We start from the raw sequence: 90,920 nt of genomic DNA on the forward strand, positions 1-90,920 counted from the left end.
TCGGACCGATGTTTCGACCGTTGCCCCACCCGTGCGGCTGGTATTCCAGCGACGCGAGATACTTGCGCAGGATCGCGGTCGAATAGTCGCTGGTCATCAGGCCGGGCAGGACGAGCACGTGGTGGCCGTCGCCGTGGCGGGCCCGTCGCAGGACTCGTTGGAACGCGGCATACTCCCCAATCTCCCCCGCCATTCGCGGGACCTCGACGAGGCCTTGAACCAACGATGGCCGCATGGAGCCAGTATGCGGTGTTTCCCGTTCAAAATGGTTACTAATCGGTTGCGTTCCGTCGGCGGGTCGTATCGAACTGGTCACGTTGAGAAGTAGCAGCATGACCAGGAGAGACCGGGGAACCCGGTGGTCGGGCGGATCGGGCACCCCTAGAGCGACCCGTATGGGCAGCGGTTGACCAGCTTCGGCGGGCTGAGGGGTCAGCGTCCGGGCCAGTTGGACGGCGCATAGGACCAGCCGAGGAAGCTTCCGCCGCGGCCGGGGACCGGGGTGTAGGTCACCTGAACCGTGGGGTTGCCCATACCGCCGGAGACGAAGCTGCCGTCACCGCGGGAGACCTCGACGTGGCCGTAGCCCTGGTCCGCCGAACTCCTGCTGAAAACCAGCGCTCCCTTGGGGATTCCAGTCGAGTTGTAATGCATCATGCCCGCGTTTTGGAGCGCGTAGAACGCGGAGATCGCCGAGCCATAACGACCCGAGGTGCCATAGGCGTTCTCGGCGAACCGCTCGCACAGGAAGGCGTAGGACTGCGAGCCCACCATCGAGTTCGCCCACGCCACGGCCCGATCCTCACGGCTGGAGGTCCCGCAGGTGGGGGCGACGGGGTTCGCCGTGCCCGTGTAGACCCAGGCGTCCGAGACGTAGCCGGACTTGCCCGCATAGGACGTGTGGTCCCACAGCGTCGTCGTGCCGTAAGGCCCGCTGACCGCGGCGCCGGTGATCGTGCAGTCGATGGAGATGTAGGTGTTGACCGGGATGCAGGCGAGCACGCCGTATCCGCTGCTCGGTCCGGTCCGAAGGTTGAGACAGGGTGAGGCGATGATCTTGCCGCTGCCCGCCGCGAAGGCGGGACTCGCGGTCCCGACGACCGCCGGAGCCGCGAGGAAGCCGGCGACCGCGAGGGCGCTGACAGCACGGCGGGTAAAATGGCGCGTGGACATGGGTGATACTTCCTTTGCAGGAGAAGGGACTCGCCCGACCGGGTTCCGTCCTGCTTCCCGGCCAGGCCGCCGATAGCTTCGGCGTGATCTGATCGTCTCCCCGAACTGGGCGACGATCAATGGGTCGCCCCACCCGCTCTCGGGGTGGCCAAACCCACTGACGGGTATCGGGGTTCAAGGCCGAACGACCGTTTGACTGCGGCGCAGGTGTGGCGCCGCGTCGGTCAGCGATTGGCGCCGGTCAGCTCCCCGGACGGTCTGGCGCGTCGACCGCCCCGCCGTAACGCCGCTCGCGAGCCACATACGTGTCGATCGCCTGCCACAGGTGGCGGCGATCGAAGTCGGGCCACAGTGTGTCGAGGAAGACCATCTCGGCATATGCGCTCTGCCACAACAAGAAGTTGGACGTGCGCTGCTCGCCGGAGGAGCGGACGAAGAGGTCGACGTCGGGCATTTCTGGCTCGGGCAGGTGGCGGGCGAGCGTGCGTTCATCGACCGAGCCGGGCTTGAGCTTGCCCGCAGCGGCGAGCTCGGCGATTCGGCGGGCGGCGTCGGCGATCTCGGCGCGGCCGCCGTAGTTGACGCAGAAATACAGCGTCAGTCCGGTGTTGGCCGCGGTCAGCTCCTGGGCGATCTCCAGTTCCTTGATGACCGAGCCCCACAGCCGCGGCCGGCGCCCGACCCACCGCATCCGGACCCCCCACTCGTGCAATTGGTCACGCCGGCGGCGGATCACGTCGCGGTTAAAGCCCATCAGGAAGCGCACCTCCTCGGGCGAGCGCTTCCAGTTCTCGGTCGAGAAGGCGTAGGCCGACAGGTGCGTGACGCCGACCTCGATCGCCCCGGCAACGACGTCGAGCAGCGCGGCCTCGCCGGCCTCGTGGCCCTTGGTGCGCGGCAGGCCGCGCTGGTTGGCCCAGCGGCCGTTGCCGTCCATGACAATCGCCACGTGAGCGGGCAGTGCGGCGCGGGGGTGGTGGGGCGGGTGGGCGCCGCTGGGGTGGGGGAAGGGGGGTTTCATCCGGTCACGCTCGTTCGTTCGCCGCGATTGGGGGCCGTGGCGTTGCGGTCGGTCGGAGCTTCGCGCTCGACGTGCGGGAGCGAGCGCAGGCCGCGCTCGAGGTGCCACTGGACGAAGGCGGCGGTCAGGCCGCTGCCTTCGCGGCGGTGTTGCGGCGCGCTGGCGTCGGCGGTGTGCCAGTCGCCGGTGAGCAGCGCAGCGAGCAGCGCCATCGTCGCGCGCGCGGGGGCCGCCGACCCGGGCGGCCGGCAGGACGGGCAGACCGCTCCCCCGCTGGCGATGTTGAACGCCAGCTGCGGCCCGGGGTCCCCACAACGGGCGCAGTCGTGGAAGCTCGGGGCCCAGCCGGCGATGGCGAGCGATCGCAACAAAAAGGCGTCCAGGACGAGCCCAGGGTCGTGCTCCCCGCTCGCGAGCGCCGCGAGCGCGCCCCCGAGCAGGTGGTACTGCTGGACCATCGGCAGGCGCTCCTCGGCGATCCGGTCGGCGGCCTCGAGCACGGTGGCGAGCATCGTGTAGGCGCGATAGTCGCGGGCGATCTGCTCCCCATACGACTGGATGGTCTCGGCCTGCGTGACGGTGTCGAGATTGCGGCCCTCGTAGCACTGCAGGTCCACGATCATCCCCGGCTCCAGGCGCGCCCCGAAGCGGCTCTTGGTCCGGCGCACGCCCTTGGCGACCACCCGGATCTTGCCCCGCTCGCGGGCCAGCACGGTGATGATCCGGTCGGCCTCGGCGAGCTTGTGCGTGCGCAGCACGATCGCCTGGTCGCGATAGGTCGGCACTGGCCTAGTGTCCCTCACGGCCGACCCGAGCGGGCCGCGCCGGATCCGTCGGGCGCGTCTTTTCGGACAAAATTTCGAGGATGCCGTATGCTGCTGCCGTGCCCCTGCAAGATGTCCTCGACTTCGGCGACCCGCCCGTTGCCGGCGCCGGGCCGTTCGCGGACCTGGCCGGCGGCGCGATGCGCACCGAGCTGACGCTCGGCGCGTGGGTCGACGTCGCGCCGGGCTGGGTGCGCGACGGGGACGAGCTGTTCGAGCGGCTGGCCGACGACGTGCCCTGGCAGGCCGAGCGGCGCCCGATGTACGACAACATCGTCTACATCCCCCGGCTGACCTGTTTCTATACCGAGCGCGACCAGTGGCCGCACCCGCTGCTGGGCAAGGCGTGCCGCCTGATCAGCGAGCACTACCTGCCGGTCCTCGGCGAACCGCTCGTCACCGCGGGCTTGTGTCTTTATCGCGATGGCGCCGATTCGGTTGCCTGGCATGGTGACCGGATCGGCCGCTCGCGCTATCAGGACACGATCGTGGCGATCGTCTCGCTCGGCGCCACGCGCACGCTCGCGCTGCGCCCGCGTGGCGGCGGCCGATCGGTGCGGTTGACCGCCGGGCACGGTGACCTGATCGTCATGGGCGGCTCCTGCCAGCGCACCTGGGAGCACGCCATTCTCAAGACGACCGAGCGCGTCGGGCCGCGGATGTCGATCCAGTTCCGGCCCGCCGGAGTGCGCTGAGCGCACCGATCACCGGCTAGACCGATCAGCGGCGAGGTTGCACTAATCTGGGCCCCTTCGATAGGAGTCCGCGTTGGTCGCGATCGCGTCAGGTCCCCCGATTCGGGACGGGCTTGCCCGGCATCGCCGCGCGTTGGTCCGGACTGCCCAGGTCGGGCTGGTCGCGGCCATCGGCTGGTTCCTCGTGCGCCCCCAGCTGGCCGCGGTCGACCTCGCTAGCCTGCGGGCCGCCGACCGGGGGTGGCTGGCCCTCGCCGCACTCGCCGCTGGGTTGTCGATGCTGTCACTTACCCTCCTGACCGTGCGGCTGCTGCCGCCGGTGGGTCGCCCGGCCTGGTCGCGGGTAGCCCGCAGCGACGTCTCGGCGCTCGCGCTCGGGCGCAGCGTCCCCAATGGCGGCGCGGTCGGCATCGCGGTCAACCTGCGGTTGCTGGCCGACCAAGGCGTCACGGTGCGCGATGCCACGGTGAGCAAACTCGCGCAAGGCATCGGGTCGGGGATGGTCTTGCATCTGCTGATCCTGCTCGGATTGGCCGGCTCGGCTCTCGCCGGCGCCTGGGCCCCGTGGGGCTGGCTGCCCCTGGTGACATCGGCCGCCTTCCTCGGTTTCGGCGCGGTGGTGCTGACGGCCGCCGGCCGGCCACGGATGTGGGCAGTGCTCGGCAGCGGCCTGTCCCGAATGCCGCGCGTCGGCACACGCCTCGGGGCAGCGGTCGCTGGTGTCGGGCAGGCCGAGGCGATCGGCCACCTACGGGCGAGCACCGCGACGCCGCGGCGTGCGGCACCGATGCTGGGGTGCAGCATCGGGATCTGGGTCGGGGATGCGCTCGCGCTGTGGGCCGCGCTGCGCGCGTTCGGCGTCCACGCCGGACTGCTCGCCCTGCTCGTTGCGTATGCCGCCCAATCGGTCAGCGGCTGGGTCCCGATCACTCCCGGTGGCGTCGGCATCGCCGAAGTGATGATGATCCCCGCGCTCGTCGCCCTCGGCGGCGCCGAGCCCGCCGTGGCCGGCGGCATCGTGGCCTGGCGGGTGGTCGCCTATTGGCTGCCGATCCCGTTGGGCGTGCTCGCCTATGCCTCTTTGACCTGGCGTCGGCCACGCCATTGAGCACACCTACTCATTCCGCCAGCACGAGAGCGGAGGATCATGAGAGGTATGGAGGCTCGCCTGACTGACAGGAATCGCACCGGGGCTCCCGTGCGGGACATGGTCACCGCACTGGTCCAATCCGGCATCATCGCGCCCGAGGACGCCCCTTCGGCCGTCACCATCGTGGAGCGCCGCCTCGGCGCCTCCGCACCTGCGGCGACCGGATCCCGCATCGCCGCCGAAATCGCCGGCTATGTCGGCGGCATCCTGGTCATCGCGGCCGGCGCGGTGTTCATCGCGGCCAGTTGGAATGACATGGGCCTGGCCACCCGCTGCATCAGCCTGCTTCTCGGTGCGCTCGTGCTGGCCATCGCCGCGATCCTCACCCGGACCACGCTCTCCCACAACGCGACCGCTGCCGACCGCGCGGTGCGGCGACGCTTGGCGGGAGCCTTCGGCATCGGGGCGGCGGCGCTCGTTGCCGGAACTGTGGGGGTCTATCTGGACCAGCAGGTCGAGCCGATGTCGCAGCACGTCGAGCTGGTGCCGTTCGCGGCATACGGCAGCTTCACGATCTTGGCGCTGGCCGCCTATCTGTTCGCACCGAGCGTCCCCGGCCAGGTCGCCACCGGCATCGGCGCGGTCATCGCGATCTTCAGCGGCTCCAGCCTCGTGCTCGACCGGCCGGAGCTGTTGCACACCATCCTGCTCCTCGGTCTGGGCATCGGCTGGCTGGCTCTGGCCGAGACCCGGCGCTGGCACGAGGTGGAGACCGGCCGGGTCGTCGGCGCCGCGATCACGCTGATCGGTGCCCAATCGGCCGCCTTCGGGCCCAACCACGCCGGGCTGGCGTATCTGCTGCTCGCGGTCGTCGGCTGCGTCGCGTTCGCCGTGTACGCCCGATTCCGTGCCTGGTCCTATCTGGCGATGGGTGTGATTGGCCTGACCCTGGCCGCCACCGAGTCGGCGGTCGACTACATCGAGAGCGGGGTCGGCGCCGCCGCCGGGCTGCTCATCGCGGGCGCGATGCTGTTGGCGACCAGTCTCTTTGCGATGCGCCTGCGCCGGGCATCCACCCCGCCCGCGCCCGACTGAGATTGCCGGATCGCCGGATTTCCCGCGCTGGATGGGTCGCTCACCCCATTGACAGCCCGTCCGCGCCTGGCCAGATTTGGAGCTAGGGCCGGCCTTGGAGTTACCGGAACCCCGGCGGCCCCGCGTAGCCAGGAGGTCAGGCAATGGCGAGGGGAAATCGGGTCAGCACGACAGCACTAGTCGCCGGGACCGGGATGCTGGCCGCTGTCGGGCTGGCCGGTCCAGCCCAGGCCGGAGATGATGCCCGCTATCACGCCGAGCGCTACGTCAAGGTGGTCGGCTCCACGGCGGCACGTGCGGTCTGACCGAAGCCGGCGCCGTCCGTTGCTGGGGGAACCATCTGCTCACCGGTGACGGCGCCGACGAATCAACCTACTTGGCCAACAATCGATGGGCGCCGATCCAAGTGGTCGGCCTGGAGTCCGGCGTCGTCGATATCAGCGCCGCGAGCAGCCAGTTCTATCTACTCGTCTGCGCGCTGACCAACCGCGGGGACGTCACCTGCTGGGGAAATGACGCCGCCAGGGTCCTGGCGCCGAGTCGGGCGATCTACAAGACGCCGCATGCCGTGACCGGACTCGGGGGACCAGCCACTGCGATCTCTACCGGCTATGACGGGGCCTGCGCGATCGTCGCCGGCGCATTGAAGTGCTGGGGCACAAACAGATACGGGACGGTGGGCGATGGCACCACGACGCCGCGGCCGACACCCGTCGTGACCCTCGGCTCGGGCGTGACGGCCGTCGCGGTTGCCGAACGCTCGGTGTGTGCGGTCCAGTCCGGTGGGCTGAAATGCTGGGGAGACAATCGCTACGGACAGCTCGGTATCGGGTCGACAACCGCGGCACGGACGCCGGTGACGGTGCCCGGGCTCGACAACGGCGTCGCCGACGTCACGGCCGGCCCGCGCCACGCCTGCGTGCGGATGACCACCGGTGGCGCGTCCTGCTGGGGCGACAACGCCTTCGGACAACTCGGCGACGGAACGACAACCCGGCGTCTGACTCCGGTCGCCGTCACCGGCTTGGCGACCGGAGTGAGCGACCTTTCCGCCGGCGGCCAGCACACCTGCGGCGTCGTCGAGGGGGCAGCGAAGTGCTGGGGGAAGGGCCGGTACGGCCGGCTCGGCTACGGTGGCCTGGCGAGCCGCACGACGCCCACCGCGGTCGCGGGCCTGGGCGCTGGGATGCGGCAGATCTCGGCGGGAAGCACCCATACCTGTGCGGTGAGCGAGGCCCATCAGGCGAAATGCTGGGGCTACAACCAGGGCGCGCTCGGTAACCGGGCATGGGGCAACGCCAGCCGGCCGGTCTTCGTCGCGGCCACGTCGCCGGCCATTGACCTGATGTCCGCCGTCAAGGGCAGCCACCTGGGTGGATACGAGCTCGACATCACCGGAGCGGGCTTCACCGATGTCACCGCGGTCACCTTCGCCGGGACTCCGGCAGCCGATGTGCGCATCCACACGAGCACCTCGATGACCGTCACCGTTCCCCGACGCGATCCGGGCCCGAGCCGGGTGCAGATCTTCACCACGCTCGGCCACTCCGTCGACAGCCCGGACGATGCGTTCTACTTCAGCGCACCGAGCCCGGGCAACGATTTCGTACAGATCGACGCCCTCGGCTTCGCCACTTGCGGGGTCAAGTCAACCGGCGAACTCAAGTGCTGGGGTCTGGATTTCAGCGCGGCCGATCCCTGGACGGAGGTCCCCACACCGACAACCGTCCCCGGCTACTCGACCGGGGTGCGTCAGGTAGCCGTTGGCGGCGGGTTCGCCTGCCTGGTGACGCAAGCCGGGGCGGCTCGCTGCTGGGGTGACAACGCCCGCGGCCAACTCGGCGACGGGACGACGACCGACCGGACGTCCCCGACCCAGGTCATCGGGCTCGAGTCGGGTGTCCGCGCCGTCGCCGTCGGCGGCGAGGAATCCTGCGCGATCCTGCAAACCGGCGCTCTCACCTGCTGGGGTGACAACCGCAAAGGCCAGGTCGGTGACGGCACGCAGGGCAACACGCGGCCGACACCCACCCCCGTCTCCGGCATGTCGTCCGGCGTCACCCACGTGGTGGTGGCTTATGCCAAGGTCTGTGCCGCGCGGTCGGGAGCGGCCTACTGCTGGGGGCAGGGCTTGACGGGCGGACTCGGCGACGGCGACCTCACCGACCATATCGCCGACGAGCCCACGCCCGTCGTCGGTATGGGCAGTGGGGTGAGCGGTCTGACCCAGTCCTGCGCGCTCCGCAACGGTGGGGTGTTCTGCTGGGGTGAGAACGACTATGGCCAACTCGGTTCCGACGCCTATCCGACGGCCACGCCAATCGCAGTCCCGGGAATGGGCGCGTCCGTCACCTCCGTTGCCGGCTCATGGGGCTCGAACTGCGCGGTCAAGTCCGGCCGGCTCTCCTGCTGGGGCGAGAACGAGGAGGGCCAGCTCGGCATCGGTTCCAACGACAACACATCCACGCCAACTGCCGTGGCCGTCCTTGGCGTCGGCGCCCACGGCGTCGCGCTCGGGGGCAGCACCACATTCGCCATCGGCGCGGACGGCGCGGACTACGGGTGGGGCGATAACCGATTCAGTTCGCTGGGTGACGGGACCACCGAGAGCTCCTTCGTCCCCACCCCGGTGGAGCCCTGAGTCGACGTCAGTTGGTGACCGTCAGCTGGTGATGTCCTTGCCCGCGAACCGGGCCCAGGCCAGCAGCCAGGCGATCGCGGCATACGCGGCGAAGGTGATCAGGCCGCGCAGCGGGCCCGCCCAGGAGATCGGGTCGCGCAGCAGGTCACCGAAGGCAGCAATGTGGTCGACGAGCAGGAAGGGATGCAACCAGGCCACCTGCTCGATGCCCTGCAGGATCCACATCAGGATGTTGAGGATCATCACCGCGATCGTGACCGCGATCGGCTGCTCGGTGAGCGTGGAGAAGAACAGCCCCACGGCGGCCAGGGCGCTGAGCGCGGCCGCGAGATAGGCGATCACCAGCAGCAGCCGGCCCACCGCGGCGGTCATCGACAGCTGGCTGCCGGAGAGCGTGGTCATCGGGCCACCGCCAAAGAGCGCGAGGCCGATCACCGCCCCGGGGATCGCGACGGCCAGGATGCCCAGGAAGGAGCCGATGATCAGCGAGATGAACTTCGTCACGAGCAGCCGGGTGCGGTCGACGGGCACGGTCAGCAGATAGCGCAGCGTGCCCTGGTTGGCCTCGCCGGCGATCGCGTCCCCGGCGAGCATCGCGACCGAAAGCGGAAGGAACATGACCATCTCGACGGTCAGTGCGGCCAGCGGGACGAAGAGGCCGTTGGAGGTGATGTCGGCGGTGAAGTCCGGGCCCTCGCCGGGCCGAGGGGCCGACAGCTTGACGGCGATCGCGATGATGACCGGGACGAGGCCGAGGACGGCCATCCCGGCCTGGTTGCGGCGCCGCCCAGCGATCAGGCGCAACTCGGAGCGCAGCAGCCGGGCCGAGATCCGGCGGGCCGCCGGGCGCGCGGGGCGTGAGGCGAGGGTGGGGCTAGCCGCTGACATCAAAACCCTCCCCGGTGAGCGCGACGAAGAGATCCTCCAGGCTCGGCGTCCGCACGGTGAATTCGGCGACGCCAACTCCGGCGTGGACGAGCGCGGCGACGATCTTTTCGGGGGCGATCTGGCCGGGCTGGCCGGCCGCGCCGTCGGCCGTGGTGGCGACCTCGGTCAGGCCCAGCTCGCGCAGCACGTCCGCGGCCGTGTCGGGCTGGTCGGTGCGCACGACGCAGCGGGCTATCCCTTGGGCGCGCAACTCCTCCAGCCGGCCCTGGACGACGAGCGCTCCGGTGCGCATGACGCCGACGTGGGAGCACATCTGCTCGACCTCGGCGAGCAGGTGGCTGGAGACCAGCACCGTGGCACCGTCGCCAGCGAGCGAGGCGACCAGGGCGCGCACCTCGCGCGTGCCTTGCGGGTCCAGGCCGTTGGTCGGCTCGTCGAGGACGAGCAGGTCGCGGGGCTGGAGCAGGGCGGCGGCGATGGCCAGGCGCTGACGCATGCCGAGCGAGTAGGCCCGGTAACGCTTGGTGGCCGCGGCCAGCAGGCCGACCCGGTCGAGGGCCGCGTCGATCCGCTGGCCGGCCGTCCGGGGCTCGGCGAGGACGTCGGCCGCGTCCAGCCGGGCGAGATTGGCGCGCCCGGACAGATAGGGGTGGAAGGCCGGGCCTTCGACCAGCGACCCGACCCGGTGCAGCACCTCGACGGCCCGCTGCGGCATCGGCTGCCCGAGCAACTCGACGGTTCCGGCGTGCGCCCGGATCAGCCCGAGCAGCATCCGGATCGTCGTCGTCTTGCCCGAGCCGTTGGGGCCGAGGAAGCCATACACCGAGCCGGCCGGGACGGTGAGGTAGACGCTGTCGACGGCGACCTGGTGCCCGAAGCGTTTGGTCAGCCCAGCCGTGGCGACCGCGAGGTCACTCACGAGCGGGCGAGCGCGGCATACAGCCGCTCCGGGGGCACGGCGCCGGCGGCGAGCCGGCCGTCGTCGGTGAGGACGGCGCTGACGAGCGTCCCGGCGAACAGCCGCCCACTCCCCCACGATCCGGAGACCTTGGGCAGCCGGTCGAGAACGCCCTGGACGCTCTCGTTGTCAGCGGCGCCCGGTGGAAGGGTCACCACGACGACGCGCGACCAACCGGTGCCGGTGGACGTGGGTTTGGCCTGGTCTTTCCCGGACGGCAGTTCCGGACGCCGTGGCTGGCCCTGCCCTGGGGCGTGTTGGCCGAGCCCGGCGGCGCCCTCGGTGACCGTCGTGCCGGGAGGTGGTGTGAACGTGAACTGGCGGTCTTCGGGCGTGCTGAAATCGACGCTGGTGAAACCGACTTCCAAGGCCGGATCGGTGATCTTGGTCGAGTTCACCTGCACGCGAAGGGGGAGCTTGGTCTCGCCGTCGACGGCGATCCGCACGCTGCGGACCAGCGTGCCGTCCTTGGCCTTGGGCGTCAAGACCAGCTCGTATGCCGTTCGGCCCGCCACCACGGCCGACCCCTCGGTGGTCACCGTGGTGGTCGGGGATACGGCCGCGAGCGCTTGCTCGGCCGCGTCCGCAGGGGTGACCGGAAGCTTCGGCGGTTCCGCCAGGTCGTGTCCGGCGGGCAGCGTGAAGTGGTTGGCGGTCTTGGCGGCCGAGGACCAGATCCACACGTCCTTATCGCGCCGGATGACGTCGGATTCGCCGAGATCGCCGAGGAGCGCGAGCCGGACACGGGTTGGCCCGGCATACCAGACGCGCAGGGTGTGGCTGCCGGCGATCAGGCCGCTCAGATCGGCGGAGCCGCCCCGGCCGAGCAGGCCGCCGAGGTCGGGCAGGCCGAGGTTGGCGCTCTGGACGACGGTGCCGGAGAAGGCGGCGACCTTGGCCTGCTGGACGTCGGCGAGCAGTTGCGCGGCGGTGCGTGGCGGCAACGGTTCGGAGGCATCCGCGCTCACCAGGACGGCGCTCGCACCGAGGGCGAGCACTGCCAGGCCGGGCACGGCCCAGCGGGCCCGCGGGTGGCCGGTGAAGATGTTCATGTAACCATCGTGCGCCACCGAAGCTGAAGCCACGCTGAAGGGGGCGGCCGGCACCTGCGTGATCGATGATCGGTGTGTGTCATCGTGGGGCGCGTGCGACTGCTGCTCGTCGACGACGAACGCCGGCTGACCGACGCCCTCTCCCGCGGGCTGCGGGCCGAGGGTTTCGTCGTGGACGTCGCACACACGGGGCCGCGAGGCCTGGAGGCGGCCCGTTTCGGCGGCTATGACGTTGTCGTTTTGGACATCATGCTCCCGGGTCTTAACGGCTACGACATCGTTAAGGTCCTTCGCGCCGAGGAGAATTGGGTGCCCGTGTTGATCCTGTCGGCCAAGGACGGGGAGTACGACCAGGCCGACGGGTTGGATGTCGGCGCCGACGACTACCTGACCAAACCGTTCTCGTTCGTCGTGCTCTTGGCCCGGCTGCGCGCGCTGGTGCGGCGCGACCCGGTGCCGCGCCCGGCCACGCTGCGGGCTGCGGGGGTCGCGCTCGACCCGGCGCGCCACGCTGTGCAGGTCGAGGGCGTCGAGGTCACCCTCTCGGGCCGCGAGTTCGCGTTGCTCGAGGAGTTGATGCGCGCTCATCCGCACGTGGTATCCAAAGAGACTCTGTTGGAACGGGTCTGGGGGTCGGCCGACGAGAGCGACGTCAATCTCGTCGAGGTGCACATCGGCAACCTGCGCCGCAAGCTCGGCCGTGACCGGTTCGTCACGGTGCGAGGTGCGGGATACCGGCTCGAGCCGTGATGGCCGAGTCGGTGAGCCCGGTCGTCGGGGCCGGGCCGTGACGTCGCGCTGGAGCCCGCTGAGCCTGCGCGGCCGGCTGATGAGCGTCGCCCTATTGGGCGTCGCCGCGGCCCTGCTCGCCGGCGGGTTGCTCCTCTATGTCGTGATGACCTCGGCCCTGGAGCGGGCGGTCGAGGAGAGCGCGCGCGAGACGGCGCGGGGGATCGCGGCTCTTGTCGTGGACGGCCGACTGCCCGATCCGGCACCGGGCTCCACCGTGCTCCTCGTGCAGGTGCTCGATCAGCAGAACCGAGTCGTCGGCGCATCCGCCAACGCCGACCGCCTGGTGCCGCTGGTGGATCCCTCGCAGCGCCAACGACTAATCGACGGCGAAACGGTGCGCATCCCGGGCAGCCGCGCGGCTGTGACCGGTCCCTTGGTCGTCGCGGGCTCGGTCGCTGCTCCCGCTTCCGGCACCACCCCCTATCTGGTCGTCGCCGCGGTCCCGCGGGCGGACACCGACTCGACCCGGGCGTTGCTCGGGCGCCTGCTGCTCGTCTTCTTCCCGCTCCTGCTCGCCCTGCTCGCGCTCGTGGCCTGGCGGGTCGTCGGCTCCGCGCTGCGCCCGGTGGACGAGGTGCGCCGGGCGGCGGAGGAGATCGGGACCGGACCATCGCTGGAACGCCGGCTCCCGGTGCCGCCGACTTCAGACGAGATCGCTGCCCTGGCAACCACCTTGAACGGGATGCTCGCGCGGATTGAGGGAGCCCAGCGCAAGCAGCGCAGTTTCGTCGCGGACGCGGCGCACGAGCTGCGAAGCCCGCTGACCAGCATACGGACGCAGTTGGAAGTCGCAGGGCACCTCGGTGACGGCGGGGAGCTCCCGGATGAGCTTTTGCCCGAGGTGGAGCGTCTCTCGAGGCTTGTCGAGGATCTGCTCGTCCTCGCCCGGCTGGACGACGATCCCGCCGGTGTGCGATCCGAGCGGGTCGACCTGGCGAGCCTGGCTCAGGGGGTTGCCTCCCGGTTCGCCGGAGCGCGCGTGCCGGTGACGGTGGATATCGCTGCCGAATCGGTTGTTGCCCAAGCCGATCCGACCGGGACGTCCCGCGCCGTGCGGAACCTGGTGGATAACGCCGTCCGCCACGCGCGCAGCAGGGTGACGATCACGGTCGCGTGGGAGGCGCAGTGGGCGGTGATCAGCGTTGCGGACGACGGGAGCGGCATTCCGCAGCAGGACCGGGAGCGCGTGTTCGATCGGTTCACCCGCCTGGACGACGGCCGTGACCGGGACTCCGGCGGCAGCGGCCTGGGGCTGGCGATCACCCGCGCGCTGGTGGAGCGCGGCGGCGGCGGTGTGCGTATCGAGGACGCCGGTCCGGGTGTGCGGGCGGTGATTCGCCTGCCGTGGTGAGACGTTTCGGAGTCCCGAGATCGGTCAGTCGGCGAATCGTGCACACCCTCACCGCGTTGCCGGAACTCAACCGGATCCTCGCGTTTGCCTTCGGATCACTTCTGGTCAGCAGCAGCCGGCCACCGCCGCCTTGACCTTGGCTGCCCGTTCCCGCGTGCGGTTCCTGTCCGTCTCCACCGGCGCCGGCCAGGACTCGGGCAGGCCCAGGTAGGCCTTGGCCCGGGCACTGGAGGCGAGCAATTCCTCGCGGGCGATGATCTTGGCCGATCCGGTGGGGCTGCTCGGGCCGTGCCGGGCGATCACCTCGGCGATGCGCTCGCAGTCGGTGACCGCGGCCCCGGTCGGCGAGGTGGACAGATCGATCAGGTTGAGCATGTCCAGCTCGAGTTGCGGTGGCGGCGCAAAGGCAGCGAGCTGGTCCTCCAGCCCGCGCCGCTCGGCGTCCCGGTCGGCCGCCGAATGCCAGGCGACCAGGCTCGCCACCTCCTCGGGCCACCCGTTCGAGCGAAGGAAGCGGGCACCATCAAGCGGATGAAAACCCGTGTCCAGAAGCGCCGGTCCATAGCCGACATCGTGCAGCCACGCGGCAACGACAATCCGTCGGGGCACCAGCCCCGTCCGGGCAAGCTCCTCCGCTCGCCGGCCGGCCGATCGAATGTGTTCCCACCGAGGGTGCATCGTCCCGGTGTGGGCGTAGGCGGTCGCTCGAGCCCTCCTCAGGATGTCCGCCATGGAGCGATTCTGGTGCCGGAAGATGGCGAACCGGTGAACACCAGGCGGCATCCACATGTCGCCGCTGTGTGACATCCCTTCCATCGGCACGCGAAGTAGCGCACCTGTAACGGTTCGTGGATTCACCGTCGTGCCCTTCCCGAGGACACGGGTCTGTGCTACTTTATACAAGTCTATTCGTAAAAATTACTTGAAGCTGAGAATCACTCCACAACAACCATGTTCATGGAGGTTGGCACGTGGCATCGAGCACCCTCATTCGCGCCGGGCAACACGGCGCGCCTGCGCGCCAACGGCGCACCCTGCCCGGTCAGCGAGCGGTCTCATGGCTGACGACGACCGACCACAAGGTGATCGGCAACCTCTACTTCGTCACCTCGTTCGCGTGGTTCGTCATCGGCGGAGTGATGGCGCTGCTGATCCGGGCCGAACTGTTCATCCCAGGGCTGCAGGTCGTCGATGACCCCGAGCAGTTCAACCAGCTGTTCACCATGCACGGCACGATCATGTTGTTGCTCTTCGCCACGCCGCTCTTCGCCGCCTTCGCCAACGCGATCGTCCCGCTCCAAATCGGGGCGCCCGACGTCGCGTTCCCCCGGCTGAACATGCTCGCCTACTGGCTCTACCTCTTCGGCGGGCTTATCGCCGCCTTCGGCTTCCTCACGCCGGGCGGCGCCGCGGCCTTCGGCTGGTTCGCGTATGCCCCGCTGTCCACAACCGTGTACAGCCCCGGCGTGGGCGGCGACCTGTGGGTCTTCGGCCTTGCCCTGGCTGGGTTCGGCACCATCCTCGGGGCGGTCAACTTCATCACCACCATCGTCTGCCTGCGCGCGCCCGGCATGACGATGTTCCGGATGCCGATCTTCACCTGGAACGTCCTGATCACCTCGATCCTCGTGATCCTTGTCTTCCCACCCCTCGCCGCCGCGCTCTTCGGCCTCGGGTCGGACCGGCGCTTCGGATCGCACATCTTCAGCCCCGAGAACGGCGGGCCGATGCTGTGGCAACACCTGTTCTGGTTCTTCGGTCACCCCGAGGTCTACATCATCGCGCTGCCGTTCTTTGGGATCGTCTCCGAAGTCCTACCCGTCTTCTCGCGCAAACCGTTATTCGGTTACAAGACACTGGTTTTCGCCACGATCGCGATCGCCGCGCTGTCGATGAGTGTCTGGGCGCACCACATGTATGCCACCGGCCAGGTCCTGCTCCCGTTCTTTGCGATCATGTCGATGCTCATCGCGGTCCCGACGGGGGTGAAGTTCTTCAACTGGATCGGGACGATGTGGGGGGGCCAGCTGACGTTCAGCACGCCGATGGTGTGGGCGCTCGGCTTCCTCGTGACCTTCCTCTTCGGCGGCCTGACCGGGGTGATCCTCGCCAGCCCGGCGCTCGACTTCAGCCTGACCGACAGCTACTTCGTCGTCGCGCACTTCCACTACACGGTCTTTGGCACCGTCGTCTTCGCGATGTTCTCCGGCTTCTATTTCTGGTGGCCCAAGCTCACCGGCCGGATGCTCGACGAGCGGCTCGGGATGGTCCACTTCTGGCTGCTCTTCGTCGGCTTTCACACGACCTTCCTCATCCAGCACCTGCTGGGCATCGACGGTATGCCGCGCCGCTACGCCGACTATCTGCCCGAAGACGGATTCACCCGGCTCAACCAGATCTCGACCGTCGGGTCGATGCTGCTGGGAGTCTCGACGCTGGTCTTCCTCTACAACGTGTGGAAGACCTGGCGCACCGCCCCTCTCGTCGAGGTCGACGACCCGTGGGGGTATGGCGCTTCACTCGAGTGGGCCACCTCGTGCCCGCCGCCGCGGCACAATTTCACCAGCATCCCCCGGATCCGCAGCGAGCGACCGGTCTTCGACCTGCACCACCTGCGTGGGTAGCTAAACTGCGCCCATCCCGGGCCAACCGGGAGCGAAAGGGGCACCGGGCGGCATGGGAGCAGGAGATGCGTTGGGGGATCGCCGCGCGCTCGTGCTCCGCACCATCCGCACGGCGCGCTCGCCCGTGGGCATCGCCGATCTATCAGAGCGGATCGGATTGCACCCCAACACCATCCGCTACCACCTCGACGGGCTCGAAGCCGCGGGATTGATCCGCCGACTCGCTGGGACCCGCACGGGCATCGGGCGGCCGCGCACGGCATACGAGGCGACTGCGGCCAGCGTCCTGGCCGGGCCGCGCAACTATGCCACCCTCGCAGCGATCCTCGCGGCCTGTCTCGCAGAGCATCTGGCCGATCCAGCGCAAGCGGCGCACGACGCCGGCCACGCGTGGGGCGCGACGCTGCCGCCTCCGGTCAGCCCTCGGGGCACCAGCGCGGCGGCAACGGCCCGGCGCCACCTGGTCACCACCATGACCGACATGGGCTTCGAGCCGGAGCCGAGCCCTGCCCGCCGCCCGCGCGAACTGCTCATCCACAACTGTCCGTTCCAGGATGTCGCCGCTCGCCACCAGGAGATCGTCTGCGCCGTCCACCTCGGCCTGATGCGGGGGCTGCTGGCCCGCTCGGGCGGTGGGGTCGCGGTCCGCACGCTCGAGCCGTATGCCGCTCCCGGCCTGTGCCGGGCGCAGCTCGCATCCGCGCTCCCGCAGTCGGCACGCTGAACCCCGAACTCCCCTCCTCGCGCCCGATCCGGACCACGAGTGCCCACCTTCGCACGTTAGACGCGAGGATCACAGCGCGGGAGGCGCTTCGTCGGGCGCGTCGCTCAGATCGGGACCACCCGAATAAGGTCGCCAAGCCCGCGGAAGTCCTCAGCGTTGCGCGTATACAAGTCCAGCCCGTTCGCCTGGGCAGTGGCCGCGATCAGCAGGTCGGCCATCCTTCCCCGCGGGCACCTGCCTTCGCTGACTACGGCGGCCACCACAAGTCCGAAGCTGCGGGCAGTCGTCGCGTCGAACGGCACCGGCTCCAGCTTCGACTCCACTTCTTGCAGGCGGGCTTGTCGCACCGCCGCCTCCGCCGGCGTTGTGGCCAGATGGGGTCCGGCCGCCAGTTCCGCGGCTGTCACGGCGGAGATCGCGATCTGGTCCGGCAGCGCGGCGACAATGGCCGGGTCGTGCCAGTCGATGACGGCCGAGGTGTCCAGCAGTCCCGACGACACTCAGAGCTCCTGGTCGATGACCCGGTCGAGATCCCGACGGAAGCGATGTCGGTCGATCCGGATGGCAGCAGCCGCAAGTGCCGCCACCTCGTCGCGGGAGATGAACGTGCGCCGGCTCGGCCGGACCGGCCTCAGTTCCGCGACGGGGACGCCATTGCGCGTCACCACGAAGGTCTCGCCTGCCGTGACCGCCTCGATGACCTTGGCGTTGTCGTTGCGCAGTTCACGCTGGGCAATGGTTCGTGCCATTCCTTCACTGTAGCTGATTGTGCGACGACTCGCTACACTCGCGGCGTCAGGCCGCACGCCGCCAGAGCACCTTCGGATGCTCCGAGACGTGGGTGCGAACGTCGAAGCCCAGGGAGGTGCCCACCTCGGTCAGCGCGGAGGTGAGCTGCGTCAAACCGGTGGCGGAGGTCCCCCGCCGTCGGCCACGGTTGGTCGAGGCTCCACGCCAAGATCGCGTTCTCGGGAATCATCGGTCTGGCTCCGGGATCCGGTTCACGCGAACGTTCCAGCGGGCATCCAAGGGGCCGACGAGGTCTCCCGTGGGATCGAGCCGGCTCGGTGTCGCCGGGCCGTCGAGCGCTGTCGCGCGTAGCTCCTCCAACCCGTCGGGGTTGCCGAACTCCTCGAGCATCCAGCCGAGCCGCCGGACGGCGCTCACCGCGAACCTCGGGGCCAGCCTCACGAGCTCGGCCCGATCGAGGTCGACGATCTCGTCCAGGTCGGCGACCACCGTGGCCGCGTTGTCGCGGCCACCGGCAAACAACACGTCCCGGGCGACGTCCAGAGCCGTGAGTTCGGCGGTCGCGACCCGCGCCGTTCCGGAGTGGGTCTGGCGATGGATCACCGGCAGATCGGCGATGCCCGCACGCTTGCGGAACTCGAACCGGGTACGACCCAGCCTGCGGTCGCGCAGCTGCCGCGACACCGCGACCTGGAAGACCTGAGGTGACTGGTGCGCGGCGCCGTGGATCTGCGCGGCGGACAACCAACCGACGTAGTAGTCGACGCCCGCCCAGTCAGCAAAGAGGTCCACGATCTCCAATCCGGGAGGCGCCCCCCAGGGCCGGAACTCGGCGGGCACGGGCACCCAGAAACCGCGCGCCGGGGTCGACCACTCACCCCGCCGCATGGGCTCGGCCATGCGTTCGCTCACCTGGCCAACGGGGACACCGAGGTGTTCGGCCACTTCCTGGGTCGTCAGCGACGCCCGGCCGTGAGACAGTGCCCAGTCCGCCAGATGGGGGGCCTTCGTGATCAGCGTGGCCATGACCCACTCCTCTCTACATACACCGGCGACACGGCGTGGACGCCGGCGCTGGTGCAGACGGCATACGGAGCCGAGCTGCTGCTCGCCGAGGCCTACACCTGGGATCGCGCCGTGAGGTACCACCTCTGTCACGCCGACATCGAAGCGCACCTCGAGGACTTCGCCGCCCGGCGCGTCCTGTTGACGCTCATGTCGCCCCAGGTGCTCGAGCGCCTCGATGCTATGACCTCTGCCGCGGCATCGTGTCGCTGCGACTGATGCCCGAGTGGGATTGCTTCCCCACCTGGTGACCGGATGCCGATCCCGGCAACGCCGACCCGCGCACCTCGGGTTTTGCAAGCCCGAGGGCGTCGGGAGGTATCGCACACGCTCGGCGTGCAAGAACTTCGTGGGGCGTCTAGGTCTAGGGGCCGCCGCCGGGACGAGAGACGGACCGCTCACCCGCGGCCGGGACCAGGTCGCGCTCGGCGCGGTTGAGCGCCGACATGATCGCGCGCAGCGAGGCCTTGACGATCGACTCGTGCAGGCCGACACCCCACAGGACCCGTTCTCCCACAGCACATTCGACGTATGCCGCCGCCCGCGCGTCGCCGCCGGCGGAGAGCGCGTGTTCGGTGTAGTCGAGGACCCGGACGTCGATGCCGAGCGTCGAGAGGGCATCGATGAAGGCGTCGATCGGGCCATTGCCACGGCCGGAGATGTGCACCTCGGCACCTCCGTCGTTGATCACCGAGTCGATCGAATCCTCGCCCTGGTCGGTGCTCATGATCGTCGAGCGGACCGGGAAGAACCGCCCCCACCGAGAGTGCGGGTCGTTGGAGTGGAGGTATTCGTCGGAGAACATCGCCCAGAGCTGGGCCGCGGAGAGTTCACCACCCTCGGCGTCGGTGCGCCGCTGTACGACCTGGCTGAACTCGACCTGCAGCCGGCGCGGCAGTTCCAGGCCGTGCTCGGCCTTGAGCAGGTAGGAGACGCCGCCCTTGCCGGACTGGCTGTTGACGCGGACGACCGCCTCATAGGTGCGACCGATGTCGTGCGGGTCGATCGGCAGATAGGGCACGCCCCAGTCGATTCCGTCGACGTCGGTGCCGGCGGCCGAGGCCCGCTTGTCCATGTCCTCGAAGCCCTTCTTGATGGCGTCCTGGTGGGAGCCGGAGAAGGCCGTGAACACCAGGTCCCCGCCATACGGGTGTCGCTCGTGGACGGGAATCTGGTTGCAGTACTCCACGGTTCGCCGGATCTCGGCGATATTGGAGAAGTCGATCTGCGGATCGATGCCCTGGCCATAGAGGTTCATGCCCAGCGTCACCAGGCAGACGTTGCCGGTGCGCTCGCCGTTGCCGAACAGGCAGCCCTCGATCCGGTCGGCTCCGGCCAGGAAGCCCAACTCGGCAGCGGCGACGCCCTCGCCGCGGTCGTTGTGCGGGTGCAGCGAGACCATCAGGCTGTCGCGGCGCTGGAGGCGACGGACCATCCATTCGATGGAATCGGCATACACATTGGGGGTGGCCATCTCGACCGTGGCCGGGAGGTTGACGATCATCTTGTGGTCGGGCGTGGGGTCGATGACGTCGATGACCTCGTTGCAGATCCGCACCGCGAAATCGAGTTTGGTGCCGGTGTAGGACTCCGGCGAGTACTCGTAGTAAACCTTGGTGTCGGGGATGGTCTCCTCCAGCTTGCGGCACAGCCGGGCGGCCTGCAGCGCGATGTCGACGATGCCGTCCTGGCTCATCCCAAAGACGACCCGCCGCTGGAGCACCGACGTGCTGTTGTAGAAGTGGACGATCGCCTGCTTCGCGCCGCGAATCGCGTCATAGGTGCGCTCGATGAGGTGGTCGCGGCACTGGGTCAGCACCTGGATCGTCACGTCGTCGGGGATGTGGCCGCCCTCGATCAGCTCGCGGCAAAAGTCATAGTCGGTCTGGCTGGCGCTCGGGAAGCCAACCTCGATCTCCTTGTAGCCCATCTTGACCAGCAGCTGGAACATCCGCAGCTTACGCTCGGAGTCCATCGGGTCGATGAGGGCCTGGTTGCCATCGCGCAGGTCGACCGCGCACCACCGTGGCGCCTGGGTCATGACCTTGTCGGGCCAGGTGCGGTCGGGGAGTTCGACGGTGATCTGCTGCTGGAAGGGAACGTATTTGGTGAACGGCATGGCCGTCGACTGCTGGGGGTGAATCATCGCTGGGTTTCGCCTTCGTCTCGTCTGCTGGGGAGCGGCCTGGGGGCACGTCGATCTCCGCGACGAGGGGCGGCCGTTGTCAGGCCCCGCCGCGGCAGCGAAGGAGGAGCAGTCCACGCATGATGCCCACAGTATGCCGCCTGCCCCCGGCCCCTCGGCAACCTGGGTCCGCGTTGTGGTCACGTTATCGCCAGCGGCCCGCTCCCGGTCGAGTTCGCGAATCACTCAGCAAGCGGCTGCGCTTCGGCCGAGGGGACCGATAGGCACCGCCGCGATCTGCCCACCACTCACCGGGTTTCCTCAGGCGTGGGCCGATCCTTTGCCCCGCGGACCCACACGAAGAACGCTCCCTGCCGGCCGCGTTCGGCGACGGTGAGGCCCGCGGCCTCGCAGAGCTGCACGAGTTCGTTGGCGGGGTCGTTGTCCGCCATCCGGGAGCCAGTCACGACTCGGGTGACCCACCGCGCCAGCCGGCCCCGTGGGGGCTGGAAATCCGCCAACAGCATGCGGCCACCGGGGCGAAGCACTCGGTTGATCTCCGTCATGGCCGAGGTGCGCTCCTCGGGCGGGATGTGGTGCACCGCCAATGCAGACGCGACGACGTCCACGCTGCCGTCGGGGGCCGGCAGGGAGTCGGCCGAGGCCACGGCATACGTCACATTCGCCGGAGCGAGCCGCCGCGCGAAGGCGATCATGTCCCGCGACGGATCGATCCCCAGCACGTGACCCGAGGGGCCCGCGTATGCCGCGAGCGCCGACGTCAACGCGCCTGTCCCGGAGCCAATGTCGATGACGGTCTCGCCAGCACGCACTTGGGCGCGCCGCGCCAACGACGAATAGACGGCCCGCCGACGCCCGACGAAGGCCATCTTTGTGCCTGCCTCATACATCCGCGCACCGGACATCACTCCGGCACGGGGCCTTTCGCCATCCGCCGTGGCATGCGGGTGGCCAAACATGTGCTCGCCAAGCCCCATGGTTTCCTCCCTGGTTGAGGGACTCTTCGTCGTGATCCACTGGGCACCCGCCGGTAACGAGCCGACGGCCTCGCGGCCTCATCCAGCCGGTTACGGCATTACACCCCCCATAGTTTCATATACAAGACATCTCTGTCTACAGTTATAAGTGTAAGGCGCTAATCTGGTCACCATCACAAGCTTCCGTCACGATGAGGAACGACCATGGCCACGGCGATCCCGCCCAATCGCGTCCTGACGAGTCGGCATGACGCCGAACTCGCCCAGGAGGTGCTCACCAAACTCGGTGAACCTGACGGCTATTTGTCGGTGGGGTCGAGTCGCGTGGAAGCGCAGAACGTCCCAGCCGAGGTGCGGCGGCTCATTGAGCACGTGCTCCACTCGGTCGCTGCGGGGGCGACGGTCACGATCAGCGCCGTCCCCGCCGAGCTGACCACCTCGGCGGCTGCCTCACTTCTCGGGGTGTCCCGCCCCACGCTGATGAAGCTGATTCACGGAGGCCAATTGGCCACCCATAAGGTTGGTGCGCATCACCGCCTGCTGGCATCGGATCTGCACGACTTCTTGCTGCGTCGGCAACGGCGAGAGCGAGCGACATTCGACGAGCTGCGAGACCTCCTCGAGGACTGAGTTCGCTCTCCCGCCCGCGGCTGGAGGCACCAACAGTCGAGAACGTGACGGGCATCGACGGCAGCCCGCAGGAATGGCACAGTGGCTCCATGCGAGAAGACACGATCACGGTCACAAGCGGGGACGGCATCGAGCTGCAGACCTACCGGTGGGCACCGGAGGGCGAGCCGAAGGCCGTCGTTCAACTCCAGCACGGCCTCGGCGAGCACGCCGGCCGCTATCGCCGCTTCGGCGAGGCGCTGACCAACGCCGGCTATCTGGTCTACGCCCCCGACGCGCGCGGGTCCGGCCGGACGGCCAAGGGCGAATACAGCAATTGGGGCCCGGACGGCTGGCCCGGCTGGGTCGACGACCTGACCAAGCTCAATGCCCGCATCCGCGCCGATCATCCCGGCCTTCCGGTTGCCCTCTTCGGCCACTCGATGGGCTCCTTCGCCTCCCAGAACTGGCTCCTCGACCACTCCGCCGACGTGGACGCAGCCGTCCTGTGCGGCACCACCGACGTAGCCGGGCTTGTCCCGGTGCTCGACTCCCCCATCCCCGCAGACCTATCGACCTTCAACGCGGCGTTCGAGCACCGCACCGGATTCGAGTGGCTGAGCCGCGATGAGGCCGAGGTCGACAAGTACGTCGACGACGAGATGTGCGGCTGGACCGCTCAGCCGCTGAAGGACATCTCGACCCTGGCTGCCGCGAGCGACCCCGACCAGGTGGCGCGCGTGCGCCCCGACCTCCCGATCCTGCTCGTCGCCGGTGACGCCGACCCGATCAACGGCACCGGCGAGGCGGTTCGCCTTGTCGGACAGCGCTATCGAGATGCTGGCGTCCAGGATGTCACGGTCACCATTTATCCGGGCGCCCGGCACGAGATCCTCAACGAGACCAACCGTGACGACGTGACGGCCGACGTCCTCGCCTTCCTCGACCGCACCGTCGGAGCCGCGTAGAGCCGCCCCCACCGTCGCCGGTCACTTCCCCGAGCGGGGTGACCGGCAAAACGTGAGCTATAGCGCACCCCTTGCAGGACGGCTCAGCCCAACCGCGGTCACTCACCCGCGCAACCGCACCGACAGGCAGGTCACGCAGCCGTCGAGCTTCTCGAACTCGCTGATGTCGACGGTACTCACGTCGTATCCGCGCGCCCGCAGCAACTCGGCCGACTGCGGCGCACTCGCCGCCATCAGCAGGTGGGTCGCGTCGAGGATGACGGTGTGCGCGCCGGCGGGCTCCGGCATACTCTGATAGGACTCGAAAGCCTCCCGGTCATCGACCGCCGGATCCCAACCGATCGCCGTGCCATCCGGGAGAATCGTCGCCGCCGATTTCAGATGAAGCGCCCGCTCCACCGGCACCGCCTGGATACGAACATCGAACTCCGACAGGTGTTTAGCGAGCTGCTGAATGCCGGCGCCGTTCGTCCGTGAGCTCAGCCCGACGTATGCCGTTCGCCGAAACTTGAGCACGTCCCCGCCGTCCAGGGTTCCCGGACGGCTGATCCGCGCGACCCGGTAGCCCAGGTCGCGCACGGTCCGTTCGACCTCCTTGATCTCACCGCGCCGCTGCTCGGCGCCGGGCCGGGCGATAACCGCGAGATCGCCATAGACCACGACGGCGTCCTCGACGAACACGGCGTCCGGGCAGTCGTCGGCGGACGGCACCTCGACAAGCTGCCACCCCGCTGAGCGCATGGCGTCGGCATAGCAATCCCATTGAGCCCGGGCACGATCGAGGTCCACCGCGGCCGGTTCGCCAAAGGTGACCAGCCCCTCGGCGAGCCGCGGCCCGGGACGGCGGACGATGGCGAGCCGGCGATGCATTTCTCTAGCGTAACCAGGGAACCCGAACCGAACCCGAACCCCCGCCGGCGACGCAGCGCACGCTCGCGGCTGGGACGCGCCCTCCCCCGGCCAAGGGGCGCGAGGACAATGGCTGTCATGAGCGAGATCGAGTATGCCGTTGCGGGCGGAATCGCCACCATCACCCTGGCCGCGCCCGAGCGGCGCAACGCCCTGTCGGTCGAAATGTCGCGTGAGCTGGCCGACGCGGCCCGCGCGGCCGAGGCCGATCGCTCCGTCGGGGCGGTGATCCTCACCGGCGGCGCGCACTTCTGCTCCGGGGCCGTCCGGGCTGTGCTCGCCGACGCGGGCGTCGATCCCGCCGAGGACACGGCATACCAAAACCTCGAGACCGTGTATGCCGCCTTCACCACGATCGGCTCCATCGGCGTCCCCACGATCGCGGCCATCCGCGGCGCCGCAGTGGGCGCGGGACTTAACCTCGCGCTCGCAACCGACCTGCGCGTGGTCTCACGGACCGCGCGGCTGCTGCCCGGCTTCGCCCAGATCGGCATCCACCCCGGCGGCGGCCACTTCACCCTGCTCTCTCGTGTCGGCGGTCGGGAAACCGCTGCGGCTCTAGGACTTTTTGGTCAAGAAGTCGACGGCGAGCGGGCGGTCGCGCTGGGCATGGCCTGGTCGGCATACGAGGACGACGAGGTTGAGGACGCCGCGGGGCGGCTCGCCCAGCCGCTGGCCAATGATCCCGACCTCGCCCGCCGAGCGGTCGCGAACTTCCGGCGCGAGTGCGCGCCGGAAGGCATCCCGTGGGAGGTGGCCGTCGAGATGGAGCGGCCCGCTCAGATGTGGTCACTGCGGCGCAAGGCCGCAACCTCCTAGGACCACAACCGGTGGTAGGCGTTGAGCGCCGGCTGCCCGCCGAGGTGGGCATAAAGCACCTGAGATTCCGCGGGGATGGCTTTGCTCTTGACGAGGTCGATCAGGCCGGCGAGCGACTTGCCCTCGTAGACCGGGTCGGTGATGAACGCCTCCAGCTCTGCGCCCAGGTTCATCGCCGCCATCGTCGAATCGACCGGCACGCCATACAGATCGCCGGCCCACTCGGGCAACAGGGTGAACTCGTCGTCGCGCAACTCCCGTCCCAGCTCGATCTTTTCGGCCGTATGCCGCGCGATCCGTTCCAGTTGAGCACGCGTTTGCTCCAGGGTCGCCGAGGCGTCGATGCCGATCACCCGGCGCCGCACACCGGTCAGGTCCTCCAGGGCCGCGAATCCGGCGATCATGCCGGCGTGCGTCGAGCAGGTGACCGTGCAGACGATGATCGTGTCGAAGGTGACCCCGAGAGCCCGCTCCTGTTTGGCGACCTCGAACGCCCAGTTGGCGAAGCCGAGCCCGCCCAGATCGTGCTCCGACGCGCCGGCGGGGATCGGATAGGGCTTGCCGCCAGCCTCCTCCACCTCGGCGAGCGCCTGCTTCCACGAGTCTCGTATGCCGATGTCAAACCCGTGCGGATCGAGCCGGCTGTCCGCGCCCATCATCCGGGAGAGCAGGATGTTACCAACCTTGTCATTCATCGGATCCTCCCACGGAACCCACTTCTCCTGCACGAGACGGCATTTCAACCCGAGGTGCGCGGCAACGGCGGCAACTTGCCGGGTGTGATTGGACTGGTATCCCCCAATGGACACCAGTGTGTCGGCTCCGCTGGCGAGCACGTCAGGGACGATGTATTCGAGTTTGCGGACCTTGTTGCCGCCGAACGCCAACCCGCTGTTGCAGTCCTCGCGCTTGGCCCAGACCGTCGCACTGCCCAAGTGACGCGTCAGCCGAGGCAATGCCTGGATCGGGCTGGGCCCGAAGGTCAACTGGTGGCGGGGGAAGTCCGACAGCTTCATTGTGCGATCCTTTCGGTTACTGGCTCGTTCATTTCGGCGATCAAGGTCATTGCGGCTCGGTCACGTCGGCGAGTTCAGCGCAGAGGATGCCCACGATGTCGTTCGCCGCCACGCTCAGCGCCACGCCGTGCGCGCCCCCACCGATGGATATCGACCGTCCCACGATCCGCTGGTCAGCGAGGACCGGCCACGCGCGCGTCGATCCGAAGGGCGTGATCGTCCCCCGCTCGTAGCCGGTCACCGCACGCGCGATGTCCGCCGGCGGCATCGACAACCGGCTGACCCCGAGGTGCGCCCGCAGCTTCGGCCACGAGATCTCCCGGTCCCCCGGAACCAGGACGAACAGATAGTCGTCGTCGGCGCGGCGCACCACCAGCGTCTTGACGAGATCACGCGGCTCGATGCCGCGCAGCGCGGCCGCCTCGGCGAGCGAGGAGACCGGGCCGTGGCGGGTGACGGCATACCGGATCCCGCTGCGCTCGGCGGCCGCGATCGCCGGAGTGTCGTCGGCACCCATCAGTCGATCGTAGGCGCCCACGCCCCCCGCGTCACCTGAGAGAAGTCGACGCCAGGACGTCGATTCCGCTCACTTGACCGGCTCAGCTCGGCGGAGGGCGTTCAGCGACGGGCGAGCCACTCCTCGGCGATCTGCACGGCGTTGAGCGCGGCTCCCTTGCGCAGATTGTCGCCGACGACGAAAAGAATCAAGCCGCGACCCTCGGGCGCCGCCTGGTCGGCGCGGACGCGGCCGACGAACACCTCGTTCCGGCCGGTGGCCTCGAGCGGGTTCGGGTAGTCGGTGACGACCACGCCGGGCGCGTTTTTGAGCAGGTCGATTGCCTCGTCGGGCGAGATCTCGTCGGCGAACTCGGCATGGATCGCCAGGGAGTGGCCGCTGAAGACCGGCACGCGCACGCACGTGCCCGACACGCGCAGGTCGGGGATGTGCAGGATCTTGCGCGACTCGTGGCGCAGCTTCTGCTCCTCGTCGGTCTCCCCCGAGCCGTCGTCGACGATCGCCCCGGCGAGCGGGACGACGTTGAAGCCGACCGGAACGGCATACACCTGCGGCTCGGGGACCGCGACAGCGCGGCCGTCGAGAGCCAGCCCCATCGGGTCGCCGGCGGCATAGCCGCCGCGCAGTTGCCGGTCGAGTTCCTGCACGCCCTTCCCACCGGAGCCCGAGACGGCCTGGTAGGAGGACACGTGCAGGCGAACCAGAGAAGCCTTGTCGTGCAACGGCTTCAGCACCGGCATGAACGCCATCGTCGTGCAATTGGGGTTGGCGACGATCCCCTTAGGGATGTCGAGCAGGTCGTCGGCGTTGACCTCGCTGACCACGAGCGGGACCTCGGGGTCCTTGCGCCACGCGCTCGAGTTGTCAATGACGAGCGCACCCGCGGCCGCGACCTTGGGCGCCCACTCCTTCGACGTCGAGCCGCCATTGGAGAAGAGCGCCACGTCGAGGCCGGCGAAGTCGGCGCTCGCGGTGTCCTCGACAGTGACCTCACCGTCGCCCCACGGCAGCGTCGTCCCCGCGGACCGGGCCGAGGCGAAGAAGCGGATGTCATCGACGGGGAAGGCCCGCTCCGCGAGGAGGGTCCGCATGACCCCGCCGACCTGACCGGTGGCACCGAATACACCAACACGCATGCCGACAGGATAGGTATGCCGCGTGCTCGCGTCGCGGACATTCCACGCCTCGGCCATCGGCCGATGTCGCCGGGGAGACCGTCGATCCCGCCCGGCCCCCACGGCTCAGCCCAACTGCGCTGCTATCCGTCCACGAGCCCGGCGCCGCTGGCGGCGCGATCACGCAGCCAGGCGGACGGACGGAAGCGCTCGCCATAGGCGTCCGCGAGTTCGTCGGCCCGGGCGACGAAACCGGCCAGGCCGCCGGCGTAGTTGGTCATGAACGTCGCCGGACCACCGGTCGCCGGTGGGAAGCCGATCCCGAAGATGCCGCCGATGTTGGCGGACGGGGTGTCCAGCAGGACGCCTTCCTCGAAGCAACTCGCCGTGTCGAGCGCCATCCGGAACAAGTAGCGGTCCTCCATGTCGCGCTCCGGCACCTCGGCGCCGGTGGCGAAGTGCTCGCGCAGGCCGGGCCAGAGCACCTTGGCCGCGCCGTCGGGGTAGTCGTAGAAGCCCGATCCGGCCGCCCGGCCCTTGCGCCCGAACTCCGCGACCATCCGGTCGATGAGCGCTTCGCCCGGCTCTGCCTCGGGAGCAGGTTTGCCTTCGGCGGCAGCGGCTTTGTTGGCCTCGTCGCGGATGTGCTGGGTCAGCGTCAGCGACACCTCGTCGAGCATGGCCAGCGGCGGGGCGGGGAAGCCGACCTTCGTGGCCGCCCGCTCGATGGTCATCGGGTCGACGCCCTCGGCGAGCAGGTTGGCGCCCTCGACGATCAGCGTGCCGAAGACCCGGCTGGTATAGAAGCCACGCCCGTCAGCGACGACGATCGGGATCTTGCGGATCTGCTGGACGATGTCGATCGCCCGGGCCACCGCCTCGTCCGAGGTCTGCTCGCCGCGAATGATCTCGACGAGCTGCATCTTGTCGACGGGGCTGAAGAAGTGCAGCCCGATGAAGTCGGCCGGACGGGTGACGAAGCCCTGCAGGCTCGTGATCGGGAGCGTCGAGGTGTTGGAGCAGAGCAGGGTTTGGGGCGAGACGACCGCCTCGACCTCGGCAAAGACTTTCTCCTTCAGGCCATAATCCTCAAACACGGCCTCGATGACCGCATCGACGCCGGCGAGATCTGCCGCCGCCGCGGTCGGTGTGATCCGGGCGAGGACCTGATCGCGCGCCTCGGCGCTCATCCGGCCCTTGACGACGCGACCGTCGAGCAGCTTCTGGGTGTATCCCTTGCCCTTCTCGGCGGCCTCGACCGAGACATCCTTCAGCACGACCTCCATGCCGGAGCTGGCGCAAGCATAGGCGATGCCAGCGCCCATCATCCCGGCACCGAGGATGCCCACCTTCGTGACCGTATGCCGCTCCACCCCGTGCGGGCGCAGCTTGCCGGAGTTGATCGTCTGCATATCGAAGAAGAAGGCCTGGATCATCGCGGTGGCGACCGGACCGGTCGCCAGCTCGGTCAGATAGCGCGACTCGATCCGGCTGGCGGTGTCGAAGTCGACCTGCGCACCCTCAATGGCCGCGGACATGATGGCCCGCGGGGCCGGCATACGAGAGCCCTTGAGCTGTTTGCGCAGCATCGCCGGGAAGGCCGGCAGGTTCGCAGCGAAGGCCGGAACCGACGGCGTGCCTCCGGGGATGCGGAAACCCTTGACATCCCAAGGCTTTATCGCGACCGACGGGTCGTGGCGGTGCTCGAGGATCCACTTCTTGGCCGCCGGGACGAGGTCCTCGCGGGTCGCGACCAGCTCGTCGACCAGACCCTTCTCGTGGCACTCCTTGGGGCTGCGCTGGGTGCCTTGCAGCAGCCAGCCCATCAGCGCCTCCTGGATCCCGAGCATCCGCACTAGGCGGGTGACCCCGCCGCCCCCGGGGAGCAGGCCGAGGCCGACCTCGGGCAGGCCCAGCTTGACCTTGGGGTCATCGACGGCAATTCGGCGGTGACAGGCCAACGCGATCTCGAAGCCGCCGCCGAGGGCGGCGCCGCCAAGGCAGGCGACGACCGGACGGCCGAGGGTCTCCATCCGGCGCAGCTGGCCCTTGACGTCCTCGATCCAGCCGAAGAACTCGGTGGCCGTCTCGGGCGTGGCCCGCTGAATGTCGTTGAGGTTGGCTCCGGCAAAGAAGGTCTTCTTGGCCGAGGTCAGCACGACTCCGGCGATCTCGTCCTTCTCGCGCTCGAGCCGGGCGACCGTCTCCCCCATCGCGGCGATGTAGGTCTCGTTCATCGTGTTGGCACTGGCGCCCGGGTCGTCCATCGTCAAGGTGACGATGCCGTCGTGGTCACGTTCGTAGCGGATCATGTTCTCGCTCATGGATTCTCTTCCTCGACCTAGTTCAGGCGCGCTCGACGATCGTGGCAATTCCCATGCCGCCACCGATGCACAACGTGGCGATGCCGCGCTCGAGATCACGGCGCTCCAACTCATCGACGAGCGTGCCGAGAATGATCGCGCCGGTCGCGCCGAGCGGGTGGCCCATGGCGATCGCGCCGCCGTTGACATTGGTTTGGTCCTCGGTCCAGCCCATATCGCGGATGAGCTTGAGCGCCACCGCGGCGAAGGCCTCGTTGATCTCGACCAGGTCGATGTCGGAGGCGGACATCCCGGCGACCGCCAGCGCCTTGCGGCAGGCGGGCGCGGGACCGGTGAGCATGATCGTCGGCTCGGAGCCGATGACGGCAGCCGAGACGATCCGGGCGCGCGGGGTCAGGCCCATTTCCTGCCCGATCTGCTCGTTGCCGAGGAGCACCAGTGCGGCGCCATCAACGATGCCCGAGGAGTTGCCGGCGTGGTGGACGTGCTCGATCTTATCGACCGTCGAATACTTCTCCAGGGCAACAAAGTCGAAGCCACCCGTTTCCCCTATGCCCGCGAACGACGGTTTCAGGCCGGCCAGCGCCTCGGCGGTCGTGCCCGCGCGCACGGTCTCGTCATGGTCGAGGATCGTCACGCCGTTCTGGTCGCGCACCGGGATGACCGAGTTTGCAAAATAGCCGGCCTGCCAGGCCGCGGCCGCCCGCTCGTGGCTCTGCGCGGCGAAGCGGTCGACCTCGGCCCGGTCGTAGCCCTCGATCGTGGCGATCAGGTCGGCGCTGACCCCCTGCGGAACGAAGTCGGTGGTGAACGCGGTGGCCGGGTCCATCGCCCAGGCTCCGCCGTCGCTGGCCATCGGCACCCGCGACATCGACTCGACGCCACCCGCGATAATCAGCGGCTCCCAGCCCGAGCGCACTCGCGCGGCAGCCTGGTTGACCGCCTCCAGCCCGCTGGCGCAGAAGCGGTTGAGCTGGACTCCCGCCACCGACTCGGGCATCCCCGCCTTGATCGCGGCGATGCGGGCCAGGTCGGCGCCCTGGTCACCGACCGGGCTGACGATGCCGAGGACGATGTCGTCGACCCGGGTCGGATCGAGACCCGGGTTGCGCTCGCGGATCGCGTCGAGGAGCCCGCCGACCAGGTCGATCGGCTTGACTTCATGGAGGGACCCGCTGGCCTTCCCACGTCCCCGGGGGGTTCGGACGGCGTCATAGATGAGTGCCTGCTCGGGCATGTGGCGTCTTCCTTCGCTGCAGCTTTGGGCCGATGGTGGCCGGCATTCGTCACCCTAGCGATCCTTGAACAACTGTGCAATGCTTGGTACAGCTGTTCATCTTGTGATGAGCACCACCCGAGGAGGCGTGCATGGATCGGCAGGCGTGGGGGGCCGCGGATGTCACCACCAAGGCCCGCATCCGCACGGCGGCGCTGCACCTGTTTGCCGAGCATGGCTGCGCGGCGACCAGCCTGCGTGCGGTGGCCCGCACCGCCGGCGTTGCGCCCGGCCTGGTCGTCCACCACTTCGGCGGCAAGGACGGCCTGCGCCAGGCCGTGGACGACGAGGTCATCGACATCCTCCGCCGCACCCTGGAGTCGATCCCACCCAGTGGTCCGGCCGCCGCCGTCGGCCGAGCCCGGGACACCGCCGTCGCGCAGATGTATGCCGCCAATCCCGTCATCGCCGACTACGTCCGCCGGCTCGTGGTCACCCCCGGCCCCGAGGAGGAGGAGTTCAGCGCGAAGCTGCTTCAGCTGATGGTCGAGCAGACCGAGGTGCTGCACGAGCGCGGGGTGGCCCGGCGGCATACGTCGGTCACCGAGCACGCGGTCACCGTCTTGATGCGCCAACTCGGCGACCACCTGCTGCAGCCGACCCTGGAGCGGCTCTGGCGCCTGGCCGGGGAAGACACCCAAGCTCCCACTGTGCGGGTGCGGCTGATTCCCGGCGGGGACTGACCGGCCGGATCGCGCCCGGCCCGTGGGTGCGGCAGGTGGTTGACGCACGGGCTGTCGACCCGACGTGGGGGTGTTCACCCCCACTATGGTGCAAGCGCTCGTGCGTTACCCGGGCATACCCATCCCGAGCCACGAGTCTTCGCCGTAGCCCGAGGGATTAAAACCCGAGGCGGTGCAACTGGTTCGGGTCGCGCTGCCAGTCCTTGGCAACCTTGACCCGCAGGTGGAGGAAGACCCGCTGACCGAGCAGGTCCTCGATCCCGGCGCGGGCGTGGGTGCCGACCGCGCGCAGCCGGGAGCCACCGTGGCCGATGACGATGGCCTTCTGGCTGTCCCGCTCGACGAAGATGTTGACCCGCACATCGAGCAGCGGCACCGCACCAGGGCGCGACCTCGCGCGGCGTGATCTCCTCCACGACAACCGCGAGCGAGTGCGGCAGTTCGTCGCGCACGCCCTCCAGCGCGGCCTCGCGGACGAGTTCGGCGATCCGCGTCTCGTCGTCGTCGTCGGTGATCACGCCTTCGGGATACAGCGGCGCCGGCGAGGTGGGCAGGTAGCCGGTGAGCACCCGCAGCACGTCGTCGACCTGCTCGCCGCGGGTCGCCGAGCACGGCACGATCGCGGCCCAGTCGCCGAGCCGGTCGATGGCGATCAGGTGCTCGACCAGCCGCTCCTTGTCGACCCGGTCGATCTTGGTCGCGATCGCGACGACCGGGGTGCGCCGAGCGCGCATCAACTCCGTCAACTCGGTGGCGATGAACCCGTCGCCCGGGCCCGATCCGTTGGTCGGCCGGGCAGGCAAAAGCCCACCACGTCGACGTCGAGCAGCGTGGCTCGCGGACCAGGTCGTTGAGCCGCTGCCCGAGCAGCGTGCGCGGCTTGTGCAGGCCCGGGGTGTCGACCAGGACGAGTTGGCTGTCGGGGCGGGTGACGATGCCGCGGATCGCGTGCCGGGTGGTCTGCGGCTTGGTCGAGGTGATCGCCACCTTGTCACCGACCAGCGCATTGGTCAGCGTCGACTTGCCCGGCATTGGGGCGGCCGACGAGGCAGGCGAAGCCGGCGCGATAGCCCTCGACGCCCTCGGCTGTCGGTCACGAGGCCCGCTCCTGCCCGTTTCCCCGTGCGGGCAGGGCCAGCTCCCCTGTCGAGTCCTCCACCGGGGGCAGCGGTTCGACCAGGACCGAGGCGATCCGGTGTCGGCGACCGGCCATCCGCTCGGCGGTGACGGCATACCGGCCGATCTCGCAGCGCGAGCCGAGGATCGGCACGCGCCCAATCTCCTTGGCGATCAGGCCGCCGACCGTGTCGACCTCATGCTCGTCGTCGAGGTCGATGTCGAAGAGCCTCGGCGAAGTCGTCGACCGGCATCGTCGCGGGGATGCGGAAGCGGCCGTCGCCGAGATCCTCCACGCCCGGGCGACTCGCGGTCGTATTCGTCGTCGATCTCGCCGACGATCTCCTCCAGGATGTCCTCGATGGTGACCAGCCCGGCGGTGCCGCCGTATTCGTCGACGACGACCGCGATGTGCACCGAGTCGCGCTGCATCTCGCGCAGCAGGTCATCGATCGGTTTGGAATCGGGGACGAACGGCATCGGCCGCATGATCGACTCGATCGCCACCGTGCGCAGGTCGACCCCGTCGGCGGTCATCAGCCGGACGACGTCCTTGAGATAGATCAGCCCGACCGACATCGTCGGGACCGGTCGTCGACAACCGGCAACCGGGAGAAGCCGGACGCGGTTGAACAGCGACATCGCCTGGCGCGGCGCTCTTAGCCACCTCGATCGTCACCATGTCGGTGCGCGGGACGATGCACCTCCCGGGCGATCGTGTCGCCCAGCTCGAAGACCGAGTGCAGCATCTCCCGCTCCTCGGCCTCGATGAGCGCGCTCTCGCCGGCCAGGTCGAGCAGGTCGCGCAGCTCGGACTCGCTCTGGAACGGGCCGTCGCGATAGCCCGCGCCCGGGCGTGACCGCGTTGGCGATCGCGACCAGCAGACGGGCGACCGGCCCGAGGATCCGCCGGAACCACACCAGCACCGGAGCGGTCGCGAGCGCGACGCGCGTCGGAGTGCTGGCGCCCGAGAGTGCGCGGGCGAGACTCCGACGATCGCGAACGAGATCACGCGTCATCACCGCGATCGCGATGAGCAGCGCGACCCAGAAGCCGTCGACCCAGGTGGCGACGGCCAGCGTGACGCAGACGGCCGCGACCATCTCAAACACGGTGCGCAGGAACACCGCGACCGACAGATAGGGCGCGCTGTCTGCCAGGATGCGTTGCAGCGCAGCCGATCCGCGCCCGGCCCGTCATCGGCCAGTTCCTCGGCGCGCACCCGCGAGGAGCGAGCGATCGCGGCTTCGGACAGGGCGAGCAGGAAGGCGAAGAGGACTCCGCTGACGGCGGCGATGAGCAGGCGGACGGCCATGACCAAGCGCTCAGCGACCGCGTCCGCGTTGGGCGAGGAAGGTGAGCAGCAGCTGGCGCTGCAGCTCGAACATCTCCTTCTCCTCCTCCGGCTCGGCGTGGTCGAAGCCCAGCAGGTGCAAGATGCCGTGAGTGGTCAGCAGCAGCAGCTCCTCCTCGGTCGCATGCCCCGCCGCCAGCGCCTGGACCGCCGCCACGCTCGGGCAGAGCACGATGTCGCCGAGCACGCCCTCCTCGGGTGGCTCGTCATCGCGTCCGGGACGCAGCTCATCCATCGGGAAGCTCATCACATCGGTCGGCCCGGGCAGGTCCATCCACTTCTCGTGCAGGACCGCCATCGTGTCCTCGTCGACGAGCCGGATGCACAGCTCCGCCCGCGGATGCACCCGCATCTCGGCGAGCACATAGCGGGCGCAGTGCACCAACTCGGTCTCATCCAGGCCGATGTCGGTCTCGTTGAGGACGTCGATGCTCACGGGCGCTCCCGATCGGGCCGGGGACGCCGGGGCGCGACCGGATGCTGGCGCGGTTGTCGCTCGTCCCAGCGGCCGTAGGCGTCGACGATCTCGCCGACCAGCCGGTGCCGCACGACGTCGACGGAGGTGAGCATCGAGAAGTGCGACGTCCTCGATGCCCTGCAGGATCTCCTGCACCACGCGCAGACCACTTTGGGTCCCCCCGGGCAGGTCGACCTGGGTGACATCCCCGGTGACGACCATCTTCGATCCGAAGCCCAGCCGGGTCAGGAACATCTTCATCTGCTCCGGCGAGGTGTTCTGCGCCTCGTCGAGGATGATGAACGAGTCGTTGAGCGAGCGGCCCCGCATGAACGCCAGCGGCGCGACCTCGATCGTCCCGGCCGCCATCAGCCGCGGGATGGAGTCTGGGTCGATCATGTCGTGCAGCGCGTCATACAGCGGACGCAGATAGGGGTCGATCTTGTCGGTCAGCGTGCCGGGAAGGAAGCCGAGCCGCTCGCCCGCCTCGACGGCCGGCCGGGTCAGGATGATCCGGTTGACGTGTTTGGCCTGCAACGCGGCGACGGCCTTGGCCATCGCCAGATAGGTCTTTCCGGTCCCCGCCGGTCCGATCCCGAAGACGATCGTGTGCCGATCGATCGCGTCGACATAGCGCTTCTGGTTCAGCGTCTTGGGCCGGATCGTCCGCCCGCGGTTGGAGACGATGTTCATCGTCAGCACGTCGGCGGGCCGCTCGCTGGTGCGGGCGCGCAGCATACCGATCGAACGCTCGACCGCGTCCCGGTTGAGCGGCTGCCCGGCCGCGATGACCGACAAGCAGCTCGTCGATCGTCCGCTCGACGAGGGAGACGTCGTCGCTGGGGCCGCTCATCCGGAACTCGTTGCCGCGCACGTTGATCTCCACGGCCGGGAACTGGCGCTCCATGGTCCGCAGGAGTTCGTCGCGGGGTCCGAGCAGGGCGACCATCGACACCGATGGTGGAACCACGATGGTGTGCGTCGGGTGCTCGGGGTGGGCGTGCCTGCCCTCGGGATGGTGTTCGGTCATAACTGACTGCAGTCTACGGGGCCGGTCAGCCGGGCGGCCACGTCATTCGCCGCCCACCGAGCAGGTGCAGGTGCATGTGGAAGACCGCCTGCCCGCCATCCTTGCCGGTGTTGGTCACCAGCCGGTAGGCGCCGGCCACGCCCTCGCTGTCGGCGACCGCGGCGGCGAGCCGGACCACATCGGCGAGTTCCTCGGCCGAGCTGGCCAGCTCGGCGGCGTTCTCGACGTGCCGTTTGGGGACCACCAGCACATGCACCGGGGCCTGCGGCGCGATATCACGGAAGGCCAGGCTGGTCTCGCTCTCGCCGACAATATCCGCGGCCAACTCGCCGGTGACGAACTTGCAGAACAGGCAGTCCGAACTCATGCAGCCAACCTAATGCGCGGCGTCAACCACATCGGCCATTGGCGCGTGGACGGGGAGTGACAATGGTGGCCGTGGCGCGCGAGCGGGCGGGCGAGGAGCGGTTGAGCGCCGATCAGGCGATCACCGTCCTGTATGCCGCGCAGTGGGCGCCGATGGTGCGCCTGGCCTATCTGCTCGTCCGGGACCAGGGCGTCGCCGAGGACATCGTCGCTGACGCACTGGTGGCGATCCACCGCCGCTGGGACCAGCTCAGCGATCACGGCAAGGCGGTGGCCTACTTGCGCCGGAGCGTCGTCAATGGCTCTCGCTCGGTGCTGCGCCATCGCACGGTCGAGCACGCGAAGCTCGCCCCGTTGGCTGCCGACGCGGCCCGCACCACCGGCCCGAGCGCGGAGGCGCTCGCCCTCGACGAACTCGGCAACGCGGCGATGCTGCGCTGCCTGGAGCGGCTGCCGCGCCGGCAACGGGAGGTCCTCATCCTGCGCTACTACCTCGACCTGTCGGAGGCCCAGATCGCCGACACCCTCGACATCGCCCCCGGCTCGGTCAAGGCCCACGCCTCCCGCGGGCTGGCCAACCTGCGGGCTCAGCTCGCCACGCTCGACCGGGAGGACCGGCCATGACTCGCCCCGACCACGGCGGCCACGACCTCGATGACGGCAGCCTCAACGACCGCGGGCTCGACCGGCTGAGCAGCCAGCTGCGGGCCGCGCTCGATGCCGACGCCGCCCGCATCCAGCCGAGCGACCGGCTGGCCGAGAGCAAGGCGAAGTACAGGGACTACGTTCGTCGGTCATTGCTCTCGGCCAGCCGGTCGCTCGGCTGGATGCGGGCGGCGTCGGCATCGAGCGCGGCCCGCAGCTGGCTGCTCAGCCGGTCGAGCCCGCGGTCGTTGAGGCTGCCGTCATCGAGGTCGTGGCCGCCGTGGTCGGGGCGAGTCATGGCCGGTCCTCCCGGTCGAGCGTGGCGAGCTGAGCCCGCAGGTTGGCCAGCCCGCGGGAGGCGTGGGCCTTGACCGAGCCGGGGGCGATGTCGAGGGTGTCGGCGATCTGGGCCTCCGACAGGTCGAGGTAGTAGCGCAGGATGAGGACCTCCCGTTGCCGGCGCGGCAGCCGCTCCAGGCAGCGCAGCATCGCCGCGTTGCCGAGTTCGTCGAGGGCGAGCGCCTCCGCGCTCGGGCCGGTGGTGCGGGCCGCGTCGGCAGCCAACGGGGCGAGCTTCGCGTGCTCGACCGTGCGATGGCGCAGCACCGAGCGAGAGCCATTGACGACGCTCCGGCGCAAGTAGGCCACCGCCTTGCCGTGATCGCTGAGCTGGTCCCAGCGGCGGTGGATCGCCACCAGTGCGTCAGCGACGATGTCCTCGGCGACGCCCTGGTCCCGGACGAGCAGATAGGCCAGGCGCACCATCGGCGCCCACTGCGCGGCATACAGGACGGTGATCGCCTGATCGGCGCTCAACCGCTCCTCGCCCGCCCGCTCGCGCGCCACGGCCACCATTGTCACTCCCCGTCCACGCGCCAATGGCCGATGTGGTTGACGCCGCGCATTAGGTTGGCTGCATGAGTTCGGACTGCCTGTTCTGCAAGTTCGTCACCGGCGAGTTGGCCGCGGATATTGTCGGCGAGAGCGAGACCAGCCTGGCCTTCCGTGATATCGCGCCGCAGGCCCCGGTGCATGTGCTGGTGGTCCCCAAACGGCACGTCGAGAACGCCGCCGAGCTGGCCAGCTCGGCCGAGGAACTCGCCGATGTGGTCCGGCTCGCCGCCGCGGTCGCCGACAGCGAGGGCGTGGCCGGCGCCTACCGGCTGGTGACCAACACCGGCAAGGATGGCGGGCAGGCGGTCTTCCACATGCACCTGCACCTGCTCGGTGGGCGGCGAATGACGTGGCCGCCCGGCTGACCGGCCCCGTAGACTGCAGTCAGTTATGACCGAACACCATCCCGAGGGCAGGCACGCCCACCCCGAGCACCCGACGCACACCATCGTGGTTCCACCATCGGTGTCGATGGTCGCCCTGCTCGGACCCCGCGACGAACTCCTGCGGACCATGGAGCGCCAGTTCCCGGCCGTGGAGATCAACGTGCGCGGCAACGAGTTCCGGATGAGCGGCCCCAGCGACGACGTCTCCCTCGTCGAGCGGACGATCGACGAGCTGTTGTCGGTCATCGCGGCCGGGCAGCCGCTCAACCGGGACGCGGTCGAGCGTTCGATCGGTATGCTGCGCGCCCGCACCAGCGAGCGGCCCGCCGACGTGCTGACGATGAACATCGTCTCCAACCGCGGGCGGACGATCCGGCCCAAGACGCTGAACCAGAAGCGCTATGTGGACGCGATCGATCGGCACACGATCGTCTTTGGGATCGGACCGGCGGGGACCGGCAAGACCTATCTGGCGATGGCCAAGGCCGTCGCCGCGTTGCAGGCCAAACACGTCAACCGGATCATCCTGACCCGGCCGGCCGTCGAGGCGGGCGAGCGGCTCGGCTTCCTTCCCGGCACGCTGACCGACAAGATCGACCCCTATCTGCGTCCGCTGTATGACGCGCTGCACGACATGATCGACCCAGACTCCATCCCGCGGCTGATGGCGGCCGGGACGATCGAGGTCGCGCCGCTGGCGTTCATGCGGGGCCGCTCGCTCAACGACTCGTTCATCATCCTCGACGAGGCGCAGAACACCTCGCCGGAGCAGATGAAGATGTTCCTGACCCGGCTGGGCTTCGGCTCGAAGATGGTCGTCACCGGGGACGTCACCCAGGTCGACCTGCCGGGGGGGACCCAAAGTCGGTCTGCGCGTGGTGCAGGAGATCCTGCAGGGCATCGAGGACGTGCACTTCTCGATGCTCACCTCCGTCGACGTCGTGCGGCACCGGCTGGTCGGCGAGATCGTCGACGCCTACGGCCGCTGGGACGAGCGACAACCGCGCCAGCATCCGGTCGCGCCCCGGCGTCCCCGGCCCGATCGGGAGCGCCCGATGAGCATCGACGTCCTCAACGAGACCGAGCATCGGCCTGGATGAGACCGAGTTGGTGCACTGCGCCCGCTATGTGCTCGCCGAGATGCGGGTGCATCCGCGGGCGGAGCTGTGCATCCGGCTCGTCGACGAGGACACGATGGCGGTCCTGCACGAGAAGTGGATGGACCTGCCCGGGCCGACCGACGTGATGAGCTTCCCGATGGACGAGCTGCGTCCCGGGACGCGACTGACGAGCCACCCGAGGAGGGCGTGCTCGGCGACATCGTGCTCTGCCCGAGCGTCGGCGGCGGTCCAGGCGCTGGCGGCGGGGCATGCGACCGAGGAGGAGCTGCTGCTGCTGACCACTCACGGCATCTTGCACCTGCTGGGCTTCGACCACGCCGAGGCGGAGGAGGAGAAGGAGATGTTCGAGCTGCAGCGCCAGCTGCTGCTCACCTTCCTCGCCCAACGCGGACGCGGTCGCTGAGCGCTTGGTCATGGCCGTCCGCCTGCTCATCGCCGCCGTCAGCGGAGTCCTCTTCGCCTTCCTGCTCGCCCTGTCCGAAGCCGCGATCGCTCGCTCCTCGCGGGTGCGCGCCGAGGAACTGGCCGATGACGGCCGGGCCGGATCGGCTGCGCTGCAACGCATCCTGGCAGACAGCGCGCCCTATCTGTCGGTCGCGGTGTTCCTGCGCACCGTGTTTGAGATGGTGGCGGCCGTTCTGCGTCACGCTGGCCGTCGCCACCTGGGTCGACGGCTTCTGGGTCGCGCTGCTCATCGCGATCGCGGTGATGACGTTGATCTCGTTCGCGATCGTCGGAGTCTCGCCGCGCACTCTCGGGCGCCAGCACTCCGACGCCGTCGCGCTCGCGACCGCTCCGGTGCTGGTGTGGTTCCGGCGGATCCTCGGGCCGGTCTCCCGTTCGCTGGTCGCGATCGCCAATGCGGTCACGCCCGGGCGCGGCTATCGCGACGGCCCCTTCCAGAGCGGCACTCCCATTGAGTATCCACACCCCATTACCGTTCTGACCATCAAAGGCAGATAACGCACTTTCCGGAGCAAAATTACCATTGATTGCTCCAAGGCCTGACATAGTAGAAGTAGCTGGGAAACCGCCATCATCATCCAATACTACATTACAGAAATTATTTCCGCCGCCACCACGCTGATTAATCAGGGTAACGGTTGTACCAGCAGGTGAACGAAGGGTAAACACCAGATCTCCGTTGAATGTGTGATCAACTGAAGCATTGGCGTTACCGATACTTACATCACAGGTACCGGCCGGGTTGGCATTGAGTTTAAAATTAAGATCGGTGATCAAACCTGTCAGTCCGTTGACTGTAATCGGAATATTCACACCGGCTACATTATTATCCGGGATGGGAACTGCTGGTCCTGCATAAGTATATAAACAAGGACCAACTGGTGGTGTCGTTGTGAGTGTAATCAGCGGTGTCTGATTGACAGTAACTGTTACAGTTGATGCTTTAGAGCAGCCCAAAGCATCTGTTGATGTAAGTGTGTAAGTATTGACACCAGCCGGAATATTAGTAACGTTAAAGCTTACGTTGGCATTATTCGCTCCTGAAACAACCGGTGCCGCAATGGTACCGGGTCCGGTAAGCGTATGGGTATAGTTTCCAATACCACCTGTTGCGGTAGCCGTAATAACAGATGATCCCGGAGAGCATATATTATTATTAGGTGTAGCAGTAATCGTGCTATGCTGCGGATTACCCACATTCACCACTACTTCTGCAGTAGTAGCTGCACCTCCACCCGGATTGGTACAGGTTACTGTACATACATAATAACGGGTAGCTGCTGCAGTAAATGTATAGGTAGTGTTTGTAGCACCTGATATATTAGTATAGGTACCACCAGGCGTAGTCGCTTCTTTCCACTGGAAGCTCAGACCGGTCGCAATGGGGAAGCTATTCAGGGTCAGGGTTACCGATGTACCAACACATACGGAAGTAGTTGTTGGTGTAATAAAATCCTGGTGAAGGCACCCCGGTACAGGGGAAGATACAGGTTCTGGTAAGGGAATAGTTACCGCTGTTAGTACTGAAGCCGGTAACCAGTACATAATATGTAGTGCCAATAACAGTATTAAATGTAACCTGTGAACGTGTCCCGCAGAAGTCATCATTACCTGTAACACAGGTAAATGAGCCGCAACTACCACTGAATACGCCAATCTTGGTATCATAAGATGATGCGCAAAGACTCAGGGTGGTCTGGGAACCATCACCGGCAAATGTATACCATACACCCGGTGCTGTATTTAATGTTGTTCCGCAAGTCGCTACAGCATCCGATGTAGCAAATGCAGTAGAACCAGTCAGGGTTTGGCCGCAATTAATTGTAATCGCTCCGGCACAAAGATCATTGGCAGGTGGTGGTGCCAGACAGACGATCTGGAAGGTTTGAGTTACGGAAGAACTTGTCTCAGAATCCATCAGGATATAATAAGTTGTTCCTGCTGTTAAAGTACCGATAGGAGCAGTACCTGGGCTAAAGATATCATCAATACAGGTCCAACCACTTGAACTACATCCTCCTGAAGCTGCTTTATAAAAATAATCGATAAAGCCTCCTGAGTTTGTGGACGTTACCTGCAAGGAATAAACTCCTGTAGTAGCAGGAGTGAATGAATAAATTTTTTCTGAGCCTGGTGTGGAGAATCCACAAGCAGTAGTATTCCAGGAACCCCCACCGACAAGCGTTGCTGTGGTAGGAGTACCGCAAGCAGCGATATTGGTTATTGTAGTACAAGGATCCGTAGGGCCCGCACAACTTGTACAGGTTATTGTTCCGGTATGACAACTGCCATCAGTACCACAAGCTGCATTTGTATTATAATGAAGATACAAAGGACCAGAAGAGGTACAGGTTACTGACAGCGGCGGTGTACCAAAACCAAGCACCGTACCACCGGGGGTACCCTGTCTGATCGTGATATAATTGGAGGCCCCTCCTGTTGCATTAAACAAATAGGTACTACCAGCAACAGCGCCATTGATGGTGCTGTACCACCGGCAAACGCACAGGTGGTGATGGTGACTGGACTTGTATTTGTTGGAGCCGTTACTGTCCCGAACTGAGAAGCATTCGTACACTGACTCCAAATATTTTGCCCCGTAAACACAAAGATTAAGAGCAGAAATGGATGCATCCGACGCCCTCGCCGCACGCGTTCGCGCACGCGCCGCAGTGGGCGGGGTCGCGCGTCACGTCGACGCAGCGCCCCCGTCGCAGGTCACGCCGTCGCACGGCGCCGCGTCGGCCGCATCGACGGACGCGTCGCGCCCCCGCCCGTCGGCAGCGACGAGCACCCGAGCGCGGTGACGAGGAGCAGTGGTGCGAGGCGTCGCGCCATGGTCGCTCGGTCACCACGCGAGCGGCGCGGGATCGCGCGCGTCGGGGCCGACCGCGCCCGTGCCAAGTTGGCCGAGGGAGTTTCCGCCCCAGCAGCGCAGGGTCTGGTCGGTCAGCAGCGCGCAGGCGTGCGTCTCGCCCGCGACGATCGTGGCCACGCGCGACGCCAGCGCGGGGAGCACCTCGACGGGGTGCGTGGGGCGCCCGGCGACCCCGAGCTGGCCGTGGTCGTTCTGTCCCCACCCGACGAGGGCGCCGTCGCGGCGGCGGGCGAACCACGTCCCGAAGCCGCCGTAGAGGGCGACGGCGTCGAGGTCCGCGACCCGCTCGGGCGTCCACCGTCGGTCGGCCTCGGTGCTCATCGCGACGCCGTAGACGTTCTCGCCCCAGCACCACACGGCGCCGTCTTCGGCGAGGGCGCAGGTGTGGGTGTTGCCCACGACGAGCGCGGTCGTCGCCTCGGAGCGCACGCGCACTGGGGTCGTGCGCACGCCCGTGATCGGGGTCATCACGCCGTCGCCGATCTGCGCGAACCCACGGCTGCCCCAGCACCACACGGCGCCGTCGGCGAGGGCGCAGGCGTTCCCCACCCGGCGCCGAGCTGCGTGACGCCCGTGAGTCCGCGCGGCGCGACGGGCTGGCGCGCCCCGGAGCGCCCGTCGCCGAGCCCCCCCCACTCGTTCGAGCCCCAGCACAGCGCCGCGCCGTCGTCGTCGGCCCCGCACGAAAACGCCGCGCCGAGGGCCATCGCCGCGGTGCGCACCACGCCGCGCGCGGTGACGGGCGCGGTGCTCAATCGTGACGTCTCGCCCGTACCGAGCTGCGCGCCGGCGTTGGTGCCCCAGCAGCGCAGCGTGTCGTCTGCGGCGCGCGCGCAGGTGTCGTCCATCCCCGCGAAGACGTGCGTGGCGGAGAGGTCGGGCACCCGTGACGGACGCGGCTGCGCGAGCGCCTCGTTGCCGTCGCCCACCTGCCCCGACGCGTTGGACCCCCAGCACCACACGGCGCCGCCGACCTCGACCGCGCAGGTGTGCCGAAAGCGCAACGACAGCTCGACAAAGCGCCGTGTGCAGCCCCCGTCGACGCAGGACACCCCCGCGCCGCACGCGCGCCCGCACCCCCCGCAGTGGGCCGCGTCTTCGGCGATCGTGACGCATCGAGCATCGCACCACGCGCGCCCCGACGTGGCCGCGCACGCGCGCTCAGCGGCGTCGGGATCGACGCTCGGCAGGGACGAACACGCGAGCGTCGCCAGGAGCGCCGCGAGGGAGGCACGTGCGCCACGTGGCGGGCGGAGGTCCACACCTCTGCGTAGCGGGTGCGCGGGCCGACGGTCAAGAGCCCCGATGAGGGTCTCGTGGCCCTCACCGACCACCGGCGTTGGTCACGCCGTCACTGGTACACGCCGTCGGGATCGGGCTCCAGCGTCGCGCCCGCGGGCAGCGTGAAGGCCCCGACCCGTCGCCAGGCCCTCGACGACACGCCGTGCTCGACGATCCACGAAGCTCCCTGCGCGCGCACGCGCCAGGCGTACGCATCCTCGTTGCCGCCCGAGGTCATCGCCTGGAACCCCGCGCGTTCGTTCGGGCCCCGCGAGCCGCGCGGTCGTCTGGTAGAGCCACTGCGCGACCTCGGCCCGCCCCGCGGGGACGCTCTGCGTGACCGCCCCGCGAAGGCGCACCGACCAGCGCTCGCATGCGGGGCACTGGTCTCCGCCCTCGGCGTGAAAGCTCGCGTACACCACGCCCGGCGGGGGCGCGCTGGGCCCCGGGTCGGGCGGTGGGGAGGGCGTTCCGAGGGAGAAGCGGAGGGCCACGACCCCGCGGCCTGAGGTCGGCGAGACGGGGGTGACGGAGAACGCCCCTTCGGGCGGTTGGCGCAGGGTGGCGGTGGTCACGCGGCCTCCACCGACCAGGGCCGACACTTCGAGGCCGGGACGTTGCCGCTGCACCCACAGCCCCGCGCCGCGCGGCGCCCGCCACACCGAGCGACAACACCGGAACACTCCCGGTGATCGTCACGCGAAAATCCGTGGTCTGCCGAGGGACCCTCAACGCGTTCTCCGGGGGAGGCCCCGGTCCGTCGTCCACGTCGGCGTGAAAAGGGTCGCTGCCGTTGCCCATCGGCGTCGACGGGATGGCCTCGCCCCCCGCGGTCGCGCCGAGCGTCGCCGTCGTCGTGTACTCCGGGTGCTGCGCGTCCAGCGTCACGCTCGTTCCGTCTGGAAGCGCGATTGAGACCGTTCCGATCGCCGCGAGCGCGCTCGGGGCGTCGGCCGTGCGGGCATCGGCGGTTGCGTCGGCGGTGGGCGCGACGTCGTCCACGGCCGCGGCGTCGACGGGCGCGGCGACCTCGCGGGCGGCGCTCGGCGGCGCAGTCGGGCGCGCGGCGCTGCACCCAACCAACACGAACAAGAGCGGGGCTCGGGATCGCATGGTGGGCGCGAGCATGAACGACCTTGAGCCCCGTCGTCTCGCGCGTGAACCCCGTTCAGACATGGGGTCGTTGCGCGCCATCGGCTCGCAGCCCCGGCGTTGCCACCCGTGGCAGCGCCCCAGGGCCAGCGCGTCAAAATCGCCTGAATTCCCATATGGATTGAGTTCAGTATTTCGGGTGGGGCAAGCTCCACCCCTACGGACAGAGTCGTTGATCGAGCGTAGGGGCGGGGCTGGACCCCACACCCGGCCCTCAGGGCGAGCGCACTTGAAACGCTGGAAATTCCATATGAATGGAAGACGAACCGATGAAGCGGGACCGCCGGCTGAAGCCGGATCCTGGGAGTGGGTCCGCCCCGCCTGCGCGGGGCTCCGTCGCGGCAAGGCGAGCGGCGCGAATCCTCCGTGGCATTGAGCCTGTGCGTCTGATTTGAGGCTTCGGAAACCGTCGCCCGAAAGCCCCGCGCAGGCGGGGCGGACCCACTCCCAGGATCCGGCTTCAGCCGGCGGTCCGCTTCATCGGTTCGTCTTCCATTCATATGGAATTTCCAGCGTTTCAAGTGCGCTCGCCCTGGACCTGCCCCTGGGACTGGGCCGAGGGCCAGATGCCTCCGTACGCCACGCACGAGGCCTTCCTCGAAGACCGGGCGCTCCTGCACGGCGACGCGAAGGACTTTGGGCCCATCGCCGCAGGGCTCTTCCCCTCTCGCTGCTCTTCGTGGTGATCCATGCCGCGCAGCACGAGGTGTACGAGCGACAGACCGACACGCGCGACCGCGCGACCGACGTGGGCGAGCGCTGCCCCACCGCCACGATCGGGTACCCGAAGGAGCTGCAGGGGGCCCACAACAAAGGCCCGAGCTCGCTGCGCCGCGCGAGACGGTGCGCGCTCGACCTTCGTCCCTCCCGTTCACTCCCCAGCGTTCACCGCATACACAAACGACACCTGCGGAAACGCGTTGTACCGCTCCGTCATCAGCGCCTGCGGGATGCGGTCTCCGTCCACGTAGCGCCGCGCCATCTCCTCGGCGGCGGGGCGGTCGTTGCGCGCCTTGATCCGCAGCACCCGCGCCATCAGCCGCTCGCACGCCCCCGGCAGCCGCGCGGAAATCGATCGAGTACGCCCCGCGGTGCGTCCCATCCGCCGCCTGCGCGTCCGGGCTCCACGTCAGCGCGCCGTCGTCGAGCAGCGCCCCGATCTGCACCGCCGCGAGCTGGCTGTACGCCTTGCGCCCGCCGCTCGGCGTGTACATCCCCGCCGCGATGTGACCGAAGGCCCACACGATCGAATCGACGTACACCTGCCGCGCCATCGCGTCGTCGATCACGTGCCGCGTGCGCAGCCAGTCGATGAAGTACAAGCCCCCGCTCTGCGCCTTGAGCTCTTCGAGCATCGAGGCCATTCCGCCGCCGAAGGCTTCTTCCGCGGTGCTGGCCCGCGAAGCGGTACTCGTTGGCAGGGCCGAGGTTGTGCGTCGCCTCGTGCAGGATGGTCGAGAGCAGCCCCGGCGTCGCGTCGTCGGTGAAGCTCTCCATCGCCGCCGCCGTCAGCAGCGACGCCGCCCGCGCCCGGTGCCGCTCGGCGCTGTCCGGGTCGGTGTACAGGTTGCTCATCGCCACCGTGCGCCCGCGCCCCTCGGCCGTCACCGGCGCCCCAGTTCGGCAGGCTCTGCCCGATCGTCGCGCCGAACGCATCCCGGTCGTCGCCCGCGTTCACCACGATGTCGATGAAATCCGGCATGTGAAACGCCACCTGCCGCGCCGTGTAGTCCCCCGGAACCAGCGCCGCGAGGGCGCGCTCCATGTCGCCCTGCACTGGCTGCGAGGCGGTCTTGCCACGCGAGCGACGCCCGGTTGATCCGCGCGAACGTGAGGTGAAAGCCCGCCTTCTGGCTGCACGGCTCCCAGTACGTCTCGTCGGGCGCGACCCGCACATACCACCGTGAATTGCGGGTGTTCATGCGCGACCACGCCTCGTCGGCCGGTCCCCAGTCGTTGCTCTCGAACGCCGTCGCCGCCGCGCGCAGGTACGCCACCAGCGCCGTCTCTTCGGGGTCGGTCATCGCATCCGCCGCCGCGCGCAGCTCGCCCGCCACCGCCCGCATCGGCGCCGCGTACGCCTGCGTGTACGGAACGGCCGTGAGCGCGCTGCCCTCCCCCGCACCACCGTGAACGGGCTCAAGAGCGCCGTCGCGTCGAACCGCTGCTCCAGCGCGTGGCAGAACCCGTCGCTCGATTGAAGCGCCGCGGGGTACACGTCCACCGGCTGACGGGGCGCTCCGTCGAGGGCCGAGCACGCCGCCTCGTGCTCGGTGAGCGCGCCGAGGCACCGCGGCCCCCAGTTGCGGCGAAACAGCGCCTGGCTGGCCGGATCCGTGGTCTGCACCCGCGCCGCCAGGGCCGTCATCCCCGACTGTTGCGCGTAGAGCGCGTCGATGTGTTCGGCCACCGTCAGCATCCGCCGCGCGAACGCACGGTGCGCGGGCGGGAGGTCCGCGAGGTCGGAGTCCACCAGCGTCGGCGCCGCGTGGTCGAGCTCCGTGGTCACCAGCCGCACGCGCGCGTCGCTCGGCGCAGGCGCGGCATCCTCCGCACGAATGCGCGCGAGCGCCTGGTCGAACGCGGGGGTGAAGCTGCCCATCACGCACCCACACCTCCGCGGTCGGGTAGAACCGCAGCGAGCGCACCTCGTCGGGGTCGGGGGTGTGGTTTCCGTTGGTGTCGCGCGCCCAGAACAGCGGAACCCCGAGCCGCAGCGCGAGCTGGTTGAAGCGCAGCCGCGAGGGCCCGTGCGCGCCGCTCGTCGGAGCGGTCGTGGGCGTGTGAGGGTGGGCCGCGCACGACGCAGCCAGGACGCACAGGATCGAAAGGGCAGAGGTACGCATCGTCGAGGGCGGCGACGCTAGCAGAACCGCACCGCGGGGATTGCAGGGATTTCCGTGTGTGCGACGGGCGTGTGTAGTGTCGGCCCGGACGATGACCACCGAGACACGCACCGTGCGCGCAGGCCCTTCGCCGCGCTCCGTCCTCGCCGACGGAAAGCTCCTCCAGGTCCCCACCGAGTGGGCGCTGCTGCCCGCCGGGCGACGCCGGGCCTCACCCGCCGTGTGAAGGCCGCCGGGCCCACTCGTGGACGGTCGAAGAGAAGGTCGGCCGCACGGGTGTTCTCCCGCGGCGTGTGGGCGCCCGCCGCGCGCATCGACGCGGCCTGCGCGCCGCCCTCGACACCGAGCGCGCCGACCCCGCGTACGCCCGGCAAGCTCGACGCCGGCGCGGGCCTCGCGCGAGCGCAAGCAGGCGGCCTACGTCGACGACTTTCGGGGCGCCGTGCTCGCGTACCTGGCGCTTTGATCCCCGTCACGCCGCGCTGGCGTGAGCTGCTGGCCGACGCCGTCGACGGCGACGGCGCACGCCACCCCCGTCGGCAGCGGCACCGTCGCCCGCACCGAGCGCATCCCGGTGGCCGAGCGCGCCGAGGCGGCGGTGATCGCGTGGATGCGCCACCAGACCACCGCCTACGATCGACATGGCCATCCAGCGCGGATCAAGGGCGAGCGGCGGCGCGTCGCCGTGGATGCTGGCCGAGCACTCCAAGGCCCTGCTGGACGCCGAGCGCCGCGCCAGCGGCCCCGTGGCCCCGACCTGTCCACTTCGAAGCGCGCTCCGTCGCGTGGCGGCGTGAATTCCCGCGGGGGCCGTCGCGTCTGGCGCCTCGCCGCCCGAACCCTGCGGCCGCCCCCCTTTGACGCCCCCGCCCGAATACCAGAAGGAACACACCCCTCCCATGCAACGCCCCACCCTCCGCTCCGTTGGTTCGCTGCCCCCACCCTTTGGCTCGCAGCGTGTGTCTCTCGGCCCTGCTCGCCCCGCGCGCCGCCGCCGCCCAGAACGCCACGCCCGAAGCTCGCCCTGAGCGGCCCGTGCGCGCGGGCCTCCAGGTGATCTCGACGACCACCGCGGAGGCGTCGACGGCGACGGCGACGACGACCGGCTCGTGCTCATCGACGAGGGCGTCGGCGTGAACCACTGCGTGGTGACGGTGCACACCGCGACGGGCTGGGTGTCTCGCGCCGCCGTCGGCCTCGGCGGCGACCGCGCCGACCGCTGCGTGGGCGTCGCGGCCGGGCGCGTGGTGGTGGTGCAGATGTCTCCGGGTGCCGCCGAGGTGCAGTCCGTGGTGGCCCTCGCCGCGCGCGTCACCGACGCCGCCGTCGCGCTCGGACGCTCGGTGCGCGCCAGCGCCCTCGCGGTGACCGAGTACGAGCACCTCACCGCCGTGGCCTCGGGCCGGCAGATCGCCGTCGAGGCGCCCAGCCACCGCCGCGTGGCGCTGATCGCGCCCTGAGCCTCCCCACCGCTCACCAGCGGGCGGGAGGATCGATGGTTTTTTCGTTGCGGGCTCTGTCGGCCCGTCTGGCAGCGTGACCCTGAGAGAGGAGCCATCGTCCCATGAGCTACGGATTCGCACGACTCAAAGCCCCGGCCTTCACGGGATTCGCCGCCACCCTGGAGCGGGAGCCCTGGTCCACCCTTCAGAAGGACTTCGGCCACAAAGACGAAGCCGACCTGCGCGTGGTGCTTGAGGACCACCGACGCTCGCTGTCTTCGGCCATCGAGCGGCTGCTGGTCGTGCAGACCGGCGATCCCCTCGACCCGCTCGACGCGAACGTGGGACGCGAGCGAGCGCCGCCTCGTGGCCGCCCTCGCCCTCAAGCTCCTCGACGACGACGGCACCGTCGTGGCCCACGCCCGGCAAGCGCAAGACGCCCTCTGCGAAGACGGATACGACCGCCATGACCGGGCTCGACTACGAGGCCGAAGTGGACTTCGGACGGACGCAGGTGGCCCTCGCCCGCCGCCCGCCGCTGAAGGCGTGCTCAAGAGCCTCGGGCTCACGGCGTACGTGGACGCCATCGCCGTCGCCACCGACGCCCTCGACCACGGCCTTCGCAAGGCCGGAGGCGCGATGACCGCCGCCCTCCAAGCGCCTGCGGTTCGCGATCAACGCCTGCGCGGCGCGCTTCAACCATTGCATCGAGGGCCTCGACCTCAAGCTCGACGACGCCGCCGACCCGCTGCTCAAGGCGAAGCTGCAACGCGCTGCGGGCGCCGTTCGGGCAGGCGCTCCTGGACCGCCACCCGGCGGACAACACCGCGGCAGACGACGCCGCCCCGCTGCCCGACGATGCCCCCCCCGCCCCCACCCCCTGACGCCGCCCGACCCGCCGCCCTCCCCCCGCTGCCCGGGGTCGGGCAGGCACCCGCCGCTCGCGGCCCGGGCGCAGACATCCCCCGCGGTGTCGCTGCCCGACACCGAACCCCCGCACGCCGAGGCGCTGCCCGCGCGACGACAAGGGCTTCGAAGCCGCTGCCCGGCCGCCCGATGACGTTGGCCGCGGACGACGCGGTGGGGCAACGGCGTGTTGGGCGTGCGGACGTTGCGATGGGGCCATGGCGTGTTGGGCGTGCGGACGTTGCGTTGGGGAACGCGCGCCCACTGGGGGTGCGTTGGGCGGCGTGCCGAGGCCGCCGGGGGTGTGTTGGGCAATGGTGCGCGGGGACCGCGGACGGCGCGTTGGGGCAATGGCGTGCGGACCGCGGACGGCGCGTTGGGGACTGCGTGTGGGACCGCGGGCGGTGCGATGGGGCAATGGTGTGCCGAGGCCGCCCACGGCGCGTTGGGGATGGCGTGCCGAGGCCGCGCGACGTCGCGTTGGGGCACATGGTGTGCCGAGGCCGCGGACGGTCGCGTTGGGGAAACCGACGTGCGGGGCCGTGTCCGGGGTCCGCCGGGTTCACGGCGATGCAGGGGCGCGCAGTGATGGAGACACGCAGGATGGCCGTTCACCGGGCGCTATTGTTGCGACCCGCCCCGCAAGGGGGCTCCGAACGATCGGGAATTCACCGCCCGTTGCGTTGGTTTGTGGGCCACACCACCGTCGTCGCGCCGAGGGGTACGACCTGCGACAACGCCTTGCTCGTTGCCATCGTGGGGAACCCCCTTGTGGGGTGGTCCGCAACAATAGCGCCCGGTGAACGGCCATCCCGATCCCTCCATCCCACACGCCCCTCATCGCCGTGAACCCGGCGGACGAATGACACGGTCCCGGCACGCCGGTTGCCCCAACGCGACCCCCGCGGCCTCGGCACGCCGTTGCCCCAACGCGACGCTCACGCGGCCTCGGCACGCCGGTTGCCCCAACGCGACCCCCGCGGCCTCGGCACGCCGTTGCCCCTACTGATGCTCGCCCCCCCGCAGGCGATCCGCTACGCCCCGAACCAGTCGGGCGCGATCGCACGGAGCTTCGCCCGGAGTGCTGCGCGCTCGGGCAGCAGCGACAGCGCCCGGTCGGCGTACACCACGCTCTGCGGGGATGTACTGCAGAAACGATGGGTTCTGCGCACGCGGTCGATGTAGACAAAGCGCCCGGCGTCCTTGAGCTTGCGCTGGGCGGCCTGCGTCCAGAAGCGGTGGGCGTAGCGATCGGCGGCCTCGCCCGTGACGCCCGTGTTGGCGCAGTGACGCGCGATCAGCGCCCGCTGCTCGTCGAGCGAGAGCGAGGTGTACGAGTCGCACAGGAGCGCCACGAGGTCGTAGGGCTCCGGGCCCACCAGGGCGTCTTGAAGTCGATCACGACGAAGGCCCCGCGGTGGAGCATGAGGTTCTTGCTCTGCCAGTCGCGGTGCATGACCACGCGGGGCATGGCCGCGACGACGTTGGAGAGCGCGTCGAACTCGGCGTCGAGGCCGGCGCGCTGATCCTCGGTGAGCGGGCGGCGCCAGGCCTCAAGGCCCCGCTCGCGAAAGTGATCGAGCTCCCAGCGGATGAGCTTTCGGTCGAAGGTGCGGCTGTACACCAGCCCCGTCGCACCCGACCCCTCCCTGAACGGAAACGCCCGCTGCCAGTCGGCCAAGAGGTCGACGGCGCGCTCGTAGAGGGTCATCCCAGCCGGCGCGCTCGGTGCGGTGCAGCACCCGAAAGAGGGTGTCGTCGCCGAGGTCTTCGAGCAGCACGCAGCCGCGGGCCGAGAGGTCGGCGAGCACGCGCGGCGCCCGCACCCCGCGGGCGTGGGCCTCGGACTGCACCACCAGAAAGGGCATCCGCGCGGGCGGTGCGCCGTCGGTGGCCTCGTCCGACGCGGTGGCGCGCTCGGAGCGGAGAAGCGCATCGCGATGGCGCCGTCCGGCTCGGGCGCGCCCGACAGGGTGAGGCGTTGGTAGCACCGGCTGGACGCGTCGGCCGATTCGGCGCGCCCACGGACTCAAGGTGCGCGCCCGGCCCGAAGGCCTGGGCCACGGCGTCGACTAGCTCTGGATCGTGTGGGGTCATCGTGCGGAGGTCCGCGAGGCTACTGCGACACGCGCACGACGCGGTCGAGTTTTTCGCCGTCCGCGCGGCGATCGATGGGGGCGACGGTCAGGTGCCGGCGAGAACCTCTTGTCGGTGATCCACTTCGCCATGAACTGCGCGCCGCGGTCGTAGGCGTCGCGCATGGACTTCTCAGCCGAAGCCCTCCAGCGTAGAGTTCAGAAGGAAGCTCACGTTGGCCGTGTTGTCGATCTCGATGATCCTGCGGCAGCGACCCGCGCCCGCGGGCTCGCAGCGGATCGTGCCGTGCGTCTTGAGCTTGTCGGCCATCGTGCTCGGGATGCCCTTGAACGACGACACCTTGGTCGACTTGTTGAACGTGGTCTCTTCGGTGAAGCGAAAGCCCGACCCGAGCACCTTCTGAATCGCGCCCGGGATCTCCATCTTCGGGGTCGCCACGGTGCGACGGAAGATCTCCGCGTCGGTCTCGCGCTGCTCCAGGTTGGTGTACTCCGGGTACCCGAGGCCGTCCTTGAAGAGGGCCAGGTTCATGTCCTTGTCGAAATTGACGCGCCAGAACGTATCGACCGAACAGTTGAACTCGTGCGTGAGCGTGAAGCGTCCCATGTGATCTCTCCTGGTTGACGGTGCCCCTTCGGGCGCGGCGGTGGGGGTGCCGCGGCCCGAGGCGGCGAAGGCGACGGCGGTTCTTTGCGCGCAGCCGTTGCGCGGGTGGCGTTTATACTCCCTTGCGACCCGCCATGGCGCTGCCACTGTTTGGATCTCGCTCACCGCTTCAACGCCTGCTGGCCTCCAACTGGAAGGACGAGGACGAGAAGAACCAGCTCCTCACGTCGCTGCGGGAGGACGCCGGACTCAAAGCCGGCGAGCTCATCCCGCTCCTCTGGAGCGCGCGACCCGTCGATGCCGCAACGCGGTCGCGCCGATGTTCGTGCTGCGCGCCGACGCCAAGTGCCGTGTCGCGGCTCCTGGTCACGGAGATGCAGTCGCAGGGCACCGGCGGCGCGGGCCTTCGCGCGTGCGCGTGATCGATCGCGCATCCGGGCCGGAGGCACATCGCGCCCCGCGATCGAGGCGCTGCATCAAAGACGCCTCGCCCGATGCGGCAGCGCCTCGGGTGGGAGGTGGCGCTCGAGCTCCCGTCCGAGATGCGCGCGCGCCTACGCCGAGCGCGCGGTGAAGGAGGCGCCCGGGCCCGATGCGGGTGCACGGCGCTCAACCGCGCTGGTGACGGACAAGGGCGGCGCGCGCCAGCGCAAGGCCCTGCTCATGGAGGCTCGCGCAAGGACCCCGAGGACCGCCTCCGCGAGCGCGCGATCGAGGCTGCCTCGGGCGCGGACTCCGGACCGACGACGTCCTCGACCTGATGCTCGACCGCTTCGCGCACGGACAACGCCGCGGTGCGCTCGCACTGCACTGACGGCACGGTGCGCAAGGCCGCGGCGAGCGCGCGCCCGAGGAGGTGCGCCCGCAAGCTCTATGAAGATGCTCTCCGAGGGCGACGACTCGATCCGCCGGACGGCCGCGGAGCTCCTGCTCTCCACGGGCTCCGCCGGACGACGGTGCGTGCTCGAGATCCTGCAGCACGTGCCGCTCGCTGCTGGGGTGGCTGCGCACGCGCATCCTGAACACCCTCAAGACCTTCGGCGACGACGGTGCTGCGGCCCGCGGCGGCGCTCCTCGAGCACCGACGACGACGACGTGCGGATGCAGGCCCTGGTGCTCTGCGAGCACTTCGAAGACCCGCGGCTCGTCGGGCCGGTGGTCAAGCTCCTCGACGACCCGGACTGGTGGCTGCGCATCACCGCGTGCGAGACGCTCGGCAAGCTCAAGGACGAGCGGGTGGTCCCGCACCTGGTGAAGGCCCTCGACGACCAGGACACCCGCTGGGCCGCGATCGACGCGCTCGGCACCATCGGCGGCGAGCACGCGCTGCGCGCGCTGGTGGGCGCTGCTCAAAGACGAGCGGCCCGAGGTGCGGCTGGAGGTGCATCCAGGCGATGCGCGCGCTCGAAAGACCCGCGCCTCGGCACAGCTGCTCAAGCAGGTCGTCGAAGACCGACACCTCGCAGGAGGTCCGCACGCGCGCGGCCGAGCTCGCTGCGCGAGTTCACGGCACGGTCGGCGACCGGCAGCGAGAAGCGCCACGGCGGCGGTGCACTCCAGCGCGAGATCTCGAGGCCCGATCGACCGGCTGCTGGCGATGGCGCGCGAGCAGGGGCGCGTCGGACATCCACGATCACGCGTGGGCGAGCCGCCGTTCTTCCGCATCAACGGCATGGTCGAGCGCGCTCGACACCCAACCCCTCGACGAGCACGCAGACCCGCGCGATGATCGCTCGAGATCCTCGACCCGGTGCGCCGCAAGCATCTTCGAGGCGCGCGGGCGAGGTGGACTTCTGCCACGCCGATCCCGGGCGTCGGGCGCTACCGCGCCAACGCCTTCGTGCAGCGCAAGGGGACGTGTGCGCGTCGTTCCGGTGCATCCCGAACATCCCGCCGACCTTCGCGGACCTGCGGCTGCCCGGGCCAGCTCACCGAGCTGCTCGACTACCACCAGGGGCTGATCCTCGTGTCGGGCCCCGCGGGCGGCGGAAAGAGCACCACCCTCGCGGCGATCATCAACCTCATCAACGAGACCAAGAGCGACCACGTCATCACCCTCGAGGACCCGATCGAGTTCGTGCACCCGGTGCAAGAACTCGCTGGTCAACCAGCGCGAGGTGGGGCGCCACACGCAGAGCTTCGCCCGCGCCCTCCGCGGCGCGCTGCGCGAGGACCCCGACGTGATCATGGTGGGCGAGATGCGCGACGTCGAGACCATCCGCATGTCGCTCATGGCCGCGGAGACGGGCCACCTCGTGATCGCGACGCTCCACACGACGAGCTGCCGTCGCCACGGTCGACCGGCTGATCGAGAGCTTTCCGCCCGACGAGCAGCCGCAGGTGCGCATGGGCCTCTCGGAGAGCCTCAAGTACGTCGTGTCGCAGTCGCTCGTGCCGCGCGCCGACGGCAAGGGGCGCGTCGCCGTCTACGAGGTGCTCAAGGGCACCATGAACGTCGGCACCCTCATCCGCGACGGACAAGACCTTCCAGCTCCCGAGCGTGATGCAGATCTCCCGCGCGCGCGGGGATGCAGACGCTCGACCAGAGCCTCGAGGAGCTGCTCGACGCGGGGCTCATCACCGCCGAGACCGCCTACGCCCGCGCCGAGAAGAAAGAGACTCTTCGAAGCCCGCCTCAACGACGCCAGGCCCCAGGAGGCGCAACCCGCATGACCCGTCACCCGCACGCCCCCCACGGCCACGGCCACGGCCACGGCCACGAGCACGGCCACCCCTCGCAGCGCCCCTCCGTCGGCGCCCCGCCGCGCCCCTCCGCCGCACCCGCGCCGCACCCGCCGGGCGACGCCGCACCCGGCGAGCGGGTCGCCACCGGCGGGTCTCCACCGAGCGGGTCTCCACCGAGCGCCCTGCGATGTCCCCGCCCGCTGCGGCGCCGCCCGCTGCGCAGCCGACGCCCAAGGCTCCGACGCAGGCCTTCGTCCCGCCCGACTCGGCGGCGGCGGCGGCCGCGGCGGCAGCGCGCAGCGGGCGCAGCGAAGCCCCAGATCAAGATCGGAACGAGCCGCATCGATCGGTTCTTGAAGCTCATGAACGACCGCGGCGCGAGCGACCTGCACCTCTCCGTGCGGCCGCCCGCCCATCTTCCGCCTCGGCGGGCGCATGGAGCCCATCCGCTACCGCACGCTCGACGACGACGACTTACACGCAGCTCCTCGAGCCCATCGCCCCGCCGCACCTCTGGGCGGACTACCTCGACAACGGCGACGTCGACTTCGCCTACGAGGTGCCCGGGCGTGTGCGCGCTTCCGCGTGAACCTGTTCAAGCAGGAGCGCGGCATGGGCGCGGTGTTCCGCATCATCCCGACGAAGCTCATGACGCGTCGCAGCAGCTCGGGCTCCCCGAGTGCATCCGCAAGGTCGTGGCGATGCGCTCGGGCCTCGTGCTGGTCACGGGCCCCACGGGCTCGGGCAAGAGCACCACGCTCTCGGCGATCATCAACGAGATGAACGAGACGCGGCAGATGCACTTCGTCACCATCGAAGACCCGATCGAGTTCGTGCACCCGAACAAGAAGTCGCTGATGTCACAGCGCGAGGTCGGGCCCGCACTCCAAGAGCTTCTCGACCGCGCTGCGCGCCGCCGTGCGCGAGGACCCCGACGCCGTGCTCGTGGGCGAGATGCGCGACCTCGAGACCATCTCGATGGCCCTCACCGCCGCGGAGACCGGCGTGCTGGTGTTCGGCACGCTGCACACCAACTCCGCGGCGAAGACCATCGACCGCATCATCAACGTCTTCCCCGCGGAGAAGCAGCCCGGCGTGCGCGGGACGCTCGCGTCGGTGACCAAGTGCGTCGTGGCGCAGCAGCTCCTGCGCAAGAAGGGCGGCGGGCGCGTGGCCGCCGTCGAGATCCTCTTCAGCTCGCCAACGCGATGTCGTCGATGATCCGCGAGGGCAAGACCCACCAGATCTCCGGGCTCATCAAGCTCGGCAAGCGCGACGGCATGATCGCCATGGACGACGCCCTGCAAGCGCCCTCGTCGAAGACCGACACGATCGAGCCGCTCGCCGGGCTCGAGAAGGCCATCGACAAAGACGACTTCCGCAAGTGGCTCAAGGACCGCGGCGACGGACGTGCCCGAGGCCAAGGAGTGACCCGCCCTCGCACGGCGCGGCCCCTCCTGGGGGCGCTCGCGACGGCGCTGTGCGCTTGCTCCGACCCGACACCCGCGGCCCCGGACGCCACCCTTCCGCGCGACGCAGCCGCCGACCTCCCGGCGCTGCCCGACGGGCTCGCGGCGCCGACCACCACGCTCGAACTCCGCGACGGGCGGGCGGTGTACGCCCTCGCCGCGGCCCCGCTGCGGCTCTCGGTCCGCCACCTCGACGGCGCGCCCTGGTTCGCCTCGCCCCCCGCCACCCCCCTCATCGAAATCGGAACGCGCGCCGGGGGCTCCTCCCCGACGCGCTTCTCGGACCCCCGCGTGCACGACCCGCCGGACATCACGTGGGTCTCTCCGTCGCGGGTCACCGACGCGCGCACCCCGTCGCCCGACACGCGCGCCGTCACGCTCGCGGGCGGCGACGGCGACGCCCTCACCGCCACGCTCGCGCTCACCCCGCAGGGCGCGACCCTCACCGTCGACGCCTGCGCCACCCGCGAGGCGGCGATGATCCGGGTGAACCTCGCCACGGACGACGGCGGCTACCACGGCCTCGGCGAGCGCTTCGGCCACGTCGATGCGCGCGGCGAGGTCGTCCCGATGCAGCTGCACCTCGACACCCGCGTCGCCTCGGGGACCAACGAGGCGCACGTGCCGGTTCCGTTCGTGGTGTCGACGCGGGCGTACGGGATGTTTGTGGAGACGCGCGAGGCCGGGGCGTTTGACGTGGGCGCGACCGACCCTTCGACCCTCTCGCGCGACCTTCGAAGGCTGCCGCGCGACGGTGCACCTCTACGCAGACGCCTCGACCCGTGCGGGTGATCGCGGACTACACCCTGGACGCTGGCGGCTGCGCGCACCCCGCCCCCGTGGGTCTTCGGCCCGCATGCACTGGCGCAACGAGTGGGCGAACGCCGAGCAGGCGCTCGAAGACGCCCGGCGGATCCGGGCCGAGCACATCCCGGTGAGCACCCTGTGGATCGACAACCCCTGGGAGGATTCGTACAACTCCCACGCGTTCGACACGCGGCGCTTCCCAGACCCGCCGGCGCTCCTGCGGGAGCTCGCGCGCATGGGCTATCAAGGTGCTCTTGTGGAGCACGCCGTACCTCGACGCGGTGGCGCCCGGCGCGACGCCCGCCAACACCGCCGAGCGGCTGTTCGTGCAGGCGCGCGACCATGCACTGGCTCCTGCACGCTCTCCGACGGCTCGCCGTTCGTCTCGCCCGCCAACCCCGGCAGCGCTGGGGGAATGGGCGATTCCCGCGGGGCGCTGGTGGATTTCAGCTCGACCCCGGCGCGGAACTTCTGGACCTCGCGCGTCGCGGCCCCTCGTCGCGATGGGCGTGCGCGAGGTTCAAGCTGGACTACGGCGAAGACGTGATCCCCGAGATCGCCGGGGCGCCGCCCGCGGATTCAGCTTCTCGAACGGGCGAGACCGAGCGCACGGGCGGCGCAGGCTCTACCCGCAGGGCTACCACGGCGCCTACCGCGACGCGCTCGACCAGGCCTGCGATGCGGAGAGGGCTTTCTGCTCGTGCGCGCGTCGAGCTACGGCGGGCAGCGCGTCGCCGACGTGGTGTGGCCGGGCGACCTCGACAACGATTTTCGCCGCCACGAGGAGCGGTCAGGTGGGCGGCCTCCCGGCGGCGGTGCACGCGCTGCATCTCGCTGTCAGTGCAGCGGGTTTCCTGCGTTCGGGTCGGACACCGGGGGCTACCGCGGGCGGGCGGCCGACGCGCGAGGTGCTGCTGCGCTGGGCCGAGCACACCGCGCTCTCGCCCGTTGATGCAGCTCGGCGGCGGCGGAGACAACCACAACCCCTGGAGCTACGACGCCGACGCCACCGACGACGTACCGAGCGCTCGCGCGGCTGCACAACGACCTCGTGCCGTACTTCCGGCTGCTGGCCGCGGGCGCTGCGCGTGACGGCACCCCCACGGTGCGCCCGCTGGCGATCGCAGTTTCCGTCGGACCCGGCGCGCGCGCGACGCGGACGCGTACACTCCTCGGCGACGACCTGCTCGTGGCCCCGGTGGTCGACGGCGGGCGCGACGACGCGGCAGGGTGCACATCCCCCCCGGAACGTGGGTGCATTGGTTCGACGGCACCGCGCACACCGGCCCCACAGACGTGACGGTGCCCGCGCCGATCGGGCGGCCCGCGCTGTTCATGCGGCAGGGCGCGGTGATCCCGATGATGGCCTCGGACGTCGACACGCTCTCGGCGACGGACGACCCCGCGGTGGTCGACGAGACCGACCGGGCGACGATCGTGCGGGCGCGGGCGATCCCGGCGGGCGACGCGGCGGCGGCGGGCGTCTCTGTGCACGAGTCGGCGGCAGCGCTCACGGTGACCTTCGCCCCGACGGCCCCGGTCGATGAGCTCCGCATCGAAATCGACCTTCGCCACCGAGCGAATCCGTCGTCCACGGTGTCGGCCGTGACGCGCGCGACCGGCGACGCCCTCACCCGCGCCGACGCCCCCGCGGCGCTCTCCGCCGGCTGCCGCGACTGCTGGAACTACGACCCCACCACCGGCTGGCTGCGCGTAAACGTCCGCGGCGCAGCGACGCTCTCGGTGACCCCGTAGAGTGCCTCAGCGCGCGTCCATCTGATCGACGACGACCTCCGCGAAGGGCAGCGAGCACGTGAACGCGGGCGAGACGGCGTTGAGCACGTGCGTCGAGCGCTCGCCGTGCTCGATGAGAAAGTCCTGAATGAGCGTCATGCGCGCGGTGTCCACCAGCTGCGCGCGGATGCCGGCCTAACGTCCGGGCAAGAGGTCTTCGGGCTTGAGCCCCTCGACGAGCGCGCGCGCGGCGCGAAAGAAGCCCTGGCGGGTGACCTTCGCCGCCTCGGTGAGCGCCAGGGCCCTGAAGTGATCGGTGTTGTGCGCGAACAGGTGGGCGAGAAAGCGCGACATCCACGCGGCGTCGCCGGCCCGGATGCCGCGCAGTCCCTCGTACTGCTCGCGCCCGAGGAGCGGCAGGGCGGTCGGCCCCACGGTCACCACCCCGTCGGGGCGACGCGTGAAATGCACGCCCAGAAAGGGGTTTCTGAGGTCTGGAACGGGGTAGATGTTGCCGTTGCAGCGCACCGCCGACGCGGGCGACAGCTCGAAGAATCCGCCGCGAAACGGGAGCAGCCGGTACGCGAGCCCGACGCCCTCGGCGTGGGCGACCGTGTCGGCGTGGAGGCCCGCGCAGTTGACCAGGTGCCCGTACCCGACCTCGCCCTGCGTGGTGCGCGCGACGCCGCCCCCGTGCCCGAGCCAGCGGCAGTCGTACCGAAACGTCACGCCCTCGCGCACGGCGTCGTCGACCATCGCGGCCATGACGGCGCGCGGATCGACCACGGCGGTGTCGAGCACGTGCAGCGCGGTGTCGTGGGTGCGGGCCGAGGGCTCGATGGCAGCGAGGGCCTTGGCGTCGATGCGCTCGATGCGGATGCCGTTGGCGGTGCTGCGCTTGTAGAGCTCGTCGAGCCCCGCGCGCTCGGACTCGTCGCGGATCACGATGACCTTGCCGCGGGCGGTGTACGGGATCGCCCGGGCGTCGCAGTAGTCGCGCATGCGGCGGTTGCCTTCGACGCAGAGCCGCGCCTTGAGCGAGCCGGCCGCGTAGTACACCCCGGCGTGCCGAACACCCCGCTGTTGCGCCCGCTCGCGTGCAGCCCCGCGCGGCCTTCGGCCTCTAGCACCGTCCACGCGCCCGCCGTGTCGCCGGCGGAGTTCACGCGCGATCGAGACCCCGATCACCCCAGCGCCCACGACCAGAACGTCCGCCGTTCTCGCTCGCTCCACCGATGGCCGCGGAGGTGCGCCGCGACCGCGGGGGCGCGAGCGCGAGAATTTCCTCGCAGGGTGGGCCTGCGCGGCTGCCGCTCCACGCGCGCGGGCGATCGGGAGTACGGTCGGCGGATGACCGAACCCAACGACTCCACCGAGGGCGGGTGGCGCTCGACGGCGTGCATCCTGTGCAGCATCAACTGCGGCATCGAGGTGCGCACCGAGGGGCGGCGCGCTCGCGAAGATCCGCGGCGATCGCAGCGCACCCGGCGTCGCAGGGCTACACCTGCGAGAAGGCCCTGCGGCTCGACCACTACCAGAACGGACCGCGACCGGCTCACCACGCCCGCTGCGCCGCCGCCCCGACGGCACGCTTCGAGGCGATCGACTGGGACACGGCGATCACGCGAGGTCGCCGCGCAGCCTCGGCGCGGTGCGCGACGCGCACGGCGGCGAGTCGATCTTCTATTACGGCGGCGGCGGGCAGGCGAACCACCTCGGCGGCGCGCTACGGCGCCGCGCCTGCGCGCCGCGCTCGGGTCGCGCGTACAGCGTCGAACGCGCTCGCGCAGGAGAAGACGGGCGAGTTCTGGGTCGACGGGCAGCTCTTCGGCCGCCCGCGCTGCCACACCGTCGGGCGACTTCGAGCACGCCGAGGTCGCCGTGTTCGTCGGCAAGAACCCGTGGCAGTCGCCACGGCTTCCCGCGGGCGCGCGTCGTGCTCAAGGCAGATCGCCGAGGACCCGGCGCGCGCGCTCGATCGTGATCGACCCGCGGCGCACCGAGACCGCCGCAGATGGCCGACCATCCACCTGCAGGTGCGGCCCGGCACCGACGCGTGGTGCCTCGCCGCGCTGCTCGCGCGTGCTGCGTCGAGGAGGACCTGGTCGACCACGCCTGGCTCGACGCGCACACGCCGTCGGGCTCGACGCGCTCGACCGGCGCTGCTCCGCGACGTCCCGGTCGCGCGCGTACGCGACGGTCGCGGGCGTGCGCCGAAGACGCACGTGCGCGCCGTCGCGCCGGCGCATCGGCCGCGCCGCGAGCGTGTCGATCTTCGAGGACCTCGGCATCCAGCAGAGCCCGCACTAGCACGCTCGTGCTCGTACCTCGAGAAGCTCGTCTACCTCCTCACCGGCAACTTCGGCAAGCGAGGGCGGCGATGAACATCCACACGCGCTTCGCGAGCCTCGGGCGGCGGCGGTGGCCGCGCGGAGCGCTTCTCGCCCGGTCACGCGGGCAGCGCGATCATCACCGGGCTCATCCCCGCGGCGGCGATCCCCGACGAGATCCTGACCGACCACCCGAAGCGGTTTCGCGCGATGATCGTCGAGAGCGCGAACCCCGCGCACTCGCTGCCCGACTCGCCGCGGATGCGCGAGGCGCTCGGCGCGCTGGACGTGCCTGGTGGTCATCGACGTCGCGCTCACCGAGACCGCGCGGCTCGCCCACTACGTGCTGCCCGCGCGCCGTCGCAGTACGAGAAGTGGGAGGCGGCGTTCTTCAACCTGGAGTTCCCCGCGCAACACGTTCCAGCTGCGGCGCGCCGCTCTTCGACCCGCTGCCCGGGCACGCTGCCCGAGCCCGAGATCCACCGGCGCCTCGTGCGCGCGCTCGGGCGCCTACGCCGACGACGACCTCGCGGCGCTGCGCGAGCCGCGGCGCCGGGCCGCGGGCCGCGTTCGCCGACGCGCATGTCCTCGGGCCTGCTCGGCGCGCGCCCCGAGCTCGCGCGCATGCGCGCCGCTCGTTGCTGCTACGAGACGCTCGGTCCCACGCTCGGCGACGGGCGCGCGGCGGCCGCCGCGCGTGTGGGGCGCTCGCGCAGACGTGCTTCATGGCCTACCCCGAGTCGGTGCGCGCGCGGCGGGGCACGCGAGCGGCGACGCGCTCTTCGAGGCGATCCTCGCGCACCCCGAGGGCGTGACCTTCACCGTCGACGCCGTACGAGGAGACCCGTGCGGCGGCATCGACACGCCGGACGGACGCGTCCACCTCGCGGTCCCCGAGCTGCTCGACGAGCTCGCGGCGCTGCCGCACGAGGACGCCGCCGCGCGCGACGCGGAGTTCCCGTTCGTGCTCTCCGCGGGCGAGCGTCGGACCGTCGACGGCCAACACGATCTTCCGCGACCCGGCGTGGCGGAAGAAGGACGCGACGGGCGCGCTGCGCATGCAGCCCGCACGACGCCGCGCGCCTCGGGGTCGCGCGACGGCGGGCGCGTGCGGCGTGACCACGCGCCGCGGCGAGCGTCGAGGCCGTCGTCGAGGTCAGCGACACGCTGCAGCCCGGGCACGTCAGCCTGCCCAACGGCCTCGGGCTCTCGGTCACGGACGGCGGCCGCGGTCGCACGGCGTCGCGCCCAACGAGCTCACCGTCGAGCGCCGACCGCGACCCGATCGCCGGGACGCCCTGGCACAAGCACGTCCCCGCGCGCGTCGAGGCGATCGCGTGATCGCCCGCTAAAGAACAGCGAGCTTGGGGACGGCCTGCCGGGCGAGCGTGACGAAGTCGGCGCTGACGCTCGACGCCGACGCTCGGTGAGCCCGAGGCGCTCGGCGGCGGCCAGCGGTGGACCCCGAGCCCATGAACGGATCGGCCACGACGCCCACCCCCAGCGGGAGCGCGGCGCACACGAGCTGTCGCAGGAGCGACTGGGGCTTGAGGCTCGGGTGGTCGGCGAGGCGGCGCTCGCGCTGGGGCGTCCGCTCGCTCACGATCACGTCTTCGAAGGGGCCGCCCGTGGCGCTTCGGCGCAGCGCGCCGGTCTGCCAGGCGCGGAGGCAGTCGCTCACGCGTCGGCGCCGCGGTTCGGAGGGGTTTGCGGAAGATCCCCCAGGGCTCGTAGCAGCCGCGCGGGAGCGACGTGACGTTCGGGAACTCCGCCTCGGCGTTCTTGGGGCGGTCGCCGCCGCGGAGGGTGCGCACGAGGCGGATGAGCCTCGCCGCGAAACTCAAGGCCCCCGCGGACGACGGCGCCGAACACCAGCTGCGAGAGAAAGGCGTTGCCCGCGAGGAAGACGTGCGCCGCCGGGGCGCAGCGCGCGCAGGACGAGCGCGCGCCCCAGTCGGCGAAGAACGCTTCGAGGACGGCGCGCTCGCGCGGGGTGAGCGCGGTGAAGCGCGGCAGCGGGCGCGCGGGTGTGTCCGTCGAACGACGGCGGGATACGCCACACGCCCCCGACGCCCGACGCCCGACTGCGCGAGCTCGTGTGGGCTCGTACTCCTTCACGCCGTACGGGGGGTCGGTCACCACCGCATGGAGGCTGCACTCGGGCAGCGCCGCCAGCCACGCGAACGCGTCGGCGTGCACCAGCAGCGACGCCCCCACCCGATACGACGGAAACCCCAACGCGAACGCATCCACCACCGAGGGCTCTCTCTTCGCGCGCGCCATCGAGTGCCCGGCGATTCAACAGCATCCGCCGGGGGAATGCACCCGCTTCTCGACGGCCATTCATGGCCGACCCGACGGCCATTGATGGCCGACGCTCCCGCACCGAGGCGTCGCCACGGCGGGCGGGGCGTGCTACCGCCACGGCATCGTGCAGCGCGTCCCTCATCGCCCGCTCGGTGCTTCGGTGTGGGTGCTCCTGGCCGGGGCGCTCTCGCTCGCGTCGTGCGGCCCGCCGCGCGGGTCGATGATGTCGTACGCGGGCGTGCGAACGACGTGGCGGGCGGCGTTTGACCTCGACGACCACGTCTTGATCGTGCGCGCCGGGAGACCCGCAGGGGATGTCGCTGGTGGTGTGGCCGCCGCGCATCGAGCGCGGGGACGTGGTGCTGAACGCCGGGATGGCGAGCGCCGGCGGCGGGCACGAGAGCACGTACTGCTTTCAGATCGAGTCGCCGGAGTTCCTGCGGACCGACTGGCGCGAGCGGTTCTACTGGCGCGAGCCCGACGGGACGCGGGTGCACATCGAGGACATCCCGCTAGGGCGACGGCTCCCGCGGGGCGCGCGCGCGCTGCCGGTCGATCGAGCCGGTGCGTCCGTAGGCGCTCCGGGCGCGTGATATCGTCACCGCGCCAATGCTCCAACGCTCCACACGAAGCGCCCTGGGCGCTCGGGATCTCGCTGCTGGCGCTGGCGCTCACGGGGGCGCGCGCAGAGGCCCAGAGCGTCAACGTCGGCCCCTGCGCTCGAAGCGCTCAACCACGGGGATCCCGGCGGCGCCGAGGCGGCGTTTGAGCGGGTGCTGCACGAGCGCACGGCCCTGCCCGCGGACATCGTCGAGGCGCACCGGCAGCTCCGCGGGGTTGCGCGCGCGGGCGGGCGACTCGCAGCGGGCGCCGAGGAGCACGCGGGGGCGGCCACGGCGCTCGACCCGACGGTGCGGCCGCCGGACGGGGCGAGCGACGGGGTGCAGGCGATGTTCACCCGCGCGCGGCAGTCGCAGGGGGGCCAGCGCGCTCGGGGTCGAGCCCGACGAGCTCGCGGAGCGGATCTCGGCGTCGCGGGTGAGCATCGGGCACCTGGTGGCGCTGCACGTTCCGCGGAGGTTTCACGCGCGGCTGGGGGTGCGCTGCGTGTCGGAGAACACCGTGGTGGCCTCGCGGGATTCCGACGCGGCCGACGGGCACGGAGAGTTCTCGATCGACGCGCTGCCGGGGGGCGCGGCGCTGCGCTGCGTGGCGATCCTGGCGACGCAGGAGGGGGTGGTGTTCGACCGCCGCACGGTGAACGCCACGGTGCAGTCGCGGCGCGGCGGCGGGGTGTGGGTGGCCGTCGGCGGCGCGGCGCTGGCCGTTGCGATCGTGGTGACGGTGGTGGTGCTGGCGACCACGTCGGGCGACGACCCGGCGCAGCAGGTGCGGCTCGGCGCGCCGAGGATCGTGCCGTGAGGGCGCTGGGATGGTGCGTGTGCGCGGCCCTCGCGGGCTGCGGGAGCGACCCGGCGGGCTACGCCGTGGAGGTGCGTTTCGCGACCCCAGAGCTTCGGACGCAGGCGGTGGCGGTGGAGCTGCACGCGGTCGAGCGGTGCGGAGATTTTCGCGGCGATGGCGCAGGCGCCCGAAGGGCTGCTGGCGAGCGCGTCGATCGGGCAGGGGCCTGCGCGGACGTTGTTGGGAGACATTCGTCCTGGGACGATGGGGCTCTACGGGATCGCCCGGGACGCACACTGCCGGGTGATCGCCGCGGGCTGTCAGGAGCACGCCGTGGCGCTCAAGACGGTGGGGGACGGTGTCGGTGACGCTGCGGGCGATCACGAACGGCCCTGAGTGCCCGAACACCAGCTTGTGCGACCGGGGGTTTTGCGGGCTCGAAGACGGCACGGGGGTGTGCGCCGAGGGGACGGCCGACTGCGACCGCGACGCGACCAACCGCTGCGAGTCCACGCTGACGAGCGACGTGATGAACTGCGGCGCCTGCGGCCAGCGGTGCAGCGCCCAGAACGGAACGGCCCTGTGCATGGCGGGCCAGTGCTCGACGCGCTGCAACGCGGGGCGCTCGGACTGCGACACGGACCCGAGCAACGGCTGCGAGGCCACGCTGGCGACGGACCTGGCCAACTGCGGCGCGTGCGGGGTCGAGTGCCCCGAGCTCGACAACGCGACGCCCACGTGCACGGCGGGGGCCTGCGGGTTCTTGTGCGACGGGACGACGGCCGACTGCGACCACAACGCGGCCAACGGCTGCGAGATCGAGACCCGCACGTCGGTGACCCACTGCGGCGCGTGCGGGACGGCGTGCAGCTTTCCGCGCGCCAACGCCGAGTGCATCGACGGCGTGTGCGGGATCAACGGCTGCGCGGGCGGTTTTCACAACTGCGACGGCAACCCCACCAACGGATGCGAGAGCACGAGTCCATGCGGCTGAAGTCTGTGTTTGCGCGGGCGCTCCTGGCGCTCACGGGGCTGTCGGCGACGGCGTACGGGCAGGAGGCGGGCTGCAACGACTGCGCGAGCTGCACGGCGGCGCTGGCGGCGGAGAACGCGCGGGTGACGCTCGGCGGCGACCTCACGCACACCGGCGACGGGGCGTGCGTGACGATCGCGGGCGAAGGCGCGCAGCTCAACGGCCTCGGGCGCACCCTGCGCGGGCGCGCGGGCATCGGCGTGCGGGTGACGGGCCGCGGGGCCACGGTGCGAAACCTCACGGTGGACGGGCTCTCGATGGGCGTCGAGGTGGCGGCCGACCGGGTGACGGTGTTCCACGTGACGGCGAGCGCGCGGGACGTGGGGTTTGCGGTGGTCGGCGCGGACGCTCACCTCGCGCGGGTGACGGCCCGCGGCGCGCACACGGGCATCGCGTTTGGTGTGGTCGATCACGGCCGTTGCTCGGCGGGCGCGACGCTTCGAAGCCCCGGCGCGGTGGTGCGCCAGAGCGCCGTCGAGCGCGCGGACGTGGGCATCGCGAGCTGCGAGGCGTGGGCGCTGCTGAGCGACAACACCGTGACCGACAGCGAGGTGGGGATCCTGCTGGGCGCTCCTGCGGCGGCGCCTGGCGCGCAGGGGCCGTCGGCGGCGGGGCCGTGGGATGATTGCGCGTGCGCGCCGACGCTCGACCACGTGCGGCCCACGACGACGCTGATGTTCAGCTCGGGGTGCGGCGGGTGCGTGGTGCACGAGGGCTGGCTCCCGGCGCTGCGGGCCTCGCACCATGACATCCGCGCGCGAGAGACCGGCGTGGCCAATCTGGCGGTGGCGCAGCGGTTTGACGCGTTTCTCGACCGGTGTCTGCCCGAGCTGACGGATGTTCTTGGGATCCCGGGCTGCGTGCCCAACTACGGCTGCCTCGCGTCGGGCCTGGTGGCGAAGGTGCGCACCGGCCCCAACGCGTTCGCCCTCGAAACCTCGGTGAACGGCCAGGAGGAGGTCGCGCGTCTGGCCGAGGCCTGCGCGACGGAGGGCGGCCGGCGGTACCGCGCCGGGGCGTCGTGCGCGCGGTTTCAGCTCGTGAACAACCGCGTGTGCGGGAGCCGCTCGGCGGGCCTGCGCGGAGACGCCGCGGGGCTCAAGCTGCCGGGCTACGGCAACGCGTGCGGGAGCACCGACGGGATCGACCGCGAGCGCGCGGGCTGCACGGCGAGCTGCGTGGCGGGCGCAGACGCCGGGGGTGGCGCCGCCGCCGTCGCTCCCGCTGGACAACGGGCCGACCGCGGTGACGCCGACGCCCGCACCGACGCCCACGACGCCCGCGGCGACGACGCCCGCACCGACGACGCCTGCACCGACGACGCCTGCACCGCAAGGCAACGGGGTGATGTGGGCGATCGCGGGCGCGCTGACGGCGATGCTGGCGGCCGGCGCGTGGGTCGGACGCACGAAGAAGTGAAGCGGCCCGAGCGTCGACGCCGCGGCGCTCGGAGTGGTCACACCGGCCCACCGGTCGTCGCGGCGAGACGACATTGTGAGCGCCCCGCCCACGTACGTCCGCCACGACTCGACGGCGACGAAGCTCCACGCGCCGGCAACGCGGCATCTTGAGACCTTCGTGCGCTTCGCGGCCGGGCGCGCGGGCCATCCGCTGCCGCGCTACGTGGTGGCGGAGTTCCGCGGGGACGTACCTGCGCGAGGGCCACGCGCAGCTTCGGGAGCACAGCCGACCGGCTGCATGTGTCGCAGGCGCGCAGTCGCAGCGGAAGGCCCCACAAGAAGCGCGAGGCGTATCGCGGACGGCCCAGCGCGCGCGACATGGGGCGCGAGGGATTCAGCCTGCGAGCAGGGGGTCCACGCGGTCGGCGGTGACGGCGCCGCGGATCCATCGGTCGAGCGTCGCGGCGTCCGAGCACCCGAGGATCGTTCGCCGCGCTGCCGCGTCGCTGGCCGACGTAGAGCCGCTCGGGCCGACCGAGGCCATGCGCCTCAGCTTACCACGGCTTCCCCGGGCTTCCCTCGGGCCTCCCGCGGGCCTCGATCTCCTGAATGAACTGCGTGACTTCGGGTCGTTCGACGATCTTTGCAGCGTTCACGGAGGCCTCCTTGAGCCACGCGAGCATGGCGTCGCTGAGCGACAGAGAGCATGGCGCGGGTGAGAGCGCTGCTTTCAATTCTCGGGGCAGCGTGTCGGCGAGCGCGAGGGCCCGCGTCACCACCCGCCGCGCCGCCTGCCCGTGGCGCTCGTGCATCGCCCACACGGCGTAGAACGCCAGCTCCGGGCGCGCGGGGTCCAGCAGCGCCTCAACCCATCTGCCCGTGCAAGAGCACCACGGTCGGCGTCAGCGGCGAGCTGCGTCCCGCGCGGTCCCGTGTGCGTCGCGACCGATGCGCGCCCAGCGTGCGACGTGCGGCGACGCGGTGATCACCACTACGTCGCCCATACGCTTGTGCGCGTCGAGCATCAGCGCCGCCGCCAGCGGCCAGCGCCGGGCCTTCTCCGGGTCGATCGCGCGCTGAACCTCCAGCACCGTCCAGTCGCCGCCCGGCGCCACGCGCACCAGGTCCGGCCGCACCTCCACCGCGGCGGACGGGCGCAGCACAGAGTCTTGCACCGTCCACGCGGTGGGCGCCGCGGGCGGCGTGCGTCCTTGCGAGAGGGCGAGCAGCGCGTCGAGGTCGCCGGGGCGCTCCGAGAGCACCTGCACCAGCGTGTCATGCGGCCAGTCGGTCATCGTGCTCGCAAGACATCGCGCGTGCTGTGCCAGATCGGACACGGCTGAAAACACGGTGTTTGCGTGTGGTCGGATGGCAACAAGGGGGTGGCAAGGGGTGTCCAACCGCAGGGAAGTTGCCACTCCCTCGCGAGGTCGGGAGAGAACACAACCGACCCGCGAGGGCCGAACGCGGTTCATCGCCGTGATTCAGGCGCGTGATGTGGTCGAGCGGATCCTCACGCATGTGGGGCTGCCGGCGTCGCCCGTCGTGTTCGCGCCGCTGGGACGACACGAACGGACAGGAGTTCGCCCCAGCGCTAGAGGCAGAGGTCGGCCGCGTCGTCGGCCGCGGCGCGCGGATCCGCCGCGGCGCTACCGGTAGCCGAGGACGAGAGCGCGAGCGAGCAGGTACCAGCCGTCGGCCATGATGAACAAGAGCAGCTTGAACGGCAGCGAGACGGTCGAGGGCGAGACCATCTGCATCCCGAGCGCGACGAGGATGTTGGCGATCACGAGATCGACGACGAGAAGGGCAGGTACACCAGAAAGCCGATGGAGAAGGCGCTGGTGAGCTCGCTGACGACGAAGGCGGGCAGGAGCACCGAGAGGTCGTCGGCGGCGGAGGTCGGTGGTGACGCCCTGTTGAATCCGCGCGCGGCGCGCGAGGTCGAGAAAGAGCGCGCGGTCGCGGGGTGACGCGTTGGCGCGGAGAAAGCGGGCGGCGGGGGTGCGGGCGGCGGTCCACGCGCGGCCGAGGGCGTCGAGGCCGTCGGCGGAGGTGACGTTGGTGGCGAGCGCGCGGGCGACGAGGGGCCCGGCGGCGTCGGCCATGGCGGCGCCCGTGGGGGCCATGATGTGCAGCGACAGGATGGCCGAGAGGGCCATCACGACCATGTTGCTGGGCACCTGCTGAGTGCCGATGGCGTTGCGCACGAGGCCGAGCACGACGGAGACCTTCACGAAGCTCGTCCCCACCAGGAGGATGAACGGCAGGAGCGAGGCCACGCCGAGGAGCACCGAGAGCAGCAGGGGCGAGGTTCCGGCGAAGGGGGAGGCGCTGTGCGGGGTGATGGGCATCGGTCAGAGCGTCTCGTCGGGCCTCGGGGCGGGGGATCTGGCCCGCACGAGAAGCTCCGCAAAGGTCTTGGGGGAAGAGGTTTTCGCGCGGTCGTCGGGCGGCGGAACCTCCGACGGGTCGAGCTCGGCGAGCACGGTCACGGCGTGGTCGCTGCCGCCCAGCAGAAACACCCGCTCTGCCCGCCCGCACGAGGAACACCGCCCGCCGCGCATCGAGCATCACGCGGTCGATGACCTCAAGGCGTCGCTGCGAGGCGCCCGCGAAGCCGCGCGTGGCGGCCCACTTGAGCACGACCCACGCGACGACGCACACGGCCACGAGCGACAGCAGCGTCTGGAGCAGCGCCGCGCCGTAGCCCGTGGTGGCTGGCGGTAACGGATCAATCATCGGCGGTGGTGTGGAGTGTACCGGAGGACGGCGAGGCGGGCGCGCGCGGCGCTCAGGCCGTGGCGACGGGCTCGGCGGGGCGCGTCGGATTCGACGGCGGGGACGGGCTTCTCGGCGGTGTCAAAGATCACCGAGCGCTCGAGGAGCTCGGCGATGTCGAGCTGCTGCACCGGGTGCTTGAGGTCGTCGTCGATCTCCTTGAGGCCGTCGGTGAGCATGGTCTGGCAGAACGGGCAGCCGCGTGGCAATGGCGTCGGCGCCGGTGTCCACGAGCTGCAGCGTGCGCTGCGCTTGTTGACGCGCTGGGTGCTGTGCTGCTCTTCCATCCACATCTGGGCGCCGCCGGCGCCGCAGCAGAGGCCCTTGTCGCGGTTCGCCTTCGGCCTCGACGAGCTCGACGCCGGGGATGCGCTTGCAGCACGCTCGCGCGGCGCTGCTCGTACACGCTCGTTGTAGCGGCCGAGGTAGCAGCGAGTCGTGGTAGGCGACCTTGCGCGTCGCACGGCCTTGGTCGGGCTTGAGCTTGCCTCTCGGCGAGCAGGCCCAGCGAGGAAGTCGGAGTGGTGCACGACCTCGTAGTGGCCGCCGAAGTCGGGGTACTCGTTCGAGCAGGGTGTTGAAGCAGTGGGGGCAGGCGGTGACGATCTTCTTGATCGCCCGTACGTCGTTGAGCGTCGCGACGTTCTGCTTCGGCGAGCATCGTGGTACAGGAACTCGTTGCCGGCGCGGCGCGCGGGGTCGCCGGTGCAGGTCTCCTCGCTGCCGAGGATCGCGAAGTCCACGCCGGCGTGCTTGAGCAGGCTGCGCCGTGGCGCGGGCGATCTTCTTGGCGCGGTCGTCGTAGCTGGCCGCGCAGCCGACCCAGTACAGAAGCTGCGCGTCGGGCTTGTCGCGCATGAGCGGGGACGTCGAGGCCGTCGCTCCACGTCGGCGCGGTCCATGCGGGTGAGGTTCCAGGGGTTGCCGTTGGTCTCAAGGGCCTGGAAGGTCTTCTGGAGCTCGTGCGGGAACTCCCCGCTTGACGATGCACGAGGTTGCGGCGCATGTCGACGATCTTGTCGACGTACGAGATCATGACGGGGCACTGCTCTTCGCACGCGCGGCAGGTGGTGCACGCCCACAGAACGTCCGGGTCGAATCACGTTCGGAACGAGCGCGACGGAGTATGAGTTGATCCCGATGACCTCGGCGGGCGGGGCCTCCGGCGGCCTCGGCGCCCTCGGTGTCTTCGGTGCTCTCGGCGGACTTGAGGGCGGGCGTCGCGCGCTGCTTGCCCTGGGCCGTGACAGCATGTCGCCGCGCGTGCTCGTAGAGGTGGTTGCGCAGGTCGATGGTGAAGTGCTTGGGCGACAGGAGCTTGCCGGTGCTGGTGCGCCGGGCAGTTGTCCGAGCAGCGACCGCACTCGGTGCAGGTGTAGAAGTCCAGCATGCTCTTCCACGAGAAGTGCTCGATGCTGCGCGACGCCGACGGGCGCGTCGGTCGGGGTTGGGGAGCTCGGCCGCGGCGCCCACGATCTCCATGAGCTTCTCGCGTGTTCTCGGCCATCGGCGCGAGGCGGCCCGGTGGCGTCCATCGCAGCGAAAGAGCACGTTGAAGAGCGCCGTGATGACGTGAAAGTGCTTTCCGTACGGAAGATAGTTGAGAAAGCCGAAGCACCAGCGCGACGTGCGTCCACCAGCCGAAGCATGCCGAGCGCTTCCGCGCGACGTGCGCCGCGTCACGCCGAGCCGAGCAGATCTTCGCGACGATGAAGCCCGAGCGGACGAAGCCTCGTGCATGGCGCCGCGATGAGCGGTCGCGCGGCGGCCTGGGACCCCCGCCGCGGGCATCGCGAGGGCGGCCTTCGCGACGAGCGCCGCCGTCGTACAGCATGTCGGTGAGCATCATCGTGCGCGATGACACCGAGCACGACCCAGTCGCGTGCCAGCCGTAGGCGAGGCGCTTCTGCTTGTCGATCAAGCGAGCCTTGATGAAGTACAGCACGCCGAAGAGCACGCACGCCGACGACGGCGTCCTTCATGAGCGCGTAGCCGACGCCCGAGAGCTCCACGGCATCGCCGCCGGGTTGGGGTCGAGGATCCAGAGGTTGAAATGCGGGTCGAACGCGCGGCCGACGAGGATGATCGTGCGCAGCAAGAGCACGGCGAAGCCCGTGAAGATCCCGTAGTGCGCGAAGCCGGCGGCCGCGTACTTGGGCATCTTCATCTGAGCGAGAGCGCCCAGAACAGCAGGTGCCCGCCGGCCTGCGCGGCGACGATGCCCGCGGCGCCGAGGAAGTACTGCGAGACATCGGAGTCGCCGAGGCCCGCGAGGGCGAGGGCGGGGGCGAGCACGGCGCTCACGGCGGCGCCGTACAGGATGGCCAGCCCGGGGAGGGTCGCCGTGCGGTGGTCGGGGGCGCCGGCCATGCGGTCGAAGAGGTGTTCCAGCCGGGCGTTGGCGGGCGCGCCGGTGAGGAGCAGACGAATGCGTCGGCTTGCGCTGTACCCGAAGAGGGCGAGCGCGGTGGCGACGAGGACCGTCATCGCGATGGGATTCATTCGCGTGGTGACCTGTTGGATGGGGTGAATGAGAGGGTCGGGCGTCGGACGCCCAGCGGGTCTATAGGGAAAACCCGGGGAGGGTCAATCAGCGCGGGAGCTTCGCGCCGAGGAAGGCGCGGAGCTTGATGAGGGTCTTCTCGTCGCGCGTGAAGCGCCGGCGCCGGGCGAAGCTCGCGCGCGCACGCCGTGACACGTCATGGCGAAACGCGGACTCCGCGCGGATGTCGCCGGTCTTGGCGACGTCGTCCACGGATGCGGCCGCGCGCGGCGCCGCGGGCGCAGGGTCTGGACGTAGTGCCTCGAGCCGCGGAAACTCTGCGTCGAGGAAGCTCTTGATGAGGTCCGCGTCGTGCGGCGAGGGCGGCGACGGTCTTGTGGTCGTCGGCCGAGAGGCCCGCGGCGAGGGCCTGCGCGGCGCCCACGCGGAGGATGAAAGCATCGTCGAGATACCCGATGTCGTCGATGCCATCGGGGATGAGGTCCATGGATTTGAACATGTAGTTCAGCGACCCGATGAGGGCCTTGCGAGCGGCCTCTGGGGCCTTCTCGTTGCCGATGACCTCGGCGATCGCCTCGGCGTCTTTGCCGAGCGAACGCAACCACTGGGGGAATGACTCAAGGTACCGGGCATCGACGTCGGTCGTCATGGGATCTCCAAAGATGGGTGCGGTGCTGGTGGGGGGTAGGCGTTGCGAGGCGGCGGATACTACCAGCGTGCGTTTGCTGCGTGCGAGGGATTCGTTGTGTTAGATCGCTGGGGTGTTGCGGCGCTGGGTCTTCGCGATCTTGTTGACCGGCTGCGCGTCGGGCGCGCCGCGCATGCACGAACGCATCGGCGGCGCCTCGCGGACGCGGCCCTTCGCGTCGCCGTCGGCCTACGAGGCCTACCTCCGCGCGGAGCTTCAAGCGCACGCGGGTGGGACCGACACCACGGCGGCCGAGCGGTACCTCTCGTACGCGGAGCTCGCGGACCCATCGGACGGGTATCTCCCGGCCCGCCGCGCGGAGCTGCTCCTGGCGCGCGGAGAGGGCGCCGAGGCGCTGCGGGTGCTGGCCGAGGCGACGGCGGCGCACCCGGACGCGAGCGCGGTGTGGATGGTGCTGGCCGAGGCTCGCCGCGCGACCGGAGACGCGGCGGGCGCGCAGGCGGCGGCGACGCGGGCGATGGCGCTCGACCCGGATGACCCGGACGTGCGGGCCCTGGCGGCGACGATCGCGGGCGCGAGCGAGGACACCGCGGCGCGCGCGCGGGAGCAGAGCCCGAACGCGGGGCCCGGAGACCGGGTGCTCGACCCGAACAGCCCGTTCCGAAGGCGGGCGCGGGCGGCGCGGCGGCAGCGGGCGAGGGAGGGCTTTCGCGCGGGGCGCTGGGCCGAGGTCGATCGGATCCTTACGCCGATGGTGGAGTCGGGCGACGGCGAGACGGCCGACCGGGTGCGACTGATCGAAGCGCGGGCACACCAGGGGCGGTGGCGCGACGCGGCGCGGCTGGTGCCGGGCGTGGCGGTGGAGGGCGACGGGGCCGTGACGCGTGCTGAAAGGGCACGGCTGTGGCTCGTGGCGGGCCATCCCGAGCAGGCGAGGGCCGAGGCCGAGGAGTCGCTCGCGGAGGACGGAGAAGACCCGCGCGCGGAGCTGGTGCTGGGCGAATCCCTCGGCGCGCTCGGACGTTGGGACCTGGCCTTGCGGGCCCTGGGCAGGATCACCGCACGCGAAGCAGAATTCGCAGAATCAAGAGAGCAGGCGGCGGTAGGACTGAATCTTCGGGGGATGCGCGAGACCGCCCTGGCGGTGCTCGACCGCGCCCTGCACGAGATGGAATCCCTGGGTATCTCCAGCGCGGGATCGGGAGCGATTGCAGGCCGCGAGGCGAATGATCGCGGGTGTGACGGGCAATGACCGGGAATCGTTGCCGCAGCCTTGACAGGCGTGGGTGGATGCATGAAACCAGCGCGGCGTAGAGGGCGCTTACCCTCTGCGAGGGTTCCTCACATTCTCTTTCAACAGGTGACATGACCATGCGTTCAGTTCTCTCGTTCACTGTGGGTCTTGCGATCGTGGCCGGAGCGTCTGTGGCAGGCGCGCAGGACATGGGCGGGACGACGACGATCTCGACCAACCAGGTGACTCCCTCGACCGCGACAGTGAGCGGCGAGTTGGTCACGACGACCTCTGGGGTGACGGATCACTCCGTGGTGGCTGGTCACCTCGGTCTTCGGTACTTCGGCTCGTCCGACCTCCCGGCGCTCTCGGCGGGCACGGGCGGAATGACCGGCACCGGCAGCGCGTCGCTCCAGACCGTGGGCATCCGGTACTGGCTCAACGGCAACCTCGGCCTCGACCTCGGTCTCCTCCCTCGGTCTTCGCTCGGGCAGCACCACCACCCAGACCACGGGCGGCATGGGCACCACCACCAACAGCGTCGATGACCCGGGCTTCTTCGGCTTCGGGATTTACGGCGCCGTCCCCCTGATGCTGGCCGAGTCCAAGCATGTGTCCATCCACCTGGACCCGTACCTCCGCCTGGCCTTCGGCCGCAGCGCGATCACCACGGGCTCGGGCAACGCCACGACCGACACCTCGCTGTCGGCCTTTCAGTTCGGCGTCGGCGCCAACGTGGCCGCGGAGCTTCAGTTCGGCTTCCTGGGCGTTCCGCAGCTCGCCCTCATCGGCCAGTTCGGCCTCGGGCTGAGCTTCCAGACCCAGAGCTTCAACCAGAACATGCCCGCCGTGAACATGAGCAACTCGGCCAGCCGGTCGCAGTTCTCGCTCGGCACCACCTTTGGCCCTGGCTACGGGCTCGCGGACATCATCTCCGGGTCGGTCTCGGCCGTGTGGTACTTCGGCGGCCAGCCCGGCGCGCACAACTGATCTCGCTCAGCGTCGCCGCGGCCCCGGAGGCGTTCTCCCTGGCTGCGGCGCCGTCGCCTGCGTCACCGGCACCAGCGGGTGCGTGCGCGGGTTGACGAGCGGCTCGTACAGCCCCTCCAAGCCCACGATCTCGTAGGGGGCCTCGCCGCGCGCCACGAAGGCCGCGTTGCGCCGCTCGATCTCCGTCGACGATGCGTCGGAAAGGCCGCGACGCTCCACGGCAGCGTGTCGTGCATGAGCAGCACGCCGCCGTGGGTCGAGCGATCGAGCTCCGCGCGCACGTTGGCGAGCACAGCCGTCCGCGGTGTTCACGCGCCAGTCGTTGGAGTCCATCGCCCAGAACACCGGCGTGTACCCGCGCGAGAACACCTCGCTGCACCGCGCGCGGGTGGTTGAGCGCCCCGTACGGCGCTCGAAAGAGGAACGGCCGCTGCCCGATCACCCCGCGCACGAGCGTCTCCGTGCGGTCGATCTCGAAGCGCAGGGTCGGCCGCGGCCATCGTGTCGATGCAGGTCGTGGTGGTACGTGTGGTTGCCCACGAGGTGCCCCGCGCGCCACGCGCGCAGGAGCACCGCGCGGTTGCGCCGCGCCACCTCGCCGTCGCCGTCCATGCGGTGCCCGGTGACGAAGAAGGTCGCGCGCAGGTGCCGCGCGCGAGAGCTCGTCGAGGAGCCTCGGCGTGGTCTCCCAGTTGGGCCCGTCGTCGAAGGTGAAGGCGATGCAGCGACGGCCGCACTGACCGCGCATGAGCCGCCCCGCGCGGTAGCGGTCAGACCAGAGGTTGCCGTCGTCGGATTTGATCTTGTAGCGCGACGTCTTCGATCGTCCCCGTGGCGAGGGACGCCAGCGGGAGGCACACGATCGCGAGCAAGTTGCGGTGAGGGAGCGATCGCACGCGCGCGAGACTACTCGTCACGCGGCGCGCGACGCCAGCGAGAGCTCAGAACGGGATGTCGTCGTCGTTGCCGCCGCCGCCGCCGATGTCGTCGGGGGGCACGTCGTGGGCGTCATCGCGCGCGGGCGCTCCGCGTCCACCACCGCCGCCTCCGCACCGCTCGCGGGACGACCGCCGAAGCCGCCGCCTCCGCCACCACCGCCGCCACGCGAGAAGCCGCCGCCGTCCGCCGCCGTGCTCTCCGCCTCCGCCGCCACCACCGCCGCCCTCACCGCGACGCCCGTCGAGGAGGATGAGGTTCGTCGCGACGATGTCGGTGGCCGAGCGTTCTTCACGCCGTCTTTGTCGTCGTAGGAGCGCGTCTCGATGCGGCCCTCGACGTAGATCCGCGAGCCCTTCGAGAGGAGCTTCGCGAGCGCCTCGGCGCGGGCGCCCCACAGCACGACGTTGTGCCAGTGGGTGACCTCCTGCCGCGTGCTTGTTGGCTGATCGACGTACGACTCCGTCGTCGCGAGACTGCATCTTCAGCACCGAGCGCCCGTCCGGTGCGTGGAGCGCAGCTCCGGATCGGCGCCGAGGTTGCCGATCAGCATCGCCTTGTTGAGTCCGTCTTCCGGCCTTCTCTCGTCTGCCATCTTCGTGGTCTTTCTGCGTCGAAACAGCGGGTTCTCTCCACCGCGGTCAAATTCATGGGCCAGACGTTAGAACCCTCAACGCTGCCCCACCACGGACCATCCGTGGCCGCGATGCAGAAACTCTGTCCACCGAACCCGGCGTAGAGCAACTTCACGGCGGACATTCCCTGTCACCGCCGCGTGAATTTTCGCGTGCTATCTGACTTGTCCCGTGCGCCCGACGCGGCCCATAACCTTCGCGGCCCACATCGGGAGGGAGACGCCACCGTGATCACCGTACTCGAGTGCCCCCACTGCGGCGCGGGGCTCCCCAAAGAGTTCGCCGTCAGCGGCGTGCACGTGTGCGCCTACTGCAAGCGCGCGCTGCTCGTCCACGCCGAGGAGTGGCGCCCGAAGCCCTCCGTCGAAGCCGTCGATCCGCCCATGTTTCCAGGGGCTCCGCGCGTGACCGTGCAGGGCGTGAGCTTCATCGTCGAGGGCCGCATCGCGCAGGGCGAAGGGTGCGATGTCTTCCTCGGGCGACGCGACGCGCGCATCACCGAGCGGGTGGTGCTCAAGGTCGTGCGCGCCCTCGCCGACAGCGACCTCCTCGCCCGCGAGTGGTCGGTGTTGAGCGCCCTGCACGACAGCCGCGCGCAAGGCGCCGAGCACTTCACCACCCTGCTCCCGCAGCCCGTCGCGCACGGCCCGCTCTCGCCCGCCGCCCCCGCCCGCCTCGCGTCCGCCTACCGCTGGCGCAGCGGCTTCGTGCACACGCTCGAAGACGTGCGCGCGCGCGCACCCGAACGGCGTCGACCCGCGCGCCGCCGTGTGGATCTGGAAGCGCACCGCTGGAGCTCCTCGGGCTGGGTCCACCGCGCGGGCTACGTCCACGGCGCGGTGCTCCCCGCGCACCTCCTCGTGCACGCGCGGGACCACGGCGTCGTGCTCGCGGGCTGGTCCGCGCGATGCGCCACGTCGCGCGCACGCGAGAAGCTCCCCGCGCTGCAGCGCGTCGCGCGCGAGGGTTCTACCCGCGCCGCGCGTGTGGATCGGCGCGCCCGCGACGCACGCCACCGACCTCACCATGGCCGCGCGCTGCGGTGGCTCTACGCGCTCGGCGGAGACCGTCGCGATGGGGACGGTCCCGACGTCCGTCCCGGCGCCCCTCGCGAGGCTCGTGAGCGCGTACGCGAACCTCTACGCGCGAGCGCCGCGCGCCGACGACGCGTGGGAGATCATGGAGCGCGTCGGCGCACGCCGGCCGTGCCCGCCTACGGACCCGCCGCGGTATCACGCCTCTCACCATGCCCGGCTGGCGCTGAGCGCCCGCGCAGGACGAAGGACTCACGCACATGGGATACGGCGGATACAGCCACGAGGCGCACGAGGCGATCACCAAGCGCCCGCGCGCGAGCTGCCCGCGGCAGGAGGTGTTCAAGCAGACGCAGCTGCCACCCGCTGATGGACCCGCACGGGCGTGAAGTTCCGCGAGTGCGCGCGACAGCCCCACGCACCCCAACTCCGTCGGGCATCGTGTTCGCGCTCGACGTCACGGGCTCCATGGGCGCAGATCCCCGAGCTGCTCGCGCGCAAGCGAGCTGCCCGACCTTCATGAAGACCCTCCTCGACACGCGGGATGCGCCGACCCGCAGGTGCTCTTCATGGCCGTCGGCGACGCCACGTGCGACCGCGCCCCGCTCCAGGTCGGGCAGTTCGAATCGGCCGCCAAGGAGATGGACCAGTGGCTCACCTGGAGCTTCCTCGAAGGCGGCGGCGGCGCGCTCGGCACCAGGAGTCGCTACGAGCTCGGGCTGTACGTCGCCGCGCGCCACACCGACATGGACTGCTGGAGCAAGCGCGCGCACCGCGGCTACCTCTTCATGACCGGCGACGAGGACCCGTACCCGCGCGTGTCGCGCCAGCAGGTCGAGACGCTCATCGGCGACAAGCTCACCGATGACATCCCCACCGCGCGCCGTGGTCGACGAGCTCTCCAGCGCACCTTCGAGCCGTTCTTTCTCATCCCCGACCCGGGCCGTCGCAAGCGGTGCGAGCGCGCGTGGCGCGACCTCCTGGGCGACCGCGTGATCGTGCATGGACGACCCCGTCGGACACCTGCTTCGTCGCCGCGCGCGCTCGTCGCCCTGCTGCGAGGGCGCCGTGAGCCGACATCGACGCCCTCGCCCGGCGCCTGCAGGCCCAGCGGGGTCGATGGAAAGCGCCTCGGCGCCGTCGTGCGCGCGATCACCCCCTTCGCCGCCTCGCTCGGCCGCGACGGCGCCGCGCGCCCGGTCACCACCGACGCGGCGATCCCCACCGGCGACGGATCCAGCGGTCACCGCCGCTGACGGCATCCTCCGCACCCTCCTCCTCCGCGACCGAGCAGCACCGTGTCAAAACCACTTCCCCGTAGGGCTTTCGTGGTCGTCGATCTCGGCTTCGGCGACGCCGGAAAGGGCACCCTCACCGACCACCTCGCCCGCACCCGCGGCGCCCACACCGTCGTGCGCTTCAACGGCGGCGCGCAGGCCGCGCACAACGTCGTCACCCCCGACGGACGCCACCACACCTTCTCGCACGTCGGCGCCGCGAGCTTCGTCCCCGGCGTCGAGACCTTTCTCTCGCGCCACATGGTCGTGCACCCGCTCGCGCTCGTGGTCGAGGCCCGCCACCTCGCGCAGAAGGGCCTCCCCGACGTGCTCTCGCGCGTCTCCGTCAGCGAGCACGCGCGCGTCACCACCCCCTACGCCCAGGCGGCGTGTCGGCTCCGCGAGATCGCCCGCGGCGCACACCGCCACGGCTCCTGCGGCGTCGGCGTCGGCGAGACCGTCCGCGACGCCATCGCCCTCGGCGACGGCGCCATCGTCGCCCGCGACCTCTCGGACGACGACGCGCTGCGCGACAAGCTCCGGCGGCTCCAGGCGCACAAGCACCACGAGCTCCGCGACGAGATCCGCGCGCTGCGGGGCTCGCCCGAGGCCGCAGGCGAGATCGCGCTGCTCGAGGGCGCCCGCACCAACGACGACTTCATCGCCGCGCTCGCGGAGTTTCGCGCGCGGGTTCGGGTGGTGGGCGACGAGCACCTCCGGGGCCTCCTCGCCCGCGACGGCGCCGTGGTCTTCGAAGGCGCGCAGGGGGTGCTCCTCGACGAGTGGCGAGGCTTTCACCCGTACACCACCTGGAGCACCTGCACCTTCGACAACGCCCTCGCGCTGCTTGAATCCAGCGGGTATTCAGGCGAAATCGTGCGGCTCGGGGTGCTGCGCACGTACGCCACGCGGCACGGGGCGGGGCCCTTTCCGACCGAGGACGTCACGCTCGCGCCCGCCGTCCCCGAGGCGCACAACGGGCTCGGGCCGTGGCAGGGGGCGTTTCGCGTCGGACACCCCGACCTCGTGCTGTGGCGCTACGCGCTCGCCTGCACCCGCGGCGTCGACGCGCTCTGCGCCACCCACACCGACCGGCTCGCCCCCCGCTGGAAGGTCTGCACCCGCTACCAGGGCCAGACGGACCTTCCGCTCGGCCCCTTCACCGACCTCGCCCATCAAGAAACCCTCACCCAGGCGTTGTTTTCAGCCGTTCCTGAGTACGAGACGGTCGCGCTCGGTGACGCGCCCGAGGGCGCCTTCTGCGACTACCTCTCGGGCGCCCTGGGGGCTCCGGTGGCCATCACCTCGCACGGCCCGCGCGCCGACCAGAAGCGCGAGCGCGCCCCGCTCGGTGTACCGTCTCGCGGGTGAAGATCCACCACCTCAACTGCGCCACCATGTGTCCGCCGTCGCCGCGGATCCTCCAGGGCGAAGGCCCCCTGCTGGGCTTCTCGCGCCTCGTCTGTCACTGCCTCCTCATCGAGGGCAAACACGGCCTCATCCTGGTCGACACCGGCCTCGGAACGCCCGACCTCGCCCACCCCAAGGTCAACCTCGGCGCGGGCTTTCTCGCCGTCGCCCGCCCGACGCTCACGCTCGCCGAGACCGCGCTCCACCAGGTGCGCGCGCTGGGCTTCTCCGCGGCCGACGTGCGCCACATCGTGCTCACCCACCTCGACCTCGACCACGCCGGCGGCCTGCCCGACTTCCCCGACGCGGCGGTGCACGTGATGTCCGCCGAGCACGACGCCGCGACGCAGCCGCGCTCTCTCCCCGAGCGCGAGCGCTACCGCCCGATGCACTGGGCCCACGGGCCCAAATGGGCGCTCCACACGACCGCGGGCGAGCACTGGCGCGGCTTCGAAAGCGTGCGCGCGCTGCCCGACACCGACGACGAGGTACTCATGCTCCCGCTGCCCGGACACACCCGCGGCCACGCCTGCGTCGCCGTCAACGCCACCGACGGCTGGCTCGTCCACTGCGGCGACGCGTACTTCTTCCGCGGCGAGGTGGACCCCGCGCGCCCGCACAGCACCCCGGGGCTCTCGCTCTTTCAAAAGCTCGTGTTCACCACGCGCGACAGCCTCGCGGCCAACCACGCGCGGCTCCAGCGGCTGGTGGCCGAGCACGGCCGCGACATGGCCGTCTTCTGCGCCCACGACCCGGTCGAGCACGCGTTTCTCGCGGGCGACGGGGCCGTCAGTCCGCCGCCGGGGCTTCGGCAGCGGGCGAAAAATACTCGTTGAGCCGCGCCTCGCCCGCGTCGCCGAACAAGATCGCGCAGGCCTCGCGCAGCCCGGGTGAGCGTTCGAGCGCGTCGCGCCGCACCACCAGCGCGATCTTCGAGCGCCGCCGCAAGAAGTCGTCGAGCTTCGTGATCATCTCGCGCCGCGCCGCCTGCTCGATCTCCGCGCGGATGTATTCGGCGTTCTCGATCAAGAGCTCGGCCATCTTCGGGTCGGCGCGGATGGCTTCGAGCATCGCCAGCGCGGCGGTTCCGTAGCGGCGCCACAGCCGCGTCGAGAGCTTCTCGGACGCGCTCGGGGCGGTCATCGCGTCGAGGTCCATCCGCCGCGCCTGGTGAAAATACTCGTCCCGCACGCCGTCTGGCGCCTCGCCGTACCACTTGAGCGCCGGGTACGGCAGCGCCACCCCGAGGCCCGGCATCAGCGCCGCGACCTCCTCGCCCACGTTCAGGCAGTCGGTGAGCTTTCCGCCGAAGATGCTGATGTGCCGGGCGTCCGCGTCGCACTCCACCGCGTGCTTGCGCGACAGCCGAAACCAGTCGGCCCCCTTCTGCGACGACCCGCTCACCACCAGCGGCCGCACCCCGCAGCGCTCGGCGATGATGTCCGCCGTCGTGAGCGGCCGCGCGAGCTTGAGGCGCTTGTTGATGTTGTCGAGCACCATCGCCCGGTCCTCGGGCGTGACCTCGCGCGTCGGAGACTCCACCCGCGTGTCGGTCGTCCCGATGCACGTCTTGGGGCCCATCGGGATCACGAAGAACAAGCCGCCCGTCGTCCGCGAAGAACGTCAGCACCCGCTTGTGCGGCGTCAGCCGATCGACCAGCAGGTGAATGCCCTTGGAGAGCACGTGGTGGTGCTTTGTCTCCACCCGGCTCTGCGCGTTGTGCGCGTCCACCATCGGTCCGCACGCGTTGATCAGCACCCGCGCCCGCACGCTGAACCGATCGCCCGTCATCTCGTCGCAGAGGCGCACCGTCCACCCGTCGCCGTCGCGCGTGGCCCCCTCGGAGCTCACGTAGTTGGCCGCCGTGCACCCGTGATCGAGCGCGCGCCGCACGAAATTGAACACGAAGCGCGCGTCGTTGTCGTGCAGGTACGCGTCCGAGTACTCGAACCCGCCGTCCAGGCGCTCGGTGTTGATGATGGGCTCGTCGCGCGCGATGTCGGCGACCGAGAGCAGCTTCGGCGTGCGGGTGAAGAAGCGCCCGAGCAGCCAGTAGAGCCACGTGCCCACCCACAGCTTGAGCCGGCCGTGGCGAAAGCCCCGCTCGTGGGCCGTGAAGAACCGGATCTCTTCGACCGTCGAGGGGTACGACCGGATCAGGTGGTTGCGCGAGCGGCAGAGCTTGGAGACCAGCCCGAACTCGAAGCTCTCCATGTACTTGATCCCGCCCCAGGCGAGGTTGGAGGACTCCTGGCTGGTGAGCCCGGCGAAATCCGCGCGGTCGATCAGCGCCACGCTCGCCCCGCGCGCCGCGAGGCACGCCGCGGACACCGCGCCGTTGATGCCGCCGCCCACGATCAGCACGTCAAAGCTCGTGCGCTGTAACTTCTGGAGGTTGGTCTCTCGGAGGGTCACGTCGGCCGCCGTATGGGAGTGGCCCATATCACTCGAACGGGCGGTTTTCATCTCCCTTGATTTCCGCGATGATGCTCCAAGGCCGGGACCAATGAGACAGAGACGACTGTGGATCGCGGTGGTTCCGCTGCTGGCGTCGGCGCCCGCGGGCGCGCAGACGGTGGCGACGATCGCCGCGCGGCACGCGTGCAGCACCGACGGCGTGGTCGGGATCACCAACCAGCTCATCGCCACGCAGCTGTGCATGTTCCCGGGGGTGTTCGTGAACGCGACGCCGCACGCCAACGTGTCGGTCACCTCGTCGCGCGTCTCGACCCTGATGCTCGCCTCCGCCCGCGACGCCCTCTGGACCGCCTCGCGCTCGCTCAACCTCCAGCTCAACTCGGTGCTTCCGCACCCTCGCCGACCAGTACGTGCTCTACCACTCGGGCGCGTGCGGCCTCGCGGCGACCCCGGGCGCGTCGAACCACGAGACCGGCCGCGCGGTGGACCTCGCCAACTGGTCCGCCGCCCTCGGCCCCATGACCCGCGCGGGCTGCGCGCACCCGTACCCCGGCCGCGACGACGTGCACTTCGACTGCCCGGGCGCCAACCGCCAGGCCGAGTCCATCCGCGCCTTTCAGCACCTCTGGAACGTCAACAACGCCGGCGACACGCATCGCCGAAGACGGCGCCTACGGCCCGCAGACCGCGTCTCGCATGGCCCGCTCGCCCGCCGGCGGCTTCGCCCGCAACGGCTGCGCCGCGCCGCCGCCACCGCCGCCGCCGCCCCCTCCGCCGCCGCCCGCGGCCACCTACGTCGCCACGCTCGCGAGCGTTCACTGCCCTGCAGAGGGCACCGCGGGCGATCGTCCGGTGGCCTTCGTCGAGTATCGCAACACCGGGACCGCCACCTGGGACGTGCGCAACACCCGCCTCGGAACCACCGTTCCGCGCGACCACCGCGGGGTGTTCTACGACCCGGCCAACTGGACGCAGGCCAACCGCCCGAGCGCCGTCGACGCCCCCACCGCCCCCGGCGCCGTCGGCCGCTTCTCGTTCGTGCTCGCGCTGCCCGACGTGACCGCCGACACCATCGTGCGCGAGCACTACGGCCTCGTGCAAGAGGGCTCCGCGTGGTTCGGACCCGCCGACGACGTGGTGCAGTGCGCGGTGATGGTGCACCCCGCCGCCGACGCCTCCACCGACGCCGAAACGCCCATTCCGCCCGAGGATGCTGCGCTGGAGGACGCGAGCGCCGACGCCTCCGACGCAAGCGCCGACGCGAGCGCCGACGATGTCCCGGTGATCCTCACCGACGCCGCCACCGACGCGCGCGACGAGTCCGCGAGCCCGCCCCCCGACGACGCGGGCTGTCAGTGCGTCGCGCCCGGCGTGCTCCCGCCGTCGCGCCACCTCGCCGCCGGCCTCGTCGTCGCCCTCGCGCTCTCGCTCCGCCGTCGCCGCCGACGCGCGAAATCCGTCGTAATTTCTCACAGTTTGCGCGTCGCGAGCCAGCGCGCGAGCTCGGCGGGCGTGTCGAGGTCCGCCGTCACCCGCGGGTCGTCCACCGCCACCCGCGCCACCGCGTCGCCCCGCGCCCGCAGCACGTCCCGCAGCGTCGGCGCGCCGTCGCGGTAGGCCCCGAGCCACGACGCGCGCACCACCACCGGATGCCCCCCGGCGCCCGCGTACACGGGCTTCGCCGCGCCCGACGCCGTCGCCGCGGCCACCAGCGCGGCCATCACCACAGCGCTCACCGGCAGCGCGTCGGTGGGCGTGATGGCCACCAGCTCGCCCGCGTCACACGCCACCGCCGCGAGGCCCGCCCGCAGCGACCCGGCCGCGCCCGACGCCTCGGGCTCGGTCGAGCGCACCAGGACCACCGCCGCGGGCCTGGGGAGCGCCTCCAGCGCCTCGGCCACGTCGGGCCGCACCACCACCCCCACCGCCCGCGCGCCCGCCGCCACGAGGGCCTCTGCGTGCGCCAGCGCCAGCGGAGCGCCGCCCCACGCCAGCAACGCCTTGGGGCCGCCCATGCGCGTTCCCTGACCGGCGGCGAGCACCAGGCCGATCACGGCCGGCGCTTCTCGTACTCCAGCACCTCGCCGAACATGTCGTGCGGAATCGTCCCGAGCCGCTGCATCCCGATCTTCTCCAGCACGCGCTGCGAGGCGTGGTGGAACGGCGGCGTGATGGCCCGCACGACGGACACCTCGGGCTGCTGGATGGCCCAGTCCAGGGCGGCGCGGGTGCCCTCGGTCGCGTAGCCCTGGCCCTGCGACTCGCCCTCGACCCCGTAGGCGATCTCGACCTCGCCTTGCGCGTCGGGGCCGCCGTGAAAGACCACGCTCCCGACGATGACGGCGCGCTCGCGGGAGATCATCACCCGGTCGCCCCAGAGGCGGTGGGTGGGGTTGGCGCGGATGCGTTCGAGCGAGGCGGAGAAGGCCCGCTCGATGAGGTCGCGACCGGGCCGACGAGCCGCGGGAGCGTCGCGCCCACCAGGGCCTCGGTGTCGCCCCGTCGCCCTGCCATCACCGCCTCGACCACCGACAGCGTGATCGGAACGAGCCGCAGCCGCGGCGTCTCCAGCACGCTCACGTCGGCTCCGGTGGGTCGCCCGTCTCCGTCGTCGTCGCGATCGGGCCGATCTCGGTGTCTTCGTCGGTGAACGCGGGCATCGGTCGCACCTCGGTCACGTCGCTTTGGTCGTGCGCGGGGTGAGCCTCGTCCTCGACCTTGACCACCAGGGCGGTGATGTTGTCCTCGCCGCCGTGCTGCGTTGGCGCGAGCGCGATGAGGGCCTCGCAGGCCGCGTCGGCGTCGCTGCGTGGGCGAGCAGCGTCCGAGGATCTCCGTCGTCGGAGATCATCCCCGAGCAGGCCGTCGGAGCAGAGCACGAAGCGGTCGCCCGCGCGCGAGCTCGTCGCGACGACAGGTCGACCATGCACCGCGCTCGGTCATGCCGAGGGCGCGGGTGATCACGTTGCGCGGGAGCTCGTCGCGCTGCGCCTGCCGTGAGGTCGGGCATCGCGCGCGAGGTACTCGTTGACGAGCGAGTGGTCCTGCGTGAGCTGCGCGATGCGCGCCGTCGCGCACGCGGTAGCACCGGCTGTCGCCCACGTGGCCGACGTAGGCCCGCGCGCTGCCTCGGGGCGACCAGCACGCCCACGACGGTGGTGCCCATGCCCCGGTGGTCGTCGCTTGCGCGCGCTGTCGCTCGTAGATGGACTTGTTGGCGACCTTGATGCCCGTCAGCAGCCGGTTCTCTTCGGCCGAGAGCGCGGGGTCGTAGTGAAAGGGCCAGGTGGCGTCTTCGCGCGCGGTGCTGTCGAAGAACGCGCGCAACCGTCTCCGTGGCCATCTTCGAGGCGACGTCGCCCGCGCGGTGGCCGCCCATCCCGTCGGCGACGAGGAAGAGCCCGTGCCGGTCGAGCAGCGCGAAGCTGTCCTCGTTGTGCTCGCGGTGGAGCCCGACATCCGTTCGTCCGGCAGCGATGACCTTCAGCGGCATTCCGCACGGACCTGCGGAGCGTTTCACTCTCCGACGCGCCCATGTCAAGCGTGACGACTGCGCGAGCGGCGGTTTCGGTCTGTCAATGGCGGTCGATGATGTAGGCCCCGGGCACCCTGCGATGGCAGCGCACCCAGCGCAGTCGCGGTCATCCCGGGTGACGGCATCGGCGCGGAGGTCATCTGCGCGAGGCCGCTCGAGCTCCTGAGAGCTCATCGACCAACGCCGCCTCGACCTCTGACCTGTGGCACCTCGACCTCGGCGCCGACCGCTATCTTGCGCGACGGGACCACCATGCCCACGGAGACCTTCGACGGAGATCCAAGACGACCTGCGGCGCCATCCTCCTCGGCGCGCTCGGCGACCCGCGCGGTGCCGTCCAACCGAGCACGCGCGCGGACATCCTCTTCGGCTTTCGCTTCGGCCTGGAGCTCTACGCCAACATCCGCCCCGTCAAGTGCCTCGACGACCGCCTGTGCCCGCTCAAGCACCAGCGGCGCCGCCGGACGTCGACTTCGTGGTGTTCCGCGAGAACACCGAGGGGGTCTACGTGAACGTCGGCGGCCAGGTTCGCAGCGGGGCACGCCCGACGAGATCGCCATCAACGAGGACATCAACACCCGCAAGGGCGTCGAGCGGATCATCCGCGCGGCCTTCGAGTTCGCCAAGGCGAACACGGCAAGAAGCGCGTGCACATGGCCGACAAGAGCAACGCCATGAAGCACGCGCACGAGCTGTGGCAGCGCGTGTTCCGCGAGGTCGCGGCGGAGTACCCGGGCATCGACGCCGCGGCACGTCTACGTCGACGCGCTGTGCCTCTACATGGTGCACGAGCCCGACGCAGTATCGAGGTGATCGTCACCAACAACCTCTTCGGCGACATCGTCACCGACCTCGGCGCGGCGCTCCAGGGCGGCCTCGGGCATGGCCGCGCAGCGCGAACATCCACCCCGGGCGACGCCTCGCGCTGTTCGAGCCCGTGCACGGCAGCGCCCCGCCGCATCGCCGGGAAGGACGTCGCCAACCCCTTCGCCGCGCGCGCTCACCGTCGGGATGATGCTCACGCACCTCGGGCGCACGACGGCGCTCGAGGCCCTCATCGAAGACGCCGTGCGCGACTGCATCGACGCGGGCGAGCTGCACCGCGCGACGTGGGCGGCTCGCTCGGCACGCACGCCGCGGCCGAGGCGCTGCGCCGCCGCGTCGCCCTCGCGCTGGAGTAATCGCGCGAGCGCGGTGGTGATGTCGCGCCCGGCCCCGCGAGCGGCGGACAACCTCAATCCCCGCGTGCGCTTCCCCGTCGTGCGCCGCGTGCTCCTGCGCTGCGGGCGCTGCCCCGGCGTCGTGCGCCCCCGCGTCGTGCGCCGTCGCGTCGTGCGCCACCGCCGCGTCGCTGTCTTCGCTCACCGCGCCCGTCGTCGGCTCGACCCCGGCGTCACGGCTCGCGTGCGGCTGCCCCGCCAGCGCCGCCGCCGCCGCCTCGATCATCGGCAGCCGCTCGCGCGCTCCGGCGAGGTATCTCCGCGCGTCCACGATCTCGTACGGCGGGCGGTGGTCGGCCACCGCGATCGCGGTTCGTCACGCTCGATCCACTGCGAAGATCTTCGGAACGGCGTTGACGCTCCACGGGTGCGTGTCGTGGAGGAGCACGGTCCCGCCGGCGTGGTTGGCGATGCTCGAGGATCACCCGCTGCGCCACCGTCTCCGAGTCGCCCACGACGCAGGTAGTCGTGCGGGTCGATGGACCAGAGCCACAGCTCGTTGTGCAGCGACGACGATGTGCCGCCGCACGTCCTCGCTGTACGCGCCGTAGGGCGGGCGGAAGCAGGTGGGGCCGCTCGCCGATGACTCCGCTCGATGAGGTCGGCGTTGTGGTCGATCTCGTAGGCGATCTGCGCGGGCGTGAGCTGCGGGAGCACCCGGTGGTGCACCGTGTGGTTGCCCACGATGTGCCCGCGCGCGACGATGTCTCGCAGGATCTGCCGCGCGCGCGTGAGCGCAGGGGCTCCTCGGCCTCCATGCGCCATCCGCACACGAAGAACACCGCGTGGACGTGCGCCCGGTCGAGGATGTTCGAAGCAGCCGGTCGGTGGTGCCCGGGGTTGGGGCCGTCGTCGAACGAGAACAAGATCTCGTGCGAGCTCGGGACGGCCCGATGCGAGAGGTCCCACGCGCGTGCGAAGCCGCGCCTCGGGGTTGAGCAGCGCGGGCGGCCACACGTCCTCCACCGTCGGCCCCGTGTCCGGCGGGATCACCGTCACCACGGGCTCCATGTGCCCCGACGCGTCCGGCGCCGCGAAGGTCTGCGGCCGATGGAACCCCACCCGCAACACCCGCTGCACCGGCCGCGTGGTGGAAAGGGCCATCCACCCGCCGGTCACCACCGCCGCGGCCACCGCGAGCACCGCCACCGCGCGGAACGCGAGCATCTGGGACCGTTGGCTCATCTCAAGCGAAGCGCGCAATACACCGCTTTTCGCCTACGGGCCACTTTGCGCAGTGAACCACGCCACCACCCGCGCCGCCCGCTCCGCCGGCAGCCGGTCGGCCACCAGCACCCGCCGCCCCGCGCGCGCCACCAGCGACACACGCCCCGGCGCCACCGTGCGCGCCGCGAGCGCCCCCGCCACCGTCGTCACCGTCGCCGTCGCGTACCGATGCGCCAGCACCGTGGTGGCGCGCCCGGAGAACTCCACGGACTGCGCGTCGGGGTGCCCAGCGGGGCCTTCGTCCATCGCGACCGTCCACACGAGCGCGCTCTGGGCGAGGCCCTCCGCCGCCACCGCCGCGCCCCCGTCGCTCGGATGAACCGCCCCGCGCGGAACCAGCAGCACCGCCCGATCACCGCCCCACCCCCCCGCCGCGCTCTCCGCCTGCGGGACGCTCAGCGCGTCTTCGAAGAAGAACCGCGCGTTGAGCTCGCCCATCACGTCGTCGTAGGCCACCGCCCACCCGTCCGCCAGGGGCTCCGGCAGCGTCGCCGCCACGTCGATCGGGAGCTCGCGCGCGCTGAGCTTCTCCGCGTGCAGCACCTGCTCGGTGGACTCGGGCGGGCGCGCCAGCAGCGCGTCGATCGGTCCGTACCCATCGCCGCCGTGCAGCAGCCGCGCGCACATCGAGAAGCCCGACAGGTACGGGAAGAGCAACGTCTCACGGATCGCCCGCGGCGCCGCGGCCAGCCGTGGTTGCTGCGCGCCGTCAAACTGCCCGCGCATGATGGAGCAAGACGCCAACCGAGCCGAGGC

The 90,920-nt window shown here is 70.3% G+C and carries 101 protein-coding genes and 15 pseudogenes (1 of these 116 cut by a window edge); 47 read left to right on the forward strand and 69 right to left on the reverse strand.

Going from position 1 to position 90,920, the window contains the following annotated elements; all coding sequences use genetic code 11:
* The 4 genes from V9G19_RS27855 to recO all read right to left on the reverse strand — a co-directional run.
* Window positions 1-235: the start of an esterase/lipase family protein gene (locus V9G19_RS27855; RefSeq protein ID WP_462288629.1), read on the reverse strand. 611 nt of this gene lie to the left of the window's left edge; the window shows 235 of its 846 coding nt (coding positions 1-235); it begins with the start codon at window positions 233-235; its stop codon lies beyond the left edge, outside the window.
* A gap of 197 nt (window positions 236-432) precedes the next feature.
* Window positions 433-1,173, reverse strand: coding sequence for an SH3 domain-containing protein (locus tag V9G19_RS27860; RefSeq protein ID WP_462288630.1), 741 nt, complete (start codon window positions 1,171-1,173; stop codon window positions 433-435).
* A 241-nt stretch (window positions 1,174-1,414) separates the two neighbouring features.
* Complete coding sequence (locus V9G19_RS27865) at window positions 1,415-2,194, reverse strand: isoprenyl transferase (protein ID WP_462288631.1); 780 nt, start codon at window positions 2,192-2,194, stop codon at window positions 1,415-1,417.
* Complete coding sequence (gene recO / locus V9G19_RS27870) at window positions 2,191-2,979, reverse strand: DNA repair protein RecO (protein ID WP_462288632.1); 789 nt, start codon at window positions 2,977-2,979, stop codon at window positions 2,191-2,193. Before recO ends, V9G19_RS27865 begins: the two co-directional genes overlap by 4 nt.
* Before the next feature lie 104 nt (window positions 2,980-3,083).
* Here recO and V9G19_RS27875 point away from each other — a divergent pair, with 104 nt between their 5' ends.
* From V9G19_RS27875 to V9G19_RS27895, 5 genes are all read left to right on the forward strand, one after another.
* Entirely contained in the window at window positions 3,084-3,713 is a 630-nt protein-coding gene (locus tag V9G19_RS27875) for an alpha-ketoglutarate-dependent dioxygenase AlkB (RefSeq protein WP_462288718.1), read from the forward strand.
* Window positions 3,714-3,786: 73 nt separating this feature from the next.
* Window positions 3,787-4,821: a lysylphosphatidylglycerol synthase transmembrane domain-containing protein gene (locus V9G19_RS27880; protein WP_462288633.1), complete on the forward strand. Its 1,035-nt coding sequence runs from the start codon at window positions 3,787-3,789 to the stop codon at window positions 4,819-4,821.
* A gap of 99 nt (window positions 4,822-4,920) precedes the next feature.
* Window positions 4,921-5,898 carry a hypothetical protein gene (locus tag V9G19_RS27885; RefSeq protein ID WP_462288634.1) on the forward strand — a complete coding sequence of 326 codons (978 nt, stop codon included), beginning with the start codon at window positions 4,921-4,923 and terminating at the stop codon, window positions 5,896-5,898.
* Window positions 5,899-6,041: 143 nt separating this feature from the next.
* A complete protein-coding gene (locus tag V9G19_RS27890; protein WP_462288635.1) occupies window positions 6,042-6,203 on the forward strand; it encodes a hypothetical protein in 162 nt (53 codons plus the stop codon).
* A 71-nt stretch (window positions 6,204-6,274) separates the two neighbouring features.
* The gene (locus V9G19_RS27895; protein WP_462288636.1) at window positions 6,275-8,539 is read left to right on the forward strand and encodes an IPT/TIG domain-containing protein; all 2,265 of its coding nucleotides are present in this window, start codon (window positions 6,275-6,277) and stop codon (window positions 8,537-8,539) included.
* 21 nt (window positions 8,540-8,560) lie between these two features.
* Here V9G19_RS27895 and V9G19_RS27900 read toward each other — a convergent pair whose 3' ends face one another.
* Genes V9G19_RS27900 through V9G19_RS27910 form a run of 3 tightly spaced genes read right to left on the reverse strand, consistent with a single transcriptional unit; the run spans window position 8,561 to window position 11,437 of the window.
* Complete coding sequence (locus V9G19_RS27900) at window positions 8,561-9,427, reverse strand: ABC transporter permease (RefSeq protein WP_462288637.1); 867 nt, start codon at window positions 9,425-9,427, stop codon at window positions 8,561-8,563.
* A complete protein-coding gene (locus tag V9G19_RS27905; protein ID WP_462288638.1) occupies window positions 9,414-10,346 on the reverse strand; it encodes an ABC transporter ATP-binding protein in 933 nt (310 codons plus the stop codon). The genes V9G19_RS27900 and V9G19_RS27905 overlap by 14 nt, the downstream gene beginning before the upstream one ends.
* On the reverse strand, window positions 10,343-11,437 hold the full coding sequence (locus V9G19_RS27910; RefSeq protein WP_462288639.1) for a LolA family protein: 1,095 nt from the start codon (window positions 11,435-11,437) through the stop codon (window positions 10,343-10,345). The genes V9G19_RS27905 and V9G19_RS27910 overlap by 4 nt, the downstream gene beginning before the upstream one ends.
* Window positions 11,438-11,530: 93 nt before the next feature.
* Between V9G19_RS27910 and V9G19_RS27915 the strand changes: the two genes are divergently transcribed.
* Together V9G19_RS27915 and V9G19_RS27920 are read left to right on the forward strand one after the other, a co-directional pair.
* A complete protein-coding gene (locus V9G19_RS27915; RefSeq protein WP_462288640.1) occupies window positions 11,531-12,187 on the forward strand; it encodes a response regulator transcription factor in 657 nt (218 codons plus the stop codon).
* 37 nt (window positions 12,188-12,224) lie between these two features.
* Window positions 12,225-13,580 (forward strand): sensor histidine kinase, encoded by a 1,356-nt coding sequence (locus V9G19_RS27920; protein WP_462288641.1) that lies wholly within the window; start codon window positions 12,225-12,227, stop codon window positions 13,578-13,580.
* 105 nt (window positions 13,581-13,685) lie between these two features.
* On the opposite strand, the gene V9G19_RS27925 is transcribed toward V9G19_RS27920, so the two are convergent.
* Entirely contained in the window at window positions 13,686-14,312 is a 627-nt protein-coding gene (locus V9G19_RS27925) for an HD domain-containing protein (protein WP_462288642.1), read from the reverse strand.
* A 257-nt stretch (window positions 14,313-14,569) separates the two neighbouring features.
* On the opposite strand from V9G19_RS27925, the gene ctaD reads away from it, so the two are divergent.
* Window positions 14,570-16,204, forward strand: coding sequence for an aa3-type cytochrome oxidase subunit I (gene ctaD, locus V9G19_RS27930; RefSeq protein ID WP_462288719.1), 1,635 nt, complete (start codon window positions 14,570-14,572; stop codon window positions 16,202-16,204).
* 70 nt (window positions 16,205-16,274) lie between these two features.
* The gene (locus V9G19_RS27935) at window positions 16,275-16,928 is read left to right on the forward strand and encodes a helix-turn-helix transcriptional regulator (RefSeq protein WP_462288643.1); all 654 of its coding nucleotides are present in this window, start codon (window positions 16,275-16,277) and stop codon (window positions 16,926-16,928) included.
* Window positions 16,929-17,032: 104 nt separating this feature from the next.
* On the opposite strand, the gene V9G19_RS27940 is transcribed toward V9G19_RS27935, so the two are convergent.
* The 3 genes from V9G19_RS27940 to V9G19_RS27950 form a co-directional block, all read right to left on the reverse strand.
* The gene (locus tag V9G19_RS27940; RefSeq protein ID WP_462288644.1) at window positions 17,033-17,428 is read right to left on the reverse strand and encodes a PIN domain-containing protein; all 396 of its coding nucleotides are present in this window, start codon (window positions 17,426-17,428) and stop codon (window positions 17,033-17,035) included.
* Window positions 17,429-17,677, reverse strand: coding sequence for a type II toxin-antitoxin system Phd/YefM family antitoxin (locus V9G19_RS27945; protein WP_462288645.1), 249 nt, complete (start codon window positions 17,675-17,677; stop codon window positions 17,429-17,431).
* 226 nt (window positions 17,678-17,903) lie between these two features.
* Window positions 17,904-18,704 (reverse strand): type IV toxin-antitoxin system AbiEi family antitoxin domain-containing protein, encoded by an 801-nt coding sequence (locus V9G19_RS27950; RefSeq protein ID WP_462288646.1) that lies wholly within the window; start codon window positions 18,702-18,704, stop codon window positions 17,904-17,906.
* Between V9G19_RS27950 and V9G19_RS27955 the strand changes: the two genes are divergently transcribed.
* The gene (locus tag V9G19_RS27955) at window positions 18,675-18,962 is read left to right on the forward strand and encodes a hypothetical protein (RefSeq protein ID WP_462288647.1); all 288 of its coding nucleotides are present in this window, start codon (window positions 18,675-18,677) and stop codon (window positions 18,960-18,962) included. The two genes, V9G19_RS27950 and V9G19_RS27955, sit on opposite strands and share 30 nt — an antisense overlap.
* A 145-nt stretch (window positions 18,963-19,107) precedes the next feature.
* On the opposite strand, the gene leuA is transcribed toward V9G19_RS27955, so the two are convergent.
* Window positions 19,108-20,889 carry a 2-isopropylmalate synthase gene (gene leuA, locus V9G19_RS27960; RefSeq protein ID WP_462288648.1) on the reverse strand — a complete coding sequence of 594 codons (1,782 nt, stop codon included), beginning with the start codon at window positions 20,887-20,889 and terminating at the stop codon, window positions 19,108-19,110.
* Between the two features lie 287 nt (window positions 20,890-21,176).
* Complete coding sequence (locus V9G19_RS27965; RefSeq protein WP_462288649.1) at window positions 21,177-21,779, reverse strand: class I SAM-dependent methyltransferase; 603 nt, start codon at window positions 21,777-21,779, stop codon at window positions 21,177-21,179.
* 291 nt (window positions 21,780-22,070) lie between these two features.
* On the opposite strand from V9G19_RS27965, the gene V9G19_RS27970 reads away from it, so the two are divergent.
* Entirely contained in the window at window positions 22,071-22,496 is a 426-nt protein-coding gene (locus V9G19_RS27970; RefSeq protein WP_462288650.1) for a helix-turn-helix domain-containing protein, read from the forward strand.
* A gap of 44 nt (window positions 22,497-22,540) precedes the next feature.
* Window positions 22,541-23,443: an alpha/beta hydrolase gene (locus V9G19_RS27975; RefSeq protein ID WP_462288651.1), complete on the forward strand. Its 903-nt coding sequence runs from the start codon at window positions 22,541-22,543 to the stop codon at window positions 23,441-23,443.
* 102 nt (window positions 23,444-23,545) lie between these two features.
* On the opposite strand, the gene ddaH is transcribed toward V9G19_RS27975, so the two are convergent.
* Window positions 23,546-24,313, reverse strand: coding sequence for a dimethylargininase (ddaH, locus tag V9G19_RS27980; protein ID WP_462288652.1), 768 nt, complete (start codon window positions 24,311-24,313; stop codon window positions 23,546-23,548).
* A 117-nt stretch (window positions 24,314-24,430) separates the two neighbouring features.
* On the opposite strand from ddaH, the gene V9G19_RS27985 reads away from it, so the two are divergent.
* Window positions 24,431-25,171, forward strand: coding sequence for an enoyl-CoA hydratase-related protein (locus V9G19_RS27985; protein ID WP_462288653.1), 741 nt, complete (start codon window positions 24,431-24,433; stop codon window positions 25,169-25,171).
* Here the strand turns inward: V9G19_RS27985 and V9G19_RS27990 are convergent.
* From V9G19_RS27990 to V9G19_RS28010, 5 genes are all read right to left on the reverse strand, one after another.
* Window positions 25,168-26,187 (reverse strand): 1-aminocyclopropane-1-carboxylate deaminase, encoded by a 1,020-nt coding sequence (locus tag V9G19_RS27990; RefSeq protein WP_462288654.1) that lies wholly within the window; start codon window positions 26,185-26,187, stop codon window positions 25,168-25,170. The genes V9G19_RS27985 and V9G19_RS27990 overlap by 4 nt on opposite strands.
* Window positions 26,188-26,233: 46 nt before the next feature.
* Window positions 26,234-26,704: an aminoacyl-tRNA deacylase gene (locus tag V9G19_RS27995; protein WP_462288655.1), complete on the reverse strand. Its 471-nt coding sequence runs from the start codon at window positions 26,702-26,704 to the stop codon at window positions 26,234-26,236.
* A gap of 101 nt (window positions 26,705-26,805) precedes the next feature.
* Window positions 26,806-27,840 (reverse strand): aspartate-semialdehyde dehydrogenase, encoded by a 1,035-nt coding sequence (locus V9G19_RS28000; RefSeq protein WP_462288656.1) that lies wholly within the window; start codon window positions 27,838-27,840, stop codon window positions 26,806-26,808.
* Window positions 27,841-27,962: 122 nt separating this feature from the next.
* Complete coding sequence (locus V9G19_RS28005) at window positions 27,963-30,143, reverse strand: 3-hydroxyacyl-CoA dehydrogenase NAD-binding domain-containing protein (protein ID WP_462288657.1); 2,181 nt, start codon at window positions 30,141-30,143, stop codon at window positions 27,963-27,965.
* A 22-nt stretch (window positions 30,144-30,165) separates the two neighbouring features.
* A complete protein-coding gene (locus V9G19_RS28010) occupies window positions 30,166-31,380 on the reverse strand; it encodes an acetyl-CoA C-acetyltransferase (RefSeq protein WP_462288658.1) in 1,215 nt (404 codons plus the stop codon).
* 131 nt (window positions 31,381-31,511) lie between these two features.
* Between V9G19_RS28010 and V9G19_RS28015 the strand changes: the two genes are divergently transcribed.
* A complete protein-coding gene (locus V9G19_RS28015; RefSeq protein WP_462288659.1) occupies window positions 31,512-32,102 on the forward strand; it encodes a TetR/AcrR family transcriptional regulator in 591 nt (196 codons plus the stop codon).
* Between the two features lie 157 nt (window positions 32,103-32,259).
* On the opposite strand, the pseudogene era reads toward V9G19_RS28015, so the two are convergent.
* The 3 genes and pseudogenes from era to V9G19_RS28030 all read right to left on the reverse strand — a co-directional run.
* Window positions 32,260-33,177, reverse strand: a pseudogene (gene era, locus V9G19_RS28020) (GTPase Era); the annotation flags it as partial.
* A gap of 18 nt (window positions 33,178-33,195) precedes the next feature.
* Window positions 33,196-33,507, reverse strand: coding sequence for a transporter associated domain-containing protein (locus tag V9G19_RS28025; protein ID WP_462288720.1), 312 nt, complete (start codon window positions 33,505-33,507; stop codon window positions 33,196-33,198).
* A complete protein-coding gene (locus V9G19_RS28030) occupies window positions 33,393-33,860 on the reverse strand; it encodes a CBS domain-containing protein (protein ID WP_462288660.1) in 468 nt (155 codons plus the stop codon). The genes V9G19_RS28025 and V9G19_RS28030 overlap by 115 nt, the downstream gene beginning before the upstream one ends.
* A 38-nt stretch (window positions 33,861-33,898) precedes the next feature.
* On the opposite strand from V9G19_RS28030, the gene V9G19_RS28035 reads away from it, so the two are divergent.
* The gene (locus V9G19_RS28035) at window positions 33,899-34,078 is read left to right on the forward strand and encodes a hypothetical protein (RefSeq protein WP_462288726.1); all 180 of its coding nucleotides are present in this window, start codon (window positions 33,899-33,901) and stop codon (window positions 34,076-34,078) included.
* A 43-nt stretch (window positions 34,079-34,121) separates the two neighbouring features.
* Here the strand turns inward: V9G19_RS28035 and V9G19_RS28040 are convergent.
* From V9G19_RS28040 to V9G19_RS28055, 4 genes and pseudogenes are all read right to left on the reverse strand, one after another.
* Window positions 34,122-34,346 (reverse strand): annotated as a pseudogene (locus V9G19_RS28040) (hypothetical protein); the annotation flags it as partial.
* A gap of 198 nt (window positions 34,347-34,544) precedes the next feature.
* The gene (gene ybeY / locus V9G19_RS28045) at window positions 34,545-35,009 is read right to left on the reverse strand and encodes an rRNA maturation RNase YbeY (protein WP_462288661.1); all 465 of its coding nucleotides are present in this window, start codon (window positions 35,007-35,009) and stop codon (window positions 34,545-34,547) included.
* A pseudogene (locus V9G19_RS28050) lies at window positions 35,006-36,060 on the reverse strand (PhoH family protein). The gene ybeY (V9G19_RS28045) and the pseudogene V9G19_RS28050 overlap by 4 nt, the downstream one beginning before the upstream one ends.
* 25 nt (window positions 36,061-36,085) lie before the next feature.
* Window positions 36,086-36,427 (reverse strand): histidine triad nucleotide-binding protein, encoded by a 342-nt coding sequence (locus V9G19_RS28055; RefSeq protein WP_462288662.1) that lies wholly within the window; start codon window positions 36,425-36,427, stop codon window positions 36,086-36,088.
* 71 nt (window positions 36,428-36,498) lie between these two features.
* Between V9G19_RS28055 and V9G19_RS28060 the strand changes: the two genes are divergently transcribed.
* The gene (locus V9G19_RS28060) at window positions 36,499-37,050 is read left to right on the forward strand and encodes a SigE family RNA polymerase sigma factor (RefSeq protein ID WP_462288663.1); all 552 of its coding nucleotides are present in this window, start codon (window positions 36,499-36,501) and stop codon (window positions 37,048-37,050) included.
* A gap of 157 nt (window positions 37,051-37,207) precedes the next feature.
* Here V9G19_RS28060 and V9G19_RS28065 read toward each other — a convergent pair whose 3' ends face one another.
* Entirely contained in the window at window positions 37,208-37,369 is a 162-nt protein-coding gene (locus V9G19_RS28065; protein ID WP_462288664.1) for a hypothetical protein, read from the reverse strand.
* Window positions 37,366-37,917: a SigE family RNA polymerase sigma factor gene (locus V9G19_RS28070; protein ID WP_462288663.1), complete on the reverse strand. Its 552-nt coding sequence runs from the start codon at window positions 37,915-37,917 to the stop codon at window positions 37,366-37,368. Before V9G19_RS28070 ends, V9G19_RS28065 begins: the two co-directional genes overlap by 4 nt.
* 71 nt (window positions 37,918-37,988) lie before the next feature.
* Here V9G19_RS28070 and V9G19_RS28075 point away from each other — a divergent pair, with 71 nt between their 5' ends.
* The 5 genes and pseudogenes from V9G19_RS28075 (at window position 37,989) to V9G19_RS28095 (ending at window position 40,435) form a co-directional block, all read left to right on the forward strand.
* Entirely contained in the window at window positions 37,989-38,330 is a 342-nt protein-coding gene (locus tag V9G19_RS28075) for a histidine triad nucleotide-binding protein (protein WP_462288662.1), read from the forward strand.
* A 25-nt stretch (window positions 38,331-38,355) separates the two neighbouring features.
* Window positions 38,356-39,451: pseudogene (locus V9G19_RS28080) on the forward strand (PhoH family protein).
* 40 nt (window positions 39,452-39,491) lie between these two features.
* Window positions 39,492-39,875, forward strand: a complete 384-nt coding sequence (gene ybeY, locus V9G19_RS28085; protein WP_462288721.1) for an rRNA maturation RNase YbeY — start codon at window positions 39,492-39,494, stop codon at window positions 39,873-39,875.
* 10 nt (window positions 39,876-39,885) lie between these two features.
* Window positions 39,886-40,050 (forward strand): annotated as a pseudogene (locus V9G19_RS28090) (hypothetical protein); the annotation flags it as partial.
* 40 nt (window positions 40,051-40,090) lie between these two features.
* Window positions 40,091-40,435, forward strand: a complete 345-nt coding sequence (locus V9G19_RS28095) for a CNNM domain-containing protein (RefSeq protein WP_462288665.1) — start codon at window positions 40,091-40,093, stop codon at window positions 40,433-40,435.
* Between the two features lie 15 nt (window positions 40,436-40,450).
* Here V9G19_RS28095 and V9G19_RS28100 read toward each other — a convergent pair.
* The 6 genes and pseudogenes from V9G19_RS28100 to V9G19_RS28125 form a co-directional block, all read right to left on the reverse strand.
* Window positions 40,451-41,143 (reverse strand): annotated as a pseudogene (locus tag V9G19_RS28100) (proprotein convertase P-domain-containing protein); the annotation flags it as partial.
* A gap of 184 nt (window positions 41,144-41,327) precedes the next feature.
* Window positions 41,328-42,323: a hypothetical protein gene (locus tag V9G19_RS28105; protein WP_462288666.1), complete on the reverse strand. Its 996-nt coding sequence runs from the start codon at window positions 42,321-42,323 to the stop codon at window positions 41,328-41,330.
* A gap of 462 nt (window positions 42,324-42,785) precedes the next feature.
* On the reverse strand, window positions 42,786-43,265 hold the full coding sequence (locus V9G19_RS28110) for an RCC1 domain-containing protein (protein WP_462288667.1): 480 nt from the start codon (window positions 43,263-43,265) through the stop codon (window positions 42,786-42,788).
* Between the two features lie 17 nt (window positions 43,266-43,282).
* Window positions 43,283-43,867 (reverse strand): RCC1 domain-containing protein, encoded by a 585-nt coding sequence (locus V9G19_RS28115; RefSeq protein WP_462288668.1) that lies wholly within the window; start codon window positions 43,865-43,867, stop codon window positions 43,283-43,285.
* A gap of 299 nt (window positions 43,868-44,166) precedes the next feature.
* Complete coding sequence (locus V9G19_RS28120) at window positions 44,167-44,334, reverse strand: hypothetical protein (protein WP_462288669.1); 168 nt, start codon at window positions 44,332-44,334, stop codon at window positions 44,167-44,169.
* Between the two features lie 1,785 nt (window positions 44,335-46,119).
* Complete coding sequence (locus V9G19_RS28125) at window positions 46,120-46,350, reverse strand: hypothetical protein (RefSeq protein WP_462288670.1); 231 nt, start codon at window positions 46,348-46,350, stop codon at window positions 46,120-46,122.
* 348 nt (window positions 46,351-46,698) lie between these two features.
* On the opposite strand from V9G19_RS28125, the gene V9G19_RS28130 reads away from it, so the two are divergent.
* Complete coding sequence (locus tag V9G19_RS28130) at window positions 46,699-47,067, forward strand: hypothetical protein (RefSeq protein ID WP_462288671.1); 369 nt, start codon at window positions 46,699-46,701, stop codon at window positions 47,065-47,067.
* 201 nt (window positions 47,068-47,268) lie between these two features.
* Here the strand turns inward: V9G19_RS28130 and V9G19_RS28135 are convergent, their stop codons facing one another.
* Window positions 47,269-47,853, reverse strand: coding sequence for a hypothetical protein (locus V9G19_RS28135; RefSeq protein WP_462288672.1), 585 nt, complete (start codon window positions 47,851-47,853; stop codon window positions 47,269-47,271).
* Window positions 47,854-48,185: 332 nt separating this feature from the next.
* Between V9G19_RS28135 and V9G19_RS28140 the strand changes: the two genes are divergently transcribed.
* Window positions 48,186-48,320, forward strand: coding sequence for a hypothetical protein (locus V9G19_RS28140; protein WP_462288673.1), 135 nt, complete (start codon window positions 48,186-48,188; stop codon window positions 48,318-48,320).
* 191 nt (window positions 48,321-48,511) lie between these two features.
* Here V9G19_RS28140 and V9G19_RS28145 read toward each other — a convergent pair whose 3' ends face one another.
* On the reverse strand, window positions 48,512-48,721 hold the full coding sequence (locus tag V9G19_RS28145; protein WP_462288727.1) for a hypothetical protein: 210 nt from the start codon (window positions 48,719-48,721) through the stop codon (window positions 48,512-48,514).
* On the opposite strand from V9G19_RS28145, the gene V9G19_RS28150 reads away from it, so the two are divergent.
* Together V9G19_RS28150 and V9G19_RS28155 are read left to right on the forward strand one after the other, a co-directional pair.
* The gene (locus V9G19_RS28150) at window positions 48,669-49,151 is read left to right on the forward strand and encodes a DUF2293 domain-containing protein (protein ID WP_462288722.1); all 483 of its coding nucleotides are present in this window, start codon (window positions 48,669-48,671) and stop codon (window positions 49,149-49,151) included. The two genes, V9G19_RS28145 and V9G19_RS28150, sit on opposite strands and share 53 nt — an antisense overlap.
* Before the next feature lie 52 nt (window positions 49,152-49,203).
* A complete protein-coding gene (locus tag V9G19_RS28155; protein ID WP_462288674.1) occupies window positions 49,204-49,554 on the forward strand; it encodes a hypothetical protein in 351 nt (116 codons plus the stop codon).
* 1,922 nt (window positions 49,555-51,476) lie between these two features.
* On the opposite strand, the gene V9G19_RS28160 is transcribed toward V9G19_RS28155, so the two are convergent.
* The 3 genes from V9G19_RS28160 to V9G19_RS28170 form a co-directional block, all read right to left on the reverse strand.
* The gene (locus tag V9G19_RS28160) at window positions 51,477-51,797 is read right to left on the reverse strand and encodes a hypothetical protein (RefSeq protein ID WP_462288675.1); all 321 of its coding nucleotides are present in this window, start codon (window positions 51,795-51,797) and stop codon (window positions 51,477-51,479) included.
* Window positions 51,740-52,378 carry a phosphotransferase gene (locus tag V9G19_RS28165; RefSeq protein WP_462288676.1) on the reverse strand — a complete coding sequence of 213 codons (639 nt, stop codon included), beginning with the start codon at window positions 52,376-52,378 and terminating at the stop codon, window positions 51,740-51,742. Before V9G19_RS28165 ends, V9G19_RS28160 begins: the two co-directional genes overlap by 58 nt.
* 332 nt (window positions 52,379-52,710) lie before the next feature.
* Window positions 52,711-53,145 carry a DUF2505 family protein gene (locus V9G19_RS28170; RefSeq protein WP_462288677.1) on the reverse strand — a complete coding sequence of 145 codons (435 nt, stop codon included), beginning with the start codon at window positions 53,143-53,145 and terminating at the stop codon, window positions 52,711-52,713.
* A gap of 134 nt (window positions 53,146-53,279) precedes the next feature.
* Here V9G19_RS28170 and V9G19_RS28175 point away from each other — a divergent pair, with 134 nt between their 5' ends.
* Window positions 53,280-53,567 (forward strand): hypothetical protein, encoded by a 288-nt coding sequence (locus V9G19_RS28175; RefSeq protein WP_462288678.1) that lies wholly within the window; start codon window positions 53,280-53,282, stop codon window positions 53,565-53,567.
* Window positions 53,568-53,806: 239 nt separating this feature from the next.
* Here V9G19_RS28175 and V9G19_RS28180 read toward each other — a convergent pair whose 3' ends face one another.
* Window positions 53,807-54,013 (reverse strand): hypothetical protein, encoded by a 207-nt coding sequence (locus tag V9G19_RS28180; protein ID WP_462288679.1) that lies wholly within the window; start codon window positions 54,011-54,013, stop codon window positions 53,807-53,809.
* Window positions 54,014-54,024: 11 nt separating this feature from the next.
* Here V9G19_RS28180 and V9G19_RS28185 point away from each other — a divergent pair.
* The 8 genes and pseudogenes from V9G19_RS28185 to V9G19_RS28220 form a co-directional block, all read left to right on the forward strand.
* A pseudogene (locus V9G19_RS28185) lies at window positions 54,025-54,408 on the forward strand (HEAT repeat domain-containing protein); the annotation flags it as partial.
* A gap of 577 nt (window positions 54,409-54,985) precedes the next feature.
* A pseudogene (locus V9G19_RS28190) lies at window positions 54,986-55,210 on the forward strand (ATPase, T2SS/T4P/T4SS family); the annotation flags it as partial.
* A 52-nt stretch (window positions 55,211-55,262) separates the two neighbouring features.
* Complete coding sequence (locus tag V9G19_RS28195; protein WP_462288680.1) at window positions 55,263-55,649, forward strand: ATPase, T2SS/T4P/T4SS family; 387 nt, start codon at window positions 55,263-55,265, stop codon at window positions 55,647-55,649.
* Between the two features lie 543 nt (window positions 55,650-56,192).
* A pseudogene (locus V9G19_RS28200) lies at window positions 56,193-56,699 on the forward strand (ATPase, T2SS/T4P/T4SS family); the annotation flags it as partial.
* Window positions 56,700-56,733: 34 nt separating this feature from the next.
* Window positions 56,734-57,051 (forward strand): annotated as a pseudogene (locus V9G19_RS28205) (ATPase, T2SS/T4P/T4SS family); the annotation flags it as partial.
* On the forward strand, window positions 57,039-58,091 hold the full coding sequence (locus tag V9G19_RS28210) for a hypothetical protein (protein WP_462288728.1): 1,053 nt from the start codon (window positions 57,039-57,041) through the stop codon (window positions 58,089-58,091). The pseudogene V9G19_RS28205 and the gene V9G19_RS28210, both read left to right, overlap by 13 nt.
* Before the next feature lie 64 nt (window positions 58,092-58,155).
* Window positions 58,156-58,653 (forward strand): TIM-barrel domain-containing protein, encoded by a 498-nt coding sequence (locus V9G19_RS28215; protein WP_462288681.1) that lies wholly within the window; start codon window positions 58,156-58,158, stop codon window positions 58,651-58,653.
* A 683-nt stretch (window positions 58,654-59,336) separates the two neighbouring features.
* The gene (locus tag V9G19_RS28220; protein WP_462288682.1) at window positions 59,337-59,861 is read left to right on the forward strand and encodes a hypothetical protein; all 525 of its coding nucleotides are present in this window, start codon (window positions 59,337-59,339) and stop codon (window positions 59,859-59,861) included.
* A gap of 6 nt (window positions 59,862-59,867) precedes the next feature.
* Here the strand turns inward: V9G19_RS28220 and V9G19_RS28225 are convergent, their stop codons facing one another.
* From V9G19_RS28225 to V9G19_RS28245, 5 genes are all read right to left on the reverse strand, one after another.
* Window positions 59,868-59,999 carry a hypothetical protein gene (locus V9G19_RS28225; RefSeq protein WP_462288683.1) on the reverse strand — a complete coding sequence of 44 codons (132 nt, stop codon included), beginning with the start codon at window positions 59,997-59,999 and terminating at the stop codon, window positions 59,868-59,870.
* 36 nt (window positions 60,000-60,035) lie between these two features.
* On the reverse strand, window positions 60,036-61,430 hold the full coding sequence (locus V9G19_RS28230; RefSeq protein ID WP_462288684.1) for an NAD(P)/FAD-dependent oxidoreductase: 1,395 nt from the start codon (window positions 61,428-61,430) through the stop codon (window positions 60,036-60,038).
* A gap of 1,470 nt (window positions 61,431-62,900) precedes the next feature.
* A complete protein-coding gene (locus tag V9G19_RS28235) occupies window positions 62,901-63,230 on the reverse strand; it encodes a hypothetical protein (RefSeq protein ID WP_462288685.1) in 330 nt (109 codons plus the stop codon).
* Window positions 63,231-63,518: 288 nt separating this feature from the next.
* Complete coding sequence (locus V9G19_RS28240; protein ID WP_462288686.1) at window positions 63,519-63,851, reverse strand: DNA methyltransferase; 333 nt, start codon at window positions 63,849-63,851, stop codon at window positions 63,519-63,521.
* On the reverse strand, window positions 63,848-64,453 hold the full coding sequence (locus V9G19_RS28245; RefSeq protein WP_462288687.1) for a hypothetical protein: 606 nt from the start codon (window positions 64,451-64,453) through the stop codon (window positions 63,848-63,850). Before V9G19_RS28245 ends, V9G19_RS28240 begins: the two co-directional genes overlap by 4 nt.
* A 338-nt stretch (window positions 64,454-64,791) precedes the next feature.
* Between V9G19_RS28245 and V9G19_RS28250 the strand changes: the two genes are divergently transcribed.
* Window positions 64,792-65,070: a hypothetical protein gene (locus V9G19_RS28250; RefSeq protein WP_462288688.1), complete on the forward strand. Its 279-nt coding sequence runs from the start codon at window positions 64,792-64,794 to the stop codon at window positions 65,068-65,070.
* Window positions 65,071-65,178: 108 nt separating this feature from the next.
* On the opposite strand, the gene V9G19_RS28255 is transcribed toward V9G19_RS28250, so the two are convergent.
* The gene (locus V9G19_RS28255; protein WP_462288689.1) at window positions 65,179-65,523 is read right to left on the reverse strand and encodes a hypothetical protein; all 345 of its coding nucleotides are present in this window, start codon (window positions 65,521-65,523) and stop codon (window positions 65,179-65,181) included.
* On the opposite strand from V9G19_RS28255, the gene V9G19_RS28260 reads away from it, so the two are divergent.
* The 4 genes from V9G19_RS28260 to V9G19_RS28275 all read left to right on the forward strand — a co-directional run bounded on the left by V9G19_RS28260 (window position 65,516) and on the right by V9G19_RS28275 (window position 68,485).
* Window positions 65,516-65,899, forward strand: coding sequence for a hypothetical protein (locus V9G19_RS28260; RefSeq protein WP_462288690.1), 384 nt, complete (start codon window positions 65,516-65,518; stop codon window positions 65,897-65,899). The genes V9G19_RS28255 and V9G19_RS28260 overlap by 8 nt on opposite strands.
* Window positions 65,900-66,055: 156 nt before the next feature.
* Complete coding sequence (locus V9G19_RS28265; RefSeq protein WP_462288691.1) at window positions 66,056-66,277, forward strand: hypothetical protein; 222 nt, start codon at window positions 66,056-66,058, stop codon at window positions 66,275-66,277.
* Window positions 66,246-66,875, forward strand: a complete 630-nt coding sequence (locus V9G19_RS28270) for a hypothetical protein (RefSeq protein ID WP_462288692.1) — start codon at window positions 66,246-66,248, stop codon at window positions 66,873-66,875. Before V9G19_RS28265 ends, V9G19_RS28270 begins: the two co-directional genes overlap by 32 nt.
* Window positions 66,866-68,485: a right-handed parallel beta-helix repeat-containing protein gene (locus V9G19_RS28275; protein ID WP_462288693.1), complete on the forward strand. Its 1,620-nt coding sequence runs from the start codon at window positions 66,866-66,868 to the stop codon at window positions 68,483-68,485. The genes V9G19_RS28270 and V9G19_RS28275 overlap by 10 nt, the downstream gene beginning before the upstream one ends.
* Window positions 68,486-68,708: 223 nt before the next feature.
* Here the strand turns inward: V9G19_RS28275 and V9G19_RS28280 are convergent, their stop codons facing one another.
* The 9 genes from V9G19_RS28280 to V9G19_RS28320 form a co-directional block, all read right to left on the reverse strand.
* Window positions 68,709-68,858 (reverse strand): hypothetical protein, encoded by a 150-nt coding sequence (locus V9G19_RS28280; protein ID WP_462288694.1) that lies wholly within the window; start codon window positions 68,856-68,858, stop codon window positions 68,709-68,711.
* Between the two features lie 10 nt (window positions 68,859-68,868).
* Window positions 68,869-69,126, reverse strand: a complete 258-nt coding sequence (locus V9G19_RS28285) for a hypothetical protein (RefSeq protein WP_462288695.1) — start codon at window positions 69,124-69,126, stop codon at window positions 68,869-68,871.
* A gap of 90 nt (window positions 69,127-69,216) precedes the next feature.
* Window positions 69,217-69,609 (reverse strand): hypothetical protein, encoded by a 393-nt coding sequence (locus tag V9G19_RS28290; RefSeq protein WP_462288696.1) that lies wholly within the window; start codon window positions 69,607-69,609, stop codon window positions 69,217-69,219.
* Window positions 69,610-69,963: 354 nt separating this feature from the next.
* Complete coding sequence (locus V9G19_RS28295) at window positions 69,964-70,668, reverse strand: hypothetical protein (RefSeq protein WP_462288697.1); 705 nt, start codon at window positions 70,666-70,668, stop codon at window positions 69,964-69,966.
* A 3-nt stretch (window positions 70,669-70,671) separates the two neighbouring features.
* The gene (locus V9G19_RS28300) at window positions 70,672-70,839 is read right to left on the reverse strand and encodes a flagellar biosynthetic protein FliO (protein WP_462288698.1); all 168 of its coding nucleotides are present in this window, start codon (window positions 70,837-70,839) and stop codon (window positions 70,672-70,674) included.
* 213 nt (window positions 70,840-71,052) lie between these two features.
* Window positions 71,053-72,744, reverse strand: coding sequence for a heterodisulfide reductase-related iron-sulfur binding cluster (locus tag V9G19_RS28305; protein ID WP_462288699.1), 1,692 nt, complete (start codon window positions 72,742-72,744; stop codon window positions 71,053-71,055).
* A gap of 329 nt (window positions 72,745-73,073) precedes the next feature.
* The gene (locus V9G19_RS28310; protein ID WP_462288700.1) at window positions 73,074-73,262 is read right to left on the reverse strand and encodes a hypothetical protein; all 189 of its coding nucleotides are present in this window, start codon (window positions 73,260-73,262) and stop codon (window positions 73,074-73,076) included.
* Window positions 73,259-73,597: a hypothetical protein gene (locus V9G19_RS28315; protein ID WP_462288701.1), complete on the reverse strand. Its 339-nt coding sequence runs from the start codon at window positions 73,595-73,597 to the stop codon at window positions 73,259-73,261. Before V9G19_RS28315 ends, V9G19_RS28310 begins: the two co-directional genes overlap by 4 nt.
* Window positions 73,598-73,685: 88 nt before the next feature.
* Window positions 73,686-73,850, reverse strand: a complete 165-nt coding sequence (locus V9G19_RS28320) for a hypothetical protein (RefSeq protein ID WP_462288702.1) — start codon at window positions 73,848-73,850, stop codon at window positions 73,686-73,688.
* 85 nt (window positions 73,851-73,935) lie between these two features.
* On the opposite strand from V9G19_RS28320, the gene V9G19_RS28325 reads away from it, so the two are divergent.
* The 4 genes from V9G19_RS28325 (at window position 73,936) to V9G19_RS28340 (ending at window position 76,471) form a co-directional block, all read left to right on the forward strand.
* Window positions 73,936-74,214 (forward strand): hypothetical protein, encoded by a 279-nt coding sequence (locus tag V9G19_RS28325; RefSeq protein ID WP_462288703.1) that lies wholly within the window; start codon window positions 73,936-73,938, stop codon window positions 74,212-74,214.
* A gap of 145 nt (window positions 74,215-74,359) precedes the next feature.
* Complete coding sequence (locus V9G19_RS28330; protein ID WP_462288704.1) at window positions 74,360-75,499, forward strand: tetratricopeptide repeat protein; 1,140 nt, start codon at window positions 74,360-74,362, stop codon at window positions 75,497-75,499.
* A 119-nt stretch (window positions 75,500-75,618) separates the two neighbouring features.
* The gene (locus V9G19_RS28335; RefSeq protein WP_462288705.1) at window positions 75,619-76,029 is read left to right on the forward strand and encodes a hypothetical protein; all 411 of its coding nucleotides are present in this window, start codon (window positions 75,619-75,621) and stop codon (window positions 76,027-76,029) included.
* Window positions 76,001-76,471: a hypothetical protein gene (locus V9G19_RS28340; protein ID WP_462288706.1), complete on the forward strand. Its 471-nt coding sequence runs from the start codon at window positions 76,001-76,003 to the stop codon at window positions 76,469-76,471. The genes V9G19_RS28335 and V9G19_RS28340 overlap by 29 nt, the downstream gene beginning before the upstream one ends.
* Window positions 76,472-76,477: 6 nt before the next feature.
* Here V9G19_RS28340 and V9G19_RS28345 read toward each other — a convergent pair whose 3' ends face one another.
* From V9G19_RS28345 to V9G19_RS28360, 4 genes and pseudogenes are all read right to left on the reverse strand, one after another.
* Window positions 76,478-76,690: a hypothetical protein gene (locus V9G19_RS28345; RefSeq protein ID WP_462288707.1), complete on the reverse strand. Its 213-nt coding sequence runs from the start codon at window positions 76,688-76,690 to the stop codon at window positions 76,478-76,480.
* Between the two features lie 219 nt (window positions 76,691-76,909).
* The gene (locus tag V9G19_RS28350) at window positions 76,910-77,329 is read right to left on the reverse strand and encodes a polysaccharide deacetylase family protein (protein WP_462288708.1); all 420 of its coding nucleotides are present in this window, start codon (window positions 77,327-77,329) and stop codon (window positions 76,910-76,912) included.
* 55 nt (window positions 77,330-77,384) lie between these two features.
* A pseudogene (locus V9G19_RS28355) lies at window positions 77,385-77,876 on the reverse strand (single-stranded DNA-binding protein); the annotation flags it as partial.
* Window positions 77,877-78,197: 321 nt separating this feature from the next.
* Window positions 78,198-78,830 carry a hypothetical protein gene (locus V9G19_RS28360; protein WP_462288709.1) on the reverse strand — a complete coding sequence of 211 codons (633 nt, stop codon included), beginning with the start codon at window positions 78,828-78,830 and terminating at the stop codon, window positions 78,198-78,200.
* Between the two features lie 815 nt (window positions 78,831-79,645).
* On the opposite strand from V9G19_RS28360, the gene V9G19_RS28365 reads away from it, so the two are divergent.
* The 3 genes from V9G19_RS28365 to V9G19_RS28375 all read left to right on the forward strand — a co-directional run bounded on the left by V9G19_RS28365 (window position 79,646) and on the right by V9G19_RS28375 (window position 82,599).
* Window positions 79,646-80,332, forward strand: a complete 687-nt coding sequence (locus V9G19_RS28365; protein WP_462288710.1) for a hypothetical protein — start codon at window positions 79,646-79,648, stop codon at window positions 80,330-80,332.
* Window positions 80,333-80,404: 72 nt separating this feature from the next.
* The gene (locus tag V9G19_RS28370) at window positions 80,405-81,724 is read left to right on the forward strand and encodes an adenylosuccinate synthetase (protein WP_462288711.1); all 1,320 of its coding nucleotides are present in this window, start codon (window positions 80,405-80,407) and stop codon (window positions 81,722-81,724) included.
* Entirely contained in the window at window positions 81,721-82,599 is an 879-nt protein-coding gene (locus tag V9G19_RS28375) for an MBL fold metallo-hydrolase (RefSeq protein ID WP_462288712.1), read from the forward strand. Before V9G19_RS28370 ends, V9G19_RS28375 begins: the two co-directional genes overlap by 4 nt.
* On the opposite strand, the gene V9G19_RS28380 is transcribed toward V9G19_RS28375, so the two are convergent.
* The 7 genes and pseudogenes from V9G19_RS28380 to V9G19_RS28410 all read right to left on the reverse strand — a co-directional run.
* Window positions 82,553-83,353, reverse strand: a complete 801-nt coding sequence (locus tag V9G19_RS28380; protein ID WP_462288723.1) for a glycerol-3-phosphate dehydrogenase C-terminal domain-containing protein — start codon at window positions 83,351-83,353, stop codon at window positions 82,553-82,555. The genes V9G19_RS28375 and V9G19_RS28380 overlap by 47 nt on opposite strands.
* 61 nt (window positions 83,354-83,414) lie before the next feature.
* Window positions 83,415-84,425 (reverse strand): annotated as a pseudogene (locus tag V9G19_RS28385) (FAD-dependent oxidoreductase); the annotation flags it as partial.
* 1,226 nt (window positions 84,426-85,651) lie between these two features.
* Window positions 85,652-86,236 (reverse strand): nucleotidyltransferase family protein, encoded by a 585-nt coding sequence (locus V9G19_RS28390; protein ID WP_462288713.1) that lies wholly within the window; start codon window positions 86,234-86,236, stop codon window positions 85,652-85,654.
* Complete coding sequence (locus V9G19_RS28395; protein ID WP_462288724.1) at window positions 86,233-86,619, reverse strand: GNAT family N-acetyltransferase; 387 nt, start codon at window positions 86,617-86,619, stop codon at window positions 86,233-86,235. Before V9G19_RS28395 ends, V9G19_RS28390 begins: the two co-directional genes overlap by 4 nt.
* On the reverse strand, window positions 86,544-86,762 hold the full coding sequence (locus V9G19_RS28400; protein ID WP_462288714.1) for a hypothetical protein: 219 nt from the start codon (window positions 86,760-86,762) through the stop codon (window positions 86,544-86,546). Before V9G19_RS28400 ends, V9G19_RS28395 begins: the two co-directional genes overlap by 76 nt.
* On the reverse strand, window positions 86,759-87,112 hold the full coding sequence (locus V9G19_RS28405; RefSeq protein WP_462288729.1) for a hypothetical protein: 354 nt from the start codon (window positions 87,110-87,112) through the stop codon (window positions 86,759-86,761). The genes V9G19_RS28400 and V9G19_RS28405 overlap by 4 nt, the downstream gene beginning before the upstream one ends.
* 203 nt (window positions 87,113-87,315) lie before the next feature.
* Window positions 87,316-87,891: pseudogene (locus V9G19_RS28410) on the reverse strand (PP2C family protein-serine/threonine phosphatase); the annotation flags it as partial.
* 467 nt (window positions 87,892-88,358) lie between these two features.
* Here V9G19_RS28410 and V9G19_RS28415 point away from each other — a divergent pair.
* Window positions 88,359-88,898 (forward strand): annotated as a pseudogene (locus V9G19_RS28415) (isocitrate/isopropylmalate family dehydrogenase); the annotation flags it as partial.
* 261 nt (window positions 88,899-89,159) lie between these two features.
* Here V9G19_RS28415 and V9G19_RS28420 read toward each other — a convergent pair.
* From V9G19_RS28420 to V9G19_RS28430, 3 genes and pseudogenes are all read right to left on the reverse strand, one after another.
* Complete coding sequence (locus tag V9G19_RS28420; protein WP_462288725.1) at window positions 89,160-89,702, reverse strand: polysaccharide deacetylase family protein; 543 nt, start codon at window positions 89,700-89,702, stop codon at window positions 89,160-89,162.
* Window positions 89,672-89,803, reverse strand: a pseudogene (locus V9G19_RS28425) (polysaccharide deacetylase family protein); the annotation flags it as partial. The gene V9G19_RS28420 and the pseudogene V9G19_RS28425, both read right to left, overlap by 31 nt.
* A 352-nt stretch (window positions 89,804-90,155) precedes the next feature.
* Window positions 90,156-90,920: hypothetical protein (locus V9G19_RS28430; protein ID WP_462288715.1), on the reverse strand; the 765-nt coding region annotated here is incomplete at its 5' end.

Origin of the sequence: Nostocoides sp. (assembly GCF_037045025.1) — a bacterium.
Classification (GTDB): Bacteria; Actinomycetota; Actinomycetes; order Actinomycetales; family Dermatophilaceae; genus Nostocoides_A.

Bases quoted from the DNA above. Each gene is read 5' to 3' on its own strand.
- V9G19_RS28120 (WP_462288669.1), bottom strand. From the start codon at position 44,334: ATGACCTCGGGCGGCAACGAGGATGCGTACGCCTGGCGCGTGCGCGCG.
- V9G19_RS27885 (WP_462288634.1), top strand. From the start codon at position 4,921: ATGGTCACCGCACTGGTCCAATCCGGCATCATCGCGCCCGAGGACGCC.
- V9G19_RS28010 (WP_462288658.1), bottom strand. From the start codon at position 31,380: ATGCCCGAGCAGGCACTCATCTATGACGCCGTCCGAACCCCCCGGGGA.
- V9G19_RS27910 (WP_462288639.1), bottom strand. From the start codon at position 11,437: ATGAACATCTTCACCGGCCACCCGCGGGCCCGCTGGGCCGTGCCCGGC.
- V9G19_RS28340 (WP_462288706.1), top strand. From the start codon at position 76,001: ATGGGCACCACCACCAACAGCGTCGATGACCCGGGCTTCTTCGGCTTC.
- V9G19_RS27950 (WP_462288646.1), bottom strand. From the start codon at position 18,704: ATGGCCACGCTGATCACGAAGGCCCCCCATCTGGCGGACTGGGCACTG.
- V9G19_RS28225 (WP_462288683.1), bottom strand. From the start codon at position 59,999: ATGACGCTCATTCAGGACTTTCTCATCGAGCACGGCGAGCGCTCGACG.
- V9G19_RS28130 (WP_462288671.1), top strand. From the start codon at position 46,699: ATGGTCGAGAGCAGCCCCGGCGTCGCGTCGTCGGTGAAGCTCTCCATC.
- V9G19_RS28275 (WP_462288693.1), top strand. From the start codon at position 66,866: ATGCGGCTGAAGTCTGTGTTTGCGCGGGCGCTCCTGGCGCTCACGGGG.
- V9G19_RS28055 (WP_462288662.1), bottom strand. From the start codon at position 36,427: ATGAGTTCGGACTGCCTGTTCTGCAAGTTCGTCACCGGCGAGTTGGCC.
- leuA (WP_462288648.1), bottom strand. From the start codon at position 20,889: ATGATTCACCCCCAGCAGTCGACGGCCATGCCGTTCACCAAATACGTT.
- V9G19_RS28000 (WP_462288656.1), bottom strand. From the start codon at position 27,840: ATGCGTGTTGGTGTATTCGGTGCCACCGGTCAGGTCGGCGGGGTCATG.
- V9G19_RS28315 (WP_462288701.1), bottom strand. From the start codon at position 73,597: ATGAATCCCATCGCGATGACGGTCCTCGTCGCCACCGCGCTCGCCCTC.
- V9G19_RS28335 (WP_462288705.1), top strand. From the start codon at position 75,619: ATGCGTTCAGTTCTCTCGTTCACTGTGGGTCTTGCGATCGTGGCCGGA.
- V9G19_RS28310 (WP_462288700.1), bottom strand. From the start codon at position 73,262: ATGAAGATGCCCAAGTACGCGGCCGCCGGCTTCGCGCACTACGGGATC.
- V9G19_RS28255 (WP_462288689.1), bottom strand. From the start codon at position 65,523: ATGCTCACCCGCGACGCCGAGATCCGCTCCGCGAGCTCGTCGGGCTCG.
- V9G19_RS27900 (WP_462288637.1), bottom strand. From the start codon at position 9,427: ATGTCAGCGGCTAGCCCCACCCTCGCCTCACGCCCCGCGCGCCCGGCG.
- V9G19_RS27860 (WP_462288630.1), bottom strand. From the start codon at position 1,173: ATGTCCACGCGCCATTTTACCCGCCGTGCTGTCAGCGCCCTCGCGGTC.
- V9G19_RS28295 (WP_462288697.1), bottom strand. From the start codon at position 70,668: ATGCCCATCACCCCGCACAGCGCCTCCCCCTTCGCCGGAACCTCGCCC.
- V9G19_RS28030 (WP_462288660.1), bottom strand. From the start codon at position 33,860: ATGTCGCTGTTCAACCGCGTCCGGCTTCTCCCGGTTGCCGGTTGTCGA.
- V9G19_RS27890 (WP_462288635.1), top strand. From the start codon at position 6,042: ATGGCGAGGGGAAATCGGGTCAGCACGACAGCACTAGTCGCCGGGACC.
- V9G19_RS28035 (WP_462288726.1), top strand. From the start codon at position 33,899: ATGTCGGTGCGCGGGACGATGCACCTCCCGGGCGATCGTGTCGCCCAG.
- V9G19_RS28005 (WP_462288657.1), bottom strand. From the start codon at position 30,143: ATGAGCGAGAACATGATCCGCTACGAACGTGACCACGACGGCATCGTC.
- V9G19_RS28215 (WP_462288681.1), top strand. From the start codon at position 58,156: ATGCACTGGCGCAACGAGTGGGCGAACGCCGAGCAGGCGCTCGAAGAC.
- V9G19_RS28065 (WP_462288664.1), bottom strand. From the start codon at position 37,369: ATGACTCGCCCCGACCACGGCGGCCACGACCTCGATGACGGCAGCCTC.
- V9G19_RS27925 (WP_462288642.1), bottom strand. From the start codon at position 14,312: ATGGCGGACATCCTGAGGAGGGCTCGAGCGACCGCCTACGCCCACACC.
- V9G19_RS28305 (WP_462288699.1), bottom strand. From the start codon at position 72,744: ATGCTTCGGCTGGTGGACGCACGTCGCGCTGGTGCTTCGGCTTTCTCA.
- V9G19_RS28245 (WP_462288687.1), bottom strand. From the start codon at position 64,453: ATGGCGCGCGCGAAGAGAGAGCCCTCGGTGGTGGATGCGTTCGCGTTG.
- V9G19_RS28325 (WP_462288703.1), top strand. From the start codon at position 73,936: ATGAGGTCCGCGTCGTGCGGCGAGGGCGGCGACGGTCTTGTGGTCGTC.
- V9G19_RS27995 (WP_462288655.1), bottom strand. From the start codon at position 26,704: ATGGGTGCCGACGACACTCCGGCGATCGCGGCCGCCGAGCGCAGCGGG.
- V9G19_RS28165 (WP_462288676.1), bottom strand. From the start codon at position 52,378: ATGCGCTTCTCCGCTCCGAGCGCGCCACCGCGTCGGACGAGGCCACCG.
- V9G19_RS27970 (WP_462288650.1), top strand. From the start codon at position 22,071: ATGGCCACGGCGATCCCGCCCAATCGCGTCCTGACGAGTCGGCATGAC.
- V9G19_RS28280 (WP_462288694.1), bottom strand. From the start codon at position 68,858: ATGGCCTCGGTCGGCCCGAGCGGCTCTACGTCGGCCAGCGACGCGGCA.
- V9G19_RS27865 (WP_462288631.1), bottom strand. From the start codon at position 2,194: ATGAAACCCCCCTTCCCCCACCCCAGCGGCGCCCACCCGCCCCACCAC.
- V9G19_RS28285 (WP_462288695.1), bottom strand. From the start codon at position 69,126: ATGCACGAGCGCCACGGGCAGGCGGCGCGGCGGGTGGTGACGCGGGCC.
- V9G19_RS28140 (WP_462288673.1), top strand. From the start codon at position 48,186: ATGACCACCGAGACACGCACCGTGCGCGCAGGCCCTTCGCCGCGCTCC.
- V9G19_RS28235 (WP_462288685.1), bottom strand. From the start codon at position 63,230: ATGCGCAGCGCGCCCGTCGCGTCCTTCTTCCGCCACGCCGGGTCGCGG.
- V9G19_RS28015 (WP_462288659.1), top strand. From the start codon at position 31,512: ATGGATCGGCAGGCGTGGGGGGCCGCGGATGTCACCACCAAGGCCCGC.
- V9G19_RS28210 (WP_462288728.1), top strand. From the start codon at position 57,039: ATGTCGTCGATGATCCGCGAGGGCAAGACCCACCAGATCTCCGGGCTC.
- ybeY (WP_462288721.1), top strand. From the start codon at position 39,492: ATGCGGGTGCATCCGCGGGCGGAGCTGTGCATCCGGCTCGTCGACGAG.
- V9G19_RS27965 (WP_462288649.1), bottom strand. From the start codon at position 21,779: ATGTATGAGGCAGGCACAAAGATGGCCTTCGTCGGGCGTCGGCGGGCC.
- V9G19_RS27955 (WP_462288647.1), top strand. From the start codon at position 18,675: ATGGGGGGCCTTCGTGATCAGCGTGGCCATGACCCACTCCTCTCTACA.
- V9G19_RS28175 (WP_462288678.1), top strand. From the start codon at position 53,280: ATGGCGCTGCCACTGTTTGGATCTCGCTCACCGCTTCAACGCCTGCTG.
- V9G19_RS27945 (WP_462288645.1), bottom strand. From the start codon at position 17,677: ATGGCACGAACCATTGCCCAGCGTGAACTGCGCAACGACAACGCCAAG.
- V9G19_RS27990 (WP_462288654.1), bottom strand. From the start codon at position 26,187: ATGAAGCTGTCGGACTTCCCCCGCCACCAGTTGACCTTCGGGCCCAGC.
- V9G19_RS28125 (WP_462288670.1), bottom strand. From the start codon at position 46,350: ATGGGACGCACCGCGGGGCGTACTCGATCGATTTCCGCGCGGCTGCCG.
- V9G19_RS28170 (WP_462288677.1), bottom strand. From the start codon at position 53,145: ATGGGACGCTTCACGCTCACGCACGAGTTCAACTGTTCGGTCGATACG.
- V9G19_RS28075 (WP_462288662.1), top strand. From the start codon at position 37,989: ATGAGTTCGGACTGCCTGTTCTGCAAGTTCGTCACCGGCGAGTTGGCC.
- V9G19_RS28365 (WP_462288710.1), top strand. From the start codon at position 79,646: ATGGCCGTCGGCGACGCCACGTGCGACCGCGCCCCGCTCCAGGTCGGG.
- V9G19_RS28250 (WP_462288688.1), top strand. From the start codon at position 64,792: ATGTCGCTGGTGGTGTGGCCGCCGCGCATCGAGCGCGGGGACGTGGTG.
- V9G19_RS27985 (WP_462288653.1), top strand. From the start codon at position 24,431: ATGAGCGAGATCGAGTATGCCGTTGCGGGCGGAATCGCCACCATCACC.
- V9G19_RS28420 (WP_462288725.1), bottom strand. From the start codon at position 89,702: ATGGCGCATGGAGGCCGAGGAGCCCCTGCGCTCACGCGCGCGCGGCAG.
- V9G19_RS28290 (WP_462288696.1), bottom strand. From the start codon at position 69,609: ATGACCGACTGGCCGCATGACACGCTGGTGCAGGTGCTCTCGGAGCGC.
- ddaH (WP_462288652.1), bottom strand. From the start codon at position 24,313: ATGCATCGCCGGCTCGCCATCGTCCGCCGTCCCGGGCCGCGGCTCGCC.
- V9G19_RS28265 (WP_462288691.1), top strand. From the start codon at position 66,056: ATGGCGCAGGCGCCCGAAGGGCTGCTGGCGAGCGCGTCGATCGGGCAG.